The organism is Sphingopyxis sp. JAI128 (genome assembly GCF_014207235.1).
In the GTDB taxonomy this organism is placed as follows: domain Bacteria; phylum Pseudomonadota; class Alphaproteobacteria; order Sphingomonadales; family Sphingomonadaceae; genus Sphingopyxis.
Genome location: NZ_JACHDA010000002.1, coordinates 624,888 through 717,452 on the forward strand (window position 1 = coordinate 624,888; position 92,565 = coordinate 717,452).

Here is a 92,565-nt window from a genome sequence, read left to right on the forward strand (position 1 = left end):
CGCGCGCCGTGCGGCAGAGGAAAGCAAGGCACAGGGCGGCGTTTCGGAGATCAGTTCGGTCCTCAAGAAGCTGGGGACCAAGCTGGGCCAGGAACGGTCCGAACTGATCATCGGGATCATGGGCCTGCAAGGGTTGGGCTGGGAAGGTGAAGGGTTTTCCGAGACGGAGCTTGCGGGCGTGCGCGCCTGGCTGTTCGGCAAGGCCACCACGATCTACGGCGGATCGACCGAGATCCAGAACAACATCATCGCCAAGCGGGTGCTTGGTATGCTCGATCACCAATAGAACGACGGGATAGAATATGGCGGTTCTCAGCGAAGAACAGGAAATGCTGCGCGACATGGCGCGCGAATGGGTAGTGAATGAAAGCCCGGTGGCGAAGTTCCGCGCCGTGCGCGCAAGCGGCGAGCCCCGGGCCTATGATCTGGCGACCTATGCCACGATGGCGCAGATGGGCTGGACCGGGGTGATCATTCCGGAAGCGTTCGGGGGTACTGATTTTGGCTGGCTCTCGGCGGGGATGATCTTCGAGGAAATGGGCAAGACGGTCACCGCCAGCCCGCTGATGGCAACGACGCTGACCGCCGCCGCCATCATGCTGGGCGGCAGCGACGAGCAAAAGGCAAAATGGCTGCCGCAACTAGCCAGCGGCGCGGTGATCGGCACGCTTGCTATCGACGAAGGCCCCCACCACGCCCCACACCGGCTGGCGACGACCGTGGCGAATGGCCGGCTGACCGGCACCAAGGCCTTTGTGCACGAGGCGCACGATGCGGCCCTGTTCGTGGTAGCGGCGGCGGACGGACTTTATGTGGTCGAAGCCGACAGCGCCGAGAACGCAGGCTCGGTGAGGGTGGCGACGCGGCATCTGGCCGACATGCGTTCGCACGCGCTGGTCATGTTCGAAGGCGCATCGGCCGAGAAGCTGGCTGCTGGTCCGGAAGACCTGCTCGATCAACTGCTCGACCGGGCCCGTATCCTCACCGCCTGCGAAATGTTGGGCATGGCGCAGGCGGTGTTCGATACCACCCTCGACTATCTCAAGCAGCGGGTGCAGTTCAATCAGGCGCTCAGCTCGTTTCAGGCGCTGCAGCACCGCATGGCGGATCTGTTCGGCGAGCTTGCCATGATGCGTTCGGCGGTCGAGGGCGGGTTGCAGGCGCTCGACGCCGGGATGATGGTGGCGCAGGCGGCAACCATTGCGAAGGCCGAGGCCAACCGAGTGTTGCACATCATCAGCCGCGAAGGCGTGCAATTGCACGGCGGCATCGGCATGACCGACGAATATGACATCGGCTTCTATCTGAAGCGGGCCCGCGTGCTGGAATCCAGCTGGGGCAGCACAAGCTTTTTAAAAGACAGGTTCGCGAAAATTTCAGGGTACTGAACAATTGGACCCCATTGAAGACCCCGATGGGCTGAGCATGACGGCCAGCGCATGGCAACGTGCGCGGGACGATCATGCGCGCTTCATGGATGAGAATCTGTCGGGCAACTATCGCGCCAACTTCATCCATGGCGTGCTGGGCATGACCGGGTTCCGGTTAATCTATGCGCCGACGATCATCCCGGCCTATCTGCTGATGCTCACCGGCAGCACTGCTGCGGTTGGGCTGGGCGCGGCGATGCTGCAGCTTGGCGCGACGATCAGCCCCATCGCCAGCGGTTCGCGGATCGAACATCGCAGCCATATTCTGCCCTATGCCATCAAGGTCGGGTCGCTCATGCGACTGATGATCCTCTGCCTGGCGCTGTCGGGGTGGTTTTTGACCGGCGACATCCTGCTCGCGGCGACCTTTGTCAGCTTTCTGCTACTCGGCTTTTTCACCGGAGCGCAGCGCGTGGCTTTTCAGATGCTGATGAGCAAGCTGATCCCGATCCGCAAGCGCGGACGGCTGCAAGGCTATCGTAATTTCGCTGGCGGCCTGATCGCCGCCGTACTGGCATGGTTTGCCGGGAACTACGTCATTGCCGATGAATGGCTGGGCAATGGGTATGCGACCACATTTCTGATGGCGTTCATCCTGACCAGCATGGGCCTCTTCGTCCTGAAAGCCCTGATTCGCGAACCCGCCGCGGCCATCGCCCGGCCGCAAATGCGGATGCGTGACCGCGTCCGCGAATTTCCCCTATTGCTGCAAAATCGTGATTTTTCGGCCTTTCTCGTGGTGCAGAGCCTGGCCACCATGGTACGGGTCGGCGGCCCCTTCTGGACAGTTTATGCCGGGAGCAGACTTGGTCTCGATGGCGCGCTGGTAGGCGCGCTGAGTTTCGTGTTCCTGGCTTCCGACACGGTTTCGAATGTCGTCTGGGGCCCGCTGGGCGACCGCTACGGGTTCAAACTGGTTTATCTTCTGTCGCTGTGCAGTATGCTCGCCGGCATGATCACGCTGATGTTGGGCCATACGGCCCTGCCCATCTATGCCGCCTTCATGCTGCTGGGAATTGGCGGTGCGGGCTGGATGCTGGCATCGACCACGATGGTTCTGGAATTCGGCGAAACAGAGGATATCGCGATGCGGCTCGCGATGGCGACCACCGTGGAGGGGGCGATATCCGCCATTGGCCCGGTGTTGGCTGGGCTACTTGTGGCAATGGCGGGCTTCGCGCCGCTTTTTGCCGTGCTGATCGGCGCGGTCAGCTTTGCGCTGCTGGGCATGATGTTCAAGGTGCGCGAACCGCGCAACCGGCCACAAGACTAGTGCAAATTCACACCGGATCGAGCAGCCCGGAAAACAGGGTCGAGGCATATGCCGAAATCGCCTCATCTCCATCGGCGAACCGTTCCGCCCAGCGCCGGGCCTCATAGGCGGCGTTGAGGGTGGACATGATGATCTGGCTGGCCACCAACGGGTCGATCGGCCGCACCGAGCCATCGGCAATGCCATCGATCAGGAAGCCGGCGAAGCGCCGCGCCAGCCGGTTCGAACGGGTGACCACATCAGCCTTGTGTTCGCTGTTGAGCGCCTGCAGCGCGGTTGTGCGAAGCAGTGGCATGGTGTCGAAGAACTGCAAGCGCAGCAATTCGTAGAGCACGCTGGAAAGCCGTCCCCAATAGTCGCCATTGGCATTTTGCCCCGCCATCTGCGTGGCCGAAAGCCGGTTATGGCTATTGTTGAAGCAGGCCAGCACCAGCTCGTCCTTGGCCTCGTGATGGTGATAAAAGCTGCCTTTGGTCACGTTGATCGATTCGGCAATCCGGTTGACCGAAGCCCCGCGATAACCCAGCCGATTGATCATGATCGTCGCCGCGCGCAGAAACTCATCATTCTGGCTCGGCACCTCGCTGGCGCTTCGCCAATGGCGCACTTCAAGACGGGATGGTCGCCACTCGCCCCGCACCGCTGGAAGGCCATGGGCTAGGATGTCGACCATGCGCTCCTCCACACGCGGGAAATCGAGCGAGGAATAGCGCAACGACCAGACCGGCCACCACATCATCGCCTCTAGCAGAACATGCGCGCGAGCCGAGAACAACGCCTGCTGCTCCGCGCTGACGGGTTCGCCAAAAAAACTGCGGACCTTCTCCACCACCTGCCGGTAGCGTTCCAGTAACGGCTTTTGCGTTTCGGTATCGAGTGAGCGAATTTCCGACAGCGCGGTTAATAGCCCGCGCTCACCGTTGCGGATCCGGGTGCGCAGCGCAACGTGCTGGGCGACGTATTTGCGCAGCCTGTCCTCCGGATTTGGCTCGGCCAGCGCTTCGGACGCCATCCGGTCCATCCGGTCGAGCGTCTCTTCATAGACCGCAACGATCAGCTGGTCCTTACGCGAGAAATAATAGGTGATGCTGGTTGCGTTGAGCCCGATGGCGCGGGCCACATCCGAGAGGGTCGTGGCCTGCACGCCGACCTCGTTCACCAGCACGGATGCCGCATGCACGATTGCCTGCCGTTTCTCCCCGAACCGCTTGGTACTTTTGCCCGTTTCTGCCACCGTTCCCTCCGACAATGATCGCGTTACACCAGCTATTTTCCGAACGCCATGACTCAAGGGACCGCGGTTCAAAACAGGGTGGAGAGCTCCTTTTTCAGGATTTTGCCATTGGCGTTGCGCGGCAAGGTCTCGGCAGAAAAGACAATCCGCACCGGCACCTTGAACCGGGCAAGGCTGGCGGCGACCCATTGCTGCAGCTCGGCCTCGGTCGCGCTGGTTCCGGGGGCGAGATGCACCACGGCTGCCGGTTCTTCGCCAAGCTGCGGGTGCGGCAGCCCGACGAGCGCAGCGTCCGTCACCGCCGGATGATTGTAGAGTATGTTTTCCACTTCCGAAGAATAGATATTCTCGCCGCCGCGAATGATCATGTCCTTGGCACGATCGACGATATAGCAAAAACCCTCATCATCCAGCCGCGCGAGATCCCCGGTCCTCACCCAGCCATCGACGAAGGTCGCCGCGGTGGCTTCGGGGTTGTTCCAATATCCCTTCACCACCATTGGCCCGCGCGCCCACAGCTCGCCGACCTCTCCCACCGCCAGTTCGTTCACGCCGCCCTCATCCATGATCTTCAGATCTGCCACCGCCACGGGCGGACCGCAGCTGTCGGGGCGGTTAAGGTAATCCTCGCTCGAATGGCCGGTGACGGTCGCCATGGTCTCGGTCATGCCCCAGCCGTTGCCGGGCAATGCGCCGAACACTTCGCGGATTTTTCGGACCAGTTCGGGCGCGGATGGTGCCCCGCCATAAGCAATCGCCTCGATGCTCGAGAGGTCATAATTTTTTCGCTCGGGGTGCTCGATCATCTGCCACGCAATGGTCGGAACGCCGCCGGTGCTGTTGACCTTCTCGCGCTCGATGATCTGGAAGGCCCTCACCGCATCCCATTTGTGCATGAAGATCATCGTGTTGCCAGCCGCGACGTTACCGATCAGCCCGGCCGAACAGGCGGTGACATGGAACAGCGGAATGACCGTCAGGGTTACCTTGGGCCGGGGTTCGGGCAATGCCTCGCCCCGCCGCATCACCGCACAAGCGGCATTATATCCGCTGGACAATATGTTCGTGCACAGATTGCGATGCGTCCCCAGTGCTCCCTTGGGCTTGCCGGTAGTGCCGCTGGTATAGAAGATGGTCGCATCGTCATCGGGTGCAATCTCGACATCGGGCAGCGCCTGCAAAGGCAGCGCGGCATAGGCATTGGGAGTGCCGAGGATACTCTCGAGAGGAATCGCGTCCGCAAACTCCCCAACGTTGCGCGCGACCATCACCACGCCCAAATCGGGGCAGTCTTTACGATGAGGGGCGATCCGCTCCCAGCGCTCGTTATCGCAGATCAGCACGCGCGCACCGGAATCTGCAAGGCCATAGGCCAGCTCCGGCCCGGTCCACCAGGCATTGAGCGGTACGCAGATTGCACCAATCGTCACCGCCGCAAAGAATGCCACCGGCCATTCGGGCAGGTTGCGCATGGCCAGCGCCAGGCGGTCGCCCTTGCCGATACCACGCGCCTTGAGCGCGTGCGCCAGCGTCGCCACCGCGCGAAACCAGGCGTCGAACGTAACGCGCTCATCCTCATAGATGGTGAAGACCCGCTCGCCATGCATCTGCCCAAGCATTGCAACCGCGCGCAGATTGGGCGGTGCGTTCTTCCAGACCCGCGTGGGTACACCACAAATGTCGACGGTCTCCATCTCGAAGCGCTGGTCAGGCGCGGTCAGAATTTCGCGGCAGCGCTCACGGCTGATCACCGGCCAGCCCGGCGGCGGCGCCCATTCCGCCTGCGCCACCGACATTTTCTCCTGCATCGTCATATCAAAGCACCTCGAACAGACCGGCAGCACCCATGCCGCCGCCGATGCACATGGTCACGACTATGTAACGCACGCCACGCCGTTTACCTTCGATCAGCGCATGGCCCACGCAGCGCGCACCGGTCATGCCGAACGGGTGCCCGATGGAAATCGACCCGCCGTTGACGTTGAGCCGGTCGTCAGGAATGCCCAGAGTATCGCGGCAGTAGAGCAGCTGCACGGCAAAGGCCTCGTTCAGCTCCCACAGGCCGATATCGTCGATCGAAAGCCCGAATCGCTTGAGCAGGCGCGGGATGGCAAAGACCGGACCGATGCCCATTTCGTCCGGCTTGGTGCCGGCCACCGCCATGCCCACATAGCGCCCCAGCGGCGCAAGCCCGCGCGCTTTGGCCACATCCGCTTCCATCAGCACCATTGCGGCCGAGCCATCGGCAAGCTGGCTGGCGTTGCCCGCGGTGACCGTATGTCCCGGCCCCATCACCGGCTCCAGCCGCGCCAGGCCTTCCGCCGTCGTATCGGGACGATTGCAATCGTCCATGCTGATCGTCACATCCTGATTCGTGACGTCGCCGGTCTGTTTATCCTTGACCTGCATCGTGGTGGAAATGGCGATGACCTCATCCGCAAGCCTGCCCGCCTGCTGCGCTGCGGCGGTGCGCTGCTGCGACTGCAACGAATAGGCGTCCTGCGCTTCCCGGCTGATGCCATAGCGACGAGCGACCACTTCGGCGGTGCCGATCATCGGCATGAAAATATCGGGATGCATCCGAAGCAGTTCTTCGTCCCGCCAAGGCGCGCTGCCCGTTGCGGTCCGCAGCGCGGTGATCGATTCCACCCCGCCGGCGACGCAGATGTCCATGCGGTCGACGATGACCTGTTTGGCCGCGGTGGCGATGGCCATCAGGCCCGATGAACACTGGCGGTCGATCGTCATGCCCGCCACGTCCACCGGCAGCCCGGCCCGCAGCGCGATCTGCCGCCCCATGTTGAAACCCTGCGCGCCGCCCTGGCTGGCCGCGCCGATGATCACATCCTCCACATCCTCGCCCGAAACCCCTGCCCGCTCAATCGCGGCGGCCACCGACCATGCGCCCAGTTGAACCGGATGGGTGGCATTGAAGGCGCCTCTGATGGCTTTGGCCAGCGGAGTCCGCGCAGTGGAGACAATGACGGCGTCACGCATGATCGATGCAATCCTTTCCCAATGATTCTTTTGTTCCGGAGATTAAGCCAGAAGCAGCGTCACATGGCAAGGGAGGCACCTATATTTCTGAATTTAAGGTATGATATATGCCGCATCTTATAATGTATCCTTGGCATCAAAACGAATGCTGGGTATGGCCTGCGATGATTTGCAAAAAAAGCAATCGCGCTGCGCTGACATTCCGCGGCGGCATGAAGCCGGACGGGGCCGCAGCCAAATATGGAGGAGGATTGATGACGTCACCCATTCGAACCGAACGCGACGGCAATGTGCTTGTGATTGTATCGGACAACCCGCCCGTCAACGCGCTGGGCCAGGCTGTGCGCGCGGGCCTTGCCGATGCCATCGCGAAGGGCCTGGCCGATCCTGACATAGAGGCAATGGTCATCCGCTGCGATGGCCAGACCTTCTTTGCCGGGGCCGATATCACCGAATTCGGAAAGCCGCCGCAGGGGCCCAGCCTTCCACAAGTGCTGGACCGGATAGAAGCTAGCGACAAGCCGGTGGTCGCCGCCATTCACGGGACCGCGCTCGGCGGCGGGTGCGAACTGGCGCTGGCGTGCCATTATCGCCTGGCGGTGCCGAAGGCAAAGCTCGGCCTGCCCGAAGTGAAGCTGGGCCTGATCCCCGGTGCTGGCGGTACGCAACGCCTGCCCCGCCTGGTCGGAGCCAAGGCCGCGCTGCCGCTCGTGGTGCTCGGCAACCCCATTTCCGCGCGCGACGCGCTGGACATCGGTCTGCTGGACCTGCTGACCGGCGATTCCTCGCTTGAGGCTGAAGCCATCGCCTTCGCGCGCTCCAAAGCGGGCCAACCGGTGCCGCGCACCAGCCAAGGCACCGCCAATCAGGACGGCGTGCGCGATCCCGCAATCTTCGACGAATTTCGCGTCACCCAAGGGCGCGCCATGCGGGGCCTCGATGCGCCCAATGCGGCGATTGCCGCGGTAAGGGCTGCAGCCGAACTCCCATTTGCGGAAGGCGTGAAGAAGGAGCGCGAACTGTTTGTAGGCCTGATGACCGGAACACAATCAAAGGCGATGCGGCACTATTTCTTCGCCGAGCGCGCCGCGCAGAAGATCGCCGATCTGCCTGCTGATACGCCGCTTTTGCCAATCCGCGCGGTGGGCGTGATCGGGGCGGGGACCATGGGCGGCGGGATCGCGATGAACTTCCTCTCGGCCGGCATCCCGGTGATCCTGTTGGAAATGCAGCAGGAAGCACTGGATCGCGGCACGGCAGTGATGCGGCGCAATTATGAGGCCTCGGCGAAACGGGGCCGCATGACCATGGCACAGGTCGATGCAGCGATGGACCTGCTGACGCCAACGCTCGACTATGCCGACCTTGCGGATTGCGATCTGGTAATCGAGGCGGTCTACGAGAACATGGACGTGAAGAAGCAGGTCTTTGCGCGGCTTGACGAAGTGACGAAGCCGGGTGCCATTTTGGCGTCCAACACCAGCTATCTGAGCATCGATGAAATTGCCACCGCCACGCAGCGTCCTGGCCATGTTCTGGGGCTGCACTTCTTTTCGCCAGCAAATGTGATGAAGCTGCTCGAGGTCGTGCGCGGCGCGCAGACGCGCGGCGATGTGCTGGCCACTGCGATGAAGCTGGCGCGCACGATCGGCAAGGTGGCCGCCGTGTCGGGCGTCTGCGCCGGCTTCATCGGCAACCGCATGCTGTCAAAGCGGCAGGAGCAGGCCAACAAGTTGATCATGGAAGGCGCAAGCTATTGGGACGTCGACGATGTCCTGCTCGAATTCGGCTTTCCGATGGGGCCTTTTCAGATGGGCGACCTCGCCGGTCTGGACATTGGCTGGCATCGCGATCCGGCCAAGGTCACGACGGTGCGCGAGGCGCTATGTGCAGCGGGGCGCTTTGGCCAGAAGGCGGGCAAGGGTTTCTATGACTATGACAGCGCGCGCCAGCGCACGCCGTCCGACGAGGTCCGCGCCATCATCGCTGATTTCGCGGCCAAAGCCGGACACACCCAGCGCGAAGTCGGCAAGGACGAAATCCGCGAACGGCTGCTCTACCCCATGGTGAACGAAGGGGCCAAGATCCTCGACGAGAAGATCGCGCAGCGCGCGAGCGATATCGACGTGGTGTGGATCAACGGCTATGGATGGCCGATCTACACCGGCGGCCCGATGTTCTGGGCATCGACCATCGGCCTGGAAACCATTGTCGCCGGTCTGGATCGGCACGGCCTGCCGGTGAGCGACTATCTGCGCAAGTGCGCCGCCGAAGGTCGCACGTTCGATTGAAGGTGGATGTCCCGGCCGCACATGGCGCTGCCGGGACATTTCACTCCCGTGCGAACAGGTTGCAGTCTATTCTAGCGAGGCAGCTTGCGGATTTCGGCCTCGGGATCATTCGCCATTCCGGGCTTCAAATCCAGTTCCATCACCATGCGCTTGTCCGGCGTGTAGGGCGTCCATTCGGGCAAAAGGCTGCTGGCAGGCTTGCCGGTACGGGCAAAGGCAATCCAGGCATCGCTCATCATCGCGGCCATCGTCGCCGCGTCCGCACCCTCGCCAACCAGCGATGTGCTCTCCTTCGCATTGTTGAACATCAGCGGAATGTCGAGCGTGTGCGGCGAACGCAGAATGCCACTGCCAACCGGCGTTTCCCATGTAAGCCGATAAACAAAAACTGGCGCCCTTGCCGTCTTTGCCTGCTGATCGGCCATCAGGAAAGTGCCGCGCACAAACCGCGTACCCATCGCCATGCTGGCGATATGCGTCGGCGAATAGTCGGGGTACATCTTGCGATAGGCTTCGACCGCAGCGACGCCGCCCGGTCCCGCCATCCCAGCCATTGCCGTCATCGTCGCCTCGTCGATCCGGCCGAACCACGGCTGCGATGCCAGGAACATCGTCATCTCGGTTTTATTATAGCCGATCATCAGGGGAATATCGCGCGATTGTGCCGGCGCGCCCACCATGAAGGGATCGCGCGGAACAATACGGCCATCGGCAATCGGCTGAAACTGCGGTCCGCGGCCGGTTTCGGCGCCTGCTGGCGTTGCCTTGCGCACCGCATCGACCAGTTGGTCGGCACGAACGGTCCGCAATTGCTCCACCGTCTCGATCCCGGCCTGTTTCAGGATGCTCCCGGCATAGGCCGCTGCCTCGTCGGGCTTGCCGCTCACCACGCCTGGTCCGGACTGGACGATTGCCTTATGGAACAGCCCCGCCGCTGCGGGCATCGCCATCAGGTGGCTCACCTTGGAACCCCCGCCGGATTCGCCCATGATCGTGACATTGCCGGGATCGCCGCCAAAGGCCGCGATATTGTCACGTACCCATTCGAGCGACCGCACCAGATCGAGATTGCCGACATTGCCGCTTTCGGCAAATTCCGCGCCAAATTTCTGCGCGAGATTCAGATAGCCGAAGGCGTTGAGCCGATGATTGACGGTGACTACCACGACATCGCCCTTTTGCGCGAGATTGCGGCCGTTGTAGGCCGGCCAATTGCCCGATCCATAGGCATAGCCCCCGCCATGAAACCACACCATGACCGGGCGCTTGCCCTTGGTGGCGTCGGGCGTCCACACATTCAGGAACAGACAGTCTTCATTATCGTTCTTGGCCTCGGTGGCGGTGGGAAAGATTGTCTGGATCTGCCGCGTGAGCGCCGATTCATTCGGCCCGCTGGCGGAGTAGAGCTGCATGCATGGCGCGCCCGGGCCTGTGGCATCCGCTATGCCGGTCCATGTCGCCATCGGCTCCGGTCGTTTGAAGCGCCGCTCGCCAAGCGGCGGGGCGGCATAAGGGATGCCCAGAAAGGCATCGACCTCCCCCTGCTTAACGCCCTGCACCTTGCCCTTGTCCGTCTGCACAACGGGCGTAGCGATCTGCGCCAGCAACTGCGCGGGCATCGCCCATATCAACATGCCCCCACATAAAATTTTGGTACCAATCCCGGCCATGTCAGATATCTCCCTGTTGAAAATGGGGGCGAGTGACCCAAGGTCATCCGCCCCCGACGGAGTTTGCAAACGGCCGGATGCAAGGCCGCTACCCACTCTTCGTTAAGACTAGAAGCGAACCTTGGTGCTCAGCCGGAAGGTGCGACCGAGCGCATTGCCGATATACGGATCATAGCTGTACTCCAGCCGCGCCTCCGGCGGGTCGGTGTCGAAGATATTCTCGACGCCCGCCGTGATCTGCAGATCCAGCCCTCCGGTTTCCACATTGGCCGACAGCAGAAAGTCATGCTGGGTGAAGCTGCCTATCTTACGCCCGAAGTCGGTGCCGCCGAACTCCGGCGTCGAAGCACAGGGCAGATCGGGCTGGCAGCGGTTATCGGTGACGCCGTCGATATACAGCATGTTGTACGTGGCCGTGAACGGACCGAATCCCAGCGAGGCAAAGGCATTACCCCTCCATTTGGAAACCGTACCGGGCGCGCGGTCATAGTTGGCAAAGCCGGCCGCATCATATCCTTCGCTGAACGTCAGGCCTTCAAAGGTGAAGTCAGAGAAGGTATATTTCATCACGTGCGTCGCGTTCACGCCGACGTTCAGTTTCACTCCACCGAATTCCCCCCGATAGTTCAGGCCGAAATCCAGACCGCTGACCGTTGAATCCGGCCCATTGACTAGCTGGCGGCGGATACGGGCAATATCCAGACCGATTGTACCGGCATTGCAGACACCGCCTTCGAACACCACGAACTGCACAAAGGGGCTGGCGCAGTTGACCGGCTGCTGTCCATCGCTGCCCCCAGGTGCGACCAGAGCGGCGATCGCCTGCACCGGAAGGTCCGTAAAACGTCCCTTGAACTTGTAGGTCCAATAATCAGCCGTGAAGGAGAAACCCCCCGTATCGACGATGGCACCGATATTGTAGGTGAGCGCTGTTTCCGGCTTCAGATTGGGATTGCCGCTGGAATCAATCGCCTTGAAGTTGTTCCCGAGAACATTGATGCCAGCCACCGCGCTTGGCCCGGTCAGCGAAAGATCGCTTGGCAGCGGTCCACGGAAGGTGTCACCGACCGAACCGCGCAGCGCGAACCAGTCGGTCACCTGCCAGCGCGCATTGAGCTTTGGATTGAAGGTCGCCCCGACCGCCCCGCCATAATCTTCGTAGCGCACCGCACCGTTCAGCTCGAACCCGGTGAACGGAACGATTTTCGCCTCGGCAAAAAAAGCGTACACGCTCTGGCTGTTGTCAGCGGTCGGATATTGGCCGAGGAAGATGAACGGCCCCGTCGGGAAGTCAAGATCGGTGGGGTCGTCCAAACAGCTGCGGCTCCCTTCGATCGCACAAGGAGACGCCGTCGGATCGCTGAAGCTATTGATCGCCCGGCTGACGAACCGCGAGCTGCGGTACTGCGCGCCGAACGCATAATCGACTTCTATACCCAGATTGGCCGATCCGCTGAATACAAGGTCGACGATCCGCTGCTCTTCATAGGCCTTGGTGCCGTTTCGGGCGCGCATCCAGTTTACAAGTTCAGGGCTGTTTTCCATGCCCGGCACGAAGAGCGGGTTTTCCAGCCCCAGTGCGGGATTACCGGGGCGCGAATTGACGAAGGGGTTGAAGTAGAGACAGCCGTTGGCTCCGGGCGTATTCCCGGTGCAGTTCGGTCCACCAAGACCGTTGAGCGCGTTCTGCAAGCGCCCGCCCAGAATATCGAACGAATAGGCGGTGCGATGACTGCGCAGGAAGGTGCCGTAAAGCTCTGCCCTGAAATTCGAGCTGAACTCCTTTTCGAATCCGCCCGTGAGCCGCCAGGCGTTGTTATACGCTGCGCCTTGGCCTGACCCTTCAGGATCCAGCGGGTTGCCCGTCAAACCGAACGGACGGAAAAACAGGATGCTGGCATATCCCGCCGCATTGGCCGGGCTTCCCGGTGCAAAAGTCTGCGCCAGGAACGTATTGAAGCCGGGATTGGCTCGGGGAACAAAGAACGCTTGCGACGACCCTGGACCACGCGGCCCCGAAGTGGGCGGATAGCTGGGCGAATAGCCGAGGTTCGGCACATCGGTGTGCGAATACAGGGCATCGGCGACGAAGCGCAACGTGTCCGACAGATCCACTTCAAGCTGCGCAAAACCCTGATAGCGATTTTCTTCCTCGATCAGATTAACGAAGGGAATGAAGGAATAGCGGCATACGGGGAATACCGACGCGCCGGATGGAAACGTACCGTTAAGGCCGCCTAGCGCGGTGCAGGCATCGCCCAGCTGGCCATCGACCCCCAGCCCCAGACTGCGGCCCGCTACGCCTTGTGTGATGGGACCAAGCTTGGGGATGTAGGTGCCGACGTCGTTCAGGAACGACCAACCGGACGGGTTCTGCGCATAGGGCACATTCGTGAAATTGCGATCACGCGTGCTCAATTCCGATCGGTGCTGATAGCCAAAACCGACCATCAAATTGGCCGCTCCGAAATCATGCCCGGCTAGAATACTGACCTGATAATTACCCTTTGATCCCTTCACGAACTGATAATTGCCCGATACTTCTACCCCGGTGAAGTTGCGGCGAGTGACAAAGTTGGCCACCCCGGCGATCGCGTCCGAACCATAGGTTGTCGATGCACCATCCTTCAGCACTTCGACCCGTTGCAGCGCAAACATCGGGATAAGATTGGTGTCGGAAGCGCCGTCTCCCGGTTCGGGGAAAAAGCGGCGACCGTTCATCAACACGAGCGTGCGCTCGCGGCCGAGCCCGCGCAGGTTGATCGATCCGACGCCCTGGCTGCCGCCCGCGGCGTATTGATTGGATTCGCCCAGCGTTATTCCGACCGACGGCAGCGTGCGAATAAGCTCGAGCGGGCTATCGATACCGCGCTCGGACAGTTCGTCTACCGTATAGACATCGACGGGAAGAGAATCGCTCTCGGCAGCGCCGGGAATGTAACTACCAGTGACCACGATCTGACGCTCAAGCTCGCGCGCCTCTTCGCTGCTCTGTGCTTCGGATTCCTGGGCTTTCGCCGTTCCGCCAGTCAAGATCGCCAACGGCAGGACAACCGCAGCCCCCAGCATAAAACCGGTCTTTCTAGACATTCTCTCTCTCCCCATTTTATTGATATCTGTGTTTTTTCAGGTCGTTATCAAAACCTCCACCGTTGCTTTCGCGTCACCTCAATTCCCGTCTGCGGGCCCGTCAGGCATGTCGAGTCCGCTGGTCATGACCGGTCCGGTGCTGGCGAAGACCGCCGTTTCGCCTGCCCGCCCAAAAGGCTTCCATGCAAAGCCATTGCCGCAATCGAGCGTACGCGCGCCGGTCGGTTGCCGAGCGAAGGCCACCCAACAGGCGTTCATCTGCTTTGCGACGGCGCGGTCGGTCGCATCGGCCTTTGATCCGCCCCAAGGCGACAGGTCGATGGAATCGAAAGCGAACATCAGTTCCGCCGAGTGAATGGGGCCCGCTTTCCATTCGGCGCCCCGGAACGCCGGGACATGGTCGAAGCGATAGAGGAAGGCGGGGGCGCCGCTGTCGCCAGCCAGCCCGGCGAACGTCCGGGCCGCCGCAAATCCCTTCTCGCCCTTATTCGCACCGACGAGCAGCGGCACGTCATATTCGGTGCCGTCCTTCAGCGCCGCGATCGTAGGGCGCGGCTTATAGGCCGGGTCGCTGGTAAAGAAAAAACCGCTGCGCAGCGCGCTCGATGCCGCAAAGGTCTGCGACGAAATGCCCCTGAGATCCTGGGCTTTGACATTCTCGCCTATACCGATGGTCGAAAGCGCTTTGACGGCCATATCTTTTGCAGCGTCCGGATCGCGATCGGGCATCAACAGACTGCCGGACTGGACGATGGCTTTGGCAAACAGGCCCTTGGCCGCGGGCAGCGAAAGCAGGTTAGTGACAATGCCCCCGCCTGCGGACTGGCCCGCGATGGTCACATTGGCCGGATCGCCGCCAAATGCCCCGATGTTGGCGCGCACCCATTGCAACGCCGCCACACTATCCTGCAATGCATAATTGCCGCGCGGTTCCTTGGCCCGCGCCCCGCCCGCGGCCGTCGCCTCGGCCTCCAGCGCCGGGTGGAGGAAATTCGCCATCGAACCAAGGCGGTAGTTAACGCTCACCGTAATCACGCCCTGCCGGGCATTGGCGGTTCCGTCGTAGGATCCCAAATGGCCCGCACCCAGGAAGAACGCGCCGCCGTGGAACCAGATGATCACCGGCGCGCCCTTGGCGGCCTTCGGCGCATGGATGGTAAGATAGAGACAATCTTCCGATTGCGCGCCGTTCACGCCCCCGAAATTGGCCTTCGTCGTATCCAGGTCGACCGGTTGGACACAGGGCGCCTCATGCGCGGATGCCGCGCGAGCCCCTGGCCAGTCCGCCACCGGCTGCGGTGACCGCCACCGCAGCTCACCCGTGGGCGGCGCCGCATAAGGCACACCTCGAAAGACAAGTACGCCATTTTCCTGAGAACCGGACAGCGTCCCATTGGCAACCCGGACCACCGCCGGGTCGATTGTCGGCGGCATCTGCGCTGAGCCAGAAACCGGCAAAATTGTGAATAAAACAGCGCCAGCAGCGGCTGCAACATCTCGACTCATTTTTATCATCCTCATCCCTGAGGATGAAGCCTATCCTGAAATTTACAATCTAACAATATAGCATTTTGAGGTTTAGGTATGACGCCAACTTTCTGAGGAACGCGGCGTCCGATCGACCTTGTCGGTAGACATGCGGCCTTGCCCGTCGCTATGACCGGGTCATGGAACTGACCCGCGAACTGCTCTTTCGCCAGATCTGGGCGGAACCGATCGGGGCTGTGGCGGGACGCTACGGCATGACCGGCAATGGCCTTGCCAAGATTTGCGACCGGTTGAACATTCCGCGCCCCAGCCGCTCGCACTGGACACGTAATCCGCCGTCGCGCGAACCGGCCCCGGACCTGCCTCCGCCGCCGCCTGGGCTGAGTGAGGTCGTCGCTTTCGGGTCGCGTCAGACGCGGCAATCACCGGGCCTGCGTACCCGGCTCGACGCCGCCAGCCGTCGAAAACAGATCATCGCCGCCGCGAGAAAAATCGCGCTTGAGGAAGGCCTGTCGGCTCTCACCATGCGCCGCCTGGGGCAGACGATAGGCATCAGCGATACCCAGGTTCACAACTGCTTCGGCGGACGTATCCATCTGTTGGTGGCCATGGCCCGTCAGGAGATCGCCAGACAGGAGGCCGCCCGCGTACGCCACGTGGCACGCAATGCCGACCGCCGTACGATCATCATGCTCTCGACGATCGGCTATCTCCACGAAGCCGCGGAACATGGGACTCTCCTGCAGATGCTACTCCGGACGCCGGAGGTCCGGGACGCGCTGCGTGAGGAACGGAAAATGGCTGCTAAAAGCGCCCGCGCGCCGATCATCGACCGACTGACGGGGTCGGGCGCGATGGATGAAGCGAGCGCCCGCGCATCGACCACCGCACTCACGGCGGTTTCGCTCAAGGCCGGGGGAATTGTTGCGGCGCGGCGCGCACCCTTTGCCATGGTCGAACAGCTTTGCCTTTCGATCATCATGGCCGGCGTTGCCAGTGACGAACGACTGGCCGACGGCGCTGACTGAAGGATATTAGACCTCGCGCACGGCCATGGCCTCCAACGCCGCCCCGATCAGCCTTTCACTGGTGGCCAGAGCGACCGCCTCTTGCGTCGCACCGGATCGCAACATTCGTGCGAGCGCCTCTGGTATCGCCGCCAAAAGCTCCAGCGTCACAAAGGCCGCGCGCGGCGAAAGTTGCAGCTCGCGCGATATATCACGTGCAACGATCAACAGAATCCTGCGGAACAACCGCGTGCTTTCCTGCTGCAACGGGCTGTCCTGATGGCGTTCGCGCAACACAAGCTGGATCAGATGCCCATGCGCTGCAAGATGTTGCAGATATCCGCGAAGCAGCCCGAGCATGCGCGGACGAAAATCCTGATGCTCTTCCCGTATCTGCGTCACCAGCCGGTCAAGCTGTCGGGCCTGTTCGACAAACAGCGCATCGATGATCTGGGGAACGCTCTCGAAATAGACATAGAGCAGGCTGCGACTGACCCCCATCTCCTCGGCGATCGCGTTCAGCGAGATGTTCAGCGAGCCGCGTGCCAGCACCAGCCGTTCGGTCACAGCCAGAACCTGCTCGCGCCTTCCGGTTTCAACGCCCGCCGCCACCATATCCCAGTCCATTGGTCTGTTCTTTACGCGTTGACAAGCCGCCCTGCTCCGAGGCCGAAGCGAAAAATCCAGTCGTTTCTTTGCAGATGATCGACGAAGCCGCGCAGAGCAAGCAGTTTGGGGAGCGCGGCGTCAATAGCGCCCCTGCCCGGCGTCTGTGAAAAGGTCAGCAGGACTGCGCCGACGTCCGCCGCGCGCTTTGCCCGATGCGAAGACCGCTGCTACCTGGCAGCGGCCTGCCCAACCCTTACTCCGCCGCGACCGCTACATATGCCGCATCACGGCACATCATATGATCATAATTGGTGCGGAAGAACATGTCTTGGACCTCCTCGTCAAAGTCCGCGAGCGAGGCCTCGAACTTCCCCAGCGGATCGCGGGTCCCCTCAGGGTGCGGATAGTCGCTCGAGAACATGTAGAGCTCGGGCGAGCTGTCACGGATCATCCGACCCACATCCTCGTTCGGAAATGGCGTAAATCGCACGGCCCGACGAATATATTCCGAAGGCATTATGTCCATCGACTGCAGATAGGGATCGGTCTTGTTGAACGAATGCCAGCCATGATCGAGCATACGCAGAAATTCCGGCACCCATCCGGCCCCGCTTTCGATGACCCCGCCGCGCAAATCGGGAAAACGCTGGAAGACGCCATCATAGATCATCGCGGTCAGGAATTCCTGCGGCGCATACCAAAGACATAGAAAATCGGGGAAGCGCAGATTCTCACCTCCGCCATGCAGATCGGGTGCGCGTTCGCGGCCATTGTTCTTGAACCGGGATGGCTGCGTTTTCGTACCGGGGCCGATGTGCAGCATGAAGGGAATATTATTGTCCTGCAACAATTGCCAAAAGGGGTCGAAATCGGCGTGGCCCGGGCTCTTATCGCCCGCCGGGCCCGCCGAGAACATGATGGCCGCTGCACCATTGGCAATCGCCCGACGCGCTTCCTCGATCGCGCGAGCGGGATCGTCCAGCGGCGCAAATGCCACGCAATCCAGTCGCGGATCGGCGTTGCAGAAATCCTGCTGCGCCATATTCAACGCGCGCGCGGCGGCATAGCGCTGGTCGTCGGTTTCCGCCCGTGTAATCGCCCCCAGGCCGAAAGTGGGGAACACCAACTGCTTCTTGAAACCCAACCAGTCCAGTGCCTCGATCCGCTCTTCCTTGTCGAAACCACCATAGCCCAGCCAGCCCTTCGCCCCCTCGATCGGGTTTTCCAGCGCCTTGGCGCGCGCGACCGGATCGGCCTTGCGGGCCTTGGCCAGATCGATCATCTTGATGATCCGCTCGCCGCCATCCTTGTTCGAATAGACCTGCGAATATCGGTCCCTGAACGCGTCATCGACATAGGGGGCAAGCCAGTCCTGCGTCTCCATCGTGTGCGCGTCTGCGTCGTTGATGATTCTTCCCTTTGAATAGACCATCACAATTCTCCTCATGATGCAGATATCATCATCTCTATTTGTGAGCGTGTCAATACAGTTGAAATATGGGTTTGATATCCCTCAGTGCGTCGACGCGTCTCTCGGCTTATGTCCGTTGCGCCATTTACCGCTTAGATAGAGGAAATTATTCGCCTTCTGCGCCGCCCGCATCGCAGGCGCCCTTGCAGAAATTTGTCTATTTGAATATTCGGTATGCTTGCAATCGAGGAGGAGATCACAGAGTTGATACACGACCTGTTGCGGCCGCAACGCCGATCAGAGGGGGAATGGTCCGGCGGTCCGGGCCCTGCCATGGGGCCACGCATGTTCGGCGGCCAAGCCGTCGCACAGGCAGTGCTCGCCGCTGCGGGAGAAGAGCAGGATGGAAAGCTGGTACATTCACTGCACGCACATTTCCTGAAGGCAGGGGTTGCCGCTGACCCTGCAAGCTATTCGGTCTCCACCCTGTCCGACGGGCGCAGCTTTGCCACGCGCCGCATCGACGCGCGACAGCGAGACCAGCTGATCTTCAGCATGACGGCATCGTTCCATCGGCCCGAAACAGGGTTTTCTCACCAGATCGAGGCGCCACTGTCGCTGGATATCGAAGCGGCGCTGCAGGCCCTGGACCAGTGGAGCGAAAAACACCGCGATGCCGCTGCTTCACCCGTTTTCGGTCGTTTGGAGAAGCGGCCCATAGAGATCGTTCCGCTCGATCCCGGCGCGCTGTTCAGTAACCGCCCGCGCGAAGCACGAACCGGCACTTGGATGCGTATGCGGCAGGCCGCACCCGCAGACCCGGTCATGCAAAGGGCATTGCTCGCTTATGCTTCGGACATGATGTTCTTGCGCAACGCATTGCTTCCGCATGGCATCGGGCCCGGCAGCAACCGTGTGCAGGCGGCCAGCCTGGACCACGCCATGTGGTTTCACGCAACGCCTGACTTCAACGATTGGCTGCTCTATGCCACCAGCAGCCCCTGGTCCGGACATGCGCGTGGATTGAATCTCGGCCACTTCTTCGCCCGCGACGGGCAGCTGATCGCCACGGTGACACAGGAAAGCCTGATGCGCCCGCGCGATGGAGGAGGTTCCAAATGAGCCATGCCATCGAAACCAGCGAAACCGGATAGGCCGCTCTCCTTCGTAAAGATCGTCGTTTCGGATATCGATGCCGCGACACGGTTTTTCATCTCAGGCTGTGGATCCGCGCCGATGCGGAACCGCGGGGCGTATCGATCAAACCATTGTAAAGGCGCCGGACTTCCCAGCGGAATGGGGTCCCGATCGGCGCCGATGGTGACACTATTTGTTCAGACATTTCTAAGTTATTTCATCGCTCTACGCCAGGAGGCTGAGGGGTCTCGCCTCGGCGCCGATCTACACCCGGCGGCCGTCGGATTCCCAAGCCGCGCTCCAACTTGCACCTGATCAACGGCGAGAAGACGGTAGCGCACGGTGCCACCACGTTCCGCAGTGTCCATCAAACCGGCAGCTGGCCAAACTGACGGTATTCATCGGACGGCAGTCTTGGGCTAAGTCCCGATTGTGAAAGCGCGAGGTTCGAACGTAGCCGAATGACTTCGAATTCGAGACATCGCAAAATCTAAGGATTTTTCCTTTATTTTCAAAAGTATAGATTTTTGACGGATCTTGGATCGGTGATTTGGGACAAAATATTATTTTATTGTTATTTTCCAATATCTTAAGCCATATTGAACAATCGAGTGGGAATGATTCGGGCACGAAAATACGCAAGATTTCCGCGTAGCTTCGAGTTCCAAATATCTGAAAAAATTTAATTTGTTGCCGATATAAATCGGCGACTATCGATGGACAGCCTTCCCATTTGACGGACGGGCTGACGGCGTCGGCTGCTTCTCCAAGTTCGCCGCTCGAACGCTGTCGGTCGGCAATCGGCCAGATTTGAGCAAAACCGCTCCTCCTTCGCGCACCGACTTCAGAGCGGCGGGATGCGCGTCGAATGCAACTGGTTGGCGCGCCGGTCGATCGACCACAGCAGGCGTGGTTCGACCGGGTCCCAGTCGATCGCTTGTCCTTCGGTCGGCACCTGCAAGGTCGCGACCAGCTCCAGCGTCGCGCCCGCCTTTGGCAATCGCAGCGCGTAGATTTCGGGCCGGTCGTGCCCGCTCGCATACATCAGTCCGTCGGCGCCCCAGGCGAAACCCGAGCAGCTTTTTGGCGCGAAGCGCGCGAGCACAGCATCGGGGAACAGCCAGGATTCGAGCGGGCGGAACGAGGCATCCATACGGACCAGTGTCGTGAAGCGGTGGTCGCGGCCCGGCTCGCCGCCGCGGTCGTCGTAATTGGCGAAGACCGCCCACCAACTGCCGTCATACCAGTCCATTACCGTAAGCGATCCATACATCCGGCCAAGGCTGATCGTGCGGATATGACGGAGGGCCTTCGCATCGAAAATCTCGACGCTGCTCGCCATCGGCACTTTCGGATAGTTGGACGCGGCGCAAACAAGCTCGGCCTTGACCACCGCGCAGCTGTTGAGATGCGGAAACAGCTTCGGATCGCCCTCCCATCCGGCGACGCGCTTACCCGTTGCCTTGTCATATTTTCCGATCGCATAATTATCGATGGCGTAGACATGGGCGCGATCCGCCGCGACGCCCTGATCGGCCTCGGGCGCCGCGATCGTCGAAAGCGTCAAGAGCGCTGCGGCGAGCATCAGAAGCGCACCGACGCGCCGACGTAGAAGGTCCGGCCATAGCGTTCGTTCTGGGTGATCCAGTCGCGGCGTTCGCCCTGATATTGGCGTGTTGGCTCGTCGGTCAGATTCTGCCCTTCGACGAACAGACTGACGTTATCCGTCACGGCGAACGAAGCCTTGGCGTCGAGTCGGCGCAGATCGTCATTATATTGATCGCCGAGCATGTCGGCGCCGAGCGAGATCAGCGCGCTGCCGGTGTTGTGATAGGCGATCGACGCTTCTACCGGCCCTTTCTGATAGAACAGCTGCGCGCCGTAGAGCAGGTTCGACTGCTCGGGGAATGCTGCGGGATCGGCGCGGCCCGGCACCTTCAGCTTCGAATCGATCAGCGTCATGTTCGCTTCGACCCCGAAGCCCGAGAGGAAGCCGGGAAGGAAGTCGAATTGCTGACGATAGGCGAGCTCTAGCCCGATGATGTCGGCGCTCGTCCCGTTCGCCTTTTGCGAGAAGCCGAGCACGGCATAGTCGCGCCCGCCATAGCTGGTATCGAGCAGGGTGAAGCTTTGCGTATAGACCGGGTTCTTGACGAACTTCGCGAAGACGCCGACCGAAAACAGCCCGCCTTTAGCGAAATACCATTCGGCCGAGGCGTCGAGCGCGTCGGCGATATAGGGTTCGAGGTTCGGGTTGCCGAGCGACACCGATCCATCGAACGTCCCGTCGTCATTCTGTTCATAGCCGATCTCGCCGCCCGGCGTCAGGTCCGAATAATTGGGGCGGCCGACGCTGCGCGTATAGGCGAGCCGGACGATGACTTCGTCATTGGGCTCGATCCGCACGATCAGGCTGGGCAGCCAATTGGTGGAACTGCGCTTCGCGTTCACCGCGACGACGTCGGTTTCATTCTCGAGCTGGAACCCGCGGATCGTCAGGTCGGTGCGTTCGACGCGAATGCCCGGCGTCACGGTGACTGCCCCGAAATCGAGGTTTGCCATCGCATAGCCGGCGGCGATATTTTCGCCGAGGTCGATATCGCTCAAGGTCGCATTGGCGAGCGTCGAAGTTTCGTCGAGCACGAAATAGGCGGCATTGGCCGGGTCGGCGGTAAAGGCATCGACCAGACCGGCGTCGATCACCGGGGTGATCAGATATTCGCGCCCGCCGCCGGCGTATGAGATCACGTCGGCACCCTGAAGTCCGAACTGGCCTAACGTAAAGCGCGTCGCGGCATTTCCGCCGCGCGTATAGATGCCGTTGTTCGAATCGAAATCCTTGTTGGTCGCGCGATATTTGCCGCCGACCTTGAGCCAGCTTTCGTCGCCAAAGCCGAGCTTTCGCGTCACATCGAGCCGGCCGGTCCAGATATATTCGTCGCCGCTTTCATCCTGCACCGTATATTGGCGGAATCCCAGATTGTCCGCCGACAGCGGGGTACGCGGCGCCGCGCTGAACAATTTGTCGGAGAAGTCGAAATCGACCGTCCCCGGATTGCCGCGGAACTGCCACAGCTGGTTCGGCTCGACGACCTCATTGTGTGAATGTGCCAGACCATAATCAAAGGTCCAGTCGTTCGCCTCGGTCTTACCGCCGATCATGCCGACAAGAACGGATTTCTCCTTATATTCAAGCCGCAGCTCCGATCGCTGTTCGGTCACCGTCGATACGCCGGTCAAGCCATCGGGGTTCAATGTTACCGTCCCATTGTCCCGTTGCGCCTGCGTCGCGAAATCGAGACGGAAGCGCTGCCGATATTCATTCTCGGTGAACTTGCTGTAGAGGCCGCGCGCCCACAGGTGGGTGGTGTCGCCCGGACGCCAGTCGAGCGAGGCGATGCCGCCAATGCGTTCGCGCTCGAGCTGATAGTCGGTATATTTGATATTGACCGGCATCCCTCCGCGCGCCGCACCGGGGAACGGTGCCCAATCGTCGGGAAAGATGCCGAAGCTCTGGAAATTGCGCTTCGAATAGCTGCCGCCGATCAGGATCCCGAATTGCTCGTCGCTGCCGAAACGGCCGCCGACGCTCGCGTCACCGCGGATCGGATATTTCTCGTTGAGCGTCTGGTATCCGACCTGCGCGTTCGCGGAGAGAATGAACGGCTCGGCGAAGTCGAACGCCGTCTGGGTCACGAGGTTAATCGTGCCGCCTATGCCCTGCGCGTCGAGGTCGGCGCTCTTCGCTTTGCTCACCTCGACGCGGTTGAGTAACTGGCCCGAGACGATGTCGAGAGGCAGGCGGCGCGTATTGCCGTCCGGGTTGCCCAGTTCAAAGCCGTTGACGGTATAATTGTTGAGGTCCGACGGAATACCGCGGATCGCGACATAACGCCCTTCGCCCTGGTCATATTGTACGCCGACGCCCGGCAGCCGCTCGATTACCTCGGCGACGTTTCGATCGGGAAGCTGCCCGATCTCGTCGGCCGCGACGACGTCCATGATACCGACAGCATTGCGCTTGATCTCGATCGCGCGCTCCTGCTGCGCGCGCTGCCCCGTGACGACGATCGCTTCGCCTTCGTCGGCAGGCGCCAAATCCTGAGCGAGAACTGGCGTGGATGTGAGCAGCGCAAGAGCACTGACACCGGCGAGGCAAAGTTTGTTTCGCATATGGGTTCCCCTGAATGTTGCGGCGCATCTAGATTTGGGCAGCGACAATTCTGGGACAGATCGGTGACAGTTGTGCTTCTTTTGATTGACCACCACTGTCACATCTCATGCGCTCCGGGTCGCAAACGCTGTTGCGAACCATTATGCTGGCGATCGAGGTGATGGGCGCAGGCTTGCGGATCCGGCAGGCCTATTCCGACCCACACGCCGATCAGCGGCCGCCCCGTTTCGAACGGTTGCATGCCACGACCTCGAGACGAGCGAGCTGTTCGACGATTTTTTCAATCCGATCGCGGGCGACGGCGCTGCCTTGATCGAGGTTCAGATGCGCCTTCATTTCGTGCTCGAAGCGCTGGCTGAGGCCAATATCCCTCTTTATTCCAACTGCGCTCGCCATCATGCGTGCCTTGCCCTTGACCGGGCGACTGCTGCTCTGGCCAGCGCGCAGGACAAGAGCCGCCTCGAGCGCCGCGCCGACTGGATCGAGGCGCGTTAAAACCTCTGCCAAGGGGAGCCGGGAGTAAGATTAGGCCATCCGCACGCGCTGGCGATCAGGTCTGAGCGACAATCCAGAGCGCGGCGGCGAGCGCCGCCGTTGCGCTAACCAGCGCCCAGGCGAGCAGCCGAATACGCATCGGTTTTAGAACGGCCACATTATGGGATTCGAGCCTTCCGATGATGCTGCGTGCGCGGCGCTCAGCCGAAACAAAGACATATATCGCAACCAGCAAAAAGCCGGTGGCGATGGCCTTTGGCAGCCAGCTTGGCTCCATGGTCCGGAAAAGCGCGTTGAAACCAAGGCCGATTCCGACCGCCGCCATCCCGGTGCGCACCCAGCCCGCGAAGCTGCGCTCATGCGCCAAAACGGTGCGGTCTTCGGCCAGCTCCGTCCGGTTTTCGGCAAGATCGGTACGGTCTTCGGCGCTCATGGCGCGCGGCTGCGGGCGGTGGGCAATGCGGATCGCGCGCCCGCACGGTCGCGGGAGACGACGCTGAAGCTGCCATCTGTTTCGAGCACCACGCTAGCGATATCGGCGATATCACCAAAGCCATGGCTTCGGATCGCGCAGAGGACCTCATTTTGGGTGACGCGCTCGCGCTTCAAGGCTTCGGCGTCGATCACGCCATCCGTCAGCAGCGGTTGCGGATCGGATTTTGCCAGTCGCTCGGCAAAGCGCCAGCGGACCGAGAGGGCAGCGATCGTAAATTGCAGCGCGACCAGCGTCAGCAAGGCCATCATGCCTTCGAGAAGCGCCACGTCGCGGCTGAGCAAGATGGTGGCGAGCGTCGATCCGAGCGCAACGGTGACCACCAGATCGAAAGCACTCATCTTGGCCAAAGTGCGTTTTCCGCTCAGGCGCAATATGCCGATCAGCGCGATGTAGGAGGCAGCGCCCATCAGCAATACGCGAAATACGCCGTCCCAAGTGTCGAAGATCATGATATCCCTTTCGCACGAGCCCCATCATCCCAATGCACCGCAACCGGGAGGGTTTCGCTTCAGCGGAAAACAAGGGTCAGTCGTTACTCTCGCGCAGCCACTTCAGCGCGCCGCGGTGCAGGCGTCTGAATTTTGGCGCATCGGCGAGCGGCGCGACCAGCAGGGCCGCGTCGGTTGGCAGGCCAAGTTTGACCTGATGATAAAGCTCCGAGCGCGTCAGATCACTTCGGACAAGAAAAAGAGTGTCGGCGAGCATGAAAGCATCCCCGGGCAGATGTACCGGCCCTTCAGAAGAGGCCGCAACGTCAGCATAAACGAGAAACAAGGTTTGAGCGTCGGGCATAGGGGTCATTCAGCTTCCAATCGTTGAAGTCCGGCTCCGTCGCGAACGAACAGCCTACGAAGCTTAATGGAGATCGTATCGGAACACGAGTAGGGCCGAGAGGGTGACGATCATCAGAGCCACCAGCGGCAGGCCCGTTCGCGTATAATCGCCGAACTTATACTCGCCGGCCGACATTATGAGCATGTTGGTCTGATAGGCGACCGGGGTTGCATAGCAGAGGTTGCACCCGAACAGCACCGCCAGCACCAGCGGCTCGACGGGAATGCCAAGCTGCTGCGCGAGGCTGAACGCGATTGGGGTGCCCACGGCCGCTGCCGTCGCGTTCGAAGCAAAATTGGTGAGCAGCGTGACGAACAGCATGACCGTCGCGAGCACGCCCGCCGCGGGCAGGAACTGTAGCCCGAGCGCGATCAGCTGACTGAGCCACTCCGCCGCACCGCTGTCGAGCACGATCTTGCCGATCGCGATGCTCGCGGCGATCAGTACGATGACCTTCGCGGACAGCGCGCGCCCGACGCGATCGAATTTGACGCAGCCCGTGACAAACATCAGGATGGCGCCGCCCAGCGACGAGATTGCGATCGGAACCAGGCCGATGCTTGCCGGTATGACCGCAGCCGCCATGATCGCCAGCGCGAGCGGCGCTTTCGCCGTGCGCGGCATCTCCTTCATGCCCTCGAGTATCAACAGATTCTCGGCGCGTGCGAGAACCTGAATATTCTCCACGGTTCCGGCGACGAGAAGAATATCGCCTTCGGACATCGGCGAATTGGAGTTCAATTCGCCCCTCGCGCCCGGCAGGCGCTCCGCGAACTGGATGCCGAGGATCGCCACATTATAGCCCTCGGCGACCCCCGCATTGGTCGTGCGCTTGCCGATCAGATTGGAGTCGGCCGCGATCGCGAGCTCAACGACCGAAAGATCTTCGCCGGTTCGGCCATAATCCGCCTCGAGCCGCTCCATCAGCCACGGCGGCGCCGCATGGGCCCCGAGCACCCGCACCGCTTCTTCCAATGCTTCCTGTGTGGCTAAAACGCCCAGCCTTGCACCCGCGACCAACTGTTGATCGACAGGACCATCGAGCCGGACGTCATCGGGCAGAAGCGTCCTGACCGCGTCGATCGATTTACCGATCACGGCCGAGCGTTCGCCAAGCCGCAGCGTCGCGCGAAAGCGCCGCGGCTCATGGCCGCTGGCGGGCGAATTATCGGGCAGCAGGCGCGGCATTACCAGCCAGATGAAGGGAATGGCGACGACGGCTGCCATCAAAACGATCGGGGTGAAGTGGAACACACCCATCGGGGGCAATCCCATATCCGTGGCGATCCCAACCACAAGGAGGTTGGTCGATGTGCCGATGGTCGTCGCCATACCGCCGATCAGCACGGCGCTGTTGACCGGAATCAACGTCTGCGAGGCCGGCATTCCTCCGCGAGCCGCCAGAGATACGAGGATAGGGAGCAAGAGCACGATGACCGGGGTATCGTTCACCATCATGCTCATGAACATGGCCAGCAACAGCGTCACCAGCAGGCCGAGTTGGCGGTTGAAACGCCAAACCTTGGTCAGCGTTCGCGCCGCCGGTTCCAGCGCCCCGGTGGTGACGAGGCCGCGTCCCATGATCATCAACGCGCAAATCGTGACGAGGGCGTAATGGCCAAAACCCTCGAAGGCGAGTTTTAGGCCGTCGGTTGGCGCATGGCCGGGCAGCGGAGCGATGTAGAGGCCGAGCGCAATGATGCTGAGCGTTAAAAGCGAGATGATTTCAATGCGGACGCGGCCCGAAATGAAACCGTAAAACATTGCGACGGTCAGCAATATGGCACCGATCGCGTGCGGAGGCGGGGCCTCAAGCACTCGTTCGACCGATCCTGGGCTCAAGGCGGATCTGAGCGGCGATCACGCATGCGCTGCACCTTGCCGTGTTGCGGTCATGTTCTGCCAAGTTCATTTGGGTCCCAATTTGTCGGCCGACGTTTGAGGGGTTTGAACCGATCGTTCGGAATTGGCCAGTCGCTCCGGTTTTGCAACGACAACATGAAACAATTACCGGGAGGGCGATATCGCGCGCGGCCAGCGGCGTCGTTTCGAATTTTTTATCGGCCCAATAGGTTTTCACACCCATGGCGGCAAAGGCCAGAACCGTAGGCTACCTTTGTCCGACCGGAAGATCTTGATGAGGGCATTTTTCGACCAGGCAGGGTCAGGACCCTGGGTTGGAAAAGGGAAGAAGCGGATGTTCGAGGCCCGATATCGCCTTGCCAGGTAAATCTTTTAGTGGTGATAAAATGCCCATGAAACGTGTCATGGCCACCGTCCTCGTGATGTCCAGTCTGCTGTCTCCCGGCTTCGAGGCTTCAGCGAAAGAGGCGTCAAGCCCGCACGCCTCCGCTGCGGCGCTATCAGCACGAGCGGTTCGATCCGATTTTGCCCTGTTATACCAGACGCTTCAGGAGGCCCATTTCAATCTGTACGCGCATCGTTCCAAAGCGGAATATGACACGCATTATCGCAGCTTGTTGGCGACTATCGAAGCGCCAATGGACCCGGTCGCAGTCGCCATCCTGTTCCAGAAGTTCGTCGCCTATGGGCGGATTGGTCACGCGCGTATCGATGCCCCGGTAATTGCGTTCGTCAGTCAGCTGCGGGGCGGCGGAAAAATATTGCCGATCTTCATCCGGGTCGACGGTGATCGTGTGCTGCTCACGCAGACCGCCGATCAGGGTGGTTCGCTCCGGGCCGGCGCCGAGATCGTCTCAATTGATGGTGTGCCAATCCGCCAGGTGCTCGAGCGGCTCTCCGGCTATGTCTCCGCGGAACGCCCCTACATGGCCTACGCGCAAATGGAGGAAAGCTTTCCGGTCCTGCTTTGGCTCGATCGCGGTCCTTTGGATTCACTGTCCGTGACCGCTAGAGTGGGCAGCACAATGAAGACGGTGTCCGTGAAAGCCGTGACACTTGACCAGCGAAAAGCATTGACGGCGAAGTTCCCGGGCCCAGAACAACTGGTCGAATTCTCTGACCGGGAGTACAAGGTTCTAGAGCCAGGCATTGCCTATCTGCGGCCTGGGCCTTTTTTCAACACCGAGCAATCAAACGAAGGCCCGGCACCCTCGTATGAAGCATCGGCATTCCGGACCTTCATCGACGCCAGTTTCAGCAAGCTTATTGCCAGTGGCGCTACCGATCTGCTGATCGACCTACGCAACAATCCAGGCGGGGACAACAGCTTCAGCGATCCGATGATCGCCTGGTTTGCCGATCGGCCCTTCCGTTTTGCATCGTCCTTCACGTTGAAAGCCAGCGCGGCAACCAAGGCCGACTATTCCCGCCAACGCGTTGCCGGAGTGCCGATCGATCCTGATTTCCTGCGGCAGATCGACGCCGAGGAAAAACAGCCAAACGGTACACGCTACACATATGAACTCCCCATAGTGGCGCCGCGGGCCGAGCCGCGCTTCCATGGTCGCGTCTGGCTGCTCATTAATCGCCACAGCTATTCGAACGCCGCGTCGGTTGCAGCGCTCGTGCAGGATTACGGGTTCGGCAAAGTGCTGGGGGAAGAGACGGCGGACGTTGCCTCCAACTATGCGTCGGTTCAGCATTTCACTCTGCCTCTTACCGGGATAGTCGTCACCTATCCTAAGAGTCACTTCGTCCGACCCAACGGGAACGCCGAGGTAGCAGGGGTAACACCCGACTTTCCGATCGAACCGCCGCCCGTTGACGCGTCGGGCGATGTGGCGTTGAGCAAGGCACTTGAGATAATAAAAGCGACCGCCGATCGGCCTATTTGAGCCTGGGGTTCGCTTCTCCGGCGCATCGGTAGAACGATGCGCCGAATCAGGGAGTCGACAAAGCGCCGTCTCGCGTATTTGCGATCTGACGTCGATACCCGCCGCGCAAATCGTCCGGCCCGCCCCACATCGGCATGCGGGCTTCTGGAGCCACTGTGGCCCTTTGCTGCGTCGCGAATTTTGCGTGCCTGCGCAATGCGACCTGCTTTCTGGACCTATCTTCGTAGATGGCCGCGAACCGCCGGGCAGCTTCCAAAGCGGCCATGGTGAAAGGCAGACGATCGCTTTTCCCGGGGATTTCCTGACGCTCAGTTCGCTGCATTCCCAATGGTCATCCGGAAGGTGAAACAGGTTTGATCGGGCGACGATGCAACATCGATGCAGCCGCCGTGCGCGGCTGCGATCGTCGAGGCGATGTACAGACCGAGGCCAAGGCCCCCGGCCGAGGCATGGCTCCCCCCTTGTTCAAAGGGCAGAAACAGCCTCTCGCGAACGTCCGGCGGTATTTCGGCACCGCGGTTCGAAACCGATAGCCGGAATTCGTCCGCGTCGTCTTCGCACACGACTGAAATGGGTTGATCGCTCGTGCCATGCGTCAGGGCATTGCTCAGAAGGTTCGACGTCAGCTGTCCGATCCTTTGCGCATCACACAGCAGCGGCAACGACACCCGGCAGTCGAGATCGATCGCCCGTTCCGGATGGGCGACCATGAGTTCGGCGGCAATTTGAGCGACCAACTTTCCGACGGCGACGGGCTCGAGCCGAAGCGGCATATCGCCGACCAATCGCCCGCGCGCAAAATCGAGGATGCTGCCGACCATCATGTTCATCCGGTCGATCGTCGCCTGCATCGCCCCCAAGACGAATTCAGCGCGTTCCGGCGACTGTCCTCTTCGAAGTATCGATACCCCGGCATCGAGGGCAGCAATCGGATTGCGCAAGTCGTGCCCGAGAACAGCGATGAACTGTTCGCGCTGAATGCCGGTCTCGCGCTCGCGCCCGAGGTCGGCGCGCGCCGTCTGCAACATATCGCTCGCGTCGAGATGGAAACCGATGAGATCGGCGAACATACGAAAGGCATTCTGCACTTCGGCGCGCTCAAGATCGCGCGGCTCGGGGTCGATCGCGCACAGCGTCCCGAAAAAGCGCCCGCCGGGAAGGAGGATGGGGAAGGAGATATAGCTTCGAAAGCCGTAGCGGGCTGGCGTGTGATGTCCGCTATAATGGGGATCTGCCGCAGCGTCGGAAATGACCACCGCTTGCTGGCTCTGACGAATCTCGTGGCAGATGGTGCTTTCGAGTTCTAGCTCACTGCCCGGCGCCAGTCCGAAGGCGATCTCGTCCTTTACACTGCAAGCGATCCAACGCGTGTCGGACACGCATGCGACCGCGGCAAAACCCATTCCGGTCAGGCGGCACACCGTGTCCAGGATTGTCGGGATAAGTTCGATAGCGGCAACGGCTTCGGGAGCGTGATCGGCGTCGATGTCATTGGTTCCTGGCGTGAGAGCTGAACAGACACTCTAGCGAACCGAATGGCGATTGCCATCACATCGATCATGGGGTCGCACAGTCCGCCGCCCAAGCAACAAGAGCCGTCGATGTGCACCACTCCGAGACTTCAATGCCTTCGCTGCGCAGGCACGAAAACGCGCTGTCCGGAAATCTTTTCCGGATCGGGGAATAATACAGCACCCACCGCTGTCTAACTCTCGTTCCACCGAAACGAGGATAAGATGACAGGACGAAGGATATCCCTGACCGCTGCTGCGCTGCTCGGCGCTGCCGCGCACGCGGCGGTCCCGCAATCGGATTTCGCTCGCGCAATGGACCTGGCGATGGACCGAATGATGGCCGATATGCACGTTCCCTCGACGGGCGACGCCGACCGGGATTTCGTCGCGATGATGATACCGCACCATCAGGGTGCGATCGACATGGCCGTGGCGCAAATCCAATATGGCACCGACTCGCAGCTCAAGCGTATCGCCCAGGAAATCATCATCGAGCAGCAGCAGGAAATTGCCGCGATGCGGCTGGCGATCGGTGACCCGCTGCCGCCATCCGCGCCCGCGCCGACCCAGCCAGCACCGCTCCAGCCCGCTTCCCGACCATAAGGACCATTGAAATAATGCGCCCGCTGCTTCTCTCCGGCATCGCCGGCATCGCCCTCCTCGCCTCGCCCGCCAGCGCCCAGTCCCCGGGTCAGGCGCCCTGGGGACGCGAAGCGCCTGCGAGCCATCGCGACCGCGTTTATGCCGCCGAGCAATTTTCGAACACCGTCTCCGTCAGCGATCCGGTCGACGGCAAATTGCTCGGGGTCATTCGTCTCGGAGATACGCAGCCCGCCAATTTCAGTCCGCTCTACAAGGGACAGCTCCTCGTCCACGGTCTCGGTTTCTCGCCCGACGGCAAGACGCTTGCGGTCGTCTCCATCGGGTCGAATTCGGTGACCTTCATCGACACCGCCACGAACAGCGTCAAGCACACGACCTACGTCGGACGCAGCCCGCATGAGGCGTTTTTCACTCCTGACGGCAAGGAAGTGTGGGTGACAGTCCGCGGCGAAGACTATATCGCGGTACTCGACCCCATAACCTATCAGGAAAAGCAGCGGCTGCAGACACCGGGGGGACCCGGGATGACAATCTTCTCGCCCGACGGAAAATACGGTTACGTCTGTTCCTCCTTCAATCCCGAACTGGTCGTGTTCGACGTCGCCAGCCATACAAAAATCGCCAGTGTCGCGCAGCCCAGTCCCTTCTGCCCGAATATCGCCGCCACGCCCGACGGACGGCAGGTGTGGTACACGCTCAAGGATATCGGCAAGACCGTCATCATCGATGCGAAGCCGCCCTTCGCACAGATCCGCCTCATCGATAGCGGACCGATCACCAATCACGTCAATTTTGCGCGTACTAGCCAAGGTCTGTTTGCCTATGTAACCGTAGGCGGGCTGAACGAAGTACAAGTTTACCGCACCGACAATTTCCGGAAAGTGGCTTCGATCCCCGTCGGTCGGCTGCCGCACGGCGTCTGGCCGTCGGGCGACGGACGGCGCCTATATGTCGGGCTGGAGAATGACGATGCGCTGGCCGTGATCGATACAGCAACCCACAGCGTAATCGGAACGATTCCGATCGGACAGGCACCGCAGGCGATCGGATATGTCGCCGGCGCGGTGCCCGACGGTGGGGGAACCCATAATCTCGTGCCCCTCGGCACCGCCTCGCAGACCGTCCGCCTGTCGCTCGGCACCGGCGGAAAAACCCAGACGAGCGTTACGCTTTTCGACCAGGGCCTGATCCAGATCCTGCAGGCCGCGGTGACGGGTCTGACGCCCAAGCGCCCCTATCAGCTCGTTCTTGTTCAAAATCCCGATGGCAGCGGCGACGCCGAACCGATCGCGGACTTCATAGCCAATCCGGCGGGCGCCGCGATTGTCAACGCGACGGGCCCGATACGCCAGGTCGTGCAGAACCAGGTTCCGGCTTCGCGCCGCTGGCTCGCCATCCGCGAAGGCAGGACCGAGACACCGGGGCCGATCATTCAGGTCCAGCAACCCTGACCGGTCCCGACGACATGATGCTCCTGATCGAGCCAGTGATTCCCCGGCTGCGGCGCTATGCCCGCGCGCTGCTGCGGGACCATGCCGCGGCCGACGATCTGGTGCAGGATAGTCTGGAGCGCGCGGTGGGACGATGGCACCAGCGGCGCGGCGATGGCGATGCGCGCAGCTGGCTGTTTACGATCCTCCACAATCTCGCGATGAACCGGCTGCGGCAGGATGCCCGGCGCGGCCATCACCTCCCGATCGAGGGGGCGAGCCCCGTTGCGATGGCGCAAGCTGCCGACCAGGAAGCGGCCCTCCATCATCAGGACATGCTGGAGGCGCTAGGGCGTCTGCCCCACGACCAGCGTGCCGTGCTACTTCTCGTCGGGGTCGAGGATCTGAGCTACGCCGACACGGCCAAGGCGCTTGACGTGCCGATCGGGACCGTGATGTCGCGGCTATCGCGCGCGCGAACCCGGCTGCGCGAGGATCTTGCCGGCCGCGAGGCGGCCATCCCGCATCTGAGGAGAGTGAAATGACCGCCGCTCGTCCGATCACCGAGGATGATTTGCAGGCTTTTATCGACAATGCGCTCGATGCGCGGCGCCACACCGAAGTCGAAGCCTGGCTCGCAGCGCATCCGGGCGTCGCCGAGCGCGTCGCTGCGGATATCCGTGTGCGCGACACGCTGCGCGCCGCGTTACAGCCTATTGTCGAGGAACCCGTACCCGCCGAGCTGAACGTGCTGCGTCAGTGGGAGCGTCGGAATAGGTCCTCGTACGACCGGCGCAGCGGACCTTGGCACGTCGCCGCCGCCATATTGCTGTTGATTGCGGGCGGCGCCGGCGGCTGGGGTCTGCGGGACGCACAATATCCGCCGCGAGCGGGAATTGCTGCGCTCGCCAGCGAAGCGAGCGACAGCTATGCCGTTTATGCCGGTGACTTGGGCCGTCCCGTCGAAATCCCCGCCGCCGACGCACCACAGCTGGTCAAATGGGCCTCGAACCGCCTGCAACGGCCGGTGTCGATTCCCGACCTCTCGGCGTCTGGTTTTGAGTTCATTGGCGGACGCTTGGTGCCTACTCCACACGGGCCCGCTGTCCTCTACATTTTCGACAATGGTGAAGGCACGCGCCTCGCGCTGCTGTCGCGTAACATGAAGATCGACAAGGAAGCCCCGATGCGGCTGGAGAACAGAGGCGATCTGGCATTGGTAAGTTGGGCGAAGGATGGACTCGGCTACAGCCTCGTCGGACCGCTCGACGAAGCGGTGCTGCATCCGATCGCCGATGCGGCGCGCGCGCAGTTCGACACCGCTTGACGACGTGCCGGAATAAAGCCCCCCATCCCGATCGGCAGATCCGTCTTCGGACCGCTGATCGAGATTGGCCGAAGGCTGGCAGTCCGGTTGAGCGAAGTTGACGCTGTTAGCGGACCTTGCGCGAGCCAACGCCTTGTTCCGCCTGTGCCAGGTTAGACAATCGACCATAAAGCGTGCTTCATCTGCTGCAGATGTTTGTGGAGTCCGTAGCGAAGGGAGGGCCAATGCGCCGACTACTCATCATGACTGCGCTGATGGCAGGCCCAGCCTTGGCGCAAGAGGCGCGAGAGCCGATCATCGACATGCATGTTCACGCTCGCGCGGCAAAATATGCGGGCGACGATCCTCCGCCGATGTGCACCCCATTCGAGGTCATGCCGAGATCAGACCCGTCGAAGGGTGTCCATGAAGGAATGAGCTTCGATACCCCGCCATGCGACAATCCGGTTCTCCCGCGACAACCGACGACCAGGTGATGCGCGACACGATCGCGGTGATGGAGCAGTTCAACATTACTTTCCGTAAGGGATCTGCGAAGGCGGACAGGCAATCAGCAGGCCAGCGGTCATCCGCGTCTCCACTGCTCGCCCGATTTTGTGATAACGCCAGCAAAGCGATTCAGGAATTTGGGTCGCCCGATTTTGCCAACTCGCGGGCAAAGGCTGAGAAGCCGAAGGTCAGGATGATCCCCGCAAGGGGCAGCGCGATCGCCGTCACGATGGCGATCGAATAGCGTAGGGCGCTATCGTCGCCGAACATATGATCAGTGAGCAGAGCCATCATCATCGGGCCGAAGCCAAGCCCGACAAGATTGACGACGAAAAAATAAAGCGCGGTGACGCGGGCGCGGTACTCGTTCGGCGTTATGAACTGAAGCGCTACCGTTCCGACTCCATGCATCGTTAGCATGGGAAAGGCGATTGCGAGCATTGTGAAGGCAAGAGTCGCGCTGGGCATTAATGCCGCCGCGAGTAACGGTGGACCGCCGAGCAGGATCGACAACCGCATCACCCGCAGATGTGCATCGGCAACCCCTTTGGCGAACTGTCGGTCGGCCAGCGTTCCGCCGGCCACCAGGCCCGCGGCGCCGCCCGTCGCCATGATGACGCCGAACCACAGGCCGGCCTGCGACACGTCCATCCCATAGGTCCGGGCGAAGAAAGTCGGCACCCACGCAATGACGCCGTACATAACAAGCCCGATCAGCGACATCGCCGCGAACAACGACCCGAGCGCGGCTCGCTGGTTCACCAAATGCGCCAGAAAGCCCGGTGCCGAAACAGCATCTCCGCTCGCCGACGTCCCTTGAAGACCCTGTCGAAGCGGCTCGCGTATCGTCAGCAGCAGCAGGCATACGAGCAGCCCCGGAGCCGCTACCCAGATGAAAATCGTGCGCCACGCCTCGACCGGACCGATGAGCGGCATATCAACCATCGGCGCCGCGAGGACCGCCTGCACGACGAACGAGCCCAGGACCAACGCCACGCCCGAACCAAGTGGTACACCGATGGAATAGACCGCCATCGCGCGTGCGAGCCGGTCGCGCGGGAAAGTGTCGCTCAGCATCGAATAGGCAGCAGGCGAAAGCGCGGCCTCCCCAACGCCGACCCCCATGCGCGCAAGGAACAGCGTCGCATAACTTCCGGCAAAGCCGCAACCGGCAGTCATCACGCTCCATAGCGCCACTCCGACGACGATGAGGTTCCGCCGGTTCCAGCGGTCGGCAATCCAAGCGATTGGGAGCCCAAGCAACGTATAGAAAAGTGCAAAGGCGAGCCCGATCAGCAGGCTGACCTGCGTATCCGAAATGTCGAGTGCGGCACGGATCGGCGCGACCAGCAGGCTGAGGATCATCCGGTCGACGAAGGACAATGTATACGCGACCAACAGGACCGCAACGACGTACCAGCGATAAATGGGACGCGGCCATTTCGGAGCCCCCGCATCCGCATTGACGTTCAGCCCGCCACGCGCGCCCTCTTCCACCATCGCTCCCGCTCTCCCGAAAGCAGCCCGCTCTTGCATAGCAAGTCGGCCTGATATATTAAATCAACTACTTAGGATACTAAGTAATTTCGTGGCCGGGTCAAGCATGATCGGTGCAAACCACAAAACAACGTGTTGGGAGACGCGATATGACAAATTTCGGCAGGAAGCAGTCCGCCCTGTTCATGGCCAGCGCGGCCGCCGCCATCATGCCCGCGACAGCTGCGGCACAAGACGCCGCCCCCACGAGCGGAGACATTATTGTCACCGCGCAGCGGCAAGAGCAGAGGCTTCAAGACGTCCCGATCTCGGTCACCGCGTTCGGCGCCGAACAGCTTCGCGACAACAGCATCGAGACGGTGCAGGATATCGCGATCCGCACCCCCGGCCTTGCGGTCAGCGCGGTCGACCCGGTTAACACCAATTTCTCGATGCGCGGTATCGGTAGCCCGCCGGGCATCAGCCAGAACGCCGGCGGCGATCCGTCCGTAGTGGTCTTTATCGACGGAGTTTATGCGGGCCGAGGCGGTACCCCGGACCTTGATGCGCTGGACCTCGAACGCGTCGAGGTGCTGCGCGGGCCGCAGGGGACGTTATTCGGCAAGAATGCGATCGGCGGTCTCGTCCAGTTCATCAGTCGCAAGCCAACTGACGATACAAGTTTCTTTTTTGACGCTACCTACGGAAACTACAATCGCTTGGGGGTCTCCGCGCGCGGCAATATGGCGCTGACCGACAATATCTATCTGTCGGCAGGCTTGTCGCACAAGCAGCGTGACGGGTTCGAATATAATGAAACGACGGGCAATGACGTCAACGACCTCAATCTGACCACAGGCCGCATTGCGCTACGCTTCGTGCCCACCGATACACTGGACATCATATTGCGTGCCGACATCGCGCATCAGGATCAGCGGGGTAATCCGCGCCACAATGATTGCGACACCAGCTTTAACGGCGGCATTCACTGCGTCGGCATCAACCCCGACCCCCGCGTGGTCAACGCCTATATCGACGGCGAAGTAAAACGCACGATCCAGACCTATTCGGCCGAAGTCAATCTGGAACTGCCTTCCGGGACGCTGACTTCGCTAACCGCGCTGCGTAAAGTAAAGTTCAATTTCGTTACCCCCTTCTTCAGCAATCCAATCAATCCGCCGGCACAAATCGAATCGACGAGTTTCGGCGAAGAAGATAACAGCCAGTTCAGTCAGGAACTGCGGTTTGCATTCGACGCTTGGGACGGACGTCTGAAAGGGCAGACCGGCGCCTATTTCCTTAAGGAGAACAACGACCGCGTTGAAGGGCAAATTCAGGATTTCCCGACCCCGGCCGGATCGGGCACCGGTATCTATCCGCAGTCGGTGAATGCGCGCAGCGTCGCAGTTTTCGGTCAGGTCGATTTCGAGATTGTGCCGTCGTTGACCGCGACCGTAGGCGCGCGCATGACGTGGGAACGCAAAAGCGGTCGCTTCGCCGGGTTCAAGGCAGACAGCGGCCCAGGCCTGCCCCCACCACTGGGGTCAATCGGCGGCTACGACGTCACTGGAAAAAAGAGCTGGAAGGCCTTCACACCGCGCTTTGCGCTCAACTGGAAGGCAACCGACGACGTGCTCCTCTATGCCTCGGTCGCGCGCGGTTACAAGAGCGGCGGATTTCAGGGGTTGTCGGGTACCGCGTCGGGCGCTTCGACACCCTATGACCCCGAATTCGCCTGGGGCTATGAGGTTGGCGCGAAAACCGACTGGCTTGATCGCCGCCTGCGGCTCAATGTCGCCGCATTCCGGACCGACTATTCGGACCTCCAAGTCTCGCAGCTCATCCCGCTGTGCTGTGTCGTCGTCAGCAATGCCGCAAAGGCGCGGATCAAGGGCATCGAGATCGAAGCCGTTGCGCGGCCGTTCGATGGCTTCCAGATAGACGGCAGTTATGCCTATCTCGAGGCGAAATTCACCGAATATTCGATTCCGGGTCTGAACTATACGGGCAACCGCGTGCCCCGCTCCCCGAAGAACAAGTTCAACATCGGTGGACAGTTTGAAACACCGATCGGCGAGCTGTCGGCGAAGCTTCGCGTGGATTACAGCTGGGTCGACGATGCCTATTTCGAGGCGTCGAACATTCCGCAGCAGCTCTGGCCGAGCCACGAAAACCTGGACGCGCGCCTTTCGCTGTCGGGCCCCAACGATCGTTGGGAATTGTCGCTGTGGGGCAAGAATCTGACCGACGAGCTTACACCAACCTATGTCACCTATTTCGGTGCCTTTCGTCAGATCCTCACGCCCTATGCGCCGCCGCGCACCTATGGCGTGACCGTGGCGTTCAAGATCTGACGTGCGGGCGCGGCAGCTGCTTCACGTTGTCGCGCTCTCCACCTTTTTGGAAGGATGACCTATGGAATCCCCCCATTTCAGCTATCTCTGTTCCTACACGGCGACCTTCACCGAACCGCAGCAGATGATCGGCAAGGCACATTTCGGGCGCCGGATGATCGCCGCGTTGACGGGCGGCGAAGTCGAGGGCGAACGACTACATGGCCGGATTATGCCCAGCGGCGGCGACTGGGCAACGATCGACGACAGTGACACGCTACGGCTCGACGCGCGCATCACGATGGAAACAAATGATGGCGCGCTGATATATGTCTCCTACCGCGGGGTGCTGCGTCCGCTTTCAGCGGCGCATAAACATGCTCGCAACGGCGGCCCCCGGACTCCTGAGGAAAAAGCCGAAGTCTATTTTCGCACAACCCCGATGTTTGAAACCGGCGACGAGCGTTACCTGTGGCTAAACGACATCGTCGCCGTTGGTCTTGGCGCCAGCATCGGCGGCGCCGTCCGCTACGACGTGTTTGAATTGCTTTAGCTGCGGGCATTTTACACGCCGAGCTATCAGCGCCGAGATACAAAGGGCATGGCAAGACAGTCGGCAGTCGCTCGATACGAAGGCGGCAAAGGCTTCCTCTTGTCGCGGTAGACCGCACCTCGAAGCTGGTGTTCGCCCACATCTATCGACGGGCGACCAAGCTCGCCGCGGCAGCCTTCCTGCGCGTGTCGATCAAGACGGTTCCCTACAAGATCACACCATCCTGACCGACAACGGCGTGCAGTTCGTTAGCGCGACCAGGGTGGCGCGCTGGGATGGATGGGCCGTATCTTCGCGAGCAGCACGGCATCGAGCATCGGCTCACCAAAACCCTGTGACCCATGGACCAACGGCCAGGCCGAACGGACGGTGCAACCATCAAGGACGCCACCGTCAAATCCTTCCATTACACATCGATCAACGAACTGCGCCGCCATGTCGGTGACGGGTTGGTCGCTTGCAACTTCGCCAAGCAGTCGAAGGCACTGCGCTTCAGGACGCCCTTATGACGCCATCGACGAGCTCTGGAAATCCAAACCAGATATCTTCGATATGGAGCCACACCATCGCATACCGGGACTAAACAGCTAGAAATTTTCGATTGATACCGATTGCGGTCGAAGGCGAAATAAGGAAAAGCAACCAAAATATTCTATGATTTCATGAGCGTAGAAATCTTCCGGCCTCGCTGTCGGCCATTTCGGATGGAATGAAATTTTCCTATTCAATTTCATTATGTTACAAGAGACCTGAATTGAGTGGGAATGATGCAGGATGAACAGCCCTACGCGCATTGACGTCGAGGCATCGGGCGGCTGCCAGTGCGGCGCGGTGCGTTATCATGTCACCGCGGTGCTCGACACGTCGCATATCTGCCATTGCCGCATGTGCCAGAAGGCGGCGGGCAATTTCTTCATCGCGTTGATCGGCGTCCCGCGCGACGCGATCGCCTGGACGCGCGGCACGCCCGCGTGGTTCGCCAGTTCGGACAAGGCCGCGCGCGGCTATTGCCGCGACTGCGGGACCCCGCTCGCCTATGATTATCACGAGAGCAAGCATATCAACCTGACCACCGGCTCGTTCGACGACCCGGCGCAGTTCCCGCCGCGCGTGCAGTTCGGCCTTGAAGGCCAGCTATCACTGTTCGAGGATTTGCCGATCGAGGCCGAGGGCACGACCGAGGAAACGATGGCCGCTTATGTCGGTGCGATCAAGGCAAGCAACCACCAGCATCCCGACCATGACACGGAGACATGGCCGGAGAGCTGAAGATCGCGCGGCGCGTCAAAGGCCCGACCGGATCAGGTGATCGAAGGCCGAGAGCGACGCCTTTGAGCCTTCGCCCATCGCGATGACGATCTGCTTGTACGGCACCGTCGTCACATCGCCCGCGGCGAAAATGCCCGGCTGGCTCGTCGCGCCGCGCGCGTCGACCTCGATCTCGCCGCGATCGCTGAGCGCCACCGCATCGCCCAGCCATTCGGTGTTCGGAATCAGGCCGATCTGGACGAAGATGCCCTCCAACTCGACGAGATGCTCCGCATCCTTGTTGCGGTCGCGATAGCGCAGGCCGACGACCTTCTCGCCATTGCCGAGCACCTCGGTGGTGAGCGCCGACGTGATGACCGTGACGTTGGGCAGGCTCTTGAGCTTGGTCTGGAGTACCGCGTCGGCACGAAGCTGCGCGTCGAACTCGATCAGCGTCACATGCGCGACGAGCCCCGCGAGGTCGATCGCCGCCTCGACCCCCGAATTGCCGCCGCCGATCACCGCGACGCGCTTGCCCTTGAACAAGGGGCCGTCGCAGTGCGGACAGTAAGCGACACCCTTGTTGCGATATTCGGCCTCGCCGGGGACGCCCATCTGGCGCCAGCGCGCGCCGGTCGACAGGATTACCGTCTTGCCCTTGACGCTCGCGCCGCTCTTCAGCTTCACTTCGTGCAGGCCGTTCGCGCCGCCCGGGATCAACTCGGCCGCTTCCTGCACGTTCATGACGTCGACGTCATAATCCTTCACATGCGCTTCGAGCTGCGCGGCGAGTTTCGGTCCCTCGGTGTGCTGGACGGAGACGAAATTCTCGATCCCCAGCGTGTCGAGCACTTGCCCACCGAAGCGTTCGGCGACGATGCCGGTGCGGATACCCTTGCGCGCGGCATAGATCGCCGCCGCCGCCCCGCCGGGCCCCCCGCCGACGACGAGCACGTCGAACGGCTCCTTTGCGGCGATCTTCTCGGCCGCGCGGGCGACCGCGCCGGTGTCGAGCTTCGCGACGATCTGCGCGAGGTCCATGCGGCCCTGCCCGAAGGGTTCGCCGTTCAGGAACACTGCGGGCACCGCCATCACCTGCCGTCGCTCGACCTCGTCCTGGAACAGCGCGCCGTCGATCGCGGTGTGGCGGATATTGGGGTTGAGCGCCGCCATGATGTTGAGCGCCTGCACGACGTCGGGGCAATTCTGGCACGACAGCGAAAAGAAGGTTTCGAAGGTGAAATCGCCCTCGAGTGCGCACACCGCGTCGAGCAGTTCGGCCTCTTCCTTGGGCGGATGGCCGCCGACGTGGAGCAGCGCGAGGATCAGCGAGGTGAATTCATGTCCCATCGGCAGGCCCGCGAACGCCGCTTGGGCACGGCCTTCATCGCCGCGGATCGCGAAGGACGGCCGGCGCGCATCGTCGCCGTCGAAGCGCGCGGTGACAAGATCCGACTGTGCTGCAACCTCTTCGACCAGCGCGCGCATCTCGTCCGACTTGGGCGAGGCGTCGAGGCTCGCGACGAGCTCGATCGGGCGGCGGAGGTTGCCGAGATAGGATTTGAGCTGGGCGGTCGTGTTGGCGTCGAGCATCGGCATGGGGAGAGCCTTTCGGACAGGGGCAAGGATTCGCCGCAGCGAGCGACGTCAGAATCTTATATTTTCAGGGGAGCGAAGACCGGGCGAGCGCTGCCCGCCCGGTCCTCACAAATGGCCGGCTTAGATCTTGCCGACGAGCTCGATCGAGGGAGCGAGCGTTTCGGCGCCCTCTTCCCACTTCGCCGGGCACACCTGACCGGGGTTGGCGCGGACATAGACCGCAGCCTTGATCTTGCGGACCAGTTCCTCGGCGTTGCGGCCGACGCCCTCGCAGGTGATTTCCATCACCTGGATCACGCCGTCAGGATCGACGACGAAGGTCGCGCGGTCGGCAAGGCCCGAATCTTCGCGCAGCACGCCGAAATTGTTGGCGAGGACGTGGTTCTGGTCGCCCAGCATATGATAGTTGATCTTGCCGATCGCCGGCGAGCTGTCGTGCCATGCCTTGTGGCTGAAATGCGTATCGGTCGACACGGCATAGACTTCGACGCCCAGGCCCTTCAGCGTTTCATACTGGTCGGCCAGATCTTCGAGTTCGGTCGGGCAGACGAAGGTGAAGTCGGCCGGATAAAAGAAGAAAACCGCCCACTTGCCCTTGGTGTCGGCGTCGGTCACGGGGACGAACTTGCCCTGGTGGTACGAAGTGGCGTTGAACGGTTTGATCGAGCTTCCAATGATACCCATGGGAGAGTGTTTCCTTTGTTTGCTGCACTGCAAAAATGTTTGCAGGGGCCAGCTATAAGGACGGACGCACGCACTCAACCCCAATTTTCCGGGCACACTTATCGTCTCAATCGATTAAAGGACCAATATCGCGCAAAACCGCGATCAGCGGCAGATATCCTTTGCTCCCATGAGCAAATCGATCACTTCGCTGTCGAAATCGTCGGGCGCGCCCGGCGTAATCTTGCGGAAACGGCGCGCGCAATAGGCGGCGCGCGGGCCCAGGTCGGGGACATCGCGAAATTTCAACGCGGTGCCCGACGTTCCGCCAACAAGGTCGGGCATGTCGGTCCACACCGTGCGCACCGTGAAAACTGCGCCCGGACGCACTTCGGGCGGGTAGCGCTCGTGCCGGCTGATGCACAGCGCCAGGTCATCCACTCGCCAATCGTCCGTCATAATCAACCTCATGGTTGTTACGCAGCGTTGGACGAAGGCTATCACATATGCGTCGCGGTGCGAAGCATTGTATCCGGCGCGCTGCGGCCCCGCAAAGCCTGCCGTTCCAGGTCGAGCAGAAATTCCTTCGCGTCCAGCCCGCCTGCAAACCCGGTAAGCTTGCCCGTCGATCCGACGACGCGGTGGCACGGCGCGATGATCGATATGGGATTGCGGCCATTGGCGGCACCAACCGCGCGCGATCCCGCGGGATTGCCGAGCTGGCGTGCAATTTCGCCGTAGCTCCGCGTCTCGCCGAAGGGGATGGTGAGCAGCGCGCGCCACACGCGCCGCTGAAAATCGCTTCCCGCAAAAGACAGTGGCAGGTCGAACATCGTCCGCGCGCCGGCAAAATATTCGCCAAGCTGGCGTGCGGTTTCGCACAGCAGCGGATGGCCGGTCGCAGGGACCAGCGGCCCCAGCGGCACGCGGCCCGGCGGGTCGTCCTCCCACAATATCGCGGCCAACCCGGCCGCGTCGGCGACCAGCGTCAACTCGCCGACCGGCGACCAGATGGTTTTGCAATGGTGGGTCATGCCTGAAATCCTGTCATTTGCTGTCGCACTTTGGCGACGAACTTCATATGGCAAGGCGGACCGAGCGGGTCGTCCCGAATCTTGCGCCCAACCTCGATGGAAAGTTTGTCATGACCCCGACCGCAAAAATCCTCCTTCTCGGCTCGGGCGAGCTTGGCCGCGAGTTCGTTATTTCGGTGAAACGCCTCGGCGCGCATGTGATCGCTTGCGACAGCTATGCCGGTGCGCCCGCGATGCAGGTCGCCGACGACTGCGAAGTCTTTTCGATGCTCGACGGCGATGCGCTGCGCGCCACGGTCGAAAAGCACCGCCCCGACCATGTCGTGCCCGAGATCGAAGCGATCCGGACCGAGGTACTGGCCGAACTCGAGGCCGAAGGATTCCACATCGTCCCCTCGGCACGCGCCGCCCAGCTCACGATGAACCGCGATGCGATCCGCGACCTCGCGGCGAGCGAACTGAGTCTCAAGACCTCGACCTTCGAATATGCCACGAGCCGCGAGGAACTGGCCGCCGCTGCGGCACGCATCGGCCTCCCGCTGGTCGTCAAACCCGTGATGTCATCGTCGGGCAAGGGCCAGAGTACCGTGAAGGACGCCGCGGGCATCGACGCCGCGTGGGATTATGCCGCCGCCGGCATGCGCGGCGACCGGCTGCGCGTGATCGCCGAGGCCTTCATCGACTTCGACTATGAAATCACCCTGCTCACCGTCCGACACAAGGATGGCGTCAGCTTTTGCCCGCCCGTCGGCCACCGGCAGGCACGCGGCGACTATCGCGAAAGCTGGCAGCCCGCCGCAATGTCGGACGCGGCGCTGGCAAGTGCTCAGGATATGGCGACAAAGGTCGTCGATGCGCTCGGCGGTCACGGCATCTTCGGCGTCGAATTTTTCGTGAAGGGCGACGAGGTGATCTTCTCCGAACTGTCGCCGCGTCCGCACGACACCGGCATGGTCACGCTGATCTCGCAGGACCTGTCCGAATTCGACCTGCACGCGCGCGCGATTCTGGGATTGCCGATTCCGCTCATCGACGTGCCGCAACCCAGCGCCAGCGCCGTGCTGCTCGCCGACCGCGACGCAAGTGATTTCGCGATCACCGGCCTCGCCCAGGCCCTGACGCCGCCGAACGCCGAAACCTCCATTGACGCGCGCCTCTTCGGCAAACCCGTCACGCGGCCGTATCGCCGCATGGGGGTGGCACTGGCAAAGGTCGCGGGCGGCACCACCGACGACGCGCGGGCGGCAGCCGTCGCGGCGGCGGACAGGCTGGCGATCCGATATCCGGAATGAGCAGACGGCGGGTTGGCAGGTTTCGACCGGAAGCGGTCGCAGGGCAAGTATCGACCGGAAGCGGGCATAGATCCTCCCTGTGGCGAAACCATGGGGAGGTGGCAGCGCGAAGCACTGACGGCGGCATTGACGCAACCGTCGCGCCTCTCCACCACTGCTTCGCGTCGGTCCCGCTGCGCTACGCGCCGTCTGCGACTCCCCCGACACCGCCGCCGCCCGCTAGCAGGCAGGCGATTGCGGCATGTTGCACTTCAAATGTGAAACCACACCCGGATCAAGTCCGGGATGACGAAGCGGAGACGTGTCGCTTAATCGCTCGGCGGATCGGCGATCATCGCGGTGAACTGGCATTCGGTCGCGAGCTGGCCGTCCAGCATCGCCCTGCCCTCGAACTTGCAGATATTCCGCTTTGCCTGAAGGATGGTGACGTGCAGGTCGAGCAGGACGCCCGGTTCGACGGGCTTCCGGAACTTCACCCCGTCGATACCCATGAAATAAACGAGCTTGCCCGACCCGCCGAGACCCAGCGATTCGATCGCAAGAATGCCGCCGGCCTGCGCCAGCGCCTCGACGATAAGCACGCCGGGCATGATCGGCCGGCCGGGGAAATGCCCTTGGAAAAAGGGCTCGTTCATCGTCACCGCCTTGACCGCGTGGATCGAGGTGTCCTTCACCATCGATTCCACCCGATCGACGAGCAGCATCGGATAACGATGCGGCAGCAGCGTCAGGATCCGGCGGATGTCCACCGGGCCCAGCGCCCCTGCCCCCTTTTCCCCGTCCGTCATGGCGCTTAGCGCGTGGTCGGCGCGGTGCCGGCGGCCGGAGTCGCCGGCGCCGCGGCGCGTGCCGCATTGGCCGCAGCCTGATTCTTCTGCTGCATCAGCTGGCCGGGCTGATAGCCGGCGGGCGGAACGATCTGGACGTTCGGCACAAGCGTGTTCAGTTCGGCGACGATCGCGTCGGTGATGTCGACATTCTTTTCGGCCGCCAGAACGATCTGCGGATTATAGCTGAGCAGCAGGTCGACCTTGCGCTTGGTCATGCCGGCCTTGACGGCTTCGTCGAGACGAACGCTGATCTGGTCGATCGCATAGGTCCGCGCGAGGTCGTAAGGCTGCGACAGCTGGCTGAGTTCGCGCTGCGCCGCCGTCGATTTGTCCTGGAACGCCTTGATCGCGGCATCGACCGCCGCCTGGTTGCGCGGCGTCTTCTTTGCTTCCTCATTGGCCTTTGCGCGCAGAACGTTCAGTTCGGCTTCCAGCGTCTGGCTGCGCGTTTCGACCTGGTCGATCTGCGCCTTGTAGGTGGTGCCGATCTGGGTCAGCGCCGTCTTGTAGGCGTTCGACTGGGCGACCGCGGCCTCGAGGTCGGCGACCGCCGAGCCCTTCGTCGATTGGGCCGCCGCCGGGGCGGCGAACATGGGCGAAACCGACACGGCAGCAACGGCGAGAGCCGAGGCGACAAATATTTTCTTCATCAGAATTGGGTTCCTACATTGAATGAGAAGCGTTTGGTATCATCGCCCTCTTCTTTGCGAAGGGCGTAAGCGAAGTCGATCCGGAAGGGACCGAACGGAGAGTTCCAGTTGACCCCGGCGCCGATCGAAACGCGCGGAAGCCAGGTATCGCCGAAGAAGCGCTCCTCGAACGGCGGCAGATTCGACGTCGTCCCCTCGAACGCTTCGCACGAATTATACGCGCCGCCCGGAATTGCCGGTGTGTCGGGATTGTTATCGTGATCGACCAACCCTTGCCGGGCAAAATTGACGCTGCCCGTGGCCGCATTGCGGCACAGATTCTTGGTAAGCCCGTCGGAGGGATCGAGGAAGTTGGCGAGCGTGGTCAGCGTCGGGCGCTTCACGCTGAATACCGACCCGATATCGAGGAAGATCGACGGCCGCAGCCCCAATTCCTTGGCGCCGGTGCCCAGCGGGATGTCGAGCTCGATCCGGCCGAGATAATAGGCGCGGCCGCCGAGCGCATCGTCGATCTGCCCGCGATTGCCATCGGTATCGGTAATGACGACGGGGTTTGTGGGGTCGGTGTTGTCGACGCCGTAGCGGATGACACGTGGACCGACACCGCGAATGTCGAAGCCGCGCATCTGCGGTTCGCCGAGGAAGAAGCGGTCGGTCAGGCGGACCTTGTCGCTGGTCGGCGTCGGGCGCCCCCCGAACGGGTAGATATAGCCGCCTTCGGCCGACAGGTTCAGGATGAAGCGGCTGCCGAGGTTGAAGTGCTTCGACGCGTTGAGCCGGGTGCGGACATATTTGACGCTGCCGCCAAGGCCCGCAAAATCCTGGCTGAGCGACAGCGACTGGCCACGGGTCGGGCGCAGGCGGTTGTCGCGGTCGTCATAGGCAAGCGTATAGCCCACCAGCGACGTGGTCCGCGTGCCGATCGCGTCGCAAAGATAGCGGCCCGCGACGAAGGGGTCGCACTGGCCGCCGAAATAATAAAGGTCGCGGTCGAGCGTCACATCGTCGTAATTCAGGCTGTAACGCGCGAAGAAGGACATGAACTCGGTCAGCGGCACGCCCGCGTTGAGCTGGAAGCCGGTCGTGACCTGCTGGAAGGTCGTGCGGCGATCATTGTTTATGAAGTTGAACGAATTGAGGTCGCGGCGATAGACGCTGCCGCCGACCGAGATGTTGCGGTCGAACAGATAGGGTTCGGTAAAGCCGAGTTCGATCGATTTCGAATAGCTCGAATAATTGACCGATGCCTGGAGCTGCTGGCCGAGGCCGCGGAAGTTGCGCTGGCGGATCGACGCCTGGAGCAGGAAATTCTCGATCGACGAGAAGCCGGCCGACAGCGACAGCTCGCCGGTCGGCTTTTCCTCGACATTGGTTTCGAGGACGATGCGGTCGGGCGCGCTCCCCTCCTTGCGCTCGATTTCCAGATTCTCCTGGAAGTAACCGAGGCTGTTCAGGCGGTTTTCGGTGCGCTTGATGCCAAAGCTGTTGAAGGCATCACCTTCGTTCAGGCGAAACTCGCGGCGCACCACCTTGTCGTGGGTCAGCGTATTGCCGTTGACGTCGATGCGCTCGACATAGGTCCGCGGGCTTTCGCCGACGTTGAAGGTGATCTGCATCGTCCGCGTGTCGGCGTCGCGGCGGAATTCGGGATTGATGTCGGCGAACGCATAGCCGAACAGGCCCGCGGTCTCGCTGAGGCTCTCGACCGTGTCCTCGACCAGCTTTGCATCGTACCAGTCGCCGGTCTTCATCGGCAGCAACTTCTTCAGCATCTCGGGCTGGAAGTCGCGCAGCTCGCTCTTCACGTCGACGTCGCCGAACTTGTAGCGTTCGCCTTCCTCGACGACATAGGTGATGATGAAATCCTGCTTGTTGCTGGTAAGCTCGGCGACCGCCGAGATCACGCGGAAATCGGCATAGCCGTTCTGCAGGTAGAACAGGCGCAGCTTCTGCTGGTCATAGGCCAGGCGGTCGGGGTCATAGCTGGTGTTCGACGACAGGATCGTCAGCAGTCCCGATTCCTTGGTCGCCATCTCGTCCTTGAGATCGCCGTCGCTGAACTTCTCGTTGCCGATGATGTTGATCTGGCGGACCTTCGACTTCGGCCCTTCGTTGATTTCGAAGACGACATCGACGCGATTCTGATCGAGCGAAACCATTTTCGGCTCGACCGTCGCGGCGAAGCGGCCTTGCCGCTTGTACAGCTCGATGATGCGCGCGACGTCCGCGCGAACTTTCGAACGGGTGAATATCTGGCGCGGGGCAAGTTTAATCTCGGGCCGGATCTTGTCTTCCTTCAGGCGCTTGTTACCTTCGAGGATGACGCGGTTGATCACCGGATTTTCGGTGACCTGGATTTGCAGCGCGCCCGCATTGTCGGTGATCTGGAAATCCTTGAACAGCTCGGTCGAGGCCAGATCCTTGAGCGCCTGGTCAAGCGTGGCGCGGTCGTAGGTCTGACCGACGCGCAGGCGCAGGTACGAAAGGATCGTCTGTGCCTCGAGCCGCTGGTTGCCGACGACAGTGATCGACTGGATGGTCGCTGCCGTCGGCGCGGCTTCGGGCGCGGGAGCCGGGACCGTCGGCGGCACAACCTGCTGCGCCATCACCGGCGCGCTGAGCATCGTACCTGCCATGAGGAAGGCCGACAGCTGGGTCCGCGCCGAGAATTTGTGTGAAGCCACGCTGTTCATCCCGAAAAAATAACTCAAAAGCGACAAACCCGCCTGACCGCGGGTTCGCGCGCCACTCCCTGCCCCAGACTCGCTAGCCAATCAAGCGGGCGATCCCGTCCCACACGCCAATTGAGCCCAAATCGTTGAAAGTCACGACCAGCATCAGCGTGACGATCGCCGCAAAACCGAATCGGAACGCCCATTCCTGCGCTTCGGGGGGCGCGGGGCGCCGCCGGATCGCCTCATAGGCGTAGAAGACCAGATGACCGCCATCGAGCATTGGCAATGGCAAGAGGTTGATGAACCCCAGATTGATGGAAATGAAGGCGGTGAAGAAGATCAGCGTCGAAATGCCGAGCGTCGCCATCTCGCCGGACTGCTTTGCAATCCGGATGGGTCCGCCCATTTCCTTGACCGAACGCTGGCCGGTAACGAACTGACCCAATATATCGCCGGTCAGTCGCACGAGTGCCCATGTTTGCGCCGCGCCGCTTTGAAGCGCCATTAAAGGCCCTACGGCGGTATAGACCGGTGCGCCCGAACGGACACCGATGACTGCCCTTTCGACCTTGTTACCGAACCCGTCGGTTTCTGTGATCATCCGCGGCCGCAGCGTGATATCGAGACGTTCGCCGCCACGCTCGATCGCGAGAGCCGCCGGCTTGCCAAGATCGGTGGCAACCGCCATCGGAATATCCTCGAAAATGTCCATCGACCGCCCATTGATCGACACGATGCGATCGCCAACGCGGAGCCCCGCTTCCTGCGCCGCGCTATGCGGCTGGACCGCGGCGATCACCGGCGGGGTCTGGGGAATGCCATATGTCATGAACAGGGCCGCAAAGATGGCAATCGCGAACAGGAAGTTGGTCATCGGCCCCGCGAGGACGATCAAGGCGCGCTTCCACACCGGCTGCGCCGGAAAAGTATGCGACCGCTGTTCGGCGGGCAGTTGCTGCCAGTCGGCGTCGGGCTGGCTGACCGCGTCGCGGTCGCCCGCGAACTGGACATAGCCGCCAAGCGGCAGCCAGCCGATCTTCCATTCGGTCCCGCGCTTGTCGGTCCAGCCGAGAATCCTGCGGCCGAAACCGATCGAAAAGGTGTCCGCCTTCACCCCGCACCAGCGCCCGACGATATAATGGCCATATTCGTGCACGAACACGAGCGGGCCGAGCACCGCGAGGAATGCGACGGGATAGAGCCAAAGCGGAATGTCAGGCATGTTCATATTGGTCCACAAAGCTTTGCGCAGCCGCACGCGATGCCGCATCGACGCTGAATATGTCCTGAAGCGACGCCGGCGCCGCCGGTGCATCGGCGTCGATCACGCGGCGAACGGTATCGACGATCGCCGTAAAGGAAATGCGACCAGCCAGGAAAGCGGCGACCGCGACTTCGTTCGCGGCGTTGAGCTGTGCAGGGCGCGCGCCGCCCTCGGCGATCGCGGCACGGCAGAGCGCGGTCGCGGGGAAGCGCGCCTCGTCGGGCACCTCGAAATCGAGCCGCGCGATGCTGGCGAGGTCAAGCGGCGTACAGGGCGTCGCCATCCGCTGCGGCCAGGCGAGCGCCGAGGCGATGGGAATACGCATGTCGGGCGAGCCCAGCTGCGCGAGGGTCGAGCAATCAATATATTCGACCAGGCTGTGGATCACCGATTGCGGGTGGACCAGAATTTCGATGCGGTCGAGCCCGACAGGGAACAGATGATGCGCCTCGATCAGTTCGAGGCCCTTGTTCATCATCGTCGCCGAATCGACGCTGATCTTTGCCCCCATCGACCAGGTGGGATGCGCGACCGCCTGCGCCGGCGTGACCCGCGCCATGTCGGCGGCGGCCATTGTCCGGAACGGCCCGCCGCTCGCGGTCAGGATGATGCGGCGCACCTGGTCGATCCGCCCGCCGGCCAGGCATTGAAAGATCGCATTATGCTCGCTGTCGACGGGCAGGATCATCGCGCCCGACTTGCGCGCCGCAGCGGTCATCAGGTCGCCGGCCGACACCAGCGCTTCCTTGTTGGCGAGCGCGACGTCATGCCCTGCCTCCAGCGCCGCCATCGTCGGCGCCAAACCCGCGCAGCCGACGATTGCCGCCATCACCAGGTCGGCGGGGCGCGCCGCCGCTTCGACCAGCGCATCGGCGCCCGCCGCGACCGCGATGCCGGTATCCGCCAGTGCGTCGCGCAGTTCGCCATGGCGGGCTTCGTCGGCGATTACCGCGATGTCGGGACGAAATTCGCGCGCCAGCCGCGCCAGTTCGGCGACATCGCTGTTCGCCGTGAGCACGCTGAGCTGCCAGTCAGCGCCAGCGCGGCGGACGAGGTCGAGGGTCGATTGCCCGACCGATCCGGTGGCGCCGAACAGCGAAAGGCGGCGATGCGCCATCTCAGCCGGCCGCCCGCACCGCAATATGTCCGGCAAAAGCGAGCGCGCCGAGCAGCAGCGCCACCGGCAGCAGCCCGTCGACGCGGTCGAACAACCCGCCGTGGCCGGGGATCAGCTTGCCCGAATCCTTGACCGCCGCGCGCCGCTTCATCCAGCTCTGCGCCAGATCGCCGAGCTGGGCGAGAAGGCCCATGAACAGGCCGATCCACAGCGGCACCCCGACAATACCCGCACGGTCGCCGATCGTCGCGCTGGCGATCAACGCGGCGACCATGCCGCCAAACAGTCCCGACCAGGTTTTCGACGGACTGATGGCGGGCGCAAGCCGCGCGCCGCCAAAGGCGCGCCCCGCAAAATAGGCGCCGATATCGGTCGCCCACACCATCCCGAACACCCAGAATGCCCCCGTCACCCCCAGATGATCGCGAACGAACCATAGTCCCGCCATCGAACCCAGAATGAGGATGGGGCCAAGGATGTTGAGGCCCGTCCGGGCGCCGCCGCCGATCGTCATCGCCTTTACCAGCTGAAACCATTCGACCAGCACCAGCGCGCCGCCGACGAGCAGCAGCAGGCCGAAGGCGATGCCGCCAAACCACAGCGCGGCGCCCGCAATCGCGAACAATATGATCGCCGACCCGGCCCGCACCCAGAAATCCGATTTCACCGCTGCCACCATGTTTTAAAGTCCCCCGTAACGGCGGTCGCGCCGCGCGAAATGGTCGAGCGCCGCTTTCAGATCGGCCGGTTTGAAATCCGGCCATAAAATATCGGTGAAATAAAGTTCGGCATAGGCCGATTGCCACAGCAGAAAATTCGACAGCCGCACCTCGCCCGAGGTGCGGATGAGCAGGTCGAGCGGCGGCATGTCGGCGGTGTCGAGGTTCGCCTCGATCGCCTCCGGCGTAATCGCTCCCGCCGCCGCCGCCGCGGTCGCGGCGCGGACCAGTTCATCCTGCGCGCCATAATTCAATGCAACCGCCAGCGTCGTGCGCTTGTTCCCCGCGGTGCGTTCGAGCGCCTTGTCGATCAGCGCGACGACATCGGGCGCCAGCGCGCGCCAATTGCCGATGACTTTCAGCTTCACATCATTGGCGGCGAATTCGTCGAGGTCGGAGAGAATGAAACGCTTCATCAGCGACATCAGGTCGCTGACCTCTTCCTCGGGCCGTTTCCAATTTTCGGAACTGAAAGCGTAAAGCGTCATCGCCTCGATGCCGAGGTCGCCCGCGGCGCGCACGATGGTCCGCACGGCTTCCACGCCTGCGCGGTGTCCCGCGACGCGGGGCAGCATGCGTTTTTTCGCCCAGCGGCCATTGCCATCCATGATGATGGCGACATGACGTGCGCCGTGATGAGCGTCAGCCATCGACCGGGCCCGTCATACGGAACTCTTCAGGAAAAATCAGATCGCTAAGCGGCACTAGCCCAGGATTTCCTTTTCCTTCGCGGCGGCGGCGGCGTCGATCTCGGCGATCGTTGCGTCGGTCAGCTTTTGCACCTCGCCTTCATGGCGCTTGCGCTCGTCTTCGCTGATTTCCTTTTTATTCTCGTCGGTTTTCAGATTGTCCATGCCGTCGCGGCGGACGTTGCGGACCGCGACGCGCGCCTTTTCGGCATATTGACCGGCGAGTTTCGACAATTCCTTGCGGCGCTCCTGCGTCATTTCGGGAATCGGAAGGCGCAGCATCTGGCCGTCTACGATCGGGTTGAGGCCGAGCCCCGCCGAACGGATCGCCTTGTCGACCGGGCCCACGTTCGTCTTGTCCCACACCTGCACCGACAGCATGCGCGGTTCGGGGGCGCTGACCGAGGCGACCTGATTGAGCGGCATGTGGCTGCCGTAAACCTCGACCGTCACCGGATCGAGCAAAGCGGTGTGCGCGCGGCCGGTGCGCAGACCCGCGAGGTCGCTCTTCAGCGATTCGACCGCGCCGTGCATGCGACGTTCGAGGTCGGCCTTGTCATATTTCGCCATCTGTATTTCCTCTCTTATGCGTTGCCGGCGGCGTCGCTGACGACGGTCGAAACGCCCTCGCCCGCCAGGACGCGCGCCAGATTGCCGGGTTCGCGAATGTTGAACACCACGATCGGGATATGATTGTCGCGGCAAAGCGCCACCGCGCTCGCATCCATCACTTTCAAATTGTCGGCGAGCACGCGGTCATAGCCCAGCGTGTCGTAACGAACCGCATTGGGATCCTGCTTCGGATCGGCATTATAGACGCCGTCGACGCTGGTGCCCTTGAGCAATGCGTCGCATGTCATTTCGGCGGCGCGCAACGCGGCGCCGCTGTCGGTGGTGAAATAGGGGGCGCCGACGCCGGCGGCGAAGATCACGACGCGGCCTTTTTCGAGGTGGCGTTCGGCGCGGCGGCGGATCACCGGCTCGCACACCTTGTCCATCTCGATCGCCGACTGGACGCGCGTCTGGACGCCAAGCTGCTCGAGCGCGTTCTGCATCGCCAGCGCGTTCATCACCGTCGCGAGCATTCCCATATAATCGGCCTGCGCGCGGTCCATGCCCTTGGCCGCGCCCGCCATGCCGCGAAAAATATTGCCGCCGCCGATGACCAGGCAGATTTCAAGCCCGCGATCCTTCGCTTCCTTGACCTCCGCCGCCATGCTCGCGACCGTTTCGGGGTCGATGCCAAAGGCGCCCGACCCCATCAGCGCCTCGCCGGACAATTTCAGCAGGATGCGTTTCATGTCGGGCAATGCCATGCTGGGAAACCTCGCTGGGGAACTACATAAACGAATGGCGCGCACCCTAGTGAAGGCGCACGCCATTGCCAAGCGGACTGCCGCGCCATCCTCCCTGCGGCAAAGCCGTGGGGAGGGGGACCGCCGCGAAGCGGTGGTGGAGGGGCACAGCGACGCTGGCCATCGCCCCTCCGTCAGCGGCTACGCCGCTGCCACCTCCCCATGGCTTCGCCACAGGGAGGAATTGGCAATCAGACGCCGGCGGCCGCCGCGACTTCCGCCGCGAAGTCGCTTTCTTCCTTCTCGATGCCTTCGCCGAGCTGGAAACGGACGAAGCTCTTCAGCGTGATCGTCGCACCGACATCCTTGCCGGCGGCGGCCACGACTTCGGCGACCGGGGTCTTGCCGTCCATCACGAACAATTGCGACAGCAACGCATTTTCCTTGCGATACTTGGCGATCGCGCCGTCGACCATCTTTGAAACGATTTCGGCGGGCTTGCCCGACTGGGCCGCCTTTTCCTCGGCAATCGCGCGTTCGCGCGCGACGAGGTCGGCATCCAGATCGTCGCCGTTCAGCGCCAGCGGGTTGGCGGCGGCGACGTGCATCGCGAGCTGCTTTCCGAGCGGTTCGAGAACGTCGGCGCCGGCGGTCGATTCGAGCGCAACGAGCACGCCGATCTTGCCCATGCCGGGGGCGACGGCATTGTGGACATAGCCGGTCACAACGCCCGAGGCGACCGACAGGATCGCAGCGCGGCGCAGCGACTGGTTCTCACCGATCGTCGCGATGTTGCTGGTCAGCTTTTCGGCGACAGTGCCCCCGCCCGGATAGCCGGCGGCGCCCAGCGCTTCGATATCGGTGATGCTGCCGGCGAGCGCGACCTGCGTTACGTCCCGAACGAATTCCTGGAACTGCTCGTTCTTGCCGACGAAGTCGGTCTCGCTGTTCACTTCGACGACGGCGCCGCGGCCACCGTCGGTGGCGACGCCGACCAGGCCTTCGGCGGCGACGCGGCCGGCCTTCTTGGCGGCGGCGGCGAGGCCCTTGGTGCGAAGCCAGTCGATCGACGCTTCGATATCGCCGTTGTTTTCGGCGAGCGCTTTCTTGCAGTCCATCATGCCTGCGCCCGTGCGGTCGCGCAGTTCCTTGACGAGAGCGGCCGTGATTTCAGCCATGCGATGTTCCTTTCCAAAAGCAGCAGGCTCGCGTTGGGCCCGCTGTCCGCCGCGCGCATGGCGGCGTGATAAGTCAAAGTGATGACCGGGACGGCGCGGGTTTGTCGCCGCACCGTCCCATCATGCTAAAGGACGCTTATGCGTCGCTCTGACGTTCGGTTTCGGCGGCAGCTTCGGCCGGGACCTGTTCGTCCTCGGTCACCGGAGCGGCAGCTTCCTCGAGCACCGGTTCGGCGGTCGGCTCGACAGCGGCGCCCAGATCTTCGCCGCGGTTCGCACGGGCCTGCTGGCCGCCACGGGTCGCCGCCTGGGCGACCGCATCACAATAGAGGCGGATGGCGCGCGCCGCGTCATCGTTCGCCGGAACCGGAAAAGCGATGCCGTCGGGCGAGACGTTCGAATCGAGGATCGCGACGACGGGGATACCAAGGACGTTGGCTTCCTTGATCGCCAGTTCTTCCTTGTTCGCGTCGATCACGAACATCACGTCGGGAATGCCGCCCATGTCGCGGATGCCGCCCAGGCTGAGTTCCAGCTTGTCGCGTTCGCGCGTCTTGTTGAGCACTTCCTTCTTGGTGAGACCCGAGGTGTCGCCCGAAAGCTGTTCCTCAAGCATCTTGAGGCGCTTGATCGAGTTCGAGATCGTTTTCCAGTTGGTGAGCATGCCGCCCAGCCAGCGGTGGTTGACGAAATGCTGGCCCGACGCGCGGGCCGCGTCGGCGATCGGCCCCTGCGCCTGGCGCTTGGTGCCGACGAACAGCACCTTGCCGCCCGCGGCCGAGGTCGAGGCGATGAAGTCGAGCGCGCGCGCGAAGAGCGGCACGGTCTGCGACAGGTCGAGGATGTGAATGCCGTTGCGCGCACCGAAGATATACGGCTTCATGCGCGGGTTCCAGCGGTGGGTCTGGTGGCCGAAGTGGGCGCCAGCCTCGATAAGATTCTGCATCGTGACGACAGGTGCCGCCATAGTCTTTCTCCTTCCGGTTGGTCCTCTGGAAAGCAAGAACCGGGGTCCGCAAGCGGACGATCCCGGCACCGGTTATGTGCGCCTTCCATGTGGAATGGGCGGGCCGTTAGCGGGCCTTGGCGTCAAAAGCAAGGGGTTTGCGGCCCGTCTTTGCTATCGACGCCCGCGACGAGCGTGCCTCAATTCGGCGACAAAGCGACTCGGTTCGTCGCAAATGACTTGAGAACAAAACGGGAACATGGAACAAAAAGACCATAGAAACCGTCGCTGGTTAACAAAAGCTTTCGCACAAGAAGGCCGAAAGGACAAGATCATGGTTCAGGTCGCTGCCGCCCTCCTCTTTGCCCTCGCCGCCGGGATCGGTGTCACGGTGATCCTGGCCATGCTCAAGCATAACGAAAATGCGATTCTTTCGGCGCTGCTCGGCGAAGGGGCCTTCCCCGTCGGCGCCGCGTCGCAACCCGATCCCGCACCACGGAAACTGACGCTTCGCCACGCCCCGGCGCGCCGCGACGCACCCCTCCGGGTTCGTGCCTCCCTCCCCCTGCAACCGGCGCTTAGCCGCGCCGCCTGACCTTTGCATAGCTTGCTAGCCCAAAGGGCAAGGTTGCGGCATAGAGTGCGCAGACCGCAAGCAGCGTTAGCCACGGTGCGGTGACGAGCGCAGCGCCGAAAAGGCCGACCCCCGCGAGGGCGAACAGGCGCCACGACCGGCGTAGCCGGATCGACGCCCAGCTATAGGTAGGAATAGCCGAGATCATCAGCATCGCGATGCCCAGCGCCCACGGCATCACGACATACCATTCGCGAAACAGGTCGTTGCCCGTCGTCAGCCACAGATATAGGGGCACGAACGACATGCCTGCGCCCGCCGGTGCGGGAATACCCGTGTTGAATCCCGCCGACTTGTGCGGCTGAAATTCGGCATCCATGCGCGAATTGAAGCGCGCGAGGCGAAGCGCGCAGCACACGGCGAGCGCGAGCGCGGCGGTCCACCCGAATTTCGGCGCTTCGTCGAGCGACCAGAAGAACAGAATCATCGCCGGCGCCACGCCAAAGGCGATGACGTCGGAGAGAGAATCCAGCTCGGCACCGAATTTGCTTTGCGCACGCAGCAGGCGCGCGATCCGCCCGTCCATCCCGTCGAGCACGCCCGCAACGATGATCATCGTGATCGCGGCCGCCCACTCGCCATCGATCGCGAAACGAACGCCGGTCAACCCCGAACACAGCGCCAGCAACGTGATTGCATTGGGCGCAAAGGCGCGCAGCGGAATGCCGCCAATGCGACGATGCTCGGCGTCGCGTGGAACCGGGCCCTGATCCGCCATCCTTACTGTCCGATGCCTTCGATCATCTCGGCCGTACCGATCCGCGCGATCACCGTCTCACCCGCCAGCGTCCGCTGGCCGAGCAGCACCTGCGGCGCCGTGCCGGCGGGCAGATAGACGTCGACCCGGCTGCCGAACCGAATGAGACCGACGCGCTGGCCGGGGGTGAGTTCGTTGCCCATGGTCACGAAGGGCATGATACGCCGCGCCACGAGACCTGCGATCTGCGTGAAACCGATGCGCACGCCGTCGGGGCGTTCGACGACGAAATGCTGGCGTTCATTTTCCTCGCTTGCCTTGTCGAGGTCGGCGTTCACGAACTTGCCCGGGATATAGACGAGCTTGCGCAGCACCCCGGCGATCGGCGTCCGGTTGATATGGACGTCGAACACGCTCATGAAAATCGACACGCGCAGCATCGGGGCGGCACCCAGCCCGTCGGCACCCGCGATCTCGGGGGGCGGCGGAACCTCGGCAATCTGGGTGATCAAGCCATCGGCGGGGGCGATAACCAGCTCGCTGCCGAGCGGCGTCACGCGCGCTGGGTCGCGAAAGAAGGCGCCGACCCAGATGGTCAGGCCGAGCATGAGCCAGCCGAGAATTTCCCAGCCGAGCAGCCAGAAGCAGAGCGTCACGATTGCCGCGATCAACAGGAACTTGCGCCCTTCGGGATGAACCGAGGGCCATTGCCATTTGATGCCGCCGCCAGGCCGGTTCGATGATATGATATTGGACATGACCAGCCTTCTAGGGTGCCGCTCCTATACTGACAATGGATAAGGCTGCGCGATCGTTGCCTGCACCGGAACGACGGGGCGGTTGATCAATCGTCCCGCTTTGCCTAAGGCCCGCTGCAACTCCGACTCCCCAAGGAAAAGGCTGAAAGCATGGGCAAGATCAAGGTAGCCAACCCAGTCGTCGAACTCGACGGCGACGAAATGACCCGGATCATCTGGCAATGGATCCGCGAACGGCTGATCCTCCCCTACCTTGATGTCGATCTTCATTATTACGACCTCGGTATCGAGGAACGCGACCGCACCGACGACAAGATCACCGTCGAGGCTGCAAACGCGATCAAGAAATATGGCGTCGGCGTCAAATGCGCAACGATCACCCCCGACGAGGCGCGCGTAGAGGAATTCGGCCTGAAAAAGATGTGGAAGTCGCCGAACGGCACGATCCGCAACATCCTGGGCGGCGTCGTGTTCCGCGAACCGATCGTGATGAAGAATGTCCCGCGCCTCGTCCCCGGCTGGACCGACCCGATCGTCGTCGGCCGCCACGCCTTCGGCGACCAGTATAAGGCGACCGACTTCCGTATCCCCGGTCCCGGCAAGCTGCGTCTGGTGTTCGAGGGAGAGGACGGCACGCTGATCGACGAGGAAGTGTTCCAGTTCCCCTCGGCCGGCGTCGCGATGGGCATGTACAATCTCGACGATTCGATCCGCGATTTCGCGCGCGCCAGCCTGAACTACGGCCTCGCCCGCGAATGGCCGGTGTATCTGTCGACCAAGAACACGATCCTCAAAGCCTATGACGGGCGCTTCAAGGATATTTTCGAAGAAGTATTCCAGGCTGAATTCAAGGCGCAGTTCGACGCGCTTGGTATCGTCTACGAACACCGCCTGATCGACGATATGGTCGCCTCGGCGCTCAAGTGGAGCGGCAAGTTCGTCTGGGCCTGCAAGAACTACGACGGCGACGTCCAGTCGGACACCGTCGCGCAGGGCTTCGGCTCGCTCGGCCTGATGACGAGCGTCCTGATGACCCCCGACGGGCAGACGGTCGAATCCGAAGCCGCGCACGGCACCGTCACCCGCCATTACCGTATGCACCAGCAGGGTAAGGCGACCTCGACCAACCCGATCGCGTCGATCTTTGCCTGGACCGGCGGCCTCAAGCACCGCGGCAAGCTCGACGACAATGCCGCGCTGGTGAAATTTGCCGACGATCTCGAAAAGGTCTGCGTCGCGACGGTCGAGAGCGGCAAGATGACCAAGGATCTCGCGCTGCTGATCGGTCCCGACCAGAACTGGCTGACCACCGAAGGCTTCTTCGAGGCGATCGTCGAAAATCTCGACAAGAAGATGGGCGCTTAACAAGCAAATTCGTTGAGATAGCTCTCTAGCCAATCGGGGCCGGCCTGCATAAGGTCGGCCCTTATGGTATCCGAAACAGAAACCTCCGCTATCGGCAACGCGCTCGTGGTTCTCGGCGCGGCGGGCGTCGTCATTCCGGCCTTCGCGCGGTTCCGCATCACGCCTGTAATCGGCTTCATCCTCGTCGGGCTGCTTGTCGGTCCGTCGGGGCTCGGGATGCTGGCCACCGACTATCCCTGGCTGAAGCATGTCACGATCGCCTCGATCGAGGATATCGCGCTCTTTGCCGAATTCGGGATCATCCTGCTGCTTTTCTCGATCGGACTCGAACTGTCATTCCGCCGCCTGTGGCAATTGCGGAAACTCGTGTTCGGGGTCGGCGCGGCCGAACTGTTGCTCAGCGGCGCGATCCTCGGCGGTGGCCTGTGGTTGCTCGGCGGCCTGTCGACGCCCGCGGCCTTCGGCCTCGGCATCGCGCTCGCGCTGTCCTCGACCGCTCTCGTGCTGCCGATGGCGGGAACCAAATCGGCGGTCGGCCGCGCCTCCTTTTCGATGCTATTGTTCGAGGACCTTGCGATCGTCCCGATCATCTTCATCCTCGGCGCCTTCGCGCCCAATGTCGCGGGCGACAATGCCGAATTGCTGCTGACGACATTGTGGCAGGGCGCGTTGGTTGTTGCGATCCTGGCGGTCGCCGGCTGGTTGCTGCTGCCGCGCATCTTTGCGCAGGCGGCGCGCGCCAAGGACCCCGAACTGTTCCTTGCCGCCAGCCTGCTCGTCGTCATCGTTGCCGCGATGGCGACCGCGGCGATTGGCCTGTCGCCGATCGTCGGGGCGCTGCTCGCCGGGCTGATGATCGCCGAAACCGAATATCACGAGGAGGTCGAAGCGATCACCGCCCCGTTCAAAGGCCTCGCGCTCGGGGTGTTCCTGATCAGCGTCGGCATGGGGCTCAACCTCAAGATGATCGCCGAACAATGGCCGCAACTGATCGCCGCGGTCGTCGGGGTCGTCGCGATCAAGGCGATCGTCACCGCGGCGCTGCTGCGCTTTTCCGGCGCACGGCGCGGCACCGCCGCCGAAGTCGGCCTGCTGATGTCGAGCCCGTCTGAAACGACGTTGATCGTGCTCACCGCCGCCCTCGGCGCGCGGCTCATCGACCCCGAAACCGCCAGCTTCTGGCAGCTCGTCACCGCGATTGGCCTGACGATTACCCCGCTGCTTGCGCGGGTCGGCCATGATATCGCCCGGCGGATCGAGATGCGGAGCGACGACACGCCTCAGGACGAAGCCGCCGCCGCGCGGACCGTGATCGTCGGGTTCGGCCGCGTCGGGCACACCGTTGCCGAACTGTTGCGCGACCATGGCCGCCCCTATATCGCCGTCGATGCCGACATTGACACGGTCGCGCTTGCCCGGCGCGACGGCTTTTCGGTCCGCTTTGCCGATGTCGCGCGTCCGGGCAGCCTCGACAAGCTGGGAGTCGAAAGCGCCGATGCGATCGTGCTGACCATGGATGATCCGGTGCAGCAGCTTCGCATGACGCGCCAGTTGCGACAGAAATACCCGGACTTGCCGATCATCAGCCGGGCGCGCGATGCCGATCATGCCGCCGCTCTCTATCAGGCGGGGGCGAGCGACGCCGTGCCCGAAACGCTCGAAAGCTCGTTGCAACTGGCCGAAGCGGTGCTGATCGACCTTGGCGTCGCGATGGGACCGGTCATCGCGTCGATCCACGATGTCCGCGCAAAGATGCGGCACGACATCATGACGAAGGGCAAGCTGGATCAGGAACCGCGCATCCGTCGCACCCGCCAACCCGTTGCGGATAGCGACGGCTAGATTCTACCGCCCGCCTGCGGCGGCGGTTAGCGCCAATGGCTGACCTGCGGAGACCGCTCCCAACGCCGACACATCGGCCAGCGTCATGCCTTTAGGCAGGATCGCCAGCGACCACTGGCGGTCGGGCGTCAGATATTGGCGCGCCAGCCGCTGGATATCGGCAGGCGTCACGCCGCTGATGTCCTTTCCGATCGACAGGGCCGCTTGCGTCACCTTCGGATCGCGCGTCGCGCCTTCGAGCAGAAGCATCCAATAGGCATTGCCCGTCGTCGCCCGCGCGACCTGTTCAAAGATCGGACCGGCATTGCGCGCCAACTCATCGGCGCCCACCGGGTTCGCGACAAGGTCCGCCGCGATCTCGCGTGCCGTGGCATAGAAGCGGTCGATATCCTTCGGCGCGAGCAGGCTTCCGACGAGCAGATAGCCTCCGCTATTATCGAATCCGGTGGGCCAATGGCTGTCGACGATCGGACCGTAGCTTGCGCCCTGTTCGGCCCGTAGCCGGTCGAAAAGCCGGTCGTTGAAGATCGCAGCCAATATTTCCATCCCGCGCGCATCGCGCGAATTGGCGGTGCCTGCGCCCGTCGGCCACGCGGTTATCGCGGCGGCCTGCCCCTTGTCGCCCCGGTGATAAGCCACGTCGGGGGCGATATTATGCTCCGCAAAGGCGACCGCCTGCCCCGACGGCGGCGCAATCGGCTTGCGCGCGGGGAGCGCTCCGACGGTTTCGGACAAAATCTTCCGGTAATCGACCGACGAAAGATCGCCGAACAACTGCACCTCGATCGGCCCCGACGCCAGCCGCGGTTCCCAGAAAGCGCGGAAAGCGGCAGGCGTCAGGGCGCTGATCTCCGCCCTGTCGGGCGCGGTCCAGCGCGCGTCATTATTCGTCAGCCACCCCTTGAGGTTGCGATCGATCACCGCATTGGGCGTCGCGTCATTGAGGTCATAGCCCGTCAGATAGCCGACGCGGAGCCGTTCGACCGCGGTCGCGTCCCACCGGGGAAAGGCGAGCTTCGCGGCAATCAGCTTCATCTGGTCGGCCAGGTCGGCGGGCTTGCTTTCCGCAGAAAATTCAAAGGCATCGTCCTCGACCGAAAAATTCATCTGGATCTGCCGCCCGTTGGTGACCTGTTCGATTTCGCGCAGCCCCCACGGCCCGATGCCGCTGGCATTGAGCGCATAATCGCCGGTCCACAGCAGGTTCGGCGCGTCCGCCGCGACGCTGCGATTGCCGGTGCCGAAGCGAACGTTGACGCGAACCTTTCCCGGTTCGATCCGGTTATCCGAAATCAAAACCGTGACACCATTGGCGAACTCGAGCCGTTCGGCCATCAGGCCCGCCGTAGCGTTCGTCGACACGATCGTGCCCGGCTTGCCGATCGGCGGAAGCTGGCTCCAGTCGGCGGTCAGCGCAGCCAACCGGTCATCGCGTACCTTCGCGGGTGCGGCCAGCGCCGCGAGCAAAGCCCCCTCGCCGCCCGCGATGGGGGTCGGCGTCGTCAGCACGATGCGCGAAACCGGCGCGCTGAAAATCGCCTTGCTGATTTCGAGCATGACGTGCGGCGTGGCCGAAGCCCGGATCGCGGCGAACATGTCGACCTGGCCTTGCGGCGTCGATACGACCTCGTTTATGTCCACCGACCGGACCAGATCGTCCGCCAGCCGCGCGCCAGGTTCGTTGCGCGCATTTTCCAGCTCCTTGCGCAGTGCGACTTCGATCTCGTTCGCCTCGCGATCGATATCGGCCTGCGAAGGCGCCGTCGTCACCGCATCGGCGATGACGCCGCGAACGTCCGCCAGCGCGACTTTCCAATCGCCGATCGGCGAGATCACGGCGGAGGTCACATCGGCGCTGCGGCTGATATATTCCTGCGAAACACCCGCGAGCAAGTAGCTGCCGCCCTCGCGCGCCCGGTTTTCAAGGCGCCGGTTGACGAGCGCCTGCGCCAGATATTCCAGATAGAGCCGCCGGGTATTTTCGATCGTATCGACGCGCTTTTTCCATGGACGGATCATGGCGAGCGTGATCGACACCGGTTGGTTGGGTTCCACGATGACCGTCGCCACCCGCGCCTTGGGGTCGGGTTTGCCGAAATCCGGCTGTTGCGGCGCGGGACCATCGGCTTTCCAGTCGCCATAATATTTCGCCACGAGCCGCTCGAATTCGGCGGGATCGCCATCGCCCGAGATAACGACGACGGCGCGGTCCGGACGATACCAGCGATCGTGAAATGCCTTCACCGTATCGGCCCGCGCCGCCGCGAGCGATTCATTCGTCCCGATCGGCGAACGATCGCCGAGCAGCTGGCCGGCGAACAGATGCGCCGTCGTGCGGTCACCGATACGTTTTTGCGGACCATCGGATTCGCGCAGTTCGGACATCACGACCCCGCGTTCGGCAGTCACCGCGGCTTCGGAAATGCGCGGTTCGCGCACCATGCCCGCCAGCAATTTCATGCTCTCGTCGAGGTTCGCAGGCGTAACGCTGGGCAGGTCGAGCTGATAGACTGTCTGCGTCGGAGTCGTCTGTGCGTTCGAATCGCTGCCGAACGTCACGCCGAAACGTTGCCAGATGCGCTTCGCTTCGCCGTCGGGAATATGGACCGAGCCGCGAAAGGTCAGATGCTCGAGAAGATGCGCATAGCCGCGTTCCCGATCGGTTTCGAACATCGAGCCGACGTCCATCCGCACACGGATCGACACCTGACCCGGCGGAACACCATTGTTTCGCACGGCATAGCGGACGCCGTTCGGCAACACGCCGAATTTCCACGCCTTGTCGCGCGGAATGTCGCTGCCGGCATAGAGCCAGTCGCCATTTCGGGCGTCGCTTTGCGCGGCAGGCGGCGCGCTGTCCTGCGCCTGGCTCGCAACGGCCGCGAGCGAGAAAATCGCAGCCGCTCCGGCAAAAAGAAGGGATCGGGCGGGACGAAACGACGCGCATGCGGGGAGATGAAACATGGCTCATCTTATCGCGTTCGAACCTTGCTGGCCACTGAACTGTCGCGCGGCGCTTGTCCTCGGCGCGACAGGCGCTTAGCCATACGCGATGGACAGCATAGCCGGATCCTCGCCCTCTTCCCCGCTCGCCGCACTGGTGCAGATGACGAGCGGAATCGATCCCGCCGCCAATCTGACAACCATCGACCGTGCGATGGCCGAGGCGGCGGCCGGCGGCGCGGCCATGGTGTTCCTGCCCGAAATGTCCCTGCTGCTCGACCGCGACCGCGCGCGCTCGGGCGCGCACATCACCCGCGAGGCCGACAGCCCCTGGCCTGCCGCGCTGCAAACGCTGGCGCAGAAGCATCGACTGTGGCTCCATTCGGGATCGATACCGCTGCTGGCGGACGACGGCGAACTGCGGGTCAACCGCAGCCATGTCATCGCCGCTGACGGCAGCATCCGTGCCCGTTACGACAAGATCCACATGTTCGACGTCACGCTGCCGTCGGGCGAGAACTGGCAGGAATCCGCCGCCTATGCCGGCGGAGCGTCGATCGACGTCGTCGAAACGCCGCTAGGGCGGCTCGGCCTCACCATCTGTTACGACCTGCGATTTCCAGAATTGTTCCGCGCGCTCGTCGAGCGTGGCGCGACCATCATCGCCGTTCCAGCCGCCTTTACTGTCTCGACGGGCGAGGCGCACTGGCATGTGCTCCTGCGCGCCCGTGCGATCGAGACCGGATGCCATATCGTCGCCGCGGCGCAGGCGGGGACCCACGCCGACGGACGGCAGACCTACGGCCACAGCCTTGCCGTCGATCCCTGGGGCAGCGTGCTTGCCGACGCAGGCGCCGTAACGGGCGACAGCGGCTACCATGTCCTCCTGGCGCCGGTTGATCCGGTCCCACGCGATCGTGCCCGTCAATCGATCCCGCTGGCCCGATCGCGCGCCGTCCGGAATATCGCGCTTTAGGATCAGGCCCGAAGCACATCGGACCGGGGCTTTGCGTCAATGCAAGCACAGGATGGTCATCGACGGGGCGAAGGGGCCAGACGCGCAAAAGGCCCCGAGCGTAGCTCGGAGCCCTTTGGTATCAGTCTCGATCAGCCGAAATTACGGGCTGGTCGGGGTGTCGTCGTTGTTGTCCGACGCGATGATGATGCCGCCGATGATGGCAGCGAGAGCGAGAACAGCGATGATCCAGCTGGTGCTGCCTTCGAGTTCGCTCTGGCCGTCAACAGTCGAAACTGCACTGGCTGCAGGAGCCGCCGACGCCGCCACGGGCGCCACAACCATCGAGGTCGCTGCGAGGGAGATCGCAGCCTTCTTAAGCAGGTTCATCTTATTCTCCGTCCACTGGATAGTCTTGTCGAATCACATCGGAGAATAATCCCCGATCTGCTTCTGCATCGCCCTCTTAGGCACAGCAGTTCGCAATTGCAACGACGTTTTGCCTAACATCGTAAATCTTAGCAATTTGCAAACAGACAAAAAAGTTGCGCGATCGAACCCATTTCAACCCCGCCGAACGCGGTCGAAAGACTCCCTCGTCACGGGGTATCCGAGATGCTCTGGGATGCAGAGCCACGACTGGCCGTCGCGCTCCTCGATCCAGGGCGTGATCAGATCGACCGGAAACCGCGAAGAATATTCGGAAAAGGACGAAAAATCGGCACTGAGGGCAAGGCGCTCGAGGTTGCGGCGGGTGGGAAAGATGACCGACACTTCGCCCCGATCGGCCATCGACAGCGTTTCTTTTGCGCTGGCCCAGAAGATATGGCTGTGTTCGGCTTCTTCCACCGTCAGCTCATGGCTGTGGGGGGGCGCCGCGATGGCATAGAAGCGCGTGTCGAATGTCCGCGCTTCCTTGAAATTCGGGCACCAGCGCGCAAAGGGCACGAGCGTTTCGATAGCGATTCGGTCGCCGCGCGCCGCGAGCAGATCGGACATCAACTCTCCTGCGAGCAGCGCGCGCCGAATGTCGGCGGCATCGTCTTCCTTCAGACCGGGCCAGCCGACGGCCAGCCCCGTTTCCTCCAGCGTCTCGCGCACCGCGGCAACACGCGCCGCTCCGTCGGCCTCGTCGAGATCGGGCGCGTGGCGGCGCGCCACCAGATAATCGTCGGGGTCGACGCGCCCCCCTGGAAAAACGACGGCCCCCGCGGCGAAGGCCATCGCGGCCGACCTTTTGACCATCAGGATTTCATCGGGGCCGCCACTATCCGACGGGCGCATGATGACGAGGGTCGCCGCGGGAACAGCCCCATCGGGCAAAACGGCAGGTGAAGCGGACGGCGGATCGGCGCGTGTCATAGGCCGGCGATAACCCTGCCGCGAAGCCTTGTCATCCCGGCATTGCCGGACGGCGCGGGCGGGTGCAAGATACAGCCAGGACTGGACGGGAGCAGGATATTGGGAATCATCGAGATTCTGGGCGTCGCCGGCAGCCTCAGTCTCCTTGCCGGGTGGCGGCTTTACCTCACGATACTGACGACGGGCACCGCGATGCATTTCGGCTGGCTGCCGCTTCCCGAACATCTAGCCGCGTTGCAGGTTCTGGCGAGCCCGTGGGTGCTCGGGGTTGCGGCGGTCGGCACGCTGGCGGAGTTTTTCGCCGACAAGGTCGCGTGGGTCGATTCGGCGTGGGACATGATCCACAGCATCGTCCGGCCGCTCGGCGGCGCTCTGCTCGCGCTCGCGCTGGTCGATTCATCCGACCCGGCCTGGCAGGTCATCACCTTCCTTCTCGGCGGCGGCGGCGCGTTGCTCAGTCACGGCGCAAAAGCAACGACGCGCGCGGTCGTCAATGTCAGCCCCGAACCGTTCAGCAATGCAGCAATATCGACCGGCGAAGACGTTGCGACCGGCGGCCTTCTCGCGCTTGCCATCGCCTACCCGCCGCTCGCGGTCGTCGTCGCGATATTGATGGCGATCGCCGCCGTCGTGGTCATCGTCGCGCTGCGCCGCCTGCTTCGCAACATCAAGGCGACATTGAAAGGTGCGCTGGGCGATGGCGCTGCCCTGCCGGACACCTCGCCGCCCGCGCCCGATCGCCCCGCGGCATAACCGACCAGGTCCTGCAGAAAGGTCAGGCGGGGAGCAACGCCTTGAGCGGTGTCTCGGTGTCTGCAAGTTGCTCGGCGGTCGCGCGCAGTCCTGCGGTGACGATCATGCGGCCCTGGACATAGTCCTTGGCCCTGTTGACGCAGTCGATCGCGATGACCTTGCCCGCCTTGAGGTAGACGACCGAGAAGTTGCGCGTCGCGGGATCGCCGCGCAGCACGGCCTGATCATGGCCGGTCGATAGCCCCGCGGTCTGGAGCTTCAGGTCATATTGGTTCGACCAGAACCAGGGAATCGCATGATAGGGCGCCTCGTCGCCGACGATGCCCTTCGCAACGACATTCGCCTGGTCATTGGCATTCTGCACCGATTCAAGCCTGATTTCAGCGCCCTCGGCAAACTCGTTGGCGTGCGCCGCGCAGTCGCCGATCGCATAGACGTCGGTCAGGCTGGTCTTGCACAATGGATCGACGCGCACGCCGTTGGCGCAATCGGCGCCCGCCGCGACCAACGGCTCGATCGCCGGAACGATTCCGATACCGACGATGACGAGATCGGCGGCGATCACCTCGCCGTCCGACAGGCGAACGCCGGTGACATGATCGTCGCCCTCGATCGCCTCGACGCAGACGCCGAGGCGGAGGTCGACGCCATGCTCGCGGTGCTCCCTTTCATAGAAGCGCGACAAATCCTCGCCCGCAACGCGCGCAAGCACGCGGTCCTGCGCTTCCAACAGCACGACCTTCTTGCCCGCCTTGGTCAGCACCGCCGCCGCCTCGAGTCCGATATAGCCGCCGCCGATCACGACGATCTGCTTTGCTGTCTCCGACGCCGCCTTCATTGCATCGGCATCGGCGCGGGTGCGCACGCCCTGCACGCCGGGCAGGTCGCCGCCGGGAACCGGCAACATGCGCGGCGCTCCGCCGGTCGCCCAGACCAGCTTGCCGTAGCCGATCGTCTCGCCGCCATCGGTGGTGACGATGTGCGCCGCGGGATCGACGCTGACGACGCGCCGACCCAGCAGCATCGCGACTTCGCGCTCGTCCCAATATTTGGCGGGGCGCAGCTGGATGCGCTCGAATTCCTTTTCGCCCGCAAAATATTCCTTCGACAAGGGCGGGCGCTCATAGGGCAGTTCTGGCTCTTCACCGATGATCGCAATGGTCCCGGTGAACTTTTGCGTACGCAGCATCACCGCCACCTGCGCACCGCCATGCCCCGCACCCACGATCACGACGTCGAACTGCATTGCCTTTGCCTCCTGCCTCGCCCGTCACGCGGCCCTTGCACGGGACCTCAGGCGAGGCAAGCGGGCGCTTGTTTGGCTGGTCGAAAGAAAAGTTTCGGATCGATGGCGAGGGTGATCCCGCCCGCCGTATCGGCAGCGTCTTGCCGAACAGATCCTCGAAGCGCGCCGACAGGTTGACGGGGATTGAAGGATATCCCGGTCCGCTGTGACGTCTGCGACAGGCGGGGGGCGGGGGGCGGGGGGCGGTCGGCTATCTCGACGCCCGCATGCCGCTGCAACGCGCCGATCCGTTTCGCGGCTTCGGCCAGTGTCTTTTCGGCCCGCTTCAGCCGGCCTCGCGTATCGAGGAGCAAGATGCCCAGGATGATGATCGCCAGAAAGGCGAAGAAATCGAACACCCGCATCCTTTCGCCCCCCCTTCCCCAGCAGGCGGGAGCGAAAAGATCGACGCCCTTATCGGTGGGCGGTCAGCGCCGTCAGAACCAGGCCTTGATGCCCATGACCAAGAATGTGCCCTCCGGATTCTCGCCCGCCAACCGAGCGAAGCCTGCGGTGTCGCCGACCTTGCGCGCCCATTCGACCCCCACATAGGGCGCGAATTCGCGGACGATCTCGTAGCGGAGCCGAAGGCCGAGTTCGATATCGGAAAGCCCCGAACCGATGCCGCTTTCGGGCACGTCCTGCCACGCGAAATTCGCCTCCACCCTCGGCTGCAGGATCAGCCTCTGCGTGATCCGCTGGTCGTAGCTGGCATCGACCCGGGCGAGCAGGTCGCCCTTGGTCGACAGGAACAGCGCACCCTCGACCTCGAACCAATAGGGCGCAAGCCCCTCGAAGCCGAGCGTCGCATAGCTGCGGTCGGGCCCGCGCCCGAAATCCTGGCGCACGCCCGCCTGCGCGTTGAAATAAGGCCCGATCGCACGGCTGTAGAGCGCCTGCACCTCGCCGTTTTCAACGCCTTCGCCGAACACCGTCTCGCCTTCGCTTTTCAATGTCAGCCGGTTGATGTCGCCGCCGTACCAGGCCTCGCCTTCCCAGCGGAAACCATCGCGGCCCTTGCGCGCCTGATATTCAGCGAGGTTCAGGCTGACGAAGCCAAGCTGCTGCGCGCCATTTTCCTTCATCATTTCGTGGCGCGAATGCTCCATCGCAGCCGCGGGGAAGATGCGATCGGCATACCATTCGGTCGGCGGCGGCGGCGCGGGGGCATCGCCCGGCGGCAGGTCGGTGCCGCTCTTCCCCGCAGTTTCGAAGATCGCCTCCATATCGTGTGCTGGAGCCGACATCGGCGTGCAATGCCCCATGCTGGCATGTTCGGGGGTGCAGGCCGGGGCATCGGCCTCGCGCTGTTGCGCGGAGTGCGAACCATGCGCCGAATGATCCATCGTCTGCGCCGCAGCGGGCACCGCGACGGCAAGCGACGCGATGCCCGCGAGGAACAGCGCGCGCCGGGTCATGCGGCGGCGCCCTTCGGGCGGACGCTGACGACGCGCATCATGCCGGCATGCATATGATAGAGGAGGTGACAGTGAAACGCCCAGTCGCCCAGCGCATCGGCGGTAAAGTCGAAGCTCGCCGTGCCGCCCGGCTGGACGAGCACCGTATGCTTGCGCGGCGAGCGATCGCCCTTCCCCGTCACCAGTTCGAAAAAATGGCCGTGCAGGTGGATGGGGTGACTCATCATGGAGTCGTTGATCAAATTGATCCGCACGCGCTCGCCCAGCGTGAAGGGGATGGGTTCGTGATGGTCGGACATCTTTACCCCGTCGAACGACCACATGAAGCGCTCCATGTTCCCCGTCAGATGGATGTCGATCGAGCGCGACGCGGCGCGCACGTCGGGATTGCGGTCGAGCGCGACAAGGTCGTGATAGGTCAACACCTTGTGCAGCGCATTTTTCAGCCCCTGCCCTGGCTCCCCCATGCGTTCGACCGGCATCGGCGATATCGTCTGGACGCCCGGATCGCGCTTTACCTGCGGCGCGACGCTGAAGTCGCGCATGCTGTGGTTCATGCCGCCCGAACCATGACCCATGGCGGCATGATCCGCCGCTGCGTCGTCGGCGGGCGGGAGGACGCAGTGGTCCATGGCCGCATGTTCGGGCGCGCACGACGCATCGCCGCCGCTCACCATCGCGCCCATTCCCATATCCTGCATCGTCGCGAGCGGACGTTCGCGGAGCGGCGGCACCTCGGCGACCAGGCCCGTACGCGGCGTCAGCGTCGCGCGCGCCATGCCCGAGCGGTCGTTCGCCTCGGCAACGATCGAATAGGCGCGATCCTCGACCGGGTTGACGATCACGTCATAGGTTTCGGCAACTGCGATCTGGAATTCGTCGATTTGGGTCGGCACGATGTTGAGACCGTCGGCCTGCACGACCGTCATGCGCAGCCCCGGGATACGAAGGTTGAAGATCGACATCGCCGAGGCGTTGATGACGCGCAATCGCACGCGCTCGCCAGGACGGAAGAGACCGGTCCAGTTGTCGCGCGGACCATGGCCGTTGACGAGGAAACTGTATGTCGAACCGCTGACGTCGGCGATGTCGGCCGGGTCCATCCGCATCGCACCCCACTCGATGCGATCCTTGAGCGGCTGGTCCTTGCCCGCTAGCAGCCCGCCGAGCGTCTGGCGTTGCCTGTTGAAATGGCCGGGATCGACCTTGAGCTTGCGGAAGATTTCCTCGGGCGACAGCCGGCTGTGATCCGACAGCAGGATGACATGCTCGCGGTCGTATCCGATCGGGTCGGCGTCCGCGGGGTCGATGACGATCGGCCCGTAATGACCGAGCTGTTCCTGCAACCCCGAATGGCTGTGGTACCAATAGGTCCCCGACTGGACGACGGGGAATTCATAGACGAAGGTCGATTTCGGCTTGATGCCTGGAAAACTGACCCCCGGCACGCCGTCCATGTGAAAGGGCAGGATCAACCCGTGCCAGTGGATCGAACTATCCTCGTCGAGGTCGTTGACCACGGTCAGGCGCGCGGTCTGTCCTTCCTTCAGCCGCACGAGCGGCGCCGGCACTGTGCCGTTGATCCCGATCGCGCGGCTGGCCTTGCCGTCGATCCGCACCGTCTGGCGCGCGATGCGCAGGGTGATGTCGCTCCCCGACACGGTCGGCAGTGTCGACGCGATGCCGGCCGATACCGGCTGCGCCCAAGCCGGGAACCACGGCGCGAGCGCCGCCGCCGCGCCGCCGCCCAACGCCCCGCCGACGAAACGGCGCCTGTCTATCTGCATGATCTTCCCGATTGTTTAGGATTGCTTGTCTCTCTTACGCAGCGCCACGGATCGCCCCTCGCCGCAATCGGATGTTTTGACCGCCGCCCGCTATTCTCCGGGCGAGGCGAGCAGCGACCGCAATTTGGCGCGCCCGCGGTACAGCCGCGTTTCGACCGTCTTTTCGCTGATGCGCAGCAATTCGGCCGCTTCCGACTGGCTGAGTTGCTCGACGCCGCGCAATATCAAAACCTCGCGCAGATTGCGCGGCAGCGCGGCCATCGCGGCGCGGACGCGTGCCAGTTGGGCACGGTCGGCCGCTTCCGCATCGGGCGCCGGCGCGTCGCTCGCCACATGCTGCGCGCTGTCGAGCGGCAGGGCACGCGCGAAAAAGGCGCGTACTGCGCGGCGCCGCGCCCAGTCGCGGCATTTATTGATCGCGATGCGCGAAATCCAGACACGAAAAGGCCGTTCGCGATCGTAGCGCGCGATCGCCGCGAAGGCGGCGACGAATGTTTCCTGCGTCAAATCCATCGCTTCGTCGGCGTCGGCGACATGCGCGCTGATCAGGCGAAACACCGGCGCCTTGTGGCGCGCCAGCAGCGCACGATAGGCATGCTCCGCTCCGCCCCCGGCAAGCGCGGCGAGTTCGCCGTCGCTACATTGCGAAAGATCGCGTCTCACCGCGCGTCGGCGGTGAGCGCCCCGGCCACGACCTTGTCGAAATCCGCAGCCTGATCGCGATCGAGTATGTCGCGCATCGCGAACAGGTGCTGGAGCGTTTCCTTCTGCATGTCGCCCATGACCTTGTGCATATGGTCGATCGCCACAGTGACCCGCGGACCATAGCCATGCTCGGCCTCGATTGCCCGGGCAAGCTCGATATTGGCCGCACGCATCTCACGCTCCAGCACCTCGCGCCGCGCCTTGAATCGCGCCTCGACAGGATCGAGCTTGCGCTGCTGTCCGGGCGAAAGTTCCAATTCCTTGTGCAGCAGCGCGTGCAATTCGGTCTCGTTCGCGCGTGGCGCATCGACCAGCGCGCGGCCGAGGAACACGCCGGCGAGCGCCGCCAGAAAAGCGATCAGGCCCACCACGAGCAAGCGTCGCAGCGACATCATGAATGCGAATCCAGTGGGGTTGCGGGCGCGAGCGGGGTCATCGGGCTGGCCGCGACGGCCGCCGTGGAAAAACTGCTCCCCGCGACAACACCGCCGCCCAGCGAAACAAACGCCGCAACCGCCATCATGCGATTGAGCAGCGCGGCCTCGCGCCGCCGCGCCGCGAGCGCATCCAGGACGCGGTCGTCGAGCGCGTCGAGCGCGGCCGGCGTCGCCGCACCCGCCAGGATTCGCAATTCGTCGTCCATCGGCTTCGCCATTCCTTCCAGACCCGGATACGCACGCCGCTGCGTTATCCCTCAACCTACGCTGCGGCCCGCTGCGCAATAGCGCGAACCCACATCCGGTGGGAATATCTTGTCGACGAGGCGCCGACGGAGGGAGCTTGGGACATTAGCGTCCTGCCATCCGGTCGGTATCGGCGATGGCGCGCGCGAAATCCTGGGGCGCTTCCTGCGGCAGTGAATGCAGGCTGTCCGGACGCCCCCAGTCGCACTCCCCGACGCATCCCCGGCTGCACGGGATAAAAATCGGTGGCGAAGTGGCTCGCGGTCAACCCAGCGCGCCCTCGGGCACCTCGACCCGTTCCGCATGGCTTCGGGGGGGCGTAGCCCCAGGCGACACGGTCGCCTATTGCAAAGTCCGTAACGCCCTCGCCGACCGCGACCACCCGGCCCGCCCCTTCGGCCCCGATCACCTTGGGGCCTGGAACGTCGGTCCACGCCATGCCCCGGCCCACGCCGATATCCATGAAATGACGCCGGCCGCCCCGACCGCGACGATCAAAATGAATGTTCAACAGAAAAAGATGGGAGCGGCCAGCACTTCGCGACCGATCGGGATCGAGGTTGGCCGGAGCGGCAATCTTCGCGCTCCGGCCAGGCCCTTATCCGCGAATGAAGGCGAGCATGTCCGCGTTGATCTCGTCGGCGTTGGTCGCCGCCATCCCGTGCGGATAGCCGTCATAGGTTTTGAGCACGCCCTTCGCGAGCAGCTTCGCCGACAAGGGCGCCGAGTCCGCATAGGGGACGACCTGATCGTCGGTGCCGTGCATGACCAGCGTCGGCACCTGGATTTTTTTCAGATCGTCGGTGAAGTCGGTTTCCGAAAAGGCCCTGATGCAGTCATAATGCGCCTTGGCGCTGCCCACCATGCCCTGGCGCCACCAATTCTGGATCAGGCCCTTGCTGATCTTCGCGCCGTCGCGGTTGAAGCCGTAAAAGGGCCCCGAGGCGATATCGAGATAGAATTGCGAGCGATCGGCCGCGAGCGCCTGGCGAAAACCGTCGAATACCTCAATCGGCAGGCCGCCGGGGTTGCTCGACTTCTTGACCATCACCGGCGGGACAGCGCCGACCAGGACCAGTTTCGAGACCGTGCCCGGCTTGGCGCGCGCAACATAATGAGCCGCTTCACCGCCGCCGGTCGAATGGCCGATATGCACCGCATCCTTCAGACCCAGCTCGGCGACCAGCGCCGCAACGTCGGCGGCATAGGTGTCCATGTCGTTTCCGGTGTCGGTCTGGGTCGATCGGCCGTGTCCGCGCCGGTCGTGCGCGATCACGCGATAGCCCTGCGACAGGAAGAACAGCATTTGATTGTCCCATTCGTCGGCGGTCAGAGGCCAGCCGTGATGAAAAACGAGCGGCTGCGCGTCGCGCGGCCCCCAATCCTTGTAAAAAATCTGCACGCCGTCGGCTGCCGTAATGAAATTCATCGGATGGACTCCTTGGTTTGCGGAAGGGAAAGATACACCGAAACTTGCATCGGGCCAGGGCAGGACAGCCGCGATCGCCGTGCCGCCCCCGACAACGACAAACGACCGACGATCGATCATGAATTCTTCCAATATCGTCATCTTCGATCCCCTGACTGGATAGTGCGGAAACATGTCCGTGCCCGACCCGACAATCCGAACGAACCCCTATTGCCCCTCCGCAACATTTTTGTGCACCATGCAAAGGACCGGCCGGACCTATCCCATGGTCGAACAGCGACGGCGGGATTTCGGGAGTCCGGCGATCCGCGAACGATTTTCGCCGCCGCCTCGACCCGGCGTTCAGGCCGGGCGCGTCCGCGCCGGCAGCAAGCTGCCCTCGATACCGCCGGGCCAGGGTGTCACCGTCTCCCCCGCGACCTGCCATGCCCCTTCGTCATTCCGCAGCCGAAGCTCGTACATCGCAGGTGGCAAATCCGGGCTCATCCGGCGATAGAGTATTGCGGTGGCATGATTGCCCTGCTGTTCGATATGCAGGACGCGGTGCTCGGTCGACAACGGCCGTTCGCCGGCGTCGCGGCGGGATCGAAACTCGGCGAAGGAATCCGCGCGGCTGACGCGCCGCACCTCGCCGTCGCCGCCGAGCACAAGAAAGCTCTGGTCGGCGGTGTAGAGCGGCTCCATTCCATCGACGTCATAGGCGCTGCCAATATGGACGATGTCGTGGATCAGCGTTTCGATCGCGGGATCGATGGGGGATTGGGTCATGATTTTTCCTTCCGGTGGAGACGGCCGATCAAAGCAGCGCCATGCCACCGTCGACGCGAAGATTGATGCCGGTCACGAAGCTGCTCGCGTCCGAGGCGAGGAAGAGCGCGGCTTGCGCCAGTTCCTGGGGGCGGCCAAAGCGTCCCAGCGGGATGGCGCCCGCCATCATCGCTTCGAAACCCTCGCGGTCTTCCGGGGGCACGCCGAGTTTTTCGATGATCGCGGTATCCGTCGGACCGGGGCTCAGCATATTGACGCGGATGCCGCGGCTCTTGAACTCGAGCGGCCAGGCACGGGCGAACGCGCCGATCGCAGCCTTCGTCCCGGCATAGACGGGATGCCCGTCGAGCACCTTGTCGCTCGCGAGCGAACCGACACAGATGATCGAGCTGCCGTCGCGCAGCACCGGCGCCATGCTTTGCACGCCGAAAAATGTGCCGCGCGCGTTGATTGCGAACTGCTGGTCATATTCGGCTTCGGACACATTCTGCGAGTCCGTGATCGTGATGACGCCGGCGTTCGCGACATAGATGTCGGCCCCGTCGAAGCGTTTGCCGACGAAGGCGGCAAGTTCGCGGTGGTGGGCGGGATCGGCGGAATCGCCCCGGATGCCGACGGCACCGGCGCCGATTTCCCGCACGGCGTCGTCTATAACCTGCTCGCGTCGGCCGGTGATCACGACCTGCGCGCCTTCTTCGGCAAAAAGCTTCGCGGTGGCGAGGCCGATACCGCTGTTGCCGCCGGTAATCACGGCCACCTTTCCTTTGAGACGGGACATCGTCATTTCCTTTCATTGTGGGTCGCCGCGATGTGGCTATTCCTCGGCGGCCAATAAGGGTGGACAACAGCACATCATTTTTGCCAAAAACTATCGAATGAAGGGTTTGGAACAGGCCACCGGGCTTCTGGCCTTCGTCCGCACCGTCGAGGCGGGTTCGTTCAGTGCCGCCGCCCGGCTGGCCGGCTCGACCCCCTCGGCGGTGTCGAAAAGCGTCGAGCGGCTCGAGCGCCAGCTCGGCATCAAGCTTTTTCTGAGGTCGACGCGCTCGCTGTCGATGACTGCCGACGGCGCGGCCTATTATGAGCGTATCGCGCCCTTGCTCCAGGCGCTGGACGACGCCGACGAAGTCCTCCGCGACGCGAGCAACGCGCGCGGCCGCCTGCGCGTCAGCCTGCCCGGGATTTTGGGTCCGATCCTCGTCGATGCGCTGACGCGGGACTTTGTCGCGCTATATCCCGACATAGCCCTGGAGATCAGCATTACCGACCGGCACGTCGATCTGGTTCGAGAGGGCTATGACGTCGCGCTGCGCGCCGGCGAGGCGACGCCGCCCGACTGGATCACCCGGCCGCTCGGCAAGCTGTCACTCACGCTCGTGGCATCGCCCGCCTATGTCGAGCGCGCCGGGGATCCCGCTTCGCTGGACGACCTCGCGAAGGCATCGCATATCCGCTATCTGCTCGGTTCGCGCGCTTTCCCGATCGTCTTTTCCGACGGGACCAGGCTGGAGACCAAAGGCGCGCTCGATACCGATTCGGGACAGGCGATGCGGATCGCGGCACTGAACGGCGTCGGCATCGCACAATTGCTGCGGGTCGCAGTGGCCGACGATCTCGCCGCAGGGCGGCTGATCGACATATGGCCCGCGATGCGGCTCGCGCCCGTTCCGGTGCAGGCGCTCCACGCGTTCGGCCGGTTTCCGCCGCTGCGCGTCCGCCTGTTCAACGACTTCATCGCGGCGGCGCTGGCGCAGCATTTGACAAGGCACTGACATCGAATGCCGCCCGCTCGAAAAGTCGCCCGGCCAAGTATTTTCGCGATTTAGGAGAAGATGGTGGCACTCAGGACTCGAACCTGTGGCCCCATCGTTACGAATGATGTGCTCTACCAACTGAGCTAAAGCGGCAACGAGGCGCGCCGCTAACCGCGCGGCTTTGCGAAAACAAGCGCCATTACGCAAGAAACGCCATGGCGATGCAGACTGCCCCGCCGCCCGCCCTCGACGGTCCGGTTTCATGGACAGCATGGAACGTCCGCACCCGTCTCGTCGGGGTGCGATGCGGCATCCCCGGTCGGCGACATGCACCCAGCGGCCCCGTGGACCTCCGGCGTATCCCAAAAATCATATTTCGAGAATTTTTCCGATCGCGGGATGCTCGAAGGGTCCGTGGTGCCCGAAGAGGACTCGAAAATAGCCTACAAGACCAAGAAAACTGCCACTTTTTACCCCCTTCTGTTCGAAGGATACCCTCTCCGATACCCTAGGACTTTTTGCAGGGGAGGTTCGAGTCCCAAAAGCTCGGTTCGCAGACTTCGGACTGCCGATTCGGGACGTCATGCCGTGGCAAACCGATCGGGACAGGCAATCGCGAGGATGACCCTCGCCTAGCCCGCTGCTTCACTTTCCATTACGCCTGCCCAGCAGGATTCTACTTAGGGAAACTGGCTCACCCTCAGATCAGCCGAGTTCGGCAAACGCCGTGTCCAATCTCGGCATTCGAGCGGCAATCGCATTTCGAATGCTGTCGTGAATGTCGTCAGTGAAATCATCGGGCATTGCACGGCGAGCGACGTCGGCTGCGGCTGTCGCCTTTTCGCCGATTTCGACAAGGACCTGCCTGACGGCCGTAGGACCTAGGCCGGCGGCTTTGGCTGTCTGCACAAAGTGTCGGCCGAGTATCTCGCTCATGCGATAATGACGGCTGTTGCCGGCTGACATGGCGAGCCGAAAGCTTTTCTGGCCAAGTTGCCCGCGATCGACAGCAGTCTGCACGGAAAGCACGTCATAAAATGGGGTGAGTTGGAATCCGCCGCCTGGGCGCAGGGAAAGGCTGAAGTTCTTCGCATGTCCGTCGGTCGCGCCGATCAACCAGAAGACGATCTGTGCGGTCAGGAACGCCTTCTGATCCGCCAATGGATCGTCACTGGCAGCGAGAAGGCGGATGATGTCGGCCGCACTTGGCCCGCCCTCGCTCTGATATTTCTGCGTCGAAGGCACACCGAGCGCCTGGCAACAGTCCTCCTGCGGTACGCGTAGCAATCTGCCATCGGAAAGCCATTGTCGGTCGAAACGTTCGACCACGAGGACGCGGCGCTCGCCGAAGGTAGCGATTTCGGTGCGCGCGACGGACAACCCGAAAGCGCCGAGCAGGGCGAGGCAATAATGCTCATTGTCGACACTCCCGGTCATGTCGATCATGCCGGTCGAAGTCGGGATCGTACCGAGTTGAGGCTTGAAGATATGGGTCGTCGGCGTCGTGCCGACCGGCCGCAACCACTTGCCGTCGTGTCGCAGGAGCGCGGTCTTTTCTTGGGCGCCGGCGATCGAAATTCTGAACCCTGCGTCCGGATCGATCCCGAGCGGTGCACCCTTGAGGTCGCCGAGAAGCCTGCCGATATCCTCGTCGTCGAGCGGTTCGCCGTCTATTCCACCGCCTGCATCAACGGCCTCGCCATCGGGGAGGAATTGCATGGCGCCGACGCAATCCCGACCAATTCTGGCCAGCAGGCTATAAGGATCCGTGCCTTCTGCTCCGGTTCGTTCAGCGACACGGCGGCGTATTTCAGCGCTGTCCGGCAGAAGATTGTCAAACACGGCAATGACCAGCGCTCCTCGGTAGGCGGCCCGACGCAGAGGCAGCGATAACGATACTGCAAAAGCGTGCGGCCAATCGAGCCAGCTTTGGTCGTACTGAAAGGAGACCGCGCCGCTCGGTTCCTTTTCGAGCCGGCCGACTAGGCGATTGTTGATCAGCACGTTCAGCGGCGCGTGGGTCTTGCGGCGCGCCATCTCAGAAAATCTCGCCGAGATCGGAACCGCCTTTACTGCGCGGCGCAAGTTTCAGGTCGAGATCGAGCGCCGCGATGATGCCGAACAGGGTTTCGAGCTTGGTCCCCGGGTGACCTCCTTCGATCCGCGAAACAGTTTTCTGCCCGGTCCCGACAAGGTCCGCCAGAGCCTGCTGAGTGAGTTTGCGGCTTATCCGTGCATTGTTAATGAGCGTGCCAAGCTGTTTGGGGGAGCGGACAAGTTGGGTCATAGGAAAGCCTTTCCAAGCATCCATACCCTATGAGGGATAAAATGACAATATGCCTTGAAGGGTATACATTCCAATTATTCCCCATGGGGTATAATCTCTGATTAGTCCCTAGAGGGTATGAAACAGCATCACTGAGTGAAGCTTGGATTCCGCCCACCCTGCACCTTCGGATACAAGTCCGCTCACTCCCAGCGCCTTGAATTATAGGCCTGAAATATATTAAAGATGCACTTCACGCATATAATCCAAGGAGCTGAACCACCGGAATATTGCACATAGGAGACCTCGAGCTACCCGACACCCTACGGCCTCTCTTACTGGAGAAATTGGATTACCGATCGACGAATTCGATGCGGAATCAGGTTCGATTCGGACGTCGCCCAGCACCGTCACATTGGCATCAAAGATAATAGCGTGAGGGGTGGAAATCATGATCGTCATCGTCGCCGAAAATCCGATCGCTTTCGAAGCGTCTGGCGAGCCCATCTGCCGACAAGGCCTCTTCGCGTGCCGCGAGCCGCGCGTCGGCGAATTCTACAAACGCGCCGACTCGGCCTTCTGACTCGCCTCCAAGCTGGGAACGCAATGTCGAGACGAGGCCGCGCAGGCGCTCGAGCGCCGCAAGCTCCTCCAAAACCTTGCCCAGTTCGCTCACCCGGCGCTTCTGAATATGCTCGGCGCGCGCCGCCCGCTCCCGATTTCGCTGCTCCTCATCCCGGCGCCGCGCTTCTTCGTCGCGCCGGAGCCTGTCGGCTTTCATCGCCGCAGCATAGACCGCGACCCCCACAGCAATATCGCCGGCGATCAATTCCAGGCGCTGGACCTTGGCGTCGCGAAACGACCGTCGCGGGCTGGCGTCCCAGAAATAATGCTGATCGAGTTCGAACGAGAGCTGCCCGGTGGGATGATAATCCCACTCAGGAAAGCGCGGTGCGAATTCGAAACCATAGTCGTCATCGTCATCCCAGCCGCGGGGCGTTCTGCGCTTAGCCCAGTATCGCTCTTGCTTCTTCTGCCACGCATCGTGCTCCTTCTGCTCTTTCTCGGTAAGCACATGTTTCTCGCGCCGCGTGAGTTCGGTCACCGCAAAGCCGATGGCCTCGCCGTCGCAGAGGAAGGCCGCTCCCTTCTCTGCCGCCTTGAGCGTAATGCCGAGCGCCGCCGCAGCGGCGACGATCCGGTTGAGTATCAGTTCGAACCGGTCAATCGATCCCGTGTCGATCAACGTATGAATGATACCGCTGCCGCGCGCCGCGACGAGGATGGAATCGGCTCCGGGTTTCGCCTTTCGAAGCTTCGCAGCGGTGGCCGTGACGATCCGATGTGCGGGCACCACGGCCTCGCTATCAATCCCCGATGCCGCGATGCGCGCCTGCTCGCGGACGGCGGACATGGCTTCCGACTCTTTGCGCAGCTCGCCGCTCATGATGCTGATCTTTGCAGCGGCTCCCTCCTTTGCCGGCGGCAGGGGCGTCTGCTCGACCGGCTTCCCCGCGTGTTTCTTCGCCCACCACCCGAGCGGAGGCTTGGGAATATCGTGCTTCTTGCAGATCTTGTGCAGCGCTACGTCCGAAAGGAAGAATTGCTTGGCGAGCTGCGTCATCGGTTTCGACCAGACGAGGTCGTAGAATTCCTGTCGGCTGAAGGATTGCGACATCGCGCGCGGCTCCGGATGGATTGGGGGGAAGAGTCTCTGGGGCGGCCGATATCCCCCCGATCGACGCCAAGAATCAAACCCTTTCGGCTTGAGAAGCGAGGGTCTCGCCGCCCGAAAACAATTGCCACACGATGCTTGTCATCGCACGGCGGCGCTGCTAGTGGCGCCCCTCGTTGCCGCTTTAGCTCAGTTGGTAGAGCACATCATTCGTAATGATGGGGTCACAGGTTCGAGTCCTGTAAGCGGCACCATCGAACTCCTTGAAATTACACGATTTTATCAGTCTGTTTGGCACGGGCTGCGAACTCTTGCTCGCGTTAGTCAGGGAGCGCAGCATCCGACCATCGTCAACCAACAGTTGAGGTGATGTCGATGTTGACCGTCAGCCAGATCCAGTCGCTCCGCCCGCGCCCAAAGCCGTACAAGGTCTATGACGGGAATGGGCTATTCCTGCTGATCCAGCCCAATGGTTCGCGCCTATGGCGCTTCCGATACCGGCTTTACGGTCGGGAGCAGAGGCTGTAGTTCGGCAAATATCCGAACGTCGGACTAAGAGCGGCCCGGGCAAAATGCTTCGATGTCCGTGACCAGCTCGCGGCCGGGATCGATCCCGCCGTCGCGAGGAGAAACCGGAACCTCGAAGCCATCGCGGCCTGCAAGGCGACATTTCGCGCCGTCGCGGACGAGTATATCGCCAAGATGGAGGCAGAAGGAAAAGCGCCGGCCACCCTTGCCAAGCTCCGCTGGTTTCGCGATCTGCTCGACCCGCAGATCGGTGACATGCCGATCGGCGGTGTATCACCGCACGACCTGCTCTTGGCGCTCAAGGCGATTGAGTGCCGCGGCCACCATGAGACCGCTATCCGGACGCGGGGCTTTGCCGGACGCATCTTCCGTTACGCGATCGCGACCCTCCGCGCGGAGCATAATCATGCCGAGGTGCTCCGCGGCGCATTACTTGTCCCGAAGGTGACCCACCGCGCCGCAATCCTCGATCCGCGGCACATTGGCGAACTGCTCAGGGCGATCGACCGATATGCCGGACGGGAAGAAACGCGGATCGCGCTGCAGCTGGCGCCGCATGTTTTCCTGCGGCCGGGGGAACTGCGCACCGCCGAATGGAACGACATCGATTTCGAGGAGGCGGTCTGGACCATACCGGCGGCCCGGACGAAGATGCGACGACCACATGCCGTGCCCCTGTCGAAACAGGCACTCGCCCTTCTCACTCGATTGCGGGCGATCGGCAATCAGGGACGCTTCCTTTTCCCTGCCCTGCACAATTGGCAGCAGCCGATCTGCGAGAATAATCTCAACAACGCGCTGCGCAGGCTCGGCTACGAAGGCGACGAGATGACCGCCCACGGGTTCCGCGCGATGGCGAGCACGTTGCTCAACGAATCGGGCCTCTGGCAGGCGGATGCCATCGAGCGGGCGATGGCGCATTGCGATCCCGACCCGGTCCGCGCTGCCTATAATCGTGCAAGCTATTGGGACGAGCGGGTGCGAATGGCGCAATGGTGGTCCGACCATCTCGACGGACTGCGCGAAATCGGGAATGTCATCCATGTCGATTTTTGTCGGAGACGACTGGCGAAACCTCCATCCGGTCAGGACTATTAGTGCTTTTCAAACAGTCGTTTCAGGCTGTCATACCGGATGAAGGTCGAGCGCCCCACCTTGACCGTCTCGATCTCGCCGGCGGCGATAAGCTCATAGATTGTCGAGCGGCCGATGCCGGTGAGCTTTACCGCTACCGCGATCCGGACGCAGATCGGCTCGAGCGCAGGTGCGTCGATGGCTGTTCCGCAATGAGGACCGGAAGACGCGGGCGCGTGAGGCCTGCCCGCGCTCATCTCGATCTGCCGCGGGCAAAGGCGCGGTCGCTGGCGAGGAAGGATTCGAGCATGGCGGTGACCAGGTCGCTCACTGGTTCCTCCTTGCCGTAAGCCTCGCGGTATGCAGCCGCATAGTCGACGAGCGCCGCATGGAGTTCGGGCATGACGCTGATCGTCAGTCGGACGGGGGTCCGGTCAGGAAGCCGGGGAAGCTTCAGTTCAGCCATCGACCGTCTCCCCGCCCCGCCATGGCGCCAGCACCATGTCCTTGTGGACGACGATACGCAGCGGCCAGCCGGGCCGAATCCGCAAGGTCGGCTGAACACCGAGCGAGTGCCCGACGATCTGGTCACCCGCCCGCGCCCCATTCTGCTGCGCGGCTTCGCGAAGCGCGCGCACGAGATCGCTCTCGGCACTTCCAAGCCCGATCTCGGTTCCCACCCCGAGCAGCGTGGAAAGCGCGACGCCCTTGAGCAGTTGCCAGCTGTGGCGGTCGATGCGGTCCGATAAACCGGCATAGCCCTGCGTATCCGTCGCCGGCACATTGTCGATCTGGATCGAGGCGCCGTCGGGAAGGATGATGCGCTGCCAGACAACCAGCGCGCGGCTTTGCCCGAAGGCCACGACGCTGTCATAGCGCCCGATCAGGCGCGACCCTTGCGGAATCAGCAGCGTCCGTCCCGTCACGCTGTCATAGGCATTCTCGGTAACCTGCGCAGTCACAAGCCCGGGCAAGTCGGAGTCGAGGCCGGTGATCAGGCTCGCGGCGATGATGCTCCCAGCGCTCAGCATATAGGGCGAGACCGCGCCCGTCAGCCGGTGCGGGCTGACGTCCCCCTCGCGATTCGCCCGGCCGACGCGATCGTCCTTGCGCAGCTGCCCGCCCGGATCGCGGTCGGCAGCGGCCGACACCGCGAGCGATCCGGACTCCTGTCCGAAAGAGGATGGTGTCGCAGGAGCCGGTCCGGATGAGAGGGGGGACCGGGCCCGGGCTCCCGCGACGGGGCGGCGCTAGCCGGGGAGCTGGGGCTGACGCCGCCCCAGGCTCATTGCTTCGGCGTGTAGGCTTTCCCGTCGCCGAGGAAGCGCGTCGTCCGCTCGCCGCCCAAACCGTACCGGGTGCAGCGCTCCGGTTTATCGGGAGCGAACAGGCAGCCGCGGCATCGAGCGCGGAACTGGTGATGCGCCTGCACCATTTGTCGGCGAAGGAAGCGTTGGGACGGGTCTCGGCGCCGAGCGCCGACGACATCCTGTTCGCGGTCGACCGGCTGATGCCGCGCGCGGACACGCCGGAGCTCGAAGCGCTGGTCTTGATCGCAGCGCTGCAGGCTCGTCCGGACGAGCTTCGGCAAAGCCGACTGGCGGCGCTTTGGGCGCATGTCGATACGGATGATTACTGGAGCGCGATTACGCTGTTACCGGAAGCCGAGCAGGAGCGAGTTCTCGTCGATCTGATCACCGGCGCAGACACGCATCATGACCGCGTCTACCTGCTCGGTGCGTCGGGCGCTCATCGCCTCGATGCCGGAATCTATCGTACAATCATCGTGCACATAGAGGCGCTCTACCGGAAGGAGCCAGAGCTTGCGCACCAGATCGCGCTCGCGGTCGAGGGTATGTTATACGAAGTGATGCCGTCGGACGACCCCGGGCAGCAGTTGCTCCGGCTGGCCCTCGAAATCGCCGGCAGCGACAACGAAAAGGCCCGGCTCGCACTCCTTTATTACGCGGGCTCCGCGCAGGGCGACGTCGATGACGAAGGCGACCTCGAACGGCGAAAAGCGATTCTCGGCCGTCTCGTCGAGGCCGAAAATGGCGCCAATCTTGGCGTTCTTTTATGGAAACTCGCGGAGTCGGCGCGTGAGCGCCCCGATGCGGCCGGCCACGCGATACGGTTGTTCGAACGGCTCGGCGAAAGGCCGGTGCGCAAGGCGATGCGCGCAACGGACGGTCTCGGCTACATGGCCGATCTTCGCCGGCAGATCGACGAGGCGCTGGGCAAGCGGCGCAGAGCCGGGTCCACCAACGCGAGCGATCAGGCGGCGAGCCGGCAAGGGTCGGACCCCGAAGCGAACTAGAGACACGACATGGCTTGCCGTTCAAGGCAGCAAGGCGGAGAGCTGCGCGGCGACCGTTCGGTGGTCGGTGATATCGACGCTCGCCATATGGAGGAACCGCGCCGTCGACCCGACGCGATGACGACCGAGCGCGCCCGCTGCGCCATCGAGCGCGCCATGATGCGGATAAAGCAAGGTCAGCGCGCTGCAATCGTAGAGCTCGCCATAGGCCATCATCTGATAGACGTCGGATTGGGAGACCCCGCGCTTGGGGTCGTCGATCCGCGTCCCGATGCCCTTCCATTTGGTGTCGACGATGTGGACGATTTCGGCGCCGCGCTTGATGAGAATGTCGGGCCGAGTCTGGAAGGTTCGCCGGCCATCTTCGTCGGCTTCCAGACAATAGAGGCGCCCGCCTTGCAGGTGGACCGAGAGCTCGGAGCCGGCGAGCGCCCGGCGAAGCATGCGGCCGATGTATTCTTCGAAGAGCGTGTTCATTTCGAAGAGCAGCGAAAAGCCCGCCTGTTCGCCCATCGACGTGGTCTGGAAGCGCTCGCCGAGGAGGAGCCGCGCGAGCGCGATCAAATCTTTCCAGCGCGCATTGGTGCGGTCGAGACGGACATCGTCCCAGCGTAGCGCCTGCGGCGAAACGGGCGCGATATCGGCATATGCGAAGGCGAGCTCGACGAGCCGTCGCTGATTGTCCCCGCTCCGCGAGATCCGGCGCAACCGCTCGATCGCAGCGCGCATGATCCGATTGAGCGCGATATCGGGGGAGAGCTCGTCGAAGCGGCAGGCGAGCCGCGACGGATTTGCTGCGAGCCGCGTGAACTGACGACGCACGTCGAGGCGGCCGCGCAGCGTCGCGAGCTCCTCCTCGCGCTCGATATAGTGGCGCGGCATGCCCTGGCGGAGCGCATCGATCAGCTTAAGGCTGAAGAGCCGGATCAGGATTTCGAGGAGACTATCCTTTTGCCAGCCGAGCTCGGCGAAGGCGCCGCCGTCGATGTCGAGATCCATCACGACCGCGAGCAGATGGACGAGCGTCCTGCGGATCAGACCGTGCGCCGCCTCGTCGCCCTCCGCGTCGACATCGATCTTGGGCAATATCTCAAGCACGCAATTGTTCGCCGCCACGATGCCGACGACCTGTTGCGCGCGGAGCGCACTACGACCATGAGCAAGAATGCGCCCACCGCTTTCGCCGCCGAGCGGGGACTTGCGCGCCGCCGCGACGAGACGGTCCGCCGCCCAGGCGGGAATTTGCTTCGTCTCGTCGTCGCCATAGGCGATCGACTGCCATTCGAGGAGCGTGCGGCGGATCACGCGAGGCCGGAATAGGCGTCGGGCGCGAAGGTTTCGCGCACCGACCAGCGCCAGCGCGGCGGCATATCGCCATCCTCGTCGAGGCAGGCGGGGGCCTTGAGCTCGTGGCGCGACAGGAAGCGCTCGCCCTTCGGATCGCCGAGGATCGCGGCGACTTTGGTCCAGTCCTCGTAGAAATATTCCGTGAGCAGCGGGATCACGCGCCCGCGCATGCGCTCGTCGACATCGGCGCGCGAGCGGCAGCCGATGAAATAGGCATGACCGACCTGATGCTCGCGGTCGAACAGATATTCGATGCGCTCGTTGAGGATGCGGAGCAGCCGCGGCAGGTCGACCCCGCTCGCCAGAGCGGCTTCGGAAAGAACCGCAGGGTCTGGCATCATCTCCAGAAAATCGAAGCGCCGCCGGAGCGCCGTATCGAGCAGCGCGATCGAACGGTCGGCGGTGTTCATCGTGCCGACGATATGGAGGTTCGACGGCACGCCGAACTCGTCTTCCGAGTAAGGCAGGCGGACCTTGAGCTCGTTCGGCTGGCCGAGCCTTTTATCCGGTTCGAGCAGCGTGATGAGTTCGCCGAAAACCTTGGAGATATTGGCGCGGTTGATCTCGTCGATGACGAGCACGAACTGGTCGGGGGTACCGGTAGCCGCAGCGTCAGATTGCTGGCTGTTGAGATAGCGTTCGAGCGCCGGGATATCGAGGTCGGCTTTGGTCAGCAGATAGACGCTGCGCATGCTGAACTTGCGCCGGTAGATTTCGCTGACGGGCACGCCTTCGCGGTCGGTCCACAGCCATTTGACCTTCCGGCGGTGGGCGTAGCTGCCTTCGGGGCGCGGGCGATATTCATAATCTCCCTCGACGACGCCGATCGCACGAAAGAGGCTGTTGCCTTTCGAGACGATGATGAGATCGTCTTTGCGCATCCAGTTGCGGAAGATGAAGGGCATCTGGACGCGGCCCGACAGCGGGGACAGCTCTTCGTCGCTGTCGCCGCGTTCGCGCCGCGCGGCCATAATCGCCTCGCGTGCGGCATATTTCTCGTCGCTCCAGTCGATGTCGCCGAAGCCGAGCAGCGTATGGCCTTCGGTGATCGCCTCCTCGAACAAATGGGCGTCTTCGGGATTGGCGGCCTCGCCGATCGACATTTTGAAGACCTGCCGCTCGCCGACGCGGACGGCGTCGGGGCCGCGCGACGACCCCAGGCTGGTTTCGGCGCGGCGTGCGATGCGGCGGAAGATGCCAGGAAAGGTTTCGAGGCGAAAGCCCCCCGCCCCGCCGCTTTCATCGCCATCCGCACCGGTGACGGGCTGTTTGCCTTCGACGAAATCCTCGTAGCTCATCGACTGGTGGAAGGTGACGAACTCGATCCGCTTGGCTTCGCTCAGACGCCGATAGCTTGCCATGAGCTCGGACCGATCGGCAGGGACGGGCTCGCCGCAAAGCCGCACCGCCTCGACTGCGGTCCGGAAGGTTTTGCCGGTCCCCGGCGGCCCGTAGAGGATGAGATTGGTCGGCCGATGCTCGGTTTCCGGATCGTCGATCATCATATCGGCTACATCCTCCACGCCGGTCTCCTTGCCGATGATCTCGAAGCCGAGCCGCTTCAATATGCTGTTCGCCGCCTGCTCGCCGTAGCCGCCGTGGAATTCTTTCGCGCTCTTCGAGCGGCCGCCAGGCATGAAGCCGTAGGCCGCGCCGACGGTCGCCTTGGCGGGAAGCGGCCTACCGCCGGGCACGCGCCGGGTCCAGTAATCGCGCGGCTTGCCGAAGCCATACTTGACGAGGAAGGCGTCGAGCCCGATCGCCTCGCATTCGCTCATCGCCGCCTCGACCGCTTCGCGTGTGAGATCGTCGTTCGCCATTTCCTCATCCTCCGACATGGCCACCCAGATGAAGCCTTGAACATCCATCAGCGATTCGGGGGACCAGCCCCAATCCTCGAGCGTTTCGCGCATTCGGGACACAAGCCCCTGAAACTCTTCGAAATCGGCGAGCTCGAAGCGCGGCGCGGTGAACAGACGCCGGCCAAGAAGTAGCTTGCCGAGACGGTCGAAGGTGCGCGCCTTGAACCAGCAGCCATCGTGCGGGTTAGTGGTGCCGAACACCGAGAGGGCGATGTTCAGAATTTCACCGCGTTTCAAGGTCTCGACGCCGAGAGCTTGCAAGGCTTCGAGCTCGCGCGCGCAGCCTTCGAGTTCGGCGAGCGCGTCGCCATCGAGCCGCGCAAGGCGCGCGACCGTTTCGTAGAAGCCGCGCTGGACATCGGCACCAGCGTTGCCGATAGCGCTCTGCGTCCGCCAGCCGAGCGGCAGGCCCTGGCGCGTGGTCATGAGCAGCGACTTGTATACGCCGCGCCCGCGTTCCTCGGCGGAAGCGTCGGGATCGGCCGAGGCGATCAGGAAGCTGCCGCGCGCCGCGCGCTTGTAGCCGGTTTCCTGCTCGTAGAAGCTGCCTTCCTCGTCGGAGAAGCGTTCGAAGTCGGGCATGCGCGCGAGAAAGTCGAAGCGCAGTTTCTCCATCCCCGCGGCGAAGCGCTCGGGCACCTCCTCGCCGTCGCGCCAGACGAGTGCGCGGCCATAGTCGGCGAGCCAGTTGCTGTAATTGGCAAGGCGGTTGTCGGGCTTGTCCGACTGCGGCATCAGGATACGAAAATCCTCGCCGCCTTCCGAAGCGTCGGCGCGGATCGCGCGAAGGCGCGCGCGGAGCGCCGCGAACCCGTCGGCGGCGAACGCCGCATCGAGATCGGGATGCGCGAAGCCGAGCCCGGCAAGATTGTCTTCGATCTTTCGCACGGCGCGAATGCGCGTGTCCTGCGCGGAGGTCGCAGTCGCGCCCTTCCAGTTCAGATAATCGCTGAACGCCTTCTCGTCCATTGCCCCTCCCCGGCCCCCGCCCGTCAGGCCGCCTGCGCCGCCGCGCAGCGGCGCCGCACTTCCTTATGGATATTAACGACCGTCGCTTTGAGCTCACGCGCGGCGATCAATAGGCCGGGGTAGAGTTTCGCCGGGACAGAATCGGTCGGAACCGGCACTGCCGGAAGCGCGGCGCCAGGGGACGCGGCGACGCCCTCGGGCGAAGCACAGGAGCCTGAGCGCTCCTGCGAATATTGCGGATAATTTTCCCCCATTGCCGCGCACCATAATCAGATCGAACCATCCCGCAACGGGAATGAAGACAATCGATTCCGCGCAAGGCCGACGACATCTATCGCCTCGGCAGGTTATTCGGGCCATGAGCATCAAATACGCCTCCAGAATTGACTTGCACATGAGCGACACGCGTTCCTCATGGCGGATATCAAGCGAAAGGTGCGCCGCATCATAAGGTCCTATAGCGATGGTCGAAGATATGACGAACAGCGGCGATCTGTTTTCGCCCATAGGCGATGTTGGCTTTGCCCAGTGGCTGCTGGCCGATCTGGAAAGCGACTTCGCTGAAAAGGTCGGGCGCTTTCGGATGCTCGATGATCTATGTTCGTCACTTGGGTCTGGCGGCACGCTCATGCCCGGCGGAGAAACGAAGTTTGCAGCATGGGCGGAGCTTCGTTCAAGCTTCATCCACGGAAACCTCGTAGCTACCATACTGCTGGCGCAGGCGCTGGTTGAGAATATTTTGGCCGGCAACTTGTTGCTTCGATTTGATGCACAGTCGTTACCGCCGAAGATCAGCTTTTCCGAGACGATCAAGCGTTCGATCGCCCGCGGCACTATATCCAACGAGCTGGCCAAGGATTTGCGACGGCTATGCGAGTTGCGAAATCCGCTGACCCATTTTCGGGATATCAACGATCCGTCAAATTTGACGCGACGCGTTTTGGATACGCAAGTTAATCTCGAAGAACATCTCCGCCGCGATGCCACCTTCGCGCTTACTACAGCAGTGCGCGTTCTTGCGCTTCCATCTTTTCGCGTGGGGTAAGCCAAGTTCGATTCAGAGGGGTCACATAAAGTCGCGTACAAGTGCAGCTGGCGAGCGGCGCAGTCGGACAAACGCCGGAGGAAATCTGACCGACCGTGCCAAATGCGGATGACCGAAAGACGATCAAGCGCCGCGCGCGCCACGCACTTTCGGGAAGCGCAGCCCGAATCAGGGAGACGCTTGCATCGACGATTTCAGGCTTTGGTCGGCAGTCATCGTAACCCTTTCATTGATTTTACAGCGCATAAAGAGAGCGGCCAGTGCGGGCTGGTTCAAATGCCTGTATCTTTTGTTGCATCTAACTCCATTTATCGATACAAACGATACATATGCCGAAGGTTGAACAGGATTCCGCTCTGCTGCAGGCAATCGAGGCCGTTGTCCGGCAGGCAGGGCACAATGAGTCCGAGGCCGCCCGCCGATTGGGCGTCACTCGACTCAGGATTAATCGCATCCGAAAGCAGGGAGGCGGCGCCGTTCCAGCAACGCGGCACGACCTCTGGCAACGGATACATCGGCTATCGAGCGGCGTCGATCCCATCGCAACCGATCTATCTGATACACAAGTGATACAGATAATACGGGATGTTCCTCAAGTCGCACTGCAGGTGTTACGTTATATGACCGACGCAGTTGAAAGAGACCTCGAGCCGGAAAGCCATGCCGATGCCTCATGAACCGCAGCCGATGACCCCGACCGTCCGCTCTGCAGCGATAATTCAACCCATACCGGCACCCGTTATGGCGCCCCTGCTGCCGCTCGACCATGATGCCCAATTGGCATTGATTGCCGGAGCTCGGGACGCGAAGCCGGTCGAGGGACTGACACATTGCCATTATAACTATCCCGCCCGCTTCTCTCCGCAAATGGTTGGGCAGATTATCGAAACCTTCACGCGCCCAGGCGATCTCGTGTTTGACCCGTATGTGGGCGGCGGCACGACGCTCGTCGAGGCCTTTGCTCGCGGTCGCAAAGCTATCGGAAGTGATATTAGTACCTTAGCTGAATTCGTCACGCGGACGAAGCTGGTAAGTCTCAATCCGACCGACGCAGAACGCTTCGAAGCCACCGTCCGGACCGTGGCATCGAAAATTCATATGAATTTACCCGAGCCGTCGTTCGACGATTGGGCTCAGCTAGGATACTTTCGCAACTTAGGTAGCAAGAACCGCTGGCGTCTTCGGAAGGCCATCGCACAAGCGGTAGGAGCGATCGAGCAACTTGACGATCCGTCCCATGAGGCACTGGCTCGTTGCGCCGTATTGCGCACGGCCCACTGGGCGTTGGATGGCCGAAAAAAGCTTCCGACGACCGACGAATTCCGAGCGATGTTGGAATGTAGCGCGGGGATCATAGCGCGGGGCGCGGTGCAGCTATATCACGCCGTGGAAGATCATCGCGTACTCCCGCCGCAAGTGCTGAACAGGTCTATCATCGGCGTCGACGAGGATGCTGCTGTTATCAAAGCAGGCGCCCCGCGTCTCATCGTGACCAGTCCGCCTTACCCTGGCGTTCATGTCCTCTACCATCGTTGGCAAGTAGACGGCCGGAAGGAGTCGCCGGCACCCTTTTTCATCGCGAAAGCGCTCGATGGCTCTGGTGAGACCTATTACACCATGGGTGGGCGGAGTAAGCCAGGCTTGCCGACATACTTTTCGCAACTCGATGCAGGCCTTCGTTCTCTAGCAAATATCGCTGACAACCAAACGACACTTGTCCAAGTTGTGGCATTCGCTGAACCCGAATGGCAGTTGGCGCGATACCTCTCGGTCGCGGCCGAGGCGGGATGGGAAGAGGTCAAGCTATCGGCGCTTGGAGAACAAGAAGACGGCCGGCTGTGGCGGGCGGTTCCAAACCGCAAATGGCATGCGACGTCTCGAGGCAAGACGGGAGGAGCACGAGAAGTTGTGCTGCTCCACAGGCTGAATCGCTAGGCCGTGTTGACAAAAGGGATTCCCAAAGCGGGCTGCGTCTGATTCAAGACTGCTTTTTGAGGAGCAGTCATGGGTCGCGGGGATTTGTCGG

82 protein-coding genes, 2 tRNA genes and 2 pseudogenes (1 of these 86 cut by a window edge) are annotated in these 92,565 nt (G+C 62.6%); 29 read left to right on the forward strand and 57 right to left on the reverse strand.

Features of this window, described 5'->3' with window-relative positions; translation table 11 throughout:
- The 3 genes in view from HDC35_RS06990 to HDC35_RS07000 are tightly spaced (at most 37 nt apart) and all read left to right on the forward strand, a layout consistent with a single transcriptional unit that may run on beyond the window.
- Positions 1 to 286, forward strand: partial view of an acyl-CoA dehydrogenase family protein gene (locus HDC35_RS06990; RefSeq protein WP_184645006.1) — the 3' end only. Its footprint begins 926 nt before the window's first position; 286 of the gene's 1,212 nt are visible here — the last part of the coding sequence; the start codon falls outside the window, past its left edge; the stop codon is at positions 284 to 286.
- Positions 287 to 302: 16 nt separating this feature from the next.
- On the forward strand, positions 303 to 1,388 hold the full coding sequence (locus HDC35_RS06995) for an acyl-CoA dehydrogenase family protein (protein ID WP_184645008.1): 1,086 nt from the start codon (positions 303 to 305) through the stop codon (positions 1,386 to 1,388).
- A 37-nt stretch (positions 1,389 to 1,425) separates the two neighbouring features.
- Complete coding sequence (locus tag HDC35_RS07000) at positions 1,426 to 2,703, forward strand: MFS transporter (RefSeq protein WP_260397585.1); 1,278 nt, start codon at positions 1,426 to 1,428, stop codon at positions 2,701 to 2,703.
- Between the two features lie 7 nt (positions 2,704 to 2,710).
- Here HDC35_RS07000 and HDC35_RS07005 read toward each other — a convergent pair whose 3' ends face one another.
- From HDC35_RS07005 to HDC35_RS07015, 3 genes are all read right to left on the reverse strand, one after another.
- Positions 2,711 to 3,937, reverse strand: a complete 1,227-nt coding sequence (locus tag HDC35_RS07005) for a TetR family transcriptional regulator (protein WP_184645012.1) — start codon at positions 3,935 to 3,937, stop codon at positions 2,711 to 2,713.
- A 68-nt stretch (positions 3,938 to 4,005) separates the two neighbouring features.
- Positions 4,006 to 5,751, reverse strand: a complete 1,746-nt coding sequence (locus HDC35_RS07010; RefSeq protein ID WP_260397587.1) for a class I adenylate-forming enzyme family protein — start codon at positions 5,749 to 5,751, stop codon at positions 4,006 to 4,008.
- A gap of 1 nt (position 5,752) precedes the next feature.
- Positions 5,753 to 6,934, reverse strand: a complete 1,182-nt coding sequence (locus tag HDC35_RS07015) for an acetyl-CoA C-acyltransferase (RefSeq protein ID WP_184645014.1) — start codon at positions 6,932 to 6,934, stop codon at positions 5,753 to 5,755.
- Positions 6,935 to 7,188: 254 nt separating this feature from the next.
- Here HDC35_RS07015 and HDC35_RS07020 point away from each other — a divergent pair, with 254 nt between their 5' ends.
- Positions 7,189 to 9,225 (forward strand): 3-hydroxyacyl-CoA dehydrogenase NAD-binding domain-containing protein, encoded by a 2,037-nt coding sequence (locus HDC35_RS07020; protein ID WP_184645265.1) that lies wholly within the window; start codon positions 7,189 to 7,191, stop codon positions 9,223 to 9,225.
- Between the two features lie 71 nt (positions 9,226 to 9,296).
- Here HDC35_RS07020 and HDC35_RS07025 read toward each other — a convergent pair whose 3' ends face one another.
- The 3 genes from HDC35_RS07025 to HDC35_RS07035 form a co-directional block, all read right to left on the reverse strand.
- Positions 9,297 to 10,844, reverse strand: a complete 1,548-nt coding sequence (locus HDC35_RS07025; protein ID WP_260397588.1) for a carboxylesterase/lipase family protein — start codon at positions 10,842 to 10,844, stop codon at positions 9,297 to 9,299.
- A gap of 159 nt (positions 10,845 to 11,003) precedes the next feature.
- Positions 11,004 to 13,985, reverse strand: coding sequence for a TonB-dependent receptor domain-containing protein (locus tag HDC35_RS07030; RefSeq protein WP_184645018.1), 2,982 nt, complete (start codon positions 13,983 to 13,985; stop codon positions 11,004 to 11,006).
- Between the two features lie 78 nt (positions 13,986 to 14,063).
- On the reverse strand, positions 14,064 to 15,419 hold the full coding sequence (locus tag HDC35_RS07035; protein ID WP_184645020.1) for a carboxylesterase/lipase family protein: 1,356 nt from the start codon (positions 15,417 to 15,419) through the stop codon (positions 14,064 to 14,066).
- Positions 15,420 to 15,652: 233 nt separating this feature from the next.
- On the opposite strand from HDC35_RS07035, the gene HDC35_RS07040 reads away from it, so the two are divergent.
- Positions 15,653 to 16,501, forward strand: coding sequence for a TetR/AcrR family transcriptional regulator (locus tag HDC35_RS07040; RefSeq protein ID WP_184645021.1), 849 nt, complete (start codon positions 15,653 to 15,655; stop codon positions 16,499 to 16,501).
- A gap of 6 nt (positions 16,502 to 16,507) precedes the next feature.
- Here HDC35_RS07040 and HDC35_RS07045 read toward each other — a convergent pair whose 3' ends face one another.
- Positions 16,508 to 17,107, reverse strand: a complete 600-nt coding sequence (locus HDC35_RS07045; RefSeq protein ID WP_184645023.1) for a TetR/AcrR family transcriptional regulator — start codon at positions 17,105 to 17,107, stop codon at positions 16,508 to 16,510.
- Positions 17,108 to 17,342: 235 nt separating this feature from the next.
- Entirely contained in the window at positions 17,343 to 18,521 is a 1,179-nt protein-coding gene (locus HDC35_RS07050; RefSeq protein ID WP_184645025.1) for an amidohydrolase family protein, read from the reverse strand.
- Positions 18,522 to 18,833: 312 nt separating this feature from the next.
- Here HDC35_RS07050 and HDC35_RS07055 point away from each other — a divergent pair, with 312 nt between their 5' ends.
- A complete protein-coding gene (locus tag HDC35_RS07055) occupies positions 18,834 to 19,622 on the forward strand; it encodes an acyl-CoA thioesterase II (RefSeq protein WP_184645266.1) in 789 nt (262 codons plus the stop codon).
- Positions 19,623 to 20,481: 859 nt separating this feature from the next.
- Here the strand turns inward: HDC35_RS07055 and HDC35_RS07060 are convergent.
- From HDC35_RS07060 to HDC35_RS07090, 7 genes are all read right to left on the reverse strand, one after another.
- On the reverse strand, positions 20,482 to 21,222 hold the full coding sequence (locus HDC35_RS07060; RefSeq protein ID WP_184645027.1) for a hypothetical protein: 741 nt from the start codon (positions 21,220 to 21,222) through the stop codon (positions 20,482 to 20,484).
- Positions 21,222 to 23,810, reverse strand: a complete 2,589-nt coding sequence (locus tag HDC35_RS07065; protein ID WP_184645029.1) for a TonB-dependent receptor — start codon at positions 23,808 to 23,810, stop codon at positions 21,222 to 21,224. The genes HDC35_RS07060 and HDC35_RS07065 overlap by 1 nt, the downstream gene beginning before the upstream one ends.
- A gap of 211 nt (positions 23,811 to 24,021) precedes the next feature.
- Positions 24,022 to 24,318, reverse strand: a complete 297-nt coding sequence (locus HDC35_RS07070; protein ID WP_184645031.1) for a hypothetical protein — start codon at positions 24,316 to 24,318, stop codon at positions 24,022 to 24,024.
- A 43-nt stretch (positions 24,319 to 24,361) separates the two neighbouring features.
- Entirely contained in the window at positions 24,362 to 24,739 is a 378-nt protein-coding gene (locus HDC35_RS07075) for a DUF202 domain-containing protein (RefSeq protein WP_184645033.1), read from the reverse strand.
- Positions 24,736 to 25,251, reverse strand: coding sequence for a DUF421 domain-containing protein (locus HDC35_RS07080; protein WP_184645035.1), 516 nt, complete (start codon positions 25,249 to 25,251; stop codon positions 24,736 to 24,738). Before HDC35_RS07080 ends, HDC35_RS07075 begins: the two co-directional genes overlap by 4 nt.
- A gap of 76 nt (positions 25,252 to 25,327) precedes the next feature.
- Positions 25,328 to 25,603 carry a hypothetical protein gene (locus HDC35_RS07085; RefSeq protein WP_184645037.1) on the reverse strand — a complete coding sequence of 92 codons (276 nt, stop codon included), beginning with the start codon at positions 25,601 to 25,603 and terminating at the stop codon, positions 25,328 to 25,330.
- 54 nt (positions 25,604 to 25,657) lie between these two features.
- A complete protein-coding gene (locus tag HDC35_RS07090; protein WP_311770729.1) occupies positions 25,658 to 27,454 on the reverse strand; it encodes an SLC13 family permease in 1,797 nt (598 codons plus the stop codon).
- 449 nt (positions 27,455 to 27,903) lie between these two features.
- Here HDC35_RS07090 and HDC35_RS07095 point away from each other — a divergent pair, with 449 nt between their 5' ends.
- Positions 27,904 to 29,394 carry a S41 family peptidase gene (locus tag HDC35_RS07095; RefSeq protein ID WP_184645039.1) on the forward strand — a complete coding sequence of 497 codons (1,491 nt, stop codon included), beginning with the start codon at positions 27,904 to 27,906 and terminating at the stop codon, positions 29,392 to 29,394.
- Between the two features lie 308 nt (positions 29,395 to 29,702).
- Here HDC35_RS07095 and HDC35_RS19825 read toward each other — a convergent pair whose 3' ends face one another.
- Positions 29,703 to 30,881: a GAF domain-containing sensor histidine kinase gene (locus tag HDC35_RS19825; protein ID WP_311770734.1), complete on the reverse strand. Its 1,179-nt coding sequence runs from the start codon at positions 30,879 to 30,881 to the stop codon at positions 29,703 to 29,705.
- Positions 30,882 to 31,130: 249 nt separating this feature from the next.
- Here HDC35_RS19825 and HDC35_RS07105 point away from each other — a divergent pair, with 249 nt between their 5' ends.
- Genes HDC35_RS07105 through HDC35_RS07120 form a run of 4 tightly spaced genes read left to right on the forward strand, consistent with a single transcriptional unit; the run spans position 31,131 to position 34,268 of the window.
- The gene (locus tag HDC35_RS07105; RefSeq protein ID WP_184645042.1) at positions 31,131 to 31,511 is read left to right on the forward strand and encodes a DUF305 domain-containing protein; all 381 of its coding nucleotides are present in this window, start codon (positions 31,131 to 31,133) and stop codon (positions 31,509 to 31,511) included.
- A gap of 14 nt (positions 31,512 to 31,525) precedes the next feature.
- On the forward strand, positions 31,526 to 32,962 hold the full coding sequence (locus tag HDC35_RS07110) for a YncE family protein (protein ID WP_184645044.1): 1,437 nt from the start codon (positions 31,526 to 31,528) through the stop codon (positions 32,960 to 32,962).
- Between the two features lie 14 nt (positions 32,963 to 32,976).
- The gene (locus HDC35_RS07115; RefSeq protein WP_184645047.1) at positions 32,977 to 33,486 is read left to right on the forward strand and encodes an RNA polymerase sigma factor; all 510 of its coding nucleotides are present in this window, start codon (positions 32,977 to 32,979) and stop codon (positions 33,484 to 33,486) included.
- Positions 33,483 to 34,268, forward strand: a complete 786-nt coding sequence (locus HDC35_RS07120; protein WP_184645049.1) for an anti-sigma factor — start codon at positions 33,483 to 33,485, stop codon at positions 34,266 to 34,268. Before HDC35_RS07115 ends, HDC35_RS07120 begins: the two co-directional genes overlap by 4 nt.
- 618 nt (positions 34,269 to 34,886) lie before the next feature.
- On the opposite strand, the gene HDC35_RS07125 is transcribed toward HDC35_RS07120, so the two are convergent.
- Complete coding sequence (locus HDC35_RS07125; RefSeq protein WP_184645051.1) at positions 34,887 to 36,257, reverse strand: MFS transporter; 1,371 nt, start codon at positions 36,255 to 36,257, stop codon at positions 34,887 to 34,889.
- Positions 36,258 to 36,403: 146 nt separating this feature from the next.
- Here HDC35_RS07125 and HDC35_RS07130 point away from each other — a divergent pair, with 146 nt between their 5' ends.
- The 4 genes and pseudogenes from HDC35_RS07130 (at position 36,404) to HDC35_RS07140 (ending at position 40,388) form a co-directional block, all read left to right on the forward strand.
- Positions 36,404 to 38,587, forward strand: coding sequence for a TonB-dependent receptor (locus tag HDC35_RS07130; protein WP_184645053.1), 2,184 nt, complete (start codon positions 36,404 to 36,406; stop codon positions 38,585 to 38,587).
- A 61-nt stretch (positions 38,588 to 38,648) separates the two neighbouring features.
- Complete coding sequence (locus HDC35_RS07135; RefSeq protein ID WP_184645055.1) at positions 38,649 to 39,119, forward strand: DUF3237 domain-containing protein; 471 nt, start codon at positions 38,649 to 38,651, stop codon at positions 39,117 to 39,119.
- A gap of 63 nt (positions 39,120 to 39,182) precedes the next feature.
- A pseudogene (locus HDC35_RS19600) lies at positions 39,183 to 39,710 on the forward strand (DDE-type integrase/transposase/recombinase); the annotation flags it as partial.
- Positions 39,711 to 39,893: 183 nt separating this feature from the next.
- A complete protein-coding gene (locus HDC35_RS07140) occupies positions 39,894 to 40,388 on the forward strand; it encodes a GFA family protein (protein WP_184645058.1) in 495 nt (164 codons plus the stop codon).
- A gap of 15 nt (positions 40,389 to 40,403) precedes the next feature.
- Here HDC35_RS07140 and ahpF read toward each other — a convergent pair whose 3' ends face one another.
- The 4 genes from ahpF to HDC35_RS07160 form a co-directional block, all read right to left on the reverse strand.
- Complete coding sequence (gene ahpF, locus HDC35_RS07145; RefSeq protein WP_184645269.1) at positions 40,404 to 41,960, reverse strand: alkyl hydroperoxide reductase subunit F; 1,557 nt, start codon at positions 41,958 to 41,960, stop codon at positions 40,404 to 40,406.
- Positions 41,961 to 42,086: 126 nt separating this feature from the next.
- Positions 42,087 to 42,650 carry an alkyl hydroperoxide reductase subunit C gene (gene ahpC, locus HDC35_RS07150; protein WP_184645060.1) on the reverse strand — a complete coding sequence of 188 codons (564 nt, stop codon included), beginning with the start codon at positions 42,648 to 42,650 and terminating at the stop codon, positions 42,087 to 42,089.
- Between the two features lie 144 nt (positions 42,651 to 42,794).
- The gene (locus HDC35_RS07155) at positions 42,795 to 43,088 is read right to left on the reverse strand and encodes a hypothetical protein (protein ID WP_184645062.1); all 294 of its coding nucleotides are present in this window, start codon (positions 43,086 to 43,088) and stop codon (positions 42,795 to 42,797) included.
- Positions 43,089 to 43,129: 41 nt separating this feature from the next.
- Complete coding sequence (locus HDC35_RS07160; protein ID WP_184645064.1) at positions 43,130 to 43,663, reverse strand: methylated-DNA--[protein]-cysteine S-methyltransferase; 534 nt, start codon at positions 43,661 to 43,663, stop codon at positions 43,130 to 43,132.
- Positions 43,664 to 43,773: 110 nt separating this feature from the next.
- On the opposite strand from HDC35_RS07160, the gene purT reads away from it, so the two are divergent.
- A complete protein-coding gene (purT, locus tag HDC35_RS07165) occupies positions 43,774 to 44,955 on the forward strand; it encodes a formate-dependent phosphoribosylglycinamide formyltransferase (RefSeq protein WP_184645066.1) in 1,182 nt (393 codons plus the stop codon).
- A 308-nt stretch (positions 44,956 to 45,263) separates the two neighbouring features.
- On the opposite strand, the gene fabZ is transcribed toward purT, so the two are convergent.
- The 11 genes from fabZ to rpsB all read right to left on the reverse strand — a co-directional run bounded on the left by fabZ (position 45,264) and on the right by rpsB (position 56,339).
- Positions 45,264 to 45,743 (reverse strand): 3-hydroxyacyl-ACP dehydratase FabZ, encoded by a 480-nt coding sequence (gene fabZ, locus HDC35_RS07170; protein ID WP_184645068.1) that lies wholly within the window; start codon positions 45,741 to 45,743, stop codon positions 45,264 to 45,266.
- Between the two features lie 5 nt (positions 45,744 to 45,748).
- Complete coding sequence (locus HDC35_RS07175; protein WP_184645070.1) at positions 45,749 to 46,435, reverse strand: OmpH family outer membrane protein; 687 nt, start codon at positions 46,433 to 46,435, stop codon at positions 45,749 to 45,751.
- Complete coding sequence (bamA, locus tag HDC35_RS07180) at positions 46,435 to 49,128, reverse strand: outer membrane protein assembly factor BamA (protein WP_184645271.1); 2,694 nt, start codon at positions 49,126 to 49,128, stop codon at positions 46,435 to 46,437. Before bamA ends, HDC35_RS07175 begins: the two co-directional genes overlap by 1 nt.
- A gap of 73 nt (positions 49,129 to 49,201) precedes the next feature.
- Complete coding sequence (rseP, locus tag HDC35_RS07185; RefSeq protein WP_184645072.1) at positions 49,202 to 50,332, reverse strand: RIP metalloprotease RseP; 1,131 nt, start codon at positions 50,330 to 50,332, stop codon at positions 49,202 to 49,204.
- On the reverse strand, positions 50,325 to 51,491 hold the full coding sequence (locus tag HDC35_RS07190) for a 1-deoxy-D-xylulose-5-phosphate reductoisomerase (RefSeq protein WP_184645074.1): 1,167 nt from the start codon (positions 51,489 to 51,491) through the stop codon (positions 50,325 to 50,327). The genes rseP and HDC35_RS07190 overlap by 8 nt, the downstream gene beginning before the upstream one ends.
- 1 nt (position 51,492) lies before the next feature.
- Positions 51,493 to 52,170 (reverse strand): phosphatidate cytidylyltransferase, encoded by a 678-nt coding sequence (locus HDC35_RS07195; RefSeq protein ID WP_184645076.1) that lies wholly within the window; start codon positions 52,168 to 52,170, stop codon positions 51,493 to 51,495.
- Positions 52,171 to 52,173: 3 nt separating this feature from the next.
- Positions 52,174 to 52,860 (reverse strand): polyprenyl diphosphate synthase, encoded by a 687-nt coding sequence (gene uppS, locus HDC35_RS07200; RefSeq protein WP_184645078.1) that lies wholly within the window; start codon positions 52,858 to 52,860, stop codon positions 52,174 to 52,176.
- A gap of 54 nt (positions 52,861 to 52,914) precedes the next feature.
- Positions 52,915 to 53,469 carry a ribosome recycling factor gene (gene frr / locus HDC35_RS07205; RefSeq protein WP_184645080.1) on the reverse strand — a complete coding sequence of 185 codons (555 nt, stop codon included), beginning with the start codon at positions 53,467 to 53,469 and terminating at the stop codon, positions 52,915 to 52,917.
- Positions 53,470 to 53,483: 14 nt separating this feature from the next.
- Complete coding sequence (gene pyrH / locus HDC35_RS07210; RefSeq protein ID WP_184645082.1) at positions 53,484 to 54,215, reverse strand: UMP kinase; 732 nt, start codon at positions 54,213 to 54,215, stop codon at positions 53,484 to 53,486.
- Between the two features lie 230 nt (positions 54,216 to 54,445).
- Positions 54,446 to 55,372: a translation elongation factor Ts gene (gene tsf / locus HDC35_RS07215; protein ID WP_184645084.1), complete on the reverse strand. Its 927-nt coding sequence runs from the start codon at positions 55,370 to 55,372 to the stop codon at positions 54,446 to 54,448.
- Between the two features lie 136 nt (positions 55,373 to 55,508).
- Entirely contained in the window at positions 55,509 to 56,339 is an 831-nt protein-coding gene (rpsB, locus tag HDC35_RS07220; RefSeq protein WP_184645100.1) for a 30S ribosomal protein S2, read from the reverse strand.
- Positions 56,340 to 56,577: 238 nt separating this feature from the next.
- Here rpsB and HDC35_RS07225 point away from each other — a divergent pair, with 238 nt between their 5' ends.
- On the forward strand, positions 56,578 to 56,913 hold the full coding sequence (locus tag HDC35_RS07225; protein ID WP_260397589.1) for a hypothetical protein: 336 nt from the start codon (positions 56,578 to 56,580) through the stop codon (positions 56,911 to 56,913).
- On the opposite strand, the gene HDC35_RS07230 is transcribed toward HDC35_RS07225, so the two are convergent.
- Positions 56,897 to 57,670, reverse strand: a complete 774-nt coding sequence (locus tag HDC35_RS07230) for a phosphatidylcholine/phosphatidylserine synthase (protein ID WP_184645102.1) — start codon at positions 57,668 to 57,670, stop codon at positions 56,897 to 56,899. The two genes, HDC35_RS07225 and HDC35_RS07230, sit on opposite strands and share 17 nt — an antisense overlap.
- Positions 57,671 to 57,672: 2 nt before the next feature.
- Complete coding sequence (locus HDC35_RS07235; RefSeq protein WP_184645104.1) at positions 57,673 to 58,407, reverse strand: phosphatidylserine decarboxylase; 735 nt, start codon at positions 58,405 to 58,407, stop codon at positions 57,673 to 57,675.
- Positions 58,408 to 58,557: 150 nt separating this feature from the next.
- Here HDC35_RS07235 and HDC35_RS07240 point away from each other — a divergent pair, with 150 nt between their 5' ends.
- Both HDC35_RS07240 and HDC35_RS07245 read left to right on the forward strand, forming a co-directional pair.
- Positions 58,558 to 59,772 (forward strand): NADP-dependent isocitrate dehydrogenase, encoded by a 1,215-nt coding sequence (locus HDC35_RS07240; RefSeq protein WP_184645106.1) that lies wholly within the window; start codon positions 58,558 to 58,560, stop codon positions 59,770 to 59,772.
- Positions 59,773 to 59,835: 63 nt separating this feature from the next.
- Entirely contained in the window at positions 59,836 to 61,614 is a 1,779-nt protein-coding gene (locus tag HDC35_RS07245; protein ID WP_184645108.1) for a cation:proton antiporter, read from the forward strand.
- A 3-nt stretch (positions 61,615 to 61,617) separates the two neighbouring features.
- Here HDC35_RS07245 and HDC35_RS07250 read toward each other — a convergent pair whose 3' ends face one another.
- Entirely contained in the window at positions 61,618 to 64,578 is a 2,961-nt protein-coding gene (locus HDC35_RS07250) for a pitrilysin family protein (RefSeq protein WP_184645110.1), read from the reverse strand.
- 88 nt (positions 64,579 to 64,666) lie between these two features.
- Here HDC35_RS07250 and HDC35_RS07255 point away from each other — a divergent pair, with 88 nt between their 5' ends.
- Positions 64,667 to 65,533, forward strand: coding sequence for a carbon-nitrogen hydrolase family protein (locus tag HDC35_RS07255; RefSeq protein ID WP_184645112.1), 867 nt, complete (start codon positions 64,667 to 64,669; stop codon positions 65,531 to 65,533).
- Between the two features lie 141 nt (positions 65,534 to 65,674).
- Here the strand turns inward: HDC35_RS07255 and HDC35_RS07260 are convergent, their stop codons facing one another.
- A complete protein-coding gene (locus HDC35_RS07260; RefSeq protein ID WP_058802459.1) occupies positions 65,675 to 65,902 on the reverse strand; it encodes a hypothetical protein in 228 nt (75 codons plus the stop codon).
- Between the two features lie 174 nt (positions 65,903 to 66,076).
- On the reverse strand, positions 66,077 to 66,874 hold the full coding sequence (locus HDC35_RS07265) for an NUDIX domain-containing protein (RefSeq protein ID WP_184645115.1): 798 nt from the start codon (positions 66,872 to 66,874) through the stop codon (positions 66,077 to 66,079).
- A 99-nt stretch (positions 66,875 to 66,973) separates the two neighbouring features.
- Here HDC35_RS07265 and HDC35_RS07270 point away from each other — a divergent pair, with 99 nt between their 5' ends.
- Positions 66,974 to 67,627 carry a DUF4126 domain-containing protein gene (locus HDC35_RS07270; RefSeq protein ID WP_184645117.1) on the forward strand — a complete coding sequence of 218 codons (654 nt, stop codon included), beginning with the start codon at positions 66,974 to 66,976 and terminating at the stop codon, positions 67,625 to 67,627.
- A gap of 22 nt (positions 67,628 to 67,649) precedes the next feature.
- On the opposite strand, the gene HDC35_RS07275 is transcribed toward HDC35_RS07270, so the two are convergent.
- The 11 genes from HDC35_RS07275 to HDC35_RS07325 all read right to left on the reverse strand — a co-directional run bounded on the left by HDC35_RS07275 (position 67,650) and on the right by HDC35_RS07325 (position 76,480).
- Positions 67,650 to 68,873 carry an NAD(P)/FAD-dependent oxidoreductase gene (locus tag HDC35_RS07275; RefSeq protein ID WP_184645119.1) on the reverse strand — a complete coding sequence of 408 codons (1,224 nt, stop codon included), beginning with the start codon at positions 68,871 to 68,873 and terminating at the stop codon, positions 67,650 to 67,652.
- A gap of 47 nt (positions 68,874 to 68,920) precedes the next feature.
- Positions 68,921 to 69,277, reverse strand: a complete 357-nt coding sequence (locus HDC35_RS07280; RefSeq protein ID WP_184645121.1) for a hypothetical protein — start codon at positions 69,275 to 69,277, stop codon at positions 68,921 to 68,923.
- 72 nt (positions 69,278 to 69,349) lie between these two features.
- On the reverse strand, positions 69,350 to 70,330 hold the full coding sequence (locus HDC35_RS07285; protein WP_184645123.1) for a copper resistance protein B: 981 nt from the start codon (positions 70,328 to 70,330) through the stop codon (positions 69,350 to 69,352).
- Entirely contained in the window at positions 70,327 to 72,117 is a 1,791-nt protein-coding gene (locus HDC35_RS07290; RefSeq protein ID WP_184645125.1) for a copper resistance system multicopper oxidase, read from the reverse strand. Before HDC35_RS07290 ends, HDC35_RS07285 begins: the two co-directional genes overlap by 4 nt.
- Before the next feature lie 90 nt (positions 72,118 to 72,207).
- On the reverse strand, positions 72,208 to 72,780 hold the full coding sequence (locus tag HDC35_RS07295) for an RNA polymerase sigma factor (protein WP_184645127.1): 573 nt from the start codon (positions 72,778 to 72,780) through the stop codon (positions 72,208 to 72,210).
- Positions 72,777 to 73,214, reverse strand: a complete 438-nt coding sequence (locus HDC35_RS07300) for a periplasmic heavy metal sensor (protein WP_184645274.1) — start codon at positions 73,212 to 73,214, stop codon at positions 72,777 to 72,779. The genes HDC35_RS07295 and HDC35_RS07300 overlap by 4 nt, the downstream gene beginning before the upstream one ends.
- Positions 73,214 to 73,465, reverse strand: coding sequence for a hypothetical protein (locus tag HDC35_RS07305; protein WP_184645129.1), 252 nt, complete (start codon positions 73,463 to 73,465; stop codon positions 73,214 to 73,216). The genes HDC35_RS07300 and HDC35_RS07305 overlap by 1 nt, the downstream gene beginning before the upstream one ends.
- Positions 73,466 to 73,521: 56 nt before the next feature.
- On the reverse strand, positions 73,522 to 73,968 hold the full coding sequence (locus HDC35_RS19605; protein WP_184645131.1) for an alcohol dehydrogenase catalytic domain-containing protein: 447 nt from the start codon (positions 73,966 to 73,968) through the stop codon (positions 73,522 to 73,524).
- A 135-nt stretch (positions 73,969 to 74,103) separates the two neighbouring features.
- Positions 74,104 to 74,934: an alpha/beta fold hydrolase gene (locus HDC35_RS07315; RefSeq protein WP_184645133.1), complete on the reverse strand. Its 831-nt coding sequence runs from the start codon at positions 74,932 to 74,934 to the stop codon at positions 74,104 to 74,106.
- Between the two features lie 342 nt (positions 74,935 to 75,276).
- Positions 75,277 to 75,702, reverse strand: coding sequence for a hypothetical protein (locus HDC35_RS07320; protein ID WP_184645135.1), 426 nt, complete (start codon positions 75,700 to 75,702; stop codon positions 75,277 to 75,279).
- A gap of 28 nt (positions 75,703 to 75,730) precedes the next feature.
- The gene (locus HDC35_RS07325) at positions 75,731 to 76,480 is read right to left on the reverse strand and encodes an SDR family oxidoreductase (RefSeq protein WP_184645137.1); all 750 of its coding nucleotides are present in this window, start codon (positions 76,478 to 76,480) and stop codon (positions 75,731 to 75,733) included.
- Between the two features lie 97 nt (positions 76,481 to 76,577).
- Between HDC35_RS07325 and HDC35_RS07330 the strand changes: the two genes are divergently transcribed.
- Positions 76,578 to 77,474, forward strand: coding sequence for a LysR family transcriptional regulator (locus tag HDC35_RS07330; RefSeq protein WP_184645139.1), 897 nt, complete (start codon positions 76,578 to 76,580; stop codon positions 77,472 to 77,474).
- Positions 77,475 to 77,535: 61 nt separating this feature from the next.
- On the opposite strand, the gene HDC35_RS07335 is transcribed toward HDC35_RS07330, so the two are convergent.
- From HDC35_RS07335 to HDC35_RS07350, 4 genes are all read right to left on the reverse strand, one after another.
- A tRNA-Thr gene (locus tag HDC35_RS07335) sits at positions 77,536 to 77,602 on the reverse strand.
- Between the two features lie 559 nt (positions 77,603 to 78,161).
- The gene (locus tag HDC35_RS07340) at positions 78,162 to 79,493 is read right to left on the reverse strand and encodes a type II toxin-antitoxin system HipA family toxin (RefSeq protein WP_184645141.1); all 1,332 of its coding nucleotides are present in this window, start codon (positions 79,491 to 79,493) and stop codon (positions 78,162 to 78,164) included.
- A 1-nt stretch (position 79,494) separates the two neighbouring features.
- Positions 79,495 to 79,743 carry a helix-turn-helix domain-containing protein gene (locus HDC35_RS07345; protein ID WP_184645143.1) on the reverse strand — a complete coding sequence of 83 codons (249 nt, stop codon included), beginning with the start codon at positions 79,741 to 79,743 and terminating at the stop codon, positions 79,495 to 79,497.
- Between the two features lie 400 nt (positions 79,744 to 80,143).
- Entirely contained in the window at positions 80,144 to 81,346 is a 1,203-nt protein-coding gene (locus HDC35_RS07350) for a hypothetical protein (protein WP_260397590.1), read from the reverse strand.
- A gap of 229 nt (positions 81,347 to 81,575) precedes the next feature.
- Here HDC35_RS07350 and HDC35_RS07355 point away from each other — a divergent pair.
- From HDC35_RS07355 to HDC35_RS07360, 3 genes and pseudogenes are all read left to right on the forward strand, one after another.
- A tRNA-Thr gene (locus HDC35_RS07355) sits at positions 81,576 to 81,651 on the forward strand.
- 121 nt (positions 81,652 to 81,772) lie between these two features.
- A pseudogene (locus HDC35_RS19935) lies at positions 81,773 to 82,342 on the forward strand (tyrosine-type recombinase/integrase); the annotation flags it as partial.
- A complete protein-coding gene (locus HDC35_RS07360) occupies positions 82,340 to 83,023 on the forward strand; it encodes a tyrosine-type recombinase/integrase (protein WP_409437935.1) in 684 nt (227 codons plus the stop codon). The pseudogene HDC35_RS19935 and the gene HDC35_RS07360, both read left to right, overlap by 3 nt.
- Here HDC35_RS07360 and HDC35_RS07365 read toward each other — a convergent pair.
- From HDC35_RS07365 to HDC35_RS07375, 3 genes are read right to left on the reverse strand one after another with little or no spacing between them, the layout of a single operon-like run.
- Positions 83,020 to 83,256: a helix-turn-helix domain-containing protein gene (locus HDC35_RS07365; protein WP_184645145.1), complete on the reverse strand. Its 237-nt coding sequence runs from the start codon at positions 83,254 to 83,256 to the stop codon at positions 83,020 to 83,022. The genes HDC35_RS07360 and HDC35_RS07365 overlap by 4 nt on opposite strands.
- The gene (locus HDC35_RS07370; protein WP_184645147.1) at positions 83,253 to 83,465 is read right to left on the reverse strand and encodes a DUF2274 domain-containing protein; all 213 of its coding nucleotides are present in this window, start codon (positions 83,463 to 83,465) and stop codon (positions 83,253 to 83,255) included. Before HDC35_RS07370 ends, HDC35_RS07365 begins: the two co-directional genes overlap by 4 nt.
- Entirely contained in the window at positions 83,458 to 84,150 is a 693-nt protein-coding gene (locus HDC35_RS07375; RefSeq protein WP_184645149.1) for a TrbI/VirB10 family protein, read from the reverse strand. Before HDC35_RS07375 ends, HDC35_RS07370 begins: the two co-directional genes overlap by 8 nt.
- Before the next feature lie 137 nt (positions 84,151 to 84,287).
- On the opposite strand from HDC35_RS07375, the gene HDC35_RS07380 reads away from it, so the two are divergent.
- Positions 84,288 to 85,316 carry a hypothetical protein gene (locus HDC35_RS07380; protein WP_184645151.1) on the forward strand — a complete coding sequence of 343 codons (1,029 nt, stop codon included), beginning with the start codon at positions 84,288 to 84,290 and terminating at the stop codon, positions 85,314 to 85,316.
- Between the two features lie 21 nt (positions 85,317 to 85,337).
- On the opposite strand, the gene HDC35_RS07385 is transcribed toward HDC35_RS07380, so the two are convergent.
- Positions 85,338 to 86,621: an McrC family protein gene (locus tag HDC35_RS07385; RefSeq protein ID WP_184645153.1), complete on the reverse strand. Its 1,284-nt coding sequence runs from the start codon at positions 86,619 to 86,621 to the stop codon at positions 85,338 to 85,340.
- Positions 86,618 to 89,494 carry an AAA family ATPase gene (locus HDC35_RS07390; protein ID WP_221438140.1) on the reverse strand — a complete coding sequence of 959 codons (2,877 nt, stop codon included), beginning with the start codon at positions 89,492 to 89,494 and terminating at the stop codon, positions 86,618 to 86,620. The genes HDC35_RS07385 and HDC35_RS07390 overlap by 4 nt, the downstream gene beginning before the upstream one ends.
- 463 nt (positions 89,495 to 89,957) lie before the next feature.
- Here HDC35_RS07390 and HDC35_RS07395 point away from each other — a divergent pair, with 463 nt between their 5' ends.
- From HDC35_RS07395 to HDC35_RS07405, 3 genes are all read left to right on the forward strand, one after another.
- Positions 89,958 to 90,539: a hypothetical protein gene (locus HDC35_RS07395; protein ID WP_221438141.1), complete on the forward strand. Its 582-nt coding sequence runs from the start codon at positions 89,958 to 89,960 to the stop codon at positions 90,537 to 90,539.
- Positions 90,540 to 90,868: 329 nt separating this feature from the next.
- On the forward strand, positions 90,869 to 91,216 hold the full coding sequence (locus HDC35_RS07400; RefSeq protein ID WP_184645156.1) for a hypothetical protein: 348 nt from the start codon (positions 90,869 to 90,871) through the stop codon (positions 91,214 to 91,216).
- A gap of 10 nt (positions 91,217 to 91,226) precedes the next feature.
- The gene (locus HDC35_RS07405; protein ID WP_221438142.1) at positions 91,227 to 92,474 is read left to right on the forward strand and encodes a DNA methyltransferase; all 1,248 of its coding nucleotides are present in this window, start codon (positions 91,227 to 91,229) and stop codon (positions 92,472 to 92,474) included.
- The last annotated feature ends 91 nt before the right edge of the window (positions 92,475 to 92,565 follow it).

Bases quoted from the DNA above. Each gene is read 5' to 3' on its own strand.
- HDC35_RS06995 (WP_184645008.1), top strand. From the start codon at position 303: ATGGCGGTTCTCAGCGAAGAACAGGAAATGCTGCGCGACATGGCGCGC.
- HDC35_RS07000 (WP_260397585.1), top strand. From the start codon at position 1,426: ATGACGGCCAGCGCATGGCAACGTGCGCGGGACGATCATGCGCGCTTC.
- HDC35_RS07010 (WP_260397587.1), bottom strand. From the start codon at position 5,751: ATGACGATGCAGGAGAAAATGTCGGTGGCGCAGGCGGAATGGGCGCCG.
- HDC35_RS07015 (WP_184645014.1), bottom strand. From the start codon at position 6,934: ATGCGTGACGCCGTCATTGTCTCCACTGCGCGGACTCCGCTGGCCAAA.
- HDC35_RS07020 (WP_184645265.1), top strand. From the start codon at position 7,189: ATGACGTCACCCATTCGAACCGAACGCGACGGCAATGTGCTTGTGATT.
- HDC35_RS07025 (WP_260397588.1), bottom strand. From the start codon at position 10,844: ATGCCCGCGCAGTTGCTGGCGCAGATCGCTACGCCCGTTGTGCAGACG.
- HDC35_RS07030 (WP_184645018.1), bottom strand. From the start codon at position 13,985: ATGTCTAGAAAGACCGGTTTTATGCTGGGGGCTGCGGTTGTCCTGCCG.
- HDC35_RS07035 (WP_184645020.1), bottom strand. From the start codon at position 15,419: ATGCCGCCGACAATCGACCCGGCGGTGGTCCGGGTTGCCAATGGGACG.
- HDC35_RS07040 (WP_184645021.1), top strand. From the start codon at position 15,653: ATGGAACTGACCCGCGAACTGCTCTTTCGCCAGATCTGGGCGGAACCG.
- HDC35_RS07045 (WP_184645023.1), bottom strand. From the start codon at position 17,107: ATGGACTGGGATATGGTGGCGGCGGGCGTTGAAACCGGAAGGCGCGAG.
- HDC35_RS07050 (WP_184645025.1), bottom strand. From the start codon at position 18,521: ATGGTCTATTCAAAGGGAAGAATCATCAACGACGCAGACGCGCACACG.
- HDC35_RS07055 (WP_184645266.1), top strand. From the start codon at position 18,834: ATGGGGCCACGCATGTTCGGCGGCCAAGCCGTCGCACAGGCAGTGCTC.
- HDC35_RS07060 (WP_184645027.1), bottom strand. From the start codon at position 21,222: ATGCTCGCCGCAGCGCTCTTGACGCTTTCGACGATCGCGGCGCCCGAG.
- HDC35_RS07065 (WP_184645029.1), bottom strand. From the start codon at position 23,810: ATGCGAAACAAACTTTGCCTCGCCGGTGTCAGTGCTCTTGCGCTGCTC.
- HDC35_RS07075 (WP_184645033.1), bottom strand. From the start codon at position 24,739: ATGAGCGCCGAAGACCGTACCGATCTTGCCGAAAACCGGACGGAGCTG.
- HDC35_RS07080 (WP_184645035.1), bottom strand. From the start codon at position 25,251: ATGATCTTCGACACTTGGGACGGCGTATTTCGCGTATTGCTGATGGGC.
- HDC35_RS07085 (WP_184645037.1), bottom strand. From the start codon at position 25,603: ATGACCCCTATGCCCGACGCTCAAACCTTGTTTCTCGTTTATGCTGAC.
- HDC35_RS07095 (WP_184645039.1), top strand. From the start codon at position 27,904: ATGGCCACCGTCCTCGTGATGTCCAGTCTGCTGTCTCCCGGCTTCGAG.
- HDC35_RS07105 (WP_184645042.1), top strand. From the start codon at position 31,131: ATGACAGGACGAAGGATATCCCTGACCGCTGCTGCGCTGCTCGGCGCT.
- HDC35_RS07110 (WP_184645044.1), top strand. From the start codon at position 31,526: ATGCGCCCGCTGCTTCTCTCCGGCATCGCCGGCATCGCCCTCCTCGCC.
- HDC35_RS07115 (WP_184645047.1), top strand. From the start codon at position 32,977: ATGATGCTCCTGATCGAGCCAGTGATTCCCCGGCTGCGGCGCTATGCC.
- HDC35_RS07120 (WP_184645049.1), top strand. From the start codon at position 33,483: ATGACCGCCGCTCGTCCGATCACCGAGGATGATTTGCAGGCTTTTATC.
- HDC35_RS07125 (WP_184645051.1), bottom strand. From the start codon at position 36,257: ATGGTGGAAGAGGGCGCGCGTGGCGGGCTGAACGTCAATGCGGATGCG.
- HDC35_RS07130 (WP_184645053.1), top strand. From the start codon at position 36,404: ATGACAAATTTCGGCAGGAAGCAGTCCGCCCTGTTCATGGCCAGCGCG.
- HDC35_RS07135 (WP_184645055.1), top strand. From the start codon at position 38,649: ATGGAATCCCCCCATTTCAGCTATCTCTGTTCCTACACGGCGACCTTC.
- HDC35_RS07140 (WP_184645058.1), top strand. From the start codon at position 39,894: ATGAACAGCCCTACGCGCATTGACGTCGAGGCATCGGGCGGCTGCCAG.
- ahpF (WP_184645269.1), bottom strand. From the start codon at position 41,960: ATGCTCGACGCCAACACGACCGCCCAGCTCAAATCCTATCTCGGCAAC.
- ahpC (WP_184645060.1), bottom strand. From the start codon at position 42,650: ATGGGTATCATTGGAAGCTCGATCAAACCGTTCAACGCCACTTCGTAC.
- HDC35_RS07155 (WP_184645062.1), bottom strand. From the start codon at position 43,088: ATGACGGACGATTGGCGAGTGGATGACCTGGCGCTGTGCATCAGCCGG.
- HDC35_RS07160 (WP_184645064.1), bottom strand. From the start codon at position 43,663: ATGACCCACCATTGCAAAACCATCTGGTCGCCGGTCGGCGAGTTGACG.
- purT (WP_184645066.1), top strand. From the start codon at position 43,774: ATGACCCCGACCGCAAAAATCCTCCTTCTCGGCTCGGGCGAGCTTGGC.
- fabZ (WP_184645068.1), bottom strand. From the start codon at position 45,743: ATGACGGACGGGGAAAAGGGGGCAGGGGCGCTGGGCCCGGTGGACATC.
- HDC35_RS07175 (WP_184645070.1), bottom strand. From the start codon at position 46,435: ATGAAGAAAATATTTGTCGCCTCGGCTCTCGCCGTTGCTGCCGTGTCG.
- bamA (WP_184645271.1), bottom strand. From the start codon at position 49,128: ATGAACAGCGTGGCTTCACACAAATTCTCGGCGCGGACCCAGCTGTCG.
- rseP (WP_184645072.1), bottom strand. From the start codon at position 50,332: ATGCCTGACATTCCGCTTTGGCTCTATCCCGTCGCATTCCTCGCGGTG.
- HDC35_RS07190 (WP_184645074.1), bottom strand. From the start codon at position 51,491: ATGGCGCATCGCCGCCTTTCGCTGTTCGGCGCCACCGGATCGGTCGGG.
- HDC35_RS07195 (WP_184645076.1), bottom strand. From the start codon at position 52,170: ATGGTGGCAGCGGTGAAATCGGATTTCTGGGTGCGGGCCGGGTCGGCG.
- uppS (WP_184645078.1), bottom strand. From the start codon at position 52,860: ATGGCTGACGCTCATCACGGCGCACGTCATGTCGCCATCATCATGGAT.
- frr (WP_184645080.1), bottom strand. From the start codon at position 53,469: ATGGCGAAATATGACAAGGCCGACCTCGAACGTCGCATGCACGGCGCG.
- pyrH (WP_184645082.1), bottom strand. From the start codon at position 54,215: ATGGCATTGCCCGACATGAAACGCATCCTGCTGAAATTGTCCGGCGAG.
- tsf (WP_184645084.1), bottom strand. From the start codon at position 55,372: ATGGCTGAAATCACGGCCGCTCTCGTCAAGGAACTGCGCGACCGCACG.
- rpsB (WP_184645100.1), bottom strand. From the start codon at position 56,339: ATGGCGGCACCTGTCGTCACGATGCAGAATCTTATCGAGGCTGGCGCC.
- HDC35_RS07225 (WP_260397589.1), top strand. From the start codon at position 56,578: ATGGAACAAAAAGACCATAGAAACCGTCGCTGGTTAACAAAAGCTTTC.
- HDC35_RS07230 (WP_184645102.1), bottom strand. From the start codon at position 57,670: ATGGCGGATCAGGGCCCGGTTCCACGCGACGCCGAGCATCGTCGCATT.
- HDC35_RS07235 (WP_184645104.1), bottom strand. From the start codon at position 58,407: ATGTCCAATATCATATCATCGAACCGGCCTGGCGGCGGCATCAAATGG.
- HDC35_RS07240 (WP_184645106.1), top strand. From the start codon at position 58,558: ATGGGCAAGATCAAGGTAGCCAACCCAGTCGTCGAACTCGACGGCGAC.
- HDC35_RS07245 (WP_184645108.1), top strand. From the start codon at position 59,836: ATGGTATCCGAAACAGAAACCTCCGCTATCGGCAACGCGCTCGTGGTT.
- HDC35_RS07250 (WP_184645110.1), bottom strand. From the start codon at position 64,578: ATGTTTCATCTCCCCGCATGCGCGTCGTTTCGTCCCGCCCGATCCCTT.
- HDC35_RS07255 (WP_184645112.1), top strand. From the start codon at position 64,667: ATGGACAGCATAGCCGGATCCTCGCCCTCTTCCCCGCTCGCCGCACTG.
- HDC35_RS07260 (WP_058802459.1), bottom strand. From the start codon at position 65,902: ATGAACCTGCTTAAGAAGGCTGCGATCTCCCTCGCAGCGACCTCGATG.
- HDC35_RS07265 (WP_184645115.1), bottom strand. From the start codon at position 66,874: ATGACACGCGCCGATCCGCCGTCCGCTTCACCTGCCGTTTTGCCCGAT.
- HDC35_RS07275 (WP_184645119.1), bottom strand. From the start codon at position 68,873: ATGCAGTTCGACGTCGTGATCGTGGGTGCGGGGCATGGCGGTGCGCAG.
- HDC35_RS07280 (WP_184645121.1), bottom strand. From the start codon at position 69,277: ATGCGGGTGTTCGATTTCTTCGCCTTTCTGGCGATCATCATCCTGGGC.
- HDC35_RS07285 (WP_184645123.1), bottom strand. From the start codon at position 70,330: ATGACCCGGCGCGCGCTGTTCCTCGCGGGCATCGCGTCGCTTGCCGTC.
- HDC35_RS07290 (WP_184645125.1), bottom strand. From the start codon at position 72,117: ATGCAGATAGACAGGCGCCGTTTCGTCGGCGGGGCGTTGGGCGGCGGC.
- HDC35_RS07300 (WP_184645274.1), bottom strand. From the start codon at position 73,214: ATGTCGCTGCGACGCTTGCTCGTGGTGGGCCTGATCGCTTTTCTGGCG.
- HDC35_RS07305 (WP_184645129.1), bottom strand. From the start codon at position 73,465: ATGGACGACGAATTGCGAATCCTGGCGGGTGCGGCGACGCCGGCCGCG.
- HDC35_RS19605 (WP_184645131.1), bottom strand. From the start codon at position 73,968: ATGGATATCGGCGTGGGCCGGGGCATGGCGTGGACCGACGTTCCAGGC.
- HDC35_RS07315 (WP_184645133.1), bottom strand. From the start codon at position 74,934: ATGAATTTCATTACGGCAGCCGACGGCGTGCAGATTTTTTACAAGGAT.
- HDC35_RS07320 (WP_184645135.1), bottom strand. From the start codon at position 75,702: ATGACCCAATCCCCCATCGATCCCGCGATCGAAACGCTGATCCACGAC.
- HDC35_RS07325 (WP_184645137.1), bottom strand. From the start codon at position 76,480: ATGTCCCGTCTCAAAGGAAAGGTGGCCGTGATTACCGGCGGCAACAGC.
- HDC35_RS07330 (WP_184645139.1), top strand. From the start codon at position 76,578: ATGAAGGGTTTGGAACAGGCCACCGGGCTTCTGGCCTTCGTCCGCACC.
- HDC35_RS07340 (WP_184645141.1), bottom strand. From the start codon at position 79,493: ATGGCGCGCCGCAAGACCCACGCGCCGCTGAACGTGCTGATCAACAAT.
- HDC35_RS07345 (WP_184645143.1), bottom strand. From the start codon at position 79,743: ATGACCCAACTTGTCCGCTCCCCCAAACAGCTTGGCACGCTCATTAAC.
- HDC35_RS07350 (WP_260397590.1), bottom strand. From the start codon at position 81,346: ATGACGCAGCTCGCCAAGCAATTCTTCCTTTCGGACGTAGCGCTGCAC.
- HDC35_RS07365 (WP_184645145.1), bottom strand. From the start codon at position 83,256: ATGAGCGCGGGCAGGCCTCACGCGCCCGCGTCTTCCGGTCCTCATTGC.
- HDC35_RS07370 (WP_184645147.1), bottom strand. From the start codon at position 83,465: ATGGCTGAACTGAAGCTTCCCCGGCTTCCTGACCGGACCCCCGTCCGA.
- HDC35_RS07390 (WP_221438140.1), bottom strand. From the start codon at position 89,494: ATGGACGAGAAGGCGTTCAGCGATTATCTGAACTGGAAGGGCGCGACT.
- HDC35_RS07395 (WP_221438141.1), top strand. From the start codon at position 89,958: ATGGTCGAAGATATGACGAACAGCGGCGATCTGTTTTCGCCCATAGGC.
- HDC35_RS07400 (WP_184645156.1), top strand. From the start codon at position 90,869: ATGCCGAAGGTTGAACAGGATTCCGCTCTGCTGCAGGCAATCGAGGCC.
- HDC35_RS07405 (WP_221438142.1), top strand. From the start codon at position 91,227: ATGACCCCGACCGTCCGCTCTGCAGCGATAATTCAACCCATACCGGCA.